This is a genomic window from Flavobacterium sp. HNIBRBA15423, assembly GCF_052655965.1.
This window is the reverse complement of record NZ_CP199751.1, coordinates 1-115343: the sequence shown is the minus strand read 5'-3', so window position 1 is coordinate 115343 and position 115343 is coordinate 1. Positions and strand designations below refer to the sequence as shown.

Sequence of the window (115343 nt, the reverse complement as noted above, 5' to 3'; positions counted from 1 at the left end):
GTTTTGGGGTTATTGTGAGAACAGTAGCCGAAGGCAAAAAAGTAGCAGAACTAGACAAAGACCTACAACTTTTATTAGAAAGATGGTCAGCCATGAGTAAAAGGCTACAAAATGCACATCATCCCTCTAAAGTATTAGGCGAACTTAACAAAGCTTCTTCTATATTAAGAGATGTCTTTAATGATACTTTTACAAGTATTCATATAGATGATGAAGAATTATACATTCAAACGAAGGACTATTTGCAAGAAATAGCTCCTGATAAAGTGTCTATCGTAAAACACTATCAATCAAAAGATCTTCCTCTATTTGAGAAATATCATATTGAAAGACAAATTAAAACTTCCTTTGGAAAAACAGTTTCCATGAGTAAAGGAGCTTATCTAATTATTGAACATACAGAAGCATTACACGTAATAGATGTAAACAGTGGAAATCGTTCAAACAAGGCATTAAGCCAAGAAGATACTGCTTTAGAAGTAAACATGATTGCTGCTGCTGAAATAGCAAGACAATTGCGTTTGCGCGATATGGGAGGAATTATAGTTATCGATTTTATTGATATGCAAAATGCAGACAATAGAAAGCAACTATATGATTTCTTAAGAGAAGAAATGAGTGACGATAAGGCCAAGCATAAAATCTTGCCTCCTAGCAAATTTGGATTAATTCAAATTACTAGACAAAGAGTTAGACCAGAAGTTAATATTAAAACTAGAGAAGAAGACCCTAACGAAAATGGGGAAATTGAAGCTCCTATTTTAATTATTGATAAAATAACGGCTGACCTAGAAAGAATTATCAAAGTCCATAAAAAAGTTGTTTTAAACGCACATCCTTTTGTGGCAGCATACCTTGAAAAAGGTTTTCCATCAATACGTTCAAAATGGTTTTTTGAACATAAAAAATGGGTGAAAATTATACCTCGTGACGCTTACACGTATCTTGAATATCATTTCTTTGATAAACAAGGAAACCAAATTAAATAACAAAAACCGCCTTTCAAAAAGTGATTGGCGGTTTTTTTATATACCTGAAGCCCACTGGGCTTCCTCCTCTTAATATCAAATCTCGTGACGCTTACACGTATCTTGAATATCATTTCTTTGATAAACAAGGAAACCAAATCAAATAACAAAAACCACCTTTCAAAAAGTGATTGGCGGTTTTTTTTATATACCTGAAGCCCACTGGGCTTCCTCCTCTTAATATCAAATCTCGTGACGCTTACACGTATCTTGAATATCATTTCTTTGATAAACAAGGAAACCAAATTAAATAACAAAAAACCGCCTTTCAAAAGAGATTGGCGGTTTTTTCATTTAAAACTATAAAAACAATCTTATCTTTTCACAAATTTTTTAATTCCAACTTCATTTTGACTTGTAGTCACTTTAATAATATATAATCCGCTTTGTAGATTAGAGACATCAACTTTATTTTCTTTTGTTTCTAAAATTAATTTTCCATCTAAAGAATAAATCGTCATTGATTTTATCTCATCATTAGAAGTTATATTCAATAAAGAAGATGTTGGATTTGGATACACTTCAAACTCAGTAAAAGAAGTAAAATATTCTGAGCTTAAAGCAGCATCAAACTCATAAGCACCCATATCTACTGTTGTATTATATATTCTTTGATTTCCTAATAAATCCACTAATAATGTAGAAGGTACTTTTGTATTATCTCCTGAGTTAATTGCTGGAGAACCACTATTTAATTGAAAATCTGTTGTACTCACAAATAGCGGATCTGTAGTTATTATATTTTGTTTTATTAAAACTGTAGAAAAATTATCCGAATCTAATGAATTCGTTACTATCATTGTATTAGGAAAAGAACCTCTGGCATTTCTAATCGCCTTAGCAGTAGTATTATTTATATCTTTATTATTCCAAAAAATACAATTATACACTTTCGCATTCATTACAGATGTAGCAACCTCTTGATCAAGACAAAGTGTTGCTCTATTTGTTACTACAGTAGAAGTTCCAGAATCTAAATTATCTACAAATGTATTATTCACAAATGTTGCATCAATACTAGAAGAAGCACCATAAGCTCTTATCCAAGCTACACTTCCCGAATAACCTAATGAGTTCCCCACATTTAAATTCATTGCTTTATTATTAGTAAACAATGAATTATTAACTTTAATGTTTGCTGTTTTATTTGCTTCGGTAAAGCTATAAAGAGAAGAACCACCTTTAGCTACATTGTTTTTAAACTCACAATTTTCAATAATCAATGAACCATCTTCATTAAAAGGTGCTAAAATTCCTGAACCTGTTTCGAAACTTACATTGTTTTCAAAAATGCAATTTCGAATTTCTAAGTTACTTACACTATTTAATTTTGTTAATCCAGCACCAGAATTTACGCTCCCAGTAGTAATTGTTCTTGCATGACCATCTGAAATGGTTAACCCATCTAACACAACGTTATTTGCATTTATCTTGACTAAGTTAAATGTGTTATCATCTCTTGTAACATTAAAATAATTATAAACCATATCGTCATTACCTAATAAATCTCCAGATAATATTGTTCTATTTGTTCTAAAGTCTCTTTGGTTTAATGCTGTTTCTATTCCAGTGAAACCTCCATAAATGCTGATATCTGGATTAGCAATTGTGAAATTTGCTGTTCTATCAGAAGCATGTGGAATATAAGTTCCACTTGCAATCCAAAGTTCAGTCGTTGTACTACCAATTCCTACTAATAAAGCCTCACTTAAATCCGAATATGCATTTGCCCAAGAGGAACCATCACCACTACCTACTGCATTTTTATTTACATATATTCGAGGCAAATCTGGTGGTAAATTATAATATTTAACTGATACTTTCCCTGCGTCATTATATGCTACATAAATCTTTCCATTTGAAGGGTTTATATTCATTTTTGCAAATTGATTATTTGACAATCCACTTAAATCGATAGAAGATGATGTTTGCAAGTCCCATAAAGCTGCATTTTTAACTTTTAAAATTCCTTTTAGAGTATTATCTAAATAAAAAACATAATTTTTATTATTAACAGGATTGTTTTTATAATTCATAAAATATCCAAATGAATTATTTGAAACTATTGTTGCTGTGTAAGTTACGGGAGCATTTTCCGTATGATAAATTTGATCATTTGAATCTTCTCTTTGTATTAAAAAATCTGTTCCAGAAGCTACAGAGATAGACTTTGGGCTATACCCTACATTTTTAGCATCTCTAACTAGAACTGCACTTCCCCAGCTAGTACCATTAAAAACTCTTTTGTAAGTCTTTGTGCCTGTTGGATAATCTCTTACATTAAAAAAGAATTCATTTGCATTTACCAATTCAGCATTTCCCGATACAGTTTCGGAAAATTGACTTACCCAAGAACCTGTTCTATTAGAATAAAAAATTAAAGCTTGATTCGCATAACTATCATTTGTTGTAACAACAAATGCATTTCCGTTTGTATCAAAAGATAATTGCGTTTTTCTGGCTGGTGCATTCGCTGCCGCTCCAAAAGCAATGTCTCCATCCACACTCCATGCAACACCATTAAACTTTACAATTTTTAAATTTAAATTAGTACTTATGTCTTTAAATGCAACCCACGGATTTCCATCTATTGGATTTATTGCAATTGATAATAAGGAAGCACTTGCTACTGAAGCCACACTTCCTACATTTATCCAGTTTGTTCCATTAAATTTCATCACATAAACCTTATTAACATCTAATACATTTGCATAAGCAATATAGGTTTCACCCGTGGCATTGTGTGTAATTGCAACGTCAGATGCAAAATCTGTAAACTGTTGTATTCCTTCAAATTCCCAATTTTGAGCATTTGTTTGATTAAAAAATGTAATACCAATTAATACTAGTAAAATTGTTCTCATAGTAAATATTTTATAGTTTATAAGAACAAAATTGCGCATAAAAAAAAGTCGTAGTAAAACGACTTTCTGAAACTAGGTTTTGACTTGCTAAAGTAATTATCCTATATTTTGGACTATAGTCAAAAACTCTTCTTTTTTATCATTTGAAATCGAAACAGACTTATCATTATCCATAACAATATATCCGCCATCCTTCTTAATATATTCTTTTATGTACTTTAAATTAATGAGATAAGAACGATGTGGCTTGTAAAAATTAGATTGCATTTCTAAGACTTCTACAAAATGCCTTAATGGCTTACAAACTAGCAGCTCTGTTTCTTTTGTGGTACTTACTTTAGTATACATTCCATCTGCTTCAAAAAGGATAATATCATCAAAATTAACAAACTTAAATCCGTCAGCGAATGGTAATCCTATTTTGTTAAAATTGGCCGATTTTAAACTCTTTTTTAACTCTTCCAACTTAGTACTAATTTCTGATTTCCCTATTTGCTGGATTGCTTTTTCGACAGCTTCTTTCACAGTTTCAGCACGTAAAGGCTTTAATAAATAATCTATTGCAGATAATTGAAAAGCTTTTATAGCATATTCGCTGTAAGCTGTAGTGAATATAATTTCAAAATTTAATTCTTCTTTACTAACAAAGTCTAAAATTTCTAAACCCGAATGTTCTGGCATTTCAATATCCAAAAAAACAATTTGTGGTTGTTGTTCTTTAATCATTTTCACTCCAGAAAGTAAATCTTCTGCTTGAAAAATCGCATCAATTTTGGTGGTATTTTCCTTTATTAAAATTTCCAGCAGATTTCTTGCTTTAGGCTCATCATCAATAATTATTGCTTTCATTTTATTATTTTAATATTGGAATTAGCAAAGTGACTTGGGTTCCAATAGGTTCATTATTATCATTTATTAAATCATCAATGGTTACACCAATCTTTTTTTTCTTTCCAAAATTCAATAATTCGAGTCTGCTTTGATTGGCTTTTGTAGCAAATGATTGGTGTTTTTTATTGCGTAATTGAGAAGCTCTTTCTCTTCCTATACCATTATCTAGAACAGTGCATTTTAACATTTGCTCCTCTTTTAGCATTTCGAAAAATATTTCAAGAACTCTATCAGTTTTCTTATGCAACAAGCCATGTTTGATTGCATTTTCAACATACGGTTGAATAAGCATTGTAGGGATTTTAATATCTTCGTTCCTTTCTAAACTAGTAATTTTATAGCTGAATTTCTCTTCAAATCGCAGTTTTTCTAATTCTAAATAATTATTTAAACATTCGATTTCTTCTTTCAGAGAAATATAACCTTTAGAACTATGGTCTAAATAAGCTCTAATTAAGTCTGCAAATTTTGCTAAATAAGAACTGGCTAAATTCTTTTGATTTAAAATAATATATTCTTGAATAGAATTTAAAGCATTAAAAATGAAATGTGGATTCATTTGCGATTTTAAATTTTCTAATTTTAAAACTGCTAGTTCACTTTCAAATTTTGCATTTTTTAAAGCCAATTCTTTTTCTTTTTCTTTTACAGCTAATTTATTTCTGTAAAAAAACATGATTAATCCTAAGGCAATTAAAAATATTCCTAAAACAAACCACCACTTTTTCCAATAAGGTTGGTTAATATGAAAAGTGATTTTTTCTGAAAAAAATTCATTCCCGTTAGTATTTTTAGCCCTAACTTGGAAAACATATTCTCTTGAAGGAAGGCTATTAAAGTTAACGAAATTTACATTTCTATCTAATACAACCCAATTTTCATTTAAACCTAATAATTTGTATTCAAACAATAATTCATCTTCTGGATAATAGCCATTGACATGAAAAACAATCTTAATTCTATTTTTATTATACGGCAAAGAATAATGATTGTGAATCAAAGTATCTTTTTCATTTATAACTATTGCTTTAATATAAATTTCTTTGGGTTGGTAATGCTTTGCTTTACTATTTTTTTCAATTTCAAAAATAGCTTCTTGACTAGCAAAAAGCATGTTTTTTTCATTTACAATCACTCCTCTAATATTCCCAATAGCACTAGTTTTACTTATTAAAGAAGGCTTGAATTTATTGACATTAGAATCAAAAATCTGGATTCCTTTATCGGTTACAATCCACAAATTATTGCTATCACATTTTATTTCTTGAATGATTGCAGATTTCAACCTATTTGTTTGGTCTAATTTTGTGACAAACTTATTGTTTTTGTATCCCAATATTCCATCTGTAAAAGTAGCAACCCATACTATTTTATCGGCTGTCTGACAAATATCTTTTGCAATAATACTTTTGTTATTATATTTTAGAATTTTAGATTTAAAAATACTATCGTAAACCATTAAATTATCCACATAAGAAACAAAAACTTCATGGGTTTCATTATCTGAAAAAGAACGATATGCTCTACTGAAATTTAAATCTTTAATTTTCGTAAGACTATTGTTTTCAAATTTTAAGATGGTAGCCCTGTCAAAACCAGAAAAAATAATTTGATTAGAATTTCCTATTTGCTGCAAGTCTTTTGCATTATTTAGGCATTCTAATGGAGTTATTTTTTTTGAATTTAAGTAATAACCATAAGCTGTATCTTCAGTACTTATTAATAAAGTGTTTTCATCTCTTAAGAATAATAATGCTGAAATTTTTCTTTTATTCTTGATTTCAAATTTATCTTTTGCACCTGTTCTTAAATCCAGAATAAACAAATTGCCTTTAGTAGTGCCAACAGCAATTTTTGTAGTTGTAATTTTTTCTACAGCAGAAATAACTTCATTATTAACGACATTTAGATACGATTTGATTTGTAAACTTGGAACTATAAAAACCCCATTGTTTAAAGTTGAAATCCAAATCGTTTCATTTTTATCAACTATACTTTTTGTTATGAAATCATTTTTAAAAATTACGTCTTTTAATACAAACTGATTGTTTTTTTTATTTAATATTACAATTCCGTTTGAAGAGCATAACCATAAATCATCATTATTTTCTGAAATTGTGATAATTCTATTATTTTGCAATTCTTCTGGAAAGTAGACTTCTATTAAATCATTTTCTTGTATTTGAAAAATTTGATTTTTATTCATCGAATTATCATACAAAAGCAAATAGTCTTTTTTCTGATATTCAAAAAACTTTGGAAAGATATTACTTCCAAATTTTTTAGGGTTATAATTTAAAATCTCGATTTCATTAGCTTTTGAAATAGTAAAAACGATATCATCACAAGTAAAACGAATTTTGTTACCTAATTTATACGGTGCACGAATAATGGGAGATTTAGAAGGCAACAGTATTTTTTTTCTTTCTTTGGTTTTTAAATCAACAGAAAACAACACTGAAGTAGAAAATATAAATAGTTTATTTTCAAGAAATAAAAATTCTGCTAATTCTCCTTTAAGTTCATTTTTTAAATCCAAGAAAAGCATTAGAGAATTGTCTTTAACATAGAAAAATTGGCCTGAAATATTATTGCACCAGAGTTGATTTTGATGGTCAAATTTCAAACCAAAGACAGAAAGTCCTCTCTTTTCTTTATTGGAATAAGAAACATATTCTTTTCCGTCAAAACGATACAAACCTTTATCGGCAGCTAGCCAAATAAATCCTTTATTATCTTCAATAATGTCGTAAAATTCGACGTCAGGTAAACCTTCCTTTTCTGTCAATTTTAAAGCGATAGGATCTTGGGCAAACGATGCGTTTACCATTAAAAAAAGAAAAAGACTATATGAGAATAATGCTTTCAACTATTCAAAAATAGAACTTTGTGATGAGATAGTTGTATAGTATTTCTGAAAACCGCTTCTGGCTTTCTAAATTAATTATTTTCTATTTTAATTTTTCTCTTTATTTCAGTTCCAAATTCATCAACTACAGTAATAAGATATGTTCCTGTTGGAGCTGTAACTTGTTTTTCATGAAATGTTTTGGTACTTCCTAAATAGTTATCATTTAAATACCAAAAAACTTCAGCATCTGAATTAGAATGAGCTATTTTCAAAACTACTGGTTGTACTTTACCTTCAAAGTTTTTAGTTAAAATAATTCTAGTATTTGAATTTGGATAAATAAAATCCATTTTTTTATCTTGATTCACATCTACGCAATCTTCTCTATAAGGAGGAAGCATTGCATAATTTACATGCTTACTTTTATAATACCATTCCATAACTGGAGGCAAAATAAACCAAGGTTTGGCAACAATATCATCAATTTTTTCACAAGTACTATTAACTCTAAATTGTTCCTCTTTATCTAAATGAACTAGTTTATGGAACTTACAATTCTCTGTTTTTTTATTGTTCTTTGGAATCCATTCTAAACTAGCATCACAATTTTCTTGTGCTAAATAACCAGACTGCTTGCAAATTAATTTTTCTTCTAAATCGTTATAAGGAGTTGTAAACCAATTTGATTTTGGAAACAATCGAAAAACATCAAATAAAATAGGAGATGCGCTTTCTACACCAGATAATAATGGACGTCCTTCTCCAGTAGCATTTCCTACCCACACTCCAACAACATAGTCTTTGGTAACACCAACAGCCCAAGCATCTCTTCCACCAAAACTAGTTCCTGTTTTCCATGCAATTTCTAATGATGAATCATAAAAACGCCAAGCTTCATCTCCTTCTGGTCTATTCACTTCCTTCATTGCATTGAAAGTATGCCAAATGGCTCCAGCACTAAATACATTTTTCTCATTTTTTGGTTTCCCAAAATCGGTTTTAAAAGCACTATTGTAATTAAGGTTTGCTAATTCATTACTTCTAAATTCATCTTGAGTTTGTACATAATTTGTCAGTGTTCCAGACATATAAGAATAGGTACGACACAAATCCCAAAGATTAGTTTCTGCACCGCCAAGAATTAAAGAAAGCCCATAATTTGAAGGATGACGATTAACATCTCTTAGCTTTAGCTTTTGCAATTGTTCGTAAAATTTGGTTACAGAATAATCTTGTAACATTAAAACAGCAGGAATATTTAAAGAACGAGCCAATGCTCTACTAGCAGGAACTGCTCCATCATAAGATAAATCATAATTTTGAGGTGAATATCCTGAAATTTGTGTAGGAATATCTGGAATTAAAGTATGGGGTAAAATTTCACCGTCATCTAACATGGAAGCATATAAAAAGGGCTTTAAAATACTCCCTGTACTTCTAGGCGCTTCAATAATATCGACATCTTTTTGATGAGCAACATCTGTGGGACTATTTCCTATGTAAGAAATAATATTCCTTGTTTTAACATCAACAACTAAGACAGAAATATTGTAAACTTGATTTTGTTTATATAAATTATAATATTGACCTACAATGTCGTTTATTCGCTCTTGAATCCCAATTTTAATTGTAGTTTTAATTTTTTCACCTTTCTGTTCTTTTGCTACTTTTTGTAATAAATGAGGAGCTATTTGAGGAACTGCATAGGGTTTTTGAGGCAATGACTCCAACAAAGACAATTCATAAGTGTCTCTATCTATAGTTTTATCCTGATAAAGTTTTTTTAATAATCGATTGCGTTTTTCTAATAATTTTTGCTGGTTTTTTCCAGGATAAATTAAACTTGGAGCATTTGGCAAAACGGCAAGAGTAGCAGCTTCTGCCCATGATAATTGATGTGGTTGCAATCCAAAATATCTCCATGATGCCATTTCTAATCCCACTACATTACTTCCAAAGGGCGCATGAGCAGCATACAATTGTAAAATTTTATCTTTTGAATAACGAAATTCTAATCGTGTTGAGAGAATAACTTCGATGATTTTTTCAAAATAAGAACGCTTTTTTCCGTCTCTATGTAAACGTATTACTTGTTGTGTTAATGTACTTCCACCTCTAACTATTCTATTGGCTTTTCTGTTTTCAAGAAAAGCATGGTACATAGAAATTGGGTTAAACCCAAAATGTTTATAAAAATGTTGGTCTTCAAATGCAACAATACATTTTTTAAACTTTGCAGGTACACTATCACTTTCAGGAAATCTCCATTGTCCATCGTCAGCAATTTTTGCGCCTATAAATTGACCATCAGCACTTTCAATAACTGTTGTATAATTTGGTGTAAATAGTACTTTAGGTAATGAAAAATAATAAACAACCATAAGTATAAAACCTATGGTTGTTTTGAATTTATTTCTTTTTATAAATTGGATAAATTTATTCTTCATCATTTATTAAGAACTAACCTCTTTTCTGTTAGGTCTAGAACTATTCTTTTACAATGTTTATCCACTGCCCTTTATTTCTTACAATATAATTATCATCATACATCGCTTCACACTGAATACCTGGAAGATAATAACTTCCTAAATAAGATGCGTTCAATAAAACGGTGAATGTTCTGGATTCATTAGTATTTAAACTAAAATAGAAATTAGTCCGATCATCTCTAATATCAATATAATCGGCTTTGTTTTCAGTTTCACTACCAAAATCGGTGTAACGAGAATTCATGATTTCGAAACCAGAAGGCACAATTTGTGTTAAAGCCACATTATTAATTCGTTCTGTTGAATTATTTCTAATGGTAATTTGAGCCCTAATTTCTGTTCCTTGGTCAATGGAATTAAAATTAATTGATGCACCTATTTTATTAGTATATGAGATTACTGCTGTAAGATTTTTTTGAATCTCTTTTTCTTCACCTATAGGTAATACTCCACTATTGAGAACTCTAACATAAATTGTATTATTGTTATTATTTTTAATACTCACAGAATACTTTCCTTTTTTAACTTCTAACTTTTTGTCAATCACTGATTTTTTAGTAGCTAAATTCTCTGATTTTCCCCCAAAATTTACTGCAACATTTACTCCTTTTTCTCCATTTTTAATAGCGAATTTTGACATAGCATATAAGGCATAGGCAGTTGTTTGGGTACTCATGTATTCTCTAGAAGAGAGATTCTTTGCTAGTATATTTGCTGTTTCAAAAGCTTTCACTTTATTATCCATTAACAAATAGGTTTCTAACAACATCGCTCTACTTCTATCTTCTGAACCATAGTAGTAGTAATATTTTCTTGGATTGTATTCGAACGAACCAACAGAAGTAATTAGCTTTTGAGCTGCTGCTTTTTGACCAATAATAGCATAACATGCTGCTAAACGTAATTTAGACTCATCAGAAATACCTACTGTTTCTCTCAATCGATTCATCGAACCTAAATCAGCTGAACCAGCTAAAGCCAATGTATACAAACGATATGCTTGAGCAAAATCATTATAATAACTACCATTATATCTCCATTGCTTTGCTTGGCGTTGTTGATACGAAATCCATTTTTGTTTGAACCCTGACGGTAAAACATATCCTTTTTTCTCAGCTTCAATCATAAAATGTCCTGCATAAGAAGAACCCCAATCATCTGCTGTTGAATTTCCTTGCCAATAAGATAATCCCCCATTAGAAACTTGAAATCTTCCTAAACGTTGAATGCCTTGATTAACATTGTATTGTATTTTTTGTTTGCGAGCATCATCAATCGCAACCACATCAGCTAAATAAAGTTGAGGAAAGACACTAGAAGTAGTTTGCTCAACACAACCATGTGGATATTGAATTAGATATTTTAATCTTCTATTAAAATCTATTGTTGGGAAAGAGGAAACTTCTAATCTAGCATTATTTGTTCCTGATACTCCAAAAGTTTCCCAATTAATTGATTTAGTAGAATTTGGCTCTAAAACCAAATCGATAAAATCAGTAGTTTCAGGATTTGGATTAATAATATCTATCTCAACAGGAAAAGATGCTTTTTCAGAGCCAGAAGTAGCAACTACTTCGATTTTTCCAATTCCTGTTACATCACCAACTTCTAAATTGAAATATAGCATTTTTTCATCTGGTGAACTAAAAGTTATTTGTTGTTTAGCAGATTCTAAAATTCGAATTCCATTATTTGTTTTTACCTCTACAGATACATTTTTAACATTTCTTTCCATGGCAAAAACAGTAACAGGTACAGTTATCTTTTCATTAGGTGAAATTTTCCTTGGTACAGATGCCAAGACCATTAATGGGCTTCTCACTGGAGTTGTTTTTTCAGAACTTCCATACGCATTTGTAGTAGCATCACCAGCCACAACCATTGTTCTTACAGAACCAACGTAATTAGGCATTTGAATAGTATGTGATTTTGTTTCTCCCTTTTTCAATTTAAAAGGACCTAGATAAATAACTACTGGTTTAAATCGGTTTGCTTTTTTAGCCTTTCCTCCTCCTAAATCTTCATCACCACCAATACTAAAAATTTGATTAATTTTCCCTCCATAAGCGCCAATAACATCATCATAAACATCCCAAGTTTTAACTCCTAAAGCTTGTTTGGAATAAAAACTATCCCAAGCATTAGGTGTTTTAAAACGAGTTAAATCTAACAATCCTTCATCCACAACGGCAACAGTATAAGTCATTTCTTTACCATTTTTCTCACTAATCTTTAATGTTGCTTTTTGCTCAGGTCTTAATACTTCTGGCATACTTATTTGAGGTTCCAAAACAGTATTTTTATCCACTACTTCGATTGGGATTATTCCATACATTCGAATAGGAGTATCATTTAAAGTAGAACCATGAGGTTTTAATAAAGTAATATTGATGTAAACATTTGGAGCCATTTCAGGAGTAACTGGGATTTCAATTTTAGTTTCTCCTTTTGTCGTGTTTGACCAAAGTGTTTGCACAACTTTTGAACCGTTTTCTAATGAAATTAAAGCTCTTCCTCCTTCACTTGAAGGGAATGAAATCATAGCTTTTTCTCCTACTGCATATTTTTCTTTATCAGAGGCAAAAACAAGCATATTTGCAGTATTCGCATCACCTGATTTTGTTTTTCCAGACCAATAAGGCCAATCTATTATTTCCGTCTTACTCGTCGCATGTCCATCAGTTGGATCAACTACTCTTATTAAATATCTTCCCCAATCTCCTTCTGGAACAGAAAACTGGAAAGAACCTTTACCTCCACTATTTGTAGAAATAGTAAAATTTTTATACGCAGTAGTTACATTATCAGAGTTATATCTTGACAAATCATCACCAGAACTATTCCACCACCATCTCCATTCTACTTTATAAATACGAACTTCTAAATTTTTAACGGCTTTTGGTTTTCCATTTTCGGTAAGTGTAACTACTTCAAATCGGTTCATTTTATCCGTTTCAAGCATGCCATATTTATTTGGTTCAGGACTTTTTAAACCAACATATGTTTCATAAGGTGAAAAGTTAGCTGTTACCACATCTGTGCTAAAATCACCTCCGTTTTCGTAAGCTTTAGTTTGCATTACTATTTTTAATTTCCCTGGAGCTTGACTTGTTACTTCTGGTTTAAGTAGTACATCGGTTTTTCCGTTTTCGTCTATTTTACCCGAAAAGACGTTAACTTCTTCCGTATAAAAATCTCTTACATCATCATCAAAATCATAGTTACTATACCCTTTGAAAGTAGTTTGTTGCTCCATGAATTTGGCTTGCATTTCTACTTTTAAATTTTTAGCTACAGCACCATGAAGCCATTTTACTTCAAGCGAACCTTTATTTGGACTACTACCAGAAATTTGAGCATCTGCAAAACTATTCTTGATTTTTAAACGATTTGGTTTAATCGTTTCAATTTTTATGGATTTGAAAAAATTAGCTCCTCCAACAGATACTTTTGCTTCCCAATTACCAGTTATATCTGTCTCTTTAGTTACTACTTTAAATTTGTAATGATTATTCTCATTGTATTTTTGAACTGCTTGATAAGTTAATTTACCACGTGGATCAGATAATTTAAATTTAATAGGATGTGATTTTTCCAATTTGCTTTCATTATCATTTAACATAAAAGCTATATGAAGCGTATCTCCAGGTCTCCAAACACCTCTTTCTCCATAAATATATCCTTTTAACCCTTTTTGTAAAGTTTGTCCACTTACTTCAAAATTACTTACAGATAAAGATTGTCCTTCATCAAGTTTAACATAAGTCGTGTTTTTATCTTTGGTAACAACAGCAAAATAAGCATATCTTTTAACGTCAGCCGTAGCAATTCCGTCATTATCAGAAGTTATTGTTGCTAGTTTTTGTTGTTGGTAATCATACAATTCTATGGTTGCTCCAGAAACTGGGTTCGTTGAAATAATATCATTTACTGCAAAAAAATAGGATCCATTTTCACCTCTTTTTGCAATAACTCCTAAATCAGTTGCGATTACATTTGTAGCAATATTATTTTGGTAGTAATAAGAATTATCGCAAGGATTTTCTCTTTCGTACCAATCATAATCATCATAATAGTAATCATCATAATAATCGCTATTACTTCTTATTTCACCATCATCAACATTTTCTTCTTCTTCAATGTTCTCATCCTCATCTGATGAAGTACATTTATATAAAGAATACTTTTTGTTGAAACTTATCTCAACTCTATAAATAGCTCCTGGTTCTGGTGTAATAATTTTTGCTAAATCCAGTGCATAAGCACCCCATTTACTATAGTTAGTTAAATTATTTGTCTTTAATATTATTTTCTCTTTGGCTATAGGAGAGGCTACTTTTTGAAGGTTCCTTTTACCATTAATTTGATTGTCCTGAAGAAATTGTAAGATATTATTTTTAAAAATTTTATATACTTTTACATCTACCGCACTTAAATTAACTGCTTCAAAATTTATTTTTAAATTATTAGAGCTAGGTAAGATGGTTCCACTTTTTATGAATCTAACAGCTGGTTTAATCTGTTCAAATGAAACTTTTTGAGAAAAATTATGCTTCATTTTATAGCCATCTTCGCTTTGAATACCTTGAAAAACTTCAACCAATAACTCTCCTTTTAAAGGTTCGTTAAAAAACACTTTCAATAAATTTCCAGCTGTTGAAAATTTTAAATCTGTTGTTGATTCTACATCAACTAAACCATCAAAGTTTTGACCTTTTTTCAAAGGATCAGAAAAATTTAATAATAAAACCTGGTTGTTATCTTCTTGTACTTCTGCAGTTATTATTTTAAAATTACTTTTTCCGGGAATATCATATTCTAAAGTTCCTTTTTGGTCTATTCCTTCCTCTTTACCATTCCAATTGATGGTGATTTTACTATCTTCTACGAAACGTTGAATACTATCTATAACAAATTTAAATTCTTTTTCGCTACTTAAATCTTTATCAAATTTAACTTTTACTAATTTTCCATCTTGACTAACCTTAACTAGTTTTTTTGCACTTTCAAAGTCCAAGTTATCACTTGTTGTAATAACTCCATTTAAATACATATAATCTTTACTATAAGATTGTAAATCTAAAATAGAAACAATAAAATCTTGCTTAATTGTTTTTATAGTAAAATTGAAATTTTTCAATTCACTTTTTACATCTTTAACTTCAGATAAATGGAAAGTAACCTGATATTCTTTATCTGATTCCAAAGCTTCATTAGGGATAAAAGCCAATGTATTTGTTGAGAGTGCTACTACTTTTCCATCCACCTTTGGATTAATTGAGAACAAATCATCATCCAATTGTTTGTTTTGAGTCCAATCAGCATTATCAAAAGCTAAAACGACTCTAATATCACTTTTAGCAGAAACAATTCCTGAACTATAGTTTAAAATATACTCTTTAAATAAAGATACGTCAGAATTAAAATCTTTACTATCTTTTGAACAAGAAACAATAAGAATTAAAACAAAAAAAAGCTTTAAAAGGCGATTAATTTTCATAGAAAAAGGAATTAAAAAGTGAAAAAAAGTGATTTATATTAGAAATAAAGATAGTTTTAAAAATATCGATTTAAAGGTAATAATTTATTTAATAATAATCGTACAAAATTTATCGTTTCATTCGAAAAAAAGCTCTCACTAAAAGCGAACATTCTTTTTCTAAGACACCAGAAATAACTTTTGTTTTAGGATGTAATTGTGTTCCCATTTTTAGAAACCCTCTATTTGTATCGGAAGCACCGTAAACAATTTTAGAAATTTGACTCCAATATAAAGCTCCAGCACACATTTGACAAGGCTCTAAAGTGACATATAACGTACAATCTTTTAAATATTTTCCTCCTAAATAATTAGCAGCACTAGTTATCGCTTGCATTTCTGCGTGTGCTGTAACATCATGGAGTAATTCTGTTAAATTATGACTTCTAGCAATGACTTTATTATCAATTACAATTATTGCTCCAACAGGAATTTCTCCTTTTTCAAAAGCAGTTTCAGCCTCAACTAAGGCTTTTTTCATAAAATATTCGTCGGTAAAAATATTTTCCATTTGTCAAAATTACAATTTCCAATTATTACTTTTGCAAGATGAAAGAAAATTTACTTTCTAAAATATCAAATCCAATTGATTTAAGAAAGCTCTCTGAAAATCAATTACCTCAACTAGCTAAAGAATTGAGGGAATTTATCATTGATGTCATTTCTCAAAAGGAAGGTCATCTAGGAGCTAGCCTAGGTGTTGTGGAATTGACAATTGCTTTACATTATGTTTTTGACACTCCTAATGATCAATTAGTTTGGGATGTAGGCCATCAAGCCTATGGACATAAAATTTTAACTGACAGAAAAACGGAATTTCACACCAATAGAGATTTAAACGGAATTTCGGGTTTTCCAAAAAGAAGTGAAAGCGTTTATGACACTTTTGGTGTAGGTCATTCTTCAACTTCAATCTCAGCAGCTTTAGGAATGGCAATGGCTTCTCTATTAAAAGGAGAAACAGAAAAACAACATATAGCAGTTATAGGCGATGCTTCAATTGCTAGTGGGATGGCTTTTGAAGGTTTAAATCATGCTGGAGTGACTGATGCAAATCTATTAGTAATTCTAAATGATAATGCCATAGGTATTGACCCAAGCGTAGGTGCTTTAAAAAACTATTTAACTGCTGTAAAAGAAGGAAAAAACCCAAAGCAAAACAACATCATTAAATCCTTAAATTTTGATTATTCTGGACCAATTAACGGACATGATTTAACAAAATTAATTTCAGAATTAAACCGATTAAAAAAGGTAAAAGGTCCAAAATTTCTTCATGTAATAACAACAAAAGGAAAAGGACTACAATTAGCAGAAGAGCATCAAGTAAAATATCATGCTCCAGGAAAATTTGAAGCTAAAACTGGAAAAATACATCCAAAAAATGAAGAAGGCTTACCTCCAAAATTTCAAGATGTTTTTGGCCATTCTTTAGTAGAACTAGCTAAACAAAACAAAAAAATTATTGGTATAACACCAGCCATGCCTTCGGGTTCTTCTATGAAATATATGATGGAAGAAATACCAGAAAGAGCTTTTGATGTAGGTATTGCCGAACAACATGCTGTTACTTTATCTGCAGGAATGGCTACACAAGGAATGGTAGTTTTTTGCAATATCTATTCCACTTTTTTACAACGAGCTTATGATCAAGTTATCCATGATGTAGCTTTACAAAACTTGCCTGTCATTTTTTGCTTGGACAGAGCTGGTTTAGTAGGTGAAGATGGAGCAACTCATCATGGCATTTTTGATATTGCCTATTTAAATTGTGTTCCTAATTTAATTATTTCGGCTCCAATAGATGAAATTGAATTGCGAAACATCATGTACACTGCCCAATTGGGCTTGGAACAACCTATTTCTATCCGCTATCCAAGAGGAAGAGGAGAAATTATAGATTGGCAAAAACCATTTGAAATAATCCAAATTGGTAAAGCTAAAAAACTAAAAGAAGGTTCTAAAATTGCCTTTCTATCAATAGGAACGATGGGAAATAATGTAAAAAAAGCAATCGCATCATGCAATCAACCAGAATCAGTGGCTCATTATCATTTTCCATTCATAAAACCATTAGACAAAGAAATTTTAGCTGAAATTTGTTCTAACTATAAAACTATAATAACTATTGAAGATGGAGTTGTTATAGGCGGTTTTGGATCACTCATCAATCAATATATCTTAGAAAAAAACAATCTAAATAAAGTTATTAATCTTGGCATTCCAGATGTTTTTATCGAACATGGAAGTATTCAAGAATTACAACAAATTTGCAAATTAGACGTTACAAGTATTATTAACCAAATCAATTTATTATTTTAACTATGAAGAAAGCCTTCCTACTAGGGTTTTTGTTACTTACAATTCAAATTAATTACGCCCAAATCATTAGAACACAATTACCTGATACTATTTCATATTGGAAAAAAACAAATAAAGTTGGTTTAGACATTTCGCAAATCACTTTTGTTAATTGGAATGCTGGAGGAAACAACTCCATTTCTGGATTGTTAAAAGGGAATTTTATTCGAGAGTATTCAAAAGACAATCTAAACTGGAAAAACGAATTAATTTTCCGTTATGGAATCAACAAACAAGAGGGTCAAGAAGTAAGAAAAACAGATGACCAACTTCAAATAAATTCAGCTATTGGTTTTAGAAAAGACACTCTTTCCAATTGGTATTACGGTGGAAAATTTACTTTTAATACGCAATTTGCAAATGGATATTCCTATCCAAATACAGAACTTGCTATTTCAAAGCCCTTTGCTCCTGCCTATATATTTGTTGGTATTGGTGCGGAATATTCACGAAAAGACATCAATTTGAATTTATACTTATCGCCTTTAACTCAGAAAACAACTTTAGTTTTAGATCAACGTTTAGCAAACCAAGGTGCTTTTGGAGTTGATAAAGCAATTATTGATGAAGTTACAGGGGAAATACTTCAAAACGGGAAAAAATCGAGAACAGAAGTAGGTATTTTAATAACCAATCAATGGGAAAAAGAAGTATATAAAAATATTACTTTAGAACATCGAATTAGTTTGTATACCGACTATTTGAATAATTTTGGAAATATTGATGTGGATTGGCAATTACAATTAAACATGACTATTAACGAATATGTAAGAGCAAATATTGGTACTCATATTCTATATGACGATGACATAAAAGCGAAAGAAGAAATTGATGGCGAACAAGTTACTGTAGGTCCAAAATTACAGTTAAAACAAATCTTAGGTGTAGGTTTAGTCTATAGTTTTTAAAACTATTTTATCAACATTAACTTTTGATTACTTCATTTTGTTTAAATTATGAATTAATTTTACGAAATGTATGCTTTAATCGATTGTAATAATTTTTACGCTTCTTGCGAACGTGTTTTCCAACCTCAATACAATGGAAAACCAATAGTCATATTGTCTAACAATGATGGCTGTGTTATCTCGCGAAGCGATGAAGCGAAAAAACTAGGAATTCCAATGGGCATTCCTGAATTTAAATGTAAAGATTTATTACAAAAACATAACATAAAAGTGTTTTCTTCTAACTATTCCTTATATGGAGACTTAAGCAATAGAGTGATGAAAACCTTAGAACACTTTACACCTTGTGTTGAAGTGTATAGCATAGATGAAGCTTTTTTAAATTTTAGTGGAGTGCAAATTCACGACTTTCATGAGTATGGTTTGCAAATAAAAAATAGAGTTAGAAAATGGACTAGCATTCCTACTAGCATTGGATTTGCACCAAGTAAAACACTTTCAAAAGTAGCTAACAAAATTGCACGAAAATTCCCTGAACGTACTAGTGGGATTTATGTTATTGATACCGATGAAAAAAGAATAAAAGCTCTCAAATGGACAAAAATTGAAGATATTTGGGGAATTGGCTTTAGGTTAAGCAAAAAAATGAAAGCAAAGAACATTTTAACGGCTTATGACTTTGTTCAGCCATACAACGAAGCTTTCATTAAAAAAGAAATGGGAATTACCGGTTTGCGTTTAAAATATGAGTTGGAAGGAAAACCTGTTATTGATATTGAAGAACAAAAAAGCAAAAAAAGCATTGCTATAACACGTAGTTTCGAAAAAAACATCACCGAATATTCCGAATTAAAAGAACGTATTTCCACCTTTGCTATGGTCTGTTCTGAAAAGTTACGAAAACAAAAGTCATGTTGTTATAATGTTATTATTTATCTTAGAAAAGATATGTATAAAAACACTAATGAACGCTATAATTTTTACAAAATGCATACATTGCCTTTTGGAACAAATTCTGGAATAACAATTAGTAATATTGCCATAAAAATGTTAGAAGAAATTTATACTGAAGGCGAAATTTACAAAAAAGCAGGTGTTATTGTAACTCAAATTATTCCCCAAAACGAAAAACAATTTAATTTATTTGAAGAAGAAAATCCAAAACACCAACTATTAATGAAAATAATTGATGATTTTCAGCTAAAAACTGGTGAACGAAAAATAAAATTAGGTAATCAGGATTTAAAAAAAACCTGGAAAATGAAACAAAATCATTTATCAAGAAGATACACCACAAATATTAAGGAAATATTAGAAGTAAAATGTTAGACAAAAACAAAAAACTACATTTCTTCATTCCCAATTTTGATACTGGAACAGAACTTCCTTTTATACCAGAAGGAATTAAAGCAGGATTTCCATCGCCCGCAGCTGATTTTGAAGAAACAAAAATAAGCTTAGATTCCTTTTTAATTAAAAACAAAGAAGCCACTTTTTATGCAAAAGCTAGTGGAAACTCCATGACTGGAGCTGGAATTGATAATGGTGACATTTTAGTAATTGACAGAAGTATTGAACCTTCAGATAATAAAATTGCTATTTGTTTTATTGATGGAGAATTCACGGTAAAACGAATTAAAATTATAAATCAAAAACTTTTTTTACAACCAGAAAACGATTCTTACAAACCTATTGAAGTTCTAGAAGAAAACGAGTTTATGATATGGGGAATCGTTACCTATGTTATAAAAAAGATGATTTACTAATAAATATTATCTTTACAACACTCATTATTTTATTGAAAAACAATTATATTTGGTATTGATGTCAAATTCTATTTCACAATTTTTTATTATTACTACATTTATTTTTTTTCTGTCAAATGTAAATGGACAAGAAATAAAAAATAAAAGCATTACACTTAATCATGAGAACTTAGTAACAGTTGAAAAAACACGTATAGATATTTTATTTGATCTTTTGAATAGTAATGAAGAAGAAAAAGCATATAAGAAAGCCAAAACACTTACCAAATTATTAAAAACCAAAGAGTCAAGTATTCGTTTAAGTCTTTTAATATCTCATTATTTCAACAAAAAGACACAATTAGATTCAATGTCCTTTTATGCAAACAAGGCCTTAAAAAACAGTGAAGGAATAACAAACGATTCTTTAAGGAGAATTCTGGCTTCTAGTAGTTATAACCTACTTGCACTATCCAGCAAGAAACGAGGATTATTTGAAGCCAGTAAGAAATATCATTTAAAAGGAATTGAGATACTCGAAAAACAACAAAAAGGATATTTTTATTATGCTAATTTACATGGATTAGCCAATGTATACATGGGATTAGGAGATTACACGAATGCCATAAAATATCTTAAGCAATGTTTAGACTATAAAGACGATGAAGAAATTATGATTGGGAGTTATCTTAACCTAGGAACTGCTTATGGACAAAAAAAAGAGTATGAAACCTCAAATAGTTATTTAAAAAAGATTAAATCGTTATGCTCAGAGACTAATAACTGGCAATGCCAAGCTGCGAGTACTTTAAACATAGGCGCGAACTATGAGGAAGCAGGAAAGACTGAACAAGCTCTAAAATATTATGATGAATCACTAAAAATTGCAAAGGAAAATAAATTATATGCAATAGAATCAATTGCAAATAATGATATTGGTAGATTACTTTATTCTTTAAAAAGATATGATGAAGCAAAATTATATTTCTTAAATGCACTGCATATTGCATTAGAATATAATTTTTTGGATCAACAAAAAGAAATTTACTTAAAACTTAAAGAAATAGCTGTTTATCAAAACGATTATGAAAATGCATATGCATTAATGACAAGGTATTCAGAAGTAAAAGATTACATTGCAAAAATGCAAAATGATCAAGATATAAATGAATTAGATATAAAATTTAAAACTTTACAAAAAGAGAATGAAATAAAAGATTTAACTTTTAAGAATAACAATAAAATGTTACTTCTCAAAAACCAAGAAAAAGCCATAGAAAACTTAAATCTACAAAAAACTATAGAAAAAAAACAAAATGAAAATGAGCTATTAAAGTTAAAAGAAGTCACCCAAAATAAAGTAAACCAAATTAATCTTCTAGAAAAAGATAAACAATTAAAAGAATCTGAGATTCTAAGAGAAAAACAGGTAAGAAAAATAATAATTATCGGTTTTTTAGTGTTATTAATTCCCATTATAGCTTTATCATTTGTCTACTATCAAAAACAAAAAGCCCAACTTCTAATCAATAAAAAACAAAAAGAAATTAGCGAGCAAAAAAACAAAGCCATTTTAAAAGACCAAGAATTAAAACTGATAAAAGCAGAAATAGAAGGACAAGACAAAGAACGCATTAGAATAGCACAAGAACTTCATGATAGTGTAGGAGGAAATCTAGCCGCTATAAAACTACAGCTTAATAATTCTTCTTACGGTAAGGAAAATGAAATAAAAAGAATTAATTCCCAAATTAATGACACTTATAATCAAATTAGAAGCATTTCACATAATTTACTTCCTAAAAGATTCAATCAAAATAATTTTTGTGAAATAGTTGCCGAATATCAAAACAATTTGGCTACAGCAAGTAATATTGATGCTACTTTTTCAGCTCATCCAAGAACAGAAATCAACAAAATAGACGAAAACATACTCGTAGAAGTGTATCATATTATTCAAGAATTGATTACCAATACTATTAAACATGCACAAGCAGATAAAATTGAGTTACAACTCAATTTGATAGAAAACTTATTTAGTGTTATTTTTGAAGACAACGGAATTGGATTCAACATTGAGAGCAATACAGATGGCATTGGTTTAACCAATATTAAAAATAGAATTAATAACTTAAATGGAAGTTTACATATTGATTCTACCTTAAACAGAGGTTCAATCTTTAATATAGAAATTCCTATTTTATAAAATTATTATGACAAAAATAATCATTGCAGATGACCACAATATGTTTTTAGAAGGTCTTATTTCCTTATTAAGAAATGTTCCTGACATTGTTGTAGTTGCAAAAGCAGCAAACGGAAAAGAACTTATTGAACTTTTAGACGAAAATCCTGCTGACATTGTTGTTCTCGACATTAGCATGCCAGAAATGGATGGAGTTGAAGTAACCAAAATAATACGCAAAAAGTATCCTAATTTAAAGATATTAATCTTAAGTACTCATAGTAATTCACAAATAATAGCAAAATTAATCCGACTAGGTGCAAATGGTTATCTTTTGAAAAATGCAGAAAAAGACGAACTATTATATGCTATAAAAAAAATCAATTCTGGGGAAAATTATTTTTCTCAAGAAGTTACAACTATTCATAAAGAATTTGAATCCAATTTAAAAAATAATCTTTCTTCTACAACTGAATTAAGTAATAGAGAAAAAGAAATTCTTATATTAATTGCAAAACAATTAACTGCTGCTGAAATTGCCGAAAAAACATTCATTAGTTTAAACACTGTTAATACTCACAAGCGAAATCTTTTATCTAAACTAAATGTAAAAAATACAGCTGGCTTAGTAAAATATGCTATTGAATTAGGTTTATTAGATTAGTCAGTCATTATTCTACATATAATGTCTTTACGTTTTTTACAAACAATATTGAAAAATCACTATAAATAGTGAATGATACTATCTTTTAAAAGACGTATTTTGAAAAATAAATATAAATCAATAAACATTGGCAAAAGAGTGAACAGTCATTGGTTTTGAAATTTTCAAACCTCTTTTAATCTGTATTTATTTTGGATTAGTCAATATTTATATATGCTACAAATTGAAGCATTTTATTAAACAAGACCATATTTGCTTAAAAACAAAGATTGAAATGAAGACAGAAATTAGTGGATTTACAGATTGTAATTATTTAAAGTAATATAATAGAGTTGGCATACTTTAACTATAGTTTATTTCTGATTATGAATAATATAAATGAGCAAAAGAGCCGAGGTTCTCTCAACTTAGCCACAATAATTTAACTAAAAAAATATGAGTAATTACTTTCTAATGGAAACCGATAATTTTTTAGATTATGGTATCACAGAAAACCCGAAAATTAACGATGACCAATCTTTTTTGAGCGGAAATGTTATCGACGAAACACAGCTACCTGCTCTTGAGTTCGAAACAAATTTTCCTTCCAAGAAAAAAATTCCTCATTTTCTAGGAGATGTAATTCCTCTAATGAGCAAAGAATTAATTGAGTGCTTGCAAAAAGCAGGTATTGATTCATTCCAAACTTTCCCTGTACAATTAACAAATCCAGAAACTGGACAAAAATTTGACAATTATTTTGCCTTCAATGTTATAGGAATAATAAAAGCCGTTAACATGAATGAATCTGATTTTGACATTTTAATGGAGGGAGACAAAGAGACACCACCTCTTTTAGCGTTTAGAGAAATTGTTTTAAATAAAAATAAAATCAACGATGCACTGATTTTCAGAGTTGTTGAAAGCCCTGATAGTTTATTAATACACAAAAGTGTTGTAGATTGTTTAGTAAGTAATCGACCAAAAAATGGTTGGGGTGTTATTTCTACAGAAGTAGAAGTTATTTAATAGATTATACAAACAAAAAATAATAGTTCTTATTTTAAACCGTTGGGTATAATCATTAAAAACTAATTACATCCAACGAGCTATTTTATCCAAAATGAAATTGATTTTTAAGGAGTTAATAATTGGGCGGATAATGTGTGTATTTATTTAGAGCTATTGTAAAATAACTTTACAGCTCTTTTCAATCGTATTGACATATAATTCATAAAAAACATTAAAAAAATCAAACAGACAACAATTCTTTTATTTGTAATTTCATTTTCTTATCATCAATTAAATCCAATATTGACCTTATTTCATCACATTTCTTAATATTGAAATAAGGTAAAAATCGCTCAAAAACGACCATTTTCTCTTCCATAATCAGATAATGAAAAGCAGTAAACCCATGTTGGTCCGTTTCATATAATTCTATTCCAAAATCTATCCAATGTTGTACTAATTCATGATTTGCTTGTATTGCATTATAAATTAGCACATTTTCTCCTCTACTGTTTTTACAAAATTTATTAGCTATTACTTTTTTTTCTAACAAGAAATTTGTTATTTCAATTGTGTTGGCAAAGAAAATTAATTCATCGCCAAATGTCGCTCCATTTTGTAACAATAAATTTACTAAATCTATAAAACCATGTCTTATTGCTTCAGATAAGGGGCTAGATGATGCATTTTTAATTCCATCAGGATTAGCTCCACAACTAATCAATAATTCAGCTATTGCTAAGCCTGGCTCTTTTTCATAATCATAATCCCTTTTCTTACATCTAAATGGCTCATTACAAAATTCCAAAAAAGAACAATTATAATTTTCAAAATGGTTAACAGTAGCTCCATAATTGATTAATAATTGTACTACTTCTATATTATCCTGTTCAATTGCACTTCTTAAAGAATGACCAAAATCATCTGCTCCATTTTCTAATAAAAATTGAATAATTTCAATATCGTTCTTTACCACAGACTGACTCAATGGAGAAAAAATATCTGCCTTTAAATTAACATCAGCTCCGTTCTGAATTAAAGTCTTAACCATATTGAATTTGTGCTCGCTTGCTCCTGAAGACAAACATCTATATAAACTTGTTTCAAATGGATAATCAACTTGTTTATAATTTGCATCCGCTCCATTTTCCAATAATTCGACAGCCTTTTCAACTAAATCAAAAGTATATTTATACCCATCTAATAATTCAAAAAGTTCAATTGATCGTTCATTATTTTTATTCATTTTACATTTTTTAAATCTCTATTTTTCAATTTCAAACAAAGATAATTTTGAACAATAAATTTAAAATCACTATAAATAGTGATTTTAAAAACTGCTACACTATTAACTTTGTAATCAAATAATTATAAAGCATCAAATCTTATATACCTAATGATTTCTAGAGAGAAAAATGAAGCATTTCCAGTTTATGTAGACAAGCATAGATAGATATTTATACAACGGAGTTCCACAAAATTCATCTTTGCAAATGAATTAGATAATGAGTTTGTCATGTGTGCAATAGAAAAGACAAGTAACCCAGAATTAGAGGGCTTTATAAATCATTTTCCCAAAACAAATATAAAACTATAATCATGAATAACCTTTATCAAACATTTGAAAAATCTTTAAAAAACTACAAAGGTAAAAATGCAGACCTTTTATCTGTGGACAACATTGTGCCAAAACTCCAACAGGAATTGCCTCCTATTTTTAATCTTTGGATGAAACAGGAATACTTAGATCCAATAGCTAAAGTGGTGATAGAAGTTGATCAACTAGGCTATGTGTATGCGAGCTTGTTTGATGACCGCCAAAATTGCCTACTCAGTGAGGGTGCATGTCACGACATGAAAGACTTGGGGCTTCACAAGATTTATAAAAAATCACCAGAGCTTGTGACGCAGTTTTTGGCAGTATGTTATCGAAAAGTCTTGCCAGAACTATGCAAAACTCCTGAGTTTCTGAATTTACCGCGTGCTTCTAAAATCGTTTTCAGTGTAAGCGAACACAGCGGATGGGAGTACGATGAGGTATATGTATTTAAAGGCAAACCAAACATAGTTGACCATGGTAATGTGATACTCAAAAGATTAAGTAAAGCAACAAACTGCCATACAGAACCTGGCACAATAGAACGGAAATTTATGGATAATATGGGGGAAATAAACGTTCAGAGTTGTGCAAATGAATTAACACGTACTTTTGAAAAATTTTTGATTTGGTTGAAGCAACAAAACCCAACTCCAGTAGAAGCTATTGTAATTGCATGGTCTTCCAATTTTGATGAAAAACCTGCAATAGGAGCATATTGTGCAGAAGATATATTACATCGTTTTATTCTTTCAGATGATTTGTATAATTGGTTTCCTGAGGAGCGTCCTACACTTTTGGATGCTGATAATCTTGCAGCAGTACGTTATTGTGTTTCCTGTAAAATTGCTCAAATAGCATGTCTTATGATGGAAAAGGTATCTCAGTTGGGTACTTTTCAAGCAATTCCCAAACAAAAAAAATTTGTAATGGAAGTAGTTAACAGAACAGCTGGTTCTCCACCTGTATTTTATCGAGAATAAAGGAGGTCAAATGCTTTTAACAGGGTCAGTATGCCTATAGAAATTACCTATTTATTTTATACAAACACGTAATTTAAATCATTCTTAAACAGTAACAAAAAATCATGAGCAACTTAGATTTGAAATACATTAGAATTCCTTTTGACCAAATTCCTTTTGAGCTAAATAGCGAAAACACGTGCTTTTTTTGTGGAAAGCAAGACTCTCCACAATTGCATGATGCTTATACCATAATAGCTCAAGATTCCGAAAACGCAGAATCAGTGTGCCTAAAATGTCTTCTTGAAAAAAAGTATGCGATTGAGCATAAAGTCGAGGGAGGTTTTTTGAAGAAAGAAGGAATATTACTTGAATCGGAAAAAGATCCAGATATAAAAAATAGTTATTGCTATGCTGAATATATCCTTCCAATAGAGAAGCAACTAATGGCTATAGATGAATCCAAAAGGCAAGAGTTAATGCATACACCGCCATTTAGTACCTTTCATGGTGCTGTATGGTTGATACATTGCAATGATTTCATGACTTATATTGGCAACTGGGAACATGAAGACTTCGTTGAAAAATCTCCCAATGGAAATGCTCAGGAGTATTTTGACCGAATACTAGATAATTATAATGGAGATGATTTTTATGAAGAACAATTTAGTCCTAATAAATTAGAATACGCAGAAAGTTTATTTTATGCATTTGAATGCCAACATTGTAAAATTCACAGAGGTTATGTGGAATAGAATTATGAGAGCTATTGTTTCATTACAAAACAGTATTGAAAATTCATTATTTATAGTGAATGATAATATCTTTTTATATACTTAATTTGTAATGTAATTACAACCTAATAAACATTAACAAAAAACAGAACTAATGACTATAGATGAATTTCAAGACCGTTCGGTGAAACTCGGCCAAGGATTGCAACGTCTTCTGGACGATATGTATGCGGCTATAGACGAAGATACCCCATTAGATGAAGTACATAAATTATTGGAACGTGCAAATCATAAAATAAAGCAGTTTGAAAATCTGTATTCGGAATCTTCTGAAGTTTGGCAACAAAACCTTCGGAAAGGGTATTTAGAGTTGATTGAAGAAGCACAAGGGTTTAAAAAGCAACTGAAAGAGAAATATCTGGAGAAGAAATGACCATGGATAAGTAAAACAAGTACCTGAAACCATTATGAAATTATTTAGTATAAGAAATGATTCAAAGTTGGGATTTATCAATGAAGTTGGAAATGAAATTATAAAGCCTCAGTTTGAAAAAATCTATGATTTTGAAGAAGGTCTTGCATGGGCTTCCGTAAAAAGAGGCAATGAAATCGTTGCTGGATTTATAAATCATAGTGGTGAATGGGAAATAGAACCCAATTTTTCTGGATTAGGTTTAATATCATCTTTTGAATCTATTTATTTTTCTGAAGGATTGGCACCCATTCAATCAAAGAATGGTAAAATGTTATTTATTAATAAAAAAGGAGACCCAATTACAGATGCTATTTATGATGAAGCCATTCCTTTTTCAGAAGGTCGTGCTTTAGTAGTTAGAGATAAATTATATGGATATATTGATACTACTGGTAAAGAAATTATAAAATGTCAATTTGGTAAATATCCTTTTTATATTAGTCGTAATAGTTGGTTTTCAGAAGGATTAGCTATGGTGCGATTTGGTAAAAAAATAGAGGGTTGGGATACTAGTTTAGGGTATATAAATAAGAATGGAGAAATCGTATTTGAACCTCAATTTTTATATGCTAGTTCCTTTTCGGAAGGCTATGCATTAATACAACAACCTGATTGGGATAAAATATATTATTACTATTTTATGAATAGTAAAGGAGAAATACCTTTCACTAAATATGCTTCTCAAACAACTAGTTTTCAGGAAGGTTTAGCAAATATACATGATATTGACACTGGATTAATGGGATATATTGATCCATTGGGAGAGTGGGCGATTAAACCTCAATTTGCTGAAACACTAAGATTTTCTCAAGGACTAGCATCTGTACAAAAAGAAGGGGATAGTCATAATATTTACATAAATAAGAATGGAGAAATTAGTATAGATGATAAATTTGAAATCGCACTTCCTTTTAAGAACGGACTTGCTCAGGTTAGAGCAAAAGATAAAACGGGTTATATTAACTTATCTGGAGAGTATGTGTGGTTTTCAAAATAGCCTGTTTTTGAAATGTCAAAAAGAGACAAAAAAAACAATACTTCCTCTAAATATGCTTCACACTCAAAGAGACTTAACTAATGTTTAATAAATTATAATAATATAGCACTTACGTCAGTTTTTTTTGTAAAATGCGATTAGCAATTCTATAAACGGTGATTTATATGTGGATGGCATTTTATCAAACAAAATGAGCTAAGTCATTCATATATTGAATATTAATTAAAAAGAGACAAATGATGAAAATTCAAAAGTTCTATTCAATGACAGATAAAATTCTCTTGTCCAGCTATGATGGTAGCGAACCTCCAACATTGTTCCAAAGGAGCCACAGCATGTTGATTACACATACAGGAAAGCCTTTAGTTGACTATACAAATGATGATGAAAATGGAGAGCCATTCAAAGGATCTTTGGTGTGTGATCTGGACTATGACGAGGAACCATTTAGACTTCCTACATTTTTCCTGTCACCAGGACTGATCTCCACTCAGGCATTTTACGAAGATCTTGTTGAAATCGGAATAGATAACTTAGAAGTGCATCCAGTCATAATCAGAGATCTTAATAATAATGTAACCATAGACCATTACCTCTTTTTAAATATACTAGGGCGTATTTCATGTGTAAAGAAAATAGATAGTGGCCAATTCGGTATTTATGCTTCTAAAGTGCCTGATGAACTGAATATGTTTATGATTGAAGAAGATCCCAGTTATATCCTTGTGAAAGAGCATGTATACATACGCATAAAAACAAAGTACCCAGATATTTTTTTTGATGAAATCCCACTATTAGAAGAATAATATGATACACATAAACGACCAAGAACTCATTCAAACAACACCGGATTTGTTAGAAGAAAGATACATTGATCTTAAAATTGATGTAGCTGAATATGACATTAAAGTTTGGAGAAATACACATACAGCTATTGTGGATTTACTATAATTAATTTGGTTTCTCAAAAAGTAACAAACTACAAGTAAATACAGAATAAAATTACTTTAATATAAACATGCATATTATACAAATTAAAAAAGAAACAGAAACATGGCTTGTGGCTATGTGTTCTGATAAAAAAGAGATTACTGAATATTTTGGAACTCTCTCTGAAGAGTTGCAAGCTGATGCCTCATGTTTTGAAATACCAATCAAAACATTTCCTTTTATAATTATCCAGCATACTCAAAAGCCACACGACTCAGATTCCTATTTTGAATATTGCGATTTTGAAACACTTCAAATCCGTATTGATGAAGCTCGGCAAAACAGGGTTGAATTCGAAGATAATGTCTATTTCAAATATTATTATATCAATGAGACTTATTTTCAGATGATTACTGAAGATAATTTTATGAAGTATCGGAGTCACACCTCAGTTACAAATTACATTTTAGACCAGCCATACGCTATTACTTTGTTTCACGAGGAAGTCAAGAGAAATGCCTCAAACTATGACGTTGATCGCCTAGATGAGCTATTCGAGCATACAAAAACACTTTTCAATTCTGAGCTGGAAAAAGAAGACCTGGCCATAAATGGCTATGAAAGTTTGTTCTGGGACATGAATTATGACCATGCATGTGGCAAACTTACTGATATGGGTGTGGAATACCTGCTTCCAATGGTCGATAAGATGGAACAATTACTAGGTGAAAAAAAGTGGCTACACCGTAGTTATGCATTGCATATTTTATTAGAAGAAACATGTAAAAAAACTCCGGATACAGCCCTAATGATTTTAAAAGATACCATAGAAGCATTCGAACAGTACCTAATCTCAAATCCAGAGGAAAGAATGGAGATTCATCGATTGCTTTCTCTCGCTTACCGCTGGATGATTAAAACGGATACAGATACAGCTTTTTCTTTTTGGCAACTAGCTGTACAGGAATTAGAAAAAGGAATAGACTTTGATCCAGAAAGAGGTGCTTGGCGCCTCTTATTTGAACTGATTTACATTCCAATCTCGAAAGATCAGAAAATAAAAAATGGACAAGAGGAAGCTCAAAAGTGGTTTGTTGCTAAAATAGAAAACCTGGAAGAAACCTTAGGCGCGACAATATCTTTTCAGATAGCTTCTGCCTACCTACACTTAAAAGAAACCCGTGAATGGAGAAATACAGGACAAATATATCCTGAAGAGCCATTATTGTACTGGGCTGAGAAAGCAATCGCCTATGATCCAGAAGAGATTACACGCATTGATCTACATCAGTGTGCCGAATTTTTCAGTAAAATCGGATCAAGAACCAAACGAATTGATTTTCTTGTGAAAACAATTTTGTTGTACGAACGAGTCATAACAGCCACAGATGATTGCGCTATGGAAGTGTACTACATCGCAAATCTTTGGAAACAAATCGCCGATATCCATCTCGAAAATCATGAGCAGGCGTTGGCCGATGAAGCAATCACGGAATCAAGATTGCTCTATGAAAGGTATATAGATCCAATTAAAACAAACTCTTCGGTCTATCTACACTACATTGAGTTACTTGAATATTGTTACAATTATGAAGGAAACATCAGCAAACCTAGTCTAACAGAATTGAAGGCTATTGCTACTGAATTAGAAATGCAGTTAACAGGATTCATGAGCTATCCATATGCGCTGCTTATGCGAGTTGCGCTGTATGAAAACAACGAAATTCAGGCAATAGTTCATGCTACCAAATGTTTGATATTACATGAGTTATGTGTTGATTCTAACTTTAAAGCCTTTTTTGAAGAATATAAAGATTCGGATTTTCATCGAGTAAAAAAATTTTTGAAAGAAACCATAGAATTTATGGAAGAGGTAGAAGATAATTATTACTTCCACCCGCAAATTAAATGGGAGAAACTAAGCACAATGTCGGACCAAGAACTGCTTACCTATTGGGAAAAAAGAAAGGAAGAAATCCGTAACAGACCAGCAAAAGAATTTTAATAAAATCAACCATAAGAACCACCATATTTTATATCCTAATACTAATCGTCACCGAGTTTAACGTTTCTTGCAACATCCTGTGTAGCGATGATTTGGGAAAATGGAACAAGGGTTGACACAAAAAAATATTATGATAGATACAATTAGCAAAGCCATTTTATCAGGAGATTCATTATTCTTAAATTCCTATCTTAATCAAGGAGGAAACTTTAACAAACTAACCCTTACAACACCCGATGGATATGGGGTTACAGCAATTCAATTAGCTGTTTTGGCGCAAATGAAATACAATGGATTGAAGGAAATTACTAAATTAGTTATTGAAAATTCAAGTATAGAGGACAAAGCTAGTGCATTACGTTCTTATTCGTCTGAAGATAAATACATCAGAGAGATGGAAATAGTATTAAAAAATGGAATTCCAGCAGATCTTATGTTTGAAAATCAGTCGGCTCTCCAATTAGCTACGGGAAATGGAAATGAAAAAATGGTACATTTATTACTAGTTCATGGTGCAGATCCAAACTTGGAAGGAAAATATGGGAGTGCGTTAGAATCAGCCAAAAAAATGTATTACGCTCCTTCCTTTCAACAAATGATGGAATCTTTTTTAATTGGTGAACAAAAATCCCCTTTTGATTTTGTAGAAAAAGAATCAATCATATCACAAATTAATTTATGGATTAACTCATTAATTTCCTTTGCTAAAAAACATACCAATCAAACATTTTATGTTCTAGCTATTGATGCAGGAAGATTAAAAGCCAACTCAGAAGAAAAATTTCTTTCTACGATTAAAAAGTATCAAAAAAAACATCCTAATTCTTACAATACTGAAGAAAAAATAAATCATCTAAAATTTAACCCTGGCGATTTTTCATTTCATTCTATTGAAGAGGAAAAAGATGAGCCTTTCGTAGACTATGGTAAAGAACTAGATCTATCGTTTTTGATAAGAAAAAAAGACGATAATAGAACAGCTAAAGATTTACTATTTGAAGGATTATTATTGAACCAAAAATATTTTTTAACTGAGCTACGGGTTACAGCTGATTTTAAAATAAAATCTCCTAATCATATTTATTAATTAGGATTACCCTTATTAATGATGGTCCTTCATCAAATAATTATTTTTTGATTTATTCTAGTGAAGTTTTTTCTCATTGCAATAACACTTGAATTTTCAAATTAAGAGTACTTATAATAAACTAATCTCAATTTTAAAAACGAAAATCATTATAAATAGTGATTCTTAAAACCACTATACTATTAACTTTGTAATCAAACAATTATAAAGAAATAATATGGAAACTCATAAAGTAAGAATTGATTTAGCAAAAGAAACTTTTAATTTTTCTGAAATATCAAATCTACATGAGATTGAAGAAATTCGATTTGACAATTGCACTGAAAAATTTGAAATTCCACTTACTATTAATGAATATTCAAATATTACGAGATTAAGTTTTTCTGGTCAATCGAAAGATAGCTTATACGAAACTCCAGACAATTTAGAACAATTAATCCATATTAAACATTTAACATTTTGGAGGTATTGCGATTTTACCAAACTAAAACCAATGACTCACATAGAGGAGTTATATATTACTGTAAAAGATGTAGAAACAGACATTAAACAAACAATTATCTTATTCCCTAATCTAAAAAAAATTACAGTTTGGGGTAACTTCTTAAAAAAACAACTATTGCCTGAAGAAATCGGCAATCTTAATTTATTGGAATCCATAAATTTAGTTGAGTGTGGTGTGAGTACTATACCCGATTCTATAGCAAATCTAAAACAGCTTAAAGAGTTAAAACTAAGAGGACTTCCTTTGAAGTCATTTCCAGAGGTCATTACTCAATTAGAAAATTTAGAAGTTTTAGAAATTGGAAGTTCCTTAATAAAATTACCCAATGGTTTCAGCAATTTAAAAAAACTCAAAAAACTTAATTTAGACAACTCTCTCAATCGTAGCGCTACTCGTGAAGATAAATATTTAAAACCGATACCAGAAGTTATTGGAAAACTTAAAAACTTAGAAGAACTAAGCTTAGGTTCTTGTAAGGTTTTTGATATTACTCCTATTACTCCTCTTAAAAATTTAAAAAAACTTAATTTACGATTTTCTACTTTAAAAGATTGTGCTGGTTTTTCAAATTTCTCCCAGTTAGAAGACTTAATTCTTGCAACAAATTATGATTTAGTAGACATAGAGGGTCTAAAAGGCTTACCTTTAAAAAAATTAGAACTCACTTTTAACCCAATCAAATCAATTGAAATAATCACTTCTTTAAAGTCATTAGAAACTTTAGACATCCAAAACTGTCGTTACATTAATGATTTTAATCCTGTTTACAATCACCCAAATATCAAAGAATTAGAAGCAGAATTTAAAATTTTAGAAAACTGGAAAAAAAGACTTGAAATTAAAGAGTTACCATCAATAAGCACTATTATAACACAATTAGAAACAGAAGCTCTCTCAAAATTTGAAGAAGCTATTTCTTATTTATCCAAACTTGTAAAGGCTAATTATAGCAATAAAGAAAACCCGCTCGCTGAATATTTTAATCTAAAAAATGAAGAAGAGAAAATTGCAAAAATTGAGATTTTTGACAATGCCATTCAGAAACACCTAAAAAATCTTTCCGAGAAAACACTAATTACGATTTTTAAAATGACTTTTAAATCTGTAATCCATGATAATTACAATGCTTCTTTGATTGTTTTAGAAGAAATTATTACAAGGAAAAATGTAGAAACACAGAAAAAGATAGTTGAGCAATTTTATGATGCATGCAAATTTTATGATGCTGGACACCGCTTATGGAGTTCTACAGTTTATGACCAATTAATTGATGACCTATTTCCTCAATTCACTTCAGAAGCATTATTTCAACTCTTGAAAAAAGCTTCCACAGACATGCTAAACACTAATGGTGGTGATGGCATGGAAGTTCTCTTTATTCCAGCTTTTCAAAATACTACTGATGATGTGCTATATAAAAAATTCTTAAAGATTTTATATAAATATGATGAAGAAGCAAGAACTTATTATGGTAAAGAGTACTTTGATACCTTACTACAACAAATAATAGATATTGCTTCACCTGAATTAGAGATTTTAATTTCAGCAAAAAAAGAAGAAAATAAAGAACAAGAAGCGTTAAGTGAATTATTAGAAAACTTAAACGAAGCTAATCTTCCAAAAGCAATTGGAATGCTAGGTAATAAAATTCCTAAAAAAATGGAAGATGATTTTCTTTATAACATTAATAAAGCCTGTCAGAAAAATGAAATTAGTGAAGAAGCAGTTCGCCAATTAATTATTTTTTTAATCAAGAAAAAAGAACTCTATTATTTAGCTGATTTACTTAAATATAAATATCACAAAACACATCCTGAAAAAATTATTGAAACACTAGATCAAGCAATCACAACAAAGTCATTGGGTAAAAATGAGATCTATGATATTGTGCGAATGATTATTATATATCTAGTTCCAGATGAGCACGTTTTGTTTCATGATTTAGAAATATATAGAAATTTTATAATTACAAAATGTGACGTCTTAATAGATAATGTTTACGACATTGAAGTACAACAGTTATTGACTAGGTATTTTGATGCTAAAGATAAATTTTCTTCTGGAGGTCCGACTTATTTACTGGAAAAAACAAAGGAAATTATTAGTAAAACAGAAGTTCAGTTCTCTTATAAAAACCTTAAATATGAAATTTCATCTTTGGTTCACTATGGTGTGAATGAAAAATGCCGAACAGTTTTCAACTATTTATATCCAAAAATTATAAATTATTCTGACGAAGATATATTATATCCAAACGTTATCGCTTCAATAAAATTAAATGATTGGACATATTTTGATACCCTTTTGAAAGAGATTCAAAAACTAGAAGAAATTACTCAAGTTTTGCTAGCTTATAACCTCTCTTGTGGTTTTGCTCATTTTGGAAGAAAAGAAGAAATGCTATTTTATAGTAAAGAATCTATTCGGTTAGGAAAAACAAAACAGGAATTTTTAGATGATAAAGATTTTGAAAAATACTGGAATGATGAAGATTTTTTAAAAACAATTGAAGAGGAGTAACGAGTAAAATCAGATAAAAACCATTTTTATCTAAAATTAGTAACTCTATTAGACCAAAATTGAATGTCCTACATATAAAATCATTATAAATAGTGATTCTTAAAACCGCTACACTATTAACTTTGTAATCAAATAATTACAAGAAATAATATGGAAACCAAAGAAATAAGAATTGATTTAGCAAAAGAAACTATCAACTTTTCTGAAATATCAAATCTACACGAAATTGAAGAAATTCGATTTGACAATTGTACTGAAAAATTTGAAATTCCACTTATTATAAATGAATATCCAAATATTACGAAATTAAGTTTTTATGGACAATCTAGAGAAAACCTATTTGAAACTCCAGATTATTTAGATCAGCTTACACATATTAGATATTTAACTCTTTGGAGTTATTGCGATTATACCAAAATAAAACCAATGACTCATATAGAAGAATTACATACTGTAGTAAGAAATACTGATGTTGATACTCGAAAAATAGTAGCTTTATTCCCTAATCTGAAGAAAATAGAAATTTGGGGTAGTCATTTAAAAAAGGAACAATTACCTAATGAAATTGGCAATCTAAGCTTATTAGAATCACTACATTTAATTTCTTGTGGAATCCATGATTTACCAAATACAATAGCAAATCTTAAAGGACTAAAAGAATTAACTTTAAGAGGACTTCCTATGAACTCATTTCCAGACGTTATCACTCAATTAGAGCATTTAGAAACATTAGAAATTAGAGCTACTTTACCAAAATTACCAGACAGTTTAAGCAAACTACAAAACTTAAAAAAGCTTAATTTAAATGGGGCTTTAAATGGTGCAAATATGGATGTAGCTGGTTCATTTAAACAAAAAAAATTATATTTAAAACCAATACCAGAAGTAATTGGAAAACTAAAAAACTTAGAAGAGCTAAACTTAAACATTTGCGGCGTTTTTGATATAACTCCTATTACTTCTTTAAAAAAATTAAAAAAACTTGATTTACAATATTCTGCTTTAAAAAATTGTGATGGATTTTCAAATTTTACTGCTTTAGAAAATCTAAATCTAGAATTGAGTTATGATTTAAAAGATTTAGAAGGTCTAAAAAATCTTCCAATAAAAAAATTAAATATTTCATCAAATTACAACAAGTCTATTGCCGTTATCTCTTCTTTAGAACAACTTGAAACATTAGATGTAGATGGTTGTGATTATATAAAAGATTTTAGTCCTATTTACAGCCATACTAATTTAAAAAAATTAAAAGCTAGCACTGAAATTGCAAAAAATTGGGAAAAAAGAGAAGAACTTCAAAAAATGCCAGCAATAAATACTATTTTGGAACAATTAGATACAGAAGATATTACAAAATTTGAAGAAAGTATTTTGTATTTATCAAAACATGTAAAAGCGAATTATAATGATAACAATAACCCATTAGCTGATTATTTTGATGTAGAAATAGAAGAAGAAGAAATTACAGAAATTGAAATTTTAGACAATGCTATTCAGAAACACCTAAAAAATCTTTCTGAGAAAACTTTAGTTACGATTTTTGAAATGACTTTTAAATCTGTTGGGTATGACAATTTTAATGCTGCTTTGCTTGTTTTAGAGGAAATTATTACAAGAGAAAATGTAAATACACAGAAAAAAATAATCAAGAAATTTTATGATGCATGTGAATATTATGATGCTGGACATCGCTATTGGAGTTGTACCGTTCATGATCAATTAATTGATGACTTATTCCCTAAATTTACATCTGAAGCACTTTATAAACTCTTGAAAAAAGCATCTATTGACATGCTTAACACTGAAGGTGGTGATGGTATGGAAGAATTATTTATTCCTGCTTTTCAAAATACTTCAGATGAAAAATTACATAAAAAATTATTAGAAGTGTTTTTTAAATATGAAGAAAAAGCTAGAACCTATTTTGGGAAAGAATATTTTGATACTTTATTACAACAAATAAAAGAGGTTGCTTCTCCTGAACTAGAAAAAATAATTCTCGCAAAAAAAGAAAAAAATAAAGAGCAAGAAGAACTAATACTATCCTTAGAAAACTTAACCGAAGATAATCTTCCCGAAATAATTAAAATGTTAGGCAGTAAAATTCCTCAAAAATTAGAGGATGAATATCTTTATGAAATTGTAAAAGCCTGCAAAAAAAATAATATTAATAAAGAAGCCGTTAACCAATTAATAGTTTTTCTTATTAAGAAAAAAGAAAATTCCTATTTAGCTAAATTGCTTCAATCTAAATATCACAAAACGAATCCTGAAAAAATTATTTCAATACTAAGTCAATCATTAACTGATAATTCATTTGATGAAAATGAAGCTTACAATTTGGCACGAATGATTATTACAGATTTAGTTCCTAATAAAGAGGTATCGTTTGATGATTTGGAAATCTATAGAAATTTTATAGTTTCAAAATGTAACATTTCTATAGATACCATTTATAACAATGAAGTACAAAGATTATTATCTGTTTTTTTCAATTCCATTCCTACTAGTCCTTTTGATAAACATATTTATATACTAGAAAAAGTAAAAGAAATTTTTAGTAAAACCGAAGCTAAATTTTCATACAGTAATTTATATCATGATGTTTATTACTTAGTCAAAGATCGTGAAAATGAGCAATGTAGAACCGTTTTTAATTATTTATCTCCAAGAATAAAAAATTATTCTAGTGAAAATATTTTGTATCTAAATGTCATTGCAGCAAGTAAGTTAAACGACAGTGCTTATTTTGACATGATTTTAAAAGAAATTCAAAAATTAGAAGAAATTACTCAAGTTTTATTAGCTTATAATCTCTCTTGTGGTTTTGCTCATTTTGGAAGAAAAGAAGAAATGCTGTTTTATAGTAAAGAATCTATTCGATTAGGAAAAACAAAACAACAATTTTTAGACGATAAAGATTTTGAAAAATACTGGAACGATGAAGATTTTTTAAAAACTATTGAGGAAGAATAAAAAACTGGAAACAAAGCACATATAAACAATGAAAGATTATAAAAAAACATGGAAAACTCTAGTTTCAAAATCAAATTTTAAAAATGGGTTGTTAAAGCATTTTTCATTTCTGGCAGACTCCAAAGAGTTAAAAACTATACTAGAAAAGGTTATAGACAAAGTTACTGCTGTATCTATTCAGAATCAAAATGAATATCTTGAAATTAAATTTCAGGAAGGCGATCAAGTATTAAAATGTTATCCTCCTAATCTAAGGAAAAACAAAAATCATCCAGAAGATTTACAAAAATTATACGCAGTACATCAGCAATTGAGCTGTGGTGACTTGGTAATTGGAAGCACACAATCACTCGATTTCGGCATGTATGAGTCTGACGAAAATGTTTACCGTTTATTTGACGGAGATGTGAATAAAATTCAAGAAGCTGGTTTTGAAAACTTCTCAAACTATACGGTGTGGTTATATCACCCTACGCTAAAAAACAGCAGTGGTAAACAAGCACTCTTTCCTATTGTACACGAACTTGAAGATACTGTTGAGTGTATAGACAACAATATAGGAAGTTTGTTTTTAGAACGATTGGTACAATTACAAAAATGGGAAATAGATGTTCCTGAACTAGAAAGTGTGAAGGAATCTAAAAAAGTACATGTTAAAGAAGAAAAATGGTGGGAAAAGATAAGCTATGCCAAAGGTCCGAAAGGCACACTATTTCATTTTGCTGACCATCCACCTCTTACAGAACCCTTACCAGATGAAATATTAGCAAGCATAATAAATCTTTCCCTGAGGGATATTTCCAGTTTGGAAACAGTTCCGTTCGATAAAATGCCTAATCTTAAAGAATTAATGGTTGTAAATAATAAAAAAGCATTACTCAATGTCAACGGATTAGAAAAATCAAACAGCATAGAATACTTACGTCTTGACAACCATAAAATCACTGATATAACACCTCTTGCTACTTTAACATCATTAACCTTTTTAGACTTATCTGATAATAAAATAAAAGATGTTTCCTGCCTAAAAATGTGTCAGAATATAGAAAAATTATTCCTTTCCAATAATCCAATCCAAAACATAAATGTTGTAAGCAATTTTGATAAACTGGAAAGATTACGCATTAGTGATACTAGAATAAAAGACATTGCGGTTCTTTCACATTTACCAAAACTGGAAAATCTCTATATTCCTTTATCTCTTTCTGAAGAAGAATTGAAAAAATTTAAAACAGCTAAACCTAAAGTTTCTATATCTTATTAATACTAACTTATTACGATTCAGTAGATTTATAAAACGTAGTTTATAAATAATAAAAAACATGAAAACGAAACTAAATGAAGATTTTTTTAGAAAAGTGAATCTTGTTATTGACGAAAAAATAGAAAATGACAATAACAAATCTATCATTAAAAAGATAGATTGGGAAGAGCTATCCTTAAACTGTTTTAACCAAATCACATCTTTTTTTGATACAATATCTGTGGAAAAATTAGAAGACAATGATATTGAAAAAATTGGAGCAATTAGTTTTAACTGGAATCAATATGGAGGAGATATTACTATCGATTTTACTCCAAATAACAATAAGGATACAGCCTTTGATGAAGGTTACATCATGGCTGACACGGCAATTGATAACAATTCTTTTTTTCAAAAATATTTCGGTTGTACTGGAGAAGATAGCTTTGAAACGGTTGGAGATGATCATTATGATTATACTTTCCTCATCTACCTTTTTCAATTAGTAATTGAAGAAATTATTCCAGAAATAATACAAACAGATGTCTTTAATAAACTCCCGATAAAATCACCATGTTATTTTGGGTTTAGTGCTTTCGATGATGAACTTCCTGACATTTTTTATTCATTATAATTTTATTCTCATATAAAAATGATTCATTCCTATAAAATAGTAATATTTTCAATATTTAATATATTTTTCTTAAACGCACAAATCAATTCAACGGATTCTAAAATGGAAAAATTAGATACAAAAAGCAAGGCAGAACTAATTAAAATGGCTCAAGATATTTTAGAACAAAAATATCCTGAAATACATTTAGACTTTAATGAGTTTGATTGTAGAGTTTGGAATGGTAGTTATAATATAACTAAAGTTATTTTTAGAAGAGTAATACGCTACATTTCAAATTCTTCTGAAAACATACATTATGATATAACTGTAAATTTAAATACTAACGAAATTACTCCTTTAGATAATGAAAATGAGAAAGGAGTACTCTACTTGACATCAAAAAAAGAAAAAAAAATTATTACTAATTTAAAGAAAAAAAATCTTTTGCCTAAGGAAATTGAAGCTGATATAGAATACAGCATTGCTGAGAATGAAGATTATTATTTGATTTCTTGCTTTAATAATCTTCCAAATGTTGATAAAAGTTTGGCTATCCATGAAAGAGAACGTCCTTTCTTGCAAAAATCATTAATTAGTAAAAAAACTGGAAAATCGTTTTTTTTAAAAGGAGTAAACCCTTTTTATTATCTTACTCAACTCACATTTGAGCACTATTACAAAGAGAATCTTTACATCGTGTTGGACGAAGATGATAAATCATTTGGTGATAGGGACGAAATAGTAAAAATTGCCTATTCTATCTTAAAAAGCAAACAACCCAATTTAAAAATAGATCCAAAAGATTTTGAAATTATAATCTTAGGTAATTATAAAGATATCATCGTGAAATATAGACGCTATATAAGACTTAAAAATAGTAATGAAAAAAGGATTTTTGATCTTGCTGTTAATATTATTACTAAAGAAGTATTTCCTTTTGATTCGTCAGATGCATCTTTTTACATTCCGTCAGAATCAGACAATAGCATCATAAATGAAATACAGCATAAGTTGCCGCTTCCTTTAAATCCAAAAATGGAACATACTATTGTAGAAAATGAGGATTCTTTTTGGATTACCAGTATCTCGGAAAAATCGATAAAAAAATACTTTATTGATAAAAGCAGTGGGAACGTAACTTGTTTCTATGAATCGTCCAATTTACCCATTAACAATCGTGAGGATATATCTCTACAGGAGCAATATACAAGGGTAAATGGTTTTTTTACTATAAAAACAGAAAATAATAAGCCGTTAATTGATATGGCTTTGGCTATCTTAAAAGAAAAACAATTTACTCCAAATATTAATCCTGATGATTATAGTATTGAATCAAAAGCCAGTAAAGATGAAGTAACAATTAAATTTTTCAGGTTAATTAAATTCGTTCCGTTAAGACACAAGGAAGAGTTTAAGAACGATCTTTATGATTTGGAAGTTAGTTTAGTTAGTAAAACGATAGCCCAAGATCCTACACAATTTTATTTCCCTACGGAAGAAGATACTAATACCATTGAATTTGTTAAAAACCAATTTACAAAACATTTAAAAGATTCTGAAGAAATAAATTACCCAATAGAAATAGTTGAAGAGACAGATTGTTTTATAATAAGAACTGCAAATGCGCATAATTTTGACGAAGGCTCAATAAAGCATTACCGTATGGATAAGAAATCTGCAGCAATAGAAGTAATTACTTCACTTTCCAATTTTTTCCCAAACCCTGCACCCATGCCTATTCCTTTCAATGAAATTAAAAAGTAATCTTGTTATGAAAACTTCAATTGAATCGCCTCTATATAAACAATATAAAAAAATAAACGAACCCTATTTTAGCTTCAATGAAAATGTAGTTTTTCCTGGACTTATACTATTGGCAACAATGGTTATCACTTATTTTAGTTTATACTTTGTAGGGTTCCCTTTTACTTGCTTTTTATATCTCTTAGGTTCTTTTTTCATAAACTTGCTTTTTCATGGTTTAAAAAATGCAACTCCAAATGGAAATAATTACAATGGTCGCTCTACAGGAATACCTGGATTCATAGTTTTATTGTCTTTATTACCTAGTTACTTAGGTATTCTTTCAATACTAACTATTGCTAATGTAGGTACTTATTTAATAGTCCAATATCAAAAAACAACTGTGTTTAATGATATAGCCTTTTATATTTGGGCTTTTGTTGTATTTGGATTACCAGTTTTATACTATGTCTTTAGATATGCGAAATATAATTATTTGATATATTCTCAAGCAGTAAACTATACAGAAATTTCGTTACACATTAAACATGATCCAGAATTTTTAATTAAAATAGATGAAATTCATTTTATTAACTTTAATAAAAAAAGAATAGCAAAGTGTACTTTTAAAAAAGATAGAGAATTTGAGTCTCAAAAAACACTAGAATCTCTAGACATTGCCGAAAGAAATAAAATACTTTTTTTTCCTGCTTTTAACGAAAGAGTGTATGTTCCTGTAAATACAAATTTAGTAAAGATTGCCTATTACTCTATTTCTGAAGACACCTATTATCAGGATGAAATTATTTTTCCTTATAACCAACTTATTTTTGAAGAAAACAAATATCCTTTAAATAAATCCAAAACACTTAGAGGCAAAAAAACAGAACCTTTGTCTATTAATTTTTATGAAAAAGGAAAAATTAAACTTTTTACAGGTTCAAAACTACTTGTGGAAATAACCCTAAAAAAGGACAATTTAAAAGATAAAAAAAATAACGAGTATAAAGAAATAATAGGTTCTTCTGAAAACAAAGAAATCTTTTCTCCATTATTACTAGACACTGAAACCAGAGAAAGAATAAAGAAAAGAGAAGAAATAAAACAAAAATTATTTAATTATACATTAAATTTTGATTTGTCACATAGACATTTAATATGTGTTTATGATTGCAATAACAACGAACCTCTAAGAGACAGATTCACAGATTTAAAAATAAAGCAAACTATCACACAAAATGTTTTACCTACACAATTGGTTTTCTATTGTGATGCTTTCAACCGAACGAGGTGGTTAAACATACATATAGATACTGAAAAACTATACGACATCTTAATGCTAAATACTAGTACTATTTTTAAAATAGATTTAACTGTAAACATTGAAAATTCCTCTATTTTGTTGAAGATAAAAACAGAAGATAAATTCGTTGAATTTGAACATTGGGAAAAAAGCATAGATAATGGATCCCTTCTTGACATTAAAAAGAAAATTAAAGAAAATAAAAAAACAGAGCAGAGATATCATCTTTATAATCAAATTTATGAGTTGATGGAAAAAAAAGAGTACACAAAAGCAGAAACAATTTGCAATCTAGCCATTAAACAAAACCCAAATGATGGAATGCTCTATTTTTACCAAGCTCGATTGTTATTTTATATTCATGGTAAAAAAGCTTGTTACGATAAAGAAGCTTATTTTATTGAGAAAACATCTCATGACACTAGAGCTTTAGCACATATTTATAATAATTACGGTTGTTTACTTGATCAAGATTTAAAATATAAAGAATCATTATCCTATTTTGAAAAGGCAAATGAATTAGTTCCTGAAATGGCTATTTATATTGCTAATAAAGCTGAAATGCACTATAAATTAAAAAATAAAAATAGAGCTTTTTCTCTAGCACAAGAAGCTCAAAAAAAAGGAGATACTTCTGAAATAGTGAAAGAGATTTTGATGAATAAGGGTAAAATTGATGAAATTAATTTTTTACAAATTCAGTTAGCTACCTTAGCTTGTATGTATCGTTCTGAACCTGAAAATTCAGAAAACAATACTAATATTTTAGAAAGCTATTATGAGACTTTCAATAAGTTAATGCAACTTAACAAGTCTATAATTGGTTTAGATCCAGATGCAGAATTACCAGACCATCTTATGCCAAAAGAATATGTCGATTTTTGGTTAACCAAAAAAGAATAAAAACATAGCCTCTATTCCTCAAATAGTAATTTTCTAATTTCTTCAAGTGTAAGTTTGTTTTTTGTTGCAACAACATTTGAATTTTCATATTGAGAATACTTATAATATACATCCTCTTTTTCTATAAGATATCCATTTAGAGGATTTTTATCTTTATTTAAAACTAAAATTGTTTTTTGAATCTCTTCATAATTTTTTAAAATTTCAGTATAGTCATTTTCAAGTGTTGCATAAAACATAGGAATTGATTTATAGATTAAATTCTGATAAATCATCACCATTATGCTAGGGTTATAATCTTGTTCATCCAATGCAATATTACTTTCAAAATCAGATTTAGTAGTTACTAAAAGTGTATTATCATTCGCTAAAGAATAAATAATAACTCCCGGAACTAAATGCATTCCTTTTGAAACAACTTGTTTACTAAACTGATGTTTTCCAATTAATTTATTATCTATACTAAAACTAACGTTTCCATTATCAATATCTGTAAACTGTACTAAAATACTTGCTGGTCTTTTGTCGTTTTGTGGATCACCTTCTGGGTCTATTATTGCCTCTTTATAAATTTCATAACCATTTGGCAGGAATTTTAATTTTACAAGTTCAGCATAATGGATAGCTAAAATCCAAAGATCAACATTAGTAATCGTTCCATTTTCATAATATTCAGTTGCCAGAAGGGTTGATCCATCCATTTTATATCCTTTATGATTCAATCCTTGCCAAAGTTGTTCCTCTTTATAAGTATTTTTAATCATTTTTGGTTTCATTCCTGTCATTTCAGGAGTCATCATTTCTATAATAGTAGTAGTATATTTAAATTGGAAAACACCTTTCTCATAATAGGCAATTTCAGCAATTTCATTTTCATTTTCATAGACAAAATAACCTTCATAAGGTAAATCATCTTTATATTTCCCTACCAATTCTTTTTTGTTATCAATTTGAAAACGATAATCAGTGGTTTCTACTAATTTTCCGTTATTATAAATATGACTATAGGCTAACGAGTCGTATAAATAACTGGTTTGTACAAGTGTTCCATGTCTTTGACCCGATTTATTTAAAATCTCTTGATCATATTGATAAGTTCTCATATTTTTATTTTGCGAATATAATGTTGTAGTGAAAAGAATGCATAAAAAAAGTTTTTTCATAATTATGGTTTCATTAAGCACAGTAATGTTTGTCTATTCCCTGTTTTTAATAATCATGTCTCGTTTTTATTATTTTAAAATCTGGAGTACAGTTTAATTGTGAAAAAACTATATCTTTATTTTTACCAAAAAGTTCAAGGAGATTATTTATAAATTCATCATATTCCTGATATTGAGTAGTTTCTTCTTCTGTTTCATAAGGAATTTCATCATTTTCAAAATTTAAATTTCCAAAACCTTGATAAGGCCAATCTCCTGTTTTATATTTTATTGCTGTAATACGTTCTTCCTCAATATATGGATTTCCTTTATTAAAATTATCTGCTCTTACCTCATTTTCAATCTTTAACCAATAATTAATATACTCTTCTAGATTAGTAATTTTATTGCTATCTAAATGTTCCTTACCATTGACACTTTTTCTACAAAACTTATATTCTTCTTTAATAATTTCTATTTCATCATCTAATAAATCCTCTCTTAATATTGCTTTTTCTTTTGATTCCTGCCAATTTCTACTGTATTTTTCAACAATCTTATGAAATCCTTCTTCGCTACTTAAGCATAGCATACCACTATCTATCGCAAAGGCATAAAAATGCTCTTCTTTATGATGTTTTGCAAACTCATTTATTTGTTTTACAGCATTTTCAAATACTTTTTTAATATTATATTTATTCATATATCTTTACTTTGCATTTATAGAACCCTTATTCTAAATAATCAACATAAATATTATTCAAATTCTTCACAATAATATTCATACCATTCTAATAAGTCTTCAGAAATTAATTTTATGTTTTTCTTTAAAAAATCTCTAGTATATTGCTGTTCTAAATATGGAAGTAGATTTTCTATGTTAAAAACATCATGATCTAAATCTATTTTTGATAAGTATTGAATTACAATATTTAAATATTTTTCTCCTTGTTTGGCTAATTCTAAAACTGCATAACAAAGAGCGGTTTCCTCTTCATTTCTATAAGTATAGCGAGCTTTAGAATAGTGACAAAACTTTTCAATTATAGACCTAACTTTTTCTGGTGCTTGTTCAAAACCGATTACAACTTCAAAAAAATCCTTTTCATTTAAAACAGTTCCTTTTTTATCTTCTAAATGAAAAACCAATTTAGTTCCTATTCCTAATTCTTCTATATTAGAAATTTTATTTTCAATTTGTTGTAAAGCGTTTATAAGATCTTCCTCTTTCGACAAATCATTTACCTCAATAATTATTTTGCCGAGATTCGAAATTTCCTTATCATTTTCCTTATTATAGGTTAGTTTATCGATTTCTTCCAAGTCAATTTTCTTCAAATAAATTGGAATTAACATTTCGCTTTTTTGATTTGTAATTTCAGGTAAATCAAAAACATAATAATCAGTATGTTCAGAAAGAAAAATCTTTTTATCTGTTATTTTATGTATATAAGCGTGAAAAGTAGTAAACTCAAACATTCCTGCCATATTCGCATTAGACATTTCAGAAGTTACCAGTAAAGGAGAAAGTGTTTTATCATCATATACTTTTCTTAAAACTCCGCTTCTCCAACAGAGCCAAAAACCATCTTCTACAAATTCAATCGAATTCAAGTTATCGCAAAATTCTATTACTGCATCGTTATAGTCTTCTTCATCGTTAGGATTCAAAAATTTTGAAACCAATTCACTACAATAATTTACATAACGATCTAATTGGTTTTGTTCAAAATCTCTAACAGATAACAGTTCATATTTAAAAGTATTTAAATCAAATAGCATTATTTTAAAATCAAAAAGCAACTCCTCATTGTTTCCTTTTTTAACATCAACATTTCCATAATATGGCATTATCCCAATGTTCTTTTGAGTACTAATAAATGGTTTTACCTCACCAAATGATGAACTGGGAGCATAAGGCAAATCATAATATGTACTTTCTTTTGTAATAGAATTATATACTGTAAAACCATGAGTATATTTTTCCTTTTTATTTATATATTCCCAATCAATCTTATAAAATAGTAAAGAATCATCATTCCTTATTTCTAAATTACTTTTATAATCTTGAATTTCTTGCAAATCAACTTTTAAAGTTTTAATTTCAAATGTTGCTAAATAAGCCTGATAATCTTTATCTCTAAATGCTATATATATTTTAGACTTATCGATTGAAAAAATCGCTTTAGCATCATTATCACCATTCAATTTATAATCTAATAATAACTCTTTTTTGTCAGCATCAAACAAACGAATCCATCCATCAGAATTAATAATTGCAAATTGATTTTCATTATAAAATTCACTCATAACAATAGGTTCATCATCTCCTTTCAAAGAAAAATTCCATTCATTGGTATATAACCCATTTGTCTGATGCTTAAATATTTTTACTTGATTTACACCATCTAGATGCATTAATAATTTATACTTCATAAAATTTTACTTTTAAATTAAAAACCTATTCTAATTGTTTGTTTTAATTTTTATTAAAATCAACTTTTTATCTTCAATACTAATATTGGTATATAACAATAGTTCCAGTTTTGAAAAACTGGAACTATCATTTGTACTTTTAGTAAAATTTACCATTTCTTTACACTATTCTAGTATTAAAAATATTGGTGAATTTTGTAGAAATGATAACTTCATTATAATTGTGGTTCAATAAAATCCACAATCATATTAGTCATGTGATTACTAAAAGTATCACCAAATAATCTTTCTGTAAGATATAAAGTGGCATCTTTTAATTCTATGTTAAATGCTTCTGGTTTGTCTGTATTAGTAATATGAATGGATGTTAACTTTTCTTTCAAAGCTTCTCTTCCCATATCATCCTGACAAATCTTTTTTATTGCATCTTTTACATCACTGAAAACATAATTTTCCAATCTGCTCAATGGATAAGAATCAAAAGCGGTGAAGGTATCCCAATTAATATCTACTTTTATTGGATATCCAGCTACTTCTTGAAGTTCTGATTCAAATTTTGGTAAAGAATCTGTTTTAATTCCTTCTGCTAAACGTTTTTCTGCTAATCCCATGTTTTATTCTATTTAAATTTATTTGGAACAAAACTAGTCTCAATTCTACAATCATAAATCATCATAAATAGTGATTTTGTGTTTTTAGCCGAAAACTTATAAAATAAAAAATGACTAATTACAAAAATAATTAGTCATTCCTATACTTGTATTTTACTATTTTACTTAGAATTTAACAGTCATACCTACTAAAAAATTAGTTCCTGCTTGTGGATAAAAACCAGCTCCTTCAACAGTTATTATTGCTGATGGGTTTGAAAAATCATCATCATAAGTATAAAAATAGCCATTAGATTCGTATTCCACATTAAAAATATTGTTTATTAATCCTGAAAATACAATGGCCTTTATTCCTTTATTAATTTTCCACTCATAATTTACATTTAAATCATTAATAAAATAAGCTTCTAAAACTGATTTTTCTGAATCGATATTTCCCATATATTGTTTTCCGACATATTTAGACAATAATGAAATTTGTAATCCTTTTAAAGGCAAGAAGGCAATATTACCTCCTGCAATTAGATTAGGAGAAAAAGCAATATTTGTATCTCCTAAATTTTGTAATTCTCCATCGCGTTGAAAATAAAAATCTTTGTTTTTATTTTGACTAACGGTTACATTGGGTTGAAAATATAATTTATCAATCACTTTAATTTGTGCATCAATTTCTATACCATAACGGAAACTTTTACCACTGTTTGTAAAGACTGGAGCACCAACATCATTTAAAGCTCCAGTTAAGACCAATTGATTTTTATAATCCATATAAAAAGCATTAGTATTGATTTTAATGTTTTTGGTATTGTATTTCCAACCTAGTTCAAAATCATTTAAACGCTCTGACTTTGGTTTCGAATTTTCATTTTCATAATCATCCCTTCTTGGTTCTTTATTTGCTATACCAAAATATCCGTAAAACATGTTTGTACTATTCAGTTGATAATTCAATCCAACTTTTGGGTTAAAAAAACGGAATGCATCATTTACATCATCAAATCGGAAACTATCAGCGTTATAAAAAACCATTCGATATTGTAAATCAGCAAAGACACTTAATTTATCAATAATTTCATGAGAAACTTTACTATAAACATTAACATCATCTTTGTTTCCAAAATTATCATAATAACGATTTGCATTAGGAATATAAAACTGCGTCTTAATTACTTCTCCGTAATGTTTTCCAAGGTATCTATTAGCTGCACCTCCTATTTGGAAATCTGTTTTTTGACTATCATAATTTAAAGTAAAAGTAGCTCCGAAAAAATCATTATCTAACCATCTTCTTCTCACTAAATCTGATACCGAATTCCCATTAAAATCTGGCAAATTATACTCTGCTAATGTTTCGTCTTCTTTGTATTGTTCGAAAAATCCTTTACCTAAAGTATAATGTAAGGAAACATTTGAATTCCATTTTGAATTCCATTTTTCAGACCAATGCAATTGAAAGTGATTTTGCCAATAATTGTCTGTTTCATTATCATAAAATTGTACATTTCCATTTTCGTCATAATAAATCCCTGCAATATTATAAGTTCTATCATTTTCTAACTTTTCTTCGTCCTCCAAACCATACCAAGATTGATAAGTTTTTTCTTTTCCACCAAAAGCAATAAACTTGATTAAGGTATTCTCTTTTACATAATTAGCATTTAAAAAATAACCAAACATATTCGTTGAAGCTCTATCAATATAACCGTCAGAAGCAATTTGAGATAATCTACCGTTTATTTCAAAATTATTGTGTAAACCTGTACCAAATGATAGCGTATGTTTTCTAGTGCCAAAACTTCCAACAGAATTAGCAATTTCAGCATGAGATTTTTCTTGATACGATTTTGTTTCCATATTTAAACTAGCACCAAAAGCTCCTGCTCCATTAGTAGAAGTACCAACACCTCTTTGTAGCTGAGCGCTTTCTATAGAAGAAGCAAAATCTGGAAGGTTTACAAAAAAAGTTCCATGACTTTCACTATCATTAAAAGGAACTCCGTTTAATGTTACATTAATACGAGAACCATCTGAACCTCTTACTCTCATGTAGGTGTATCCAATTCCATTTCCAGCATCGGTAGTTGTAACAACTGAAGGTTGATAATTTAATAATACTGGAATATCTTGTCCAAGATTTCTCTTTGCAATTTCTTCCTTAGAAATATTGGTAAAAGTAATTGGGTTTTTGTCTTTTGCTCTTACAGAGGAAAGCACAACTTCTTTTAATTTTGTAATTTTTGTGGAATCTTTTTCTATTTCTTGGGAAAAAGAGAATAGAGAATAAAGAAAAGAAAAGAAAAGAAAAGTCTTCGTACTTTGTACTTTGAACTTTGCGTTTTTTGTGAATAAAGTTTTCATTCGTAAAAATAAATACGAATAAAAGGGGTAATTATTCTTTGTTAAAAAATTAAAAATTGATAATCTAAAAATAAACTTTGATAAATTCTTTGCCAGAATAAATCTCATTTATTTTAAATTCCTAAACAGCATTACCTGTTCTAGGTTCTATGGGTATAATCTCAGCTCGTAATTTAGAGCACCCCTTTGAGACGGTGCAAAGGTAATACAAAGTTAGAAGTCAAAAGTCAGAAATCAGAAGTTTTTTTAAAGCTTTGGTTTTTTTCGATTTTGTTTTATTTGAGAAGTTGTTTTTTTAGTTAAAAGTCTCTTTTCTTTAACAGCTCTAGGGACTTTTGTTTCCTTTCTAGGTTTTGGAACTTTTAAACCCTCTATTATTATCTTAAAAAATCGCTTTGTAACAATTTCTTTGTTTTTTAATTGACTTCTATCTTCATCGCAAGTAAGAATTAGAATACCATCTTGTGTCAATTTTGTAGTCAATTTTTCTTTTAAACAAGTTTTTTCTTCTACATCTAGTCCTATAGAATTTTCTAAATCGAATGTTAAAACAACTTTTGAAGAAACTTTGTTTACATTTTGACCTCCTGCACCACTACTTCGAACAGCTTTAAATTTTAATTCAGTTATAATGATTTCCTTATTCATTTTCAGGTTGGTGAGCTGGCTTTAATAAATCATTAACTGTTTTAACAGGATTAAAAGTTGACAAAGGAACTTCTACGAAAATGGTATTCCAAAATGCCATAGCTCCATTCCAAAGCCCAGGTAATTCAAAAGATTTTATAGGATTCCCATTTTTAGTTTTCTCAACAATAAAACCCATATTTTCATCTACATAATCTAAAAGATTGAATTTTTCACCTTTATAGTTTTTAACACCACAAACCAAATCTACTGGATTAAAATGGGTTGATTTTCTAAATATATCAACCTGTTGATCATTGTTGAAATCAACTTGTGAACTTTCTACAATTTGTAAAGAAATAGTTCCGTTTTCATGTTTAATCCAAAACGGTCCTCCTCCTGGTTCTCCTTCATTTTTAACCATTCCACAAATTCGAATAGGTCTGTTTAATATTTTGAATAAAATTTCACTTTGATACGATTTTTTGTATTTATTAAAATCTGTCGGCAAATTAGCATTAAGTTTTTTATTAGCAAATAAACTAATTTCACTTAACTTCTGATCTGTCAAAGAGCCTTTTTCAATTAATTTTAAAAATTGAAAAACTTTTTCTTGAACAGAAATTAAAATGCCTCCCAATATCTTTTTGTAGTTAGTGATTTCAAAAACATGATTTTGAGATACATTATCAATATTTTTAATAAAAATAATATCCACATTTAATTGGTTCAAATTTTCTATCAAAGCACCATGTCCTCCTGGTCTAAAAAGTAAGGTGCCATCATCATTTCTAAAAGGAGTGTTGTCTTTATTAACCGCAAGAGTATCTGTATAACTTTGTTGATAGGAGAAACTAACTTCTACAGAATCTTCTTTATCCGTTATCTTTTTAAAATACTCTAAATGGTTTTCAGAAACAGTAAAATGAATTTTTGCTTTTTTATTATCCGTTTTATAAAAAATGGTTTCTTTTAGATGTTCTTCTACTGGTGTTGTAATTTTATTTTCTTTTCTATGAAAAGGCAAAATTCCTTTTGGTTTATTGGCAAAATCAAAATAATCTTTTGACAAAAGTGTTTTAATTAAAAAATAATCTTTCCTATCTCTATCATTACTATAATATACTTCTGAATATATAGATAGCGTTTTATTCTTTAAGTCTTGATAAAAAGGAAAATTTTTTAATCCAATTAAAAAAACCGATAATTCACTAGATTTTTTTCTATTGATATATGCATTTATGGTTTCATTCTCAAAATCATATTCGTTTAAAAACTCTGACAAAAATTGAAACATTCTGCTTGCTGCTCCAGAAGCTGGAACAAATTTTTGAATATCAAAAAGACTCACTTTACGATTAAAAGTTTGAATATACCTCTCTTTTTCTTCTCCACTTAAAACCCAAATCCCATCATTTTTAGTTGCTAATCTTAATAGATTGATTTTAGCAATTCCATTTTTAAAAAAATAAAGTTGCTTTTCTATTTTAGCAATTGGGATGCCTTTCTCTTCTATTTGTTTTAAATCTAATTTGCTAAATTTTTCTTCCATTCTCTATAAGCATAAATTGCAATAATTGTAAAAACAAAATATTGTAAACTTGTAAATGTGTATCCTTTATAAAAATATAAAGGGATTGAAATAATATCTCCAATAATCCACAATATCCAGTTTTCTATCTTTCGTTTTGCCATCAACCACATTCCAACAAAAAAAACACCTGTTGTAAATGTATCCACATAAGCTGTCCAACTTGTAAATTTATCAAAAAAATGATACACTAAGATAACGAATAAAACAGTTATTAAAAAAATAACAATTCCTAAACCTACTTCTTGTTTTTTCATTACTGAAATGGGATACTCTTCTTGATTATCTTTTTTCAACGTCCAAAGATACCATCCATAAACACTCATTGTTGTGTAATAACCATTAATAAGCATATCTCCTATTAATTCCCATTTATAAAGTAAATAAACAAAAATTACAGTACTAATTATGCCTGTTGGATAAACAAAAATATTATTATTCTTAGCTAATAATACACTTGCCAATCCAAAAATAATAGCGACAATTTCTAAAATAATATCTTGTGTAGGATAATCATTATATTGTGAAAACAAAAAATCTATCATAAATCAAAAAAGGAATTATTTGTCTCAAAAGCGGTTCCTATTACTATCATATCAGCACCCGCTTGAAAAGTTTTTTCAATAGCTTCTTTTGTGCGAATACCACCACCAACAATTAAAGGAACTTGAACTGCAGTAGAAACTACTTTAATCATTTCTAATGAAACTGCTATTTTAGCTCCACTTCCTGCTTCAAGATACACCAGTTTATTTCCCATAAACTCGCCTGCTTTTGCAGTTTGAGCCACATATTCATTATCGCTTCTATCCATTGGTTTAGTTAAACTAACTCTCTCAACAGCTGTTTGAGAACCACTTTCTATAAGCAAATAAGCTGTAGGTATAATTTCTAATTTCGTTTTTCTAAGTAAGGGAACAGCATTAATTTGATGTTCTATCAAATAATCCGGATTCCTTCCTGACAACAAACTTAATAGTAAAATGCCATCTGCTTCATCAGAAATTTGTTTATAATCTCCAGGAAAAAGCAGAATGGGTAACTTTGAATGTTTTTTAATTTCTATAAGTAACTCATCTAAATAATTTCCGTTAAAAGTACTTCCTCCAACAAGAATGTGAGTAGCTTTGGTTCTATTTATTTTCAAACACAAAGCCTGAATATCGGCTATCTTTAGCTTTTCAGGATCTAAAAGGATAGCTAATAATTTATTATTTTGTTTTTTAGCATCAACTATTTCTTGGTAGATTTGTGTCATTATTTGTTTTGAAAAGCACAAACTAAGGCATAATTTTCAACAAATTCAAACTGAAAACAATATTCTTCAATTATATTATTAAATCTTAATTGCGCAATACCTCGATTATCATCTAAATGAAATTCTTTCTCAAAAATATGTTGAGGAAAACTAATCCCTTTCTCATTTTTAATTTTAAAAATACTTTCCTTAACACCCCAAATAACCGTTGCCTTTTTAATTTTATCAACATTATTAAGTCCTTCCAAATGCCTCACGTCCATAAATCGTGGAGCAATAGTTACAATTTTTTCTTTTAAAACTTCGAGATCAATTCCTGTAATAGTACTACTTATTAAAATCGAAGAAAAATCACATGAATGACTTATTGAAATTTGCTTACCATCTTTTAAATGAGGTTTACCAAAATTATCATAATACAAATCAAAATCTGTATATCCAATATGTTGTAGCAACATTCGAACGGCAAGAAACCCATTTTGATGACTTTCCGATTTCATACTTTCTAACCTTGCCAAGGAAACATCTTTCAATTGAACCTGACGGAACAACGTGTTAAAATCCTCTTCAATTTTCCAAATAAAAATAGAAGTAGTTTTATTTATTACGATTTTTTTATAAAAAGGCATTGTTATAAATTGTTCTTTTTTAAGCAATTATTGAGTAAAAATCTAATATTTAAGACCAAATAAACAAATTAAAAAACTGAATTTCAAATTATTAGAATGTTAGACATTTCACAAAAAACCTAAAATGATTTAAAAAATAAAAAGGAATTATGTATCTTTGCACTCTCAAATTATAAACACAAATATACGAATAGATGAGTACAAAAACCATCCCTTACGTTCCTTATAAAGTAAAAGATATTGCTCTTGCAGAATGGGGAAGAAAAGAAATTGAATTAGCAGAAGCTGAAATGCCAGGTTTAATGGCTTTAAGAGCAGAATATGGAGCGAGCCAACCCCTAAAAGGAGCTCGTATTGCTGGATGTCTTCACATGACGATTCAAACTGCGGTTCTTATAGAAACTTTAGTTGCTCTTGGTGCTGATGTTACTTGGTCATCTTGTAATATATTCTCTACTCAAGATCATGCTGCTGCTGCAATTGCTGCTGCTGGCATTCCTGTTTACGCATGGAAAGGATTAAATGAAGTAGATTTTGACTGGTGTATCGAACAAACATTATTTTTTGGAGAAGATCGTCAACCATTAAACATGATTTTAGATGATGGTGGAGATTTAACAAATATGGTTTTTGATAAATATCCAGAATTAATTAAGGGAGTTAAAGGTTTATCAGAAGAAACTACAACAGGTGTTCACCGTTTATATGAAAGAATGCAAAACGGAACATTACATATTCCTGCAATTAATGTAAACGATTCTGTTACTAAATCTAAATTTGACAACAAATATGGTTGTAAAGAATCAGCTGTTGATGCTGTGAGAAGAGCTACAGATATCATGTTAGCAGGGAAAAGAGTTGTTGTTTGCGGTTATGGTGATGTAGGAAAAGGGACAGCAGCTTCATTTAGAGGCGCTGGCTCAATAGTAACCGTTACAGAGATTGATCCAATTTGTGCTCTACAAGCAGCAATGGACGGTTTTGAAGTTAAAAAACTAAACACTGTTGTTGCAAATGCTGATATCATTATTACAACAACTGGAAATAAAGATATTGTTTTAGGTTCACATTTTGAGCAAATGAAAGATAAAACTATCGTTTGTAACATTGGTCACTTCGATAACGAAATTGATATGGCTTGGTTAAACAAAAACCATGGTGCTTCTAAAATAGAAATCAAACCACAAGTTGATAAATACACTATTGCTGGAAAAGATATTATCATTTTAGCAGAAGGTCGTTTAGTAAACTTAGGTTGTGCTACTGGTCACCCAAGTTTTGTAATGAGTAATTCATTTACTAACCAAACGTTAGCTCAAATTGAATTATGGACAAATGCTTCAGCTTATAAAAATGAAGTATATATGTTACCAAAACATTTAGATGAAAAAGTAGCAGCTTTACACTTAGCAAAATTAGGAGTTGAATTAGAAACTTTACGCGAGGATCAAGCAAAATACATTGGTGTTTCAGTTGAAGGACCATACAAACCAGAATATTACAGATATTAATTTTAAGTAATTAGTTACTAGTGATTAGTAATTAGTTCGCAAAATAAATTTATTAAGACCCTCTCATTAATTTGTGAGGGTTTTTTGTTAAAAACAAACTCTACACTTGTAGAATTAAAATTTTACTCTATATTTGTAGAACAAATTCTAAAAACAAAGAGTAAAATGCAACAACTATCAAGCACCGAAGAACAATTAATGGAGCATCTTTGGAAATTAGAAAAGGCATTTATGAAAGATTTATTAAATGCTTATCCCAACCCGAAACCAGCTACTACAACTATAGCAACTTTACTTAAAAGAATGGCTGATAAAAATTTTGTAGCCTATACATTGTATGGAAATTCAAGAGAATATTATCCTTTAGTTAAAAAAACAGATTATTTTTCAAAACATGTTAATAGTATAATTAAGAATTTTTTCAATAACTCGGCTTCACAATTTGCTTCATTCTTTACAACTGCGACTAATTTATCTGAAAAAGAATTAGAAGATTTAAAAAAAATAATTGATGTAGAACTTCAAAAAAAGAAAAAATGATCAATTTCCTTATAGAATCAACAATTGGTTTAATTGTATTTTTACTTTTTTATCGTCTATTTTTAGAAACTGAAAAGACACATCAGTTTAATCGATTTTACTTATTAGGTTCAATTTTAATTTCATTCATAATTCCATTTATTTCTATCGAAATTACACAAGAAATTAAAGCTATTTCTTTACCTACAAACATTCCTATTATTGGTTATTCAAAAAATAAAATTCCTATCAAAGTGTCTATTGATTACACTCCTACAATAATATGGAGTTTTTACACAATCATTACTTTAGCTTCATTTTTTAAATTTTTTAAAAATTTATTTTATTTCAAAAAGGCTATACAATCTAATGAAAAAGTAAATTATAAAAGAGCCATATTAGTTTTGTTAGATCAAAAAACAGTTCCCCATACATTTCTAAACTATATTTTTTTAAACAAAGAATCCCATAATAATAAAACTATTGAAAATGAATTATATGAACATGAATTAACACATGTAAATGAAAAACACAGTTATGATATTTTATTTATCGAGATATTAAAAGCTATCTTCTGGTTTAATCCAATATTTTCTTTATACAAAAAATCAATACAGCTCAATCACGAATTTATTGCAGATAGAAATGTATTAAAAACGCATACCAATGTTTCGTCTTATCAATCTTTATTATTAGACACAAATGAAAACAAAACATATTACTTGGCCAGTAATTTGAATTATTTAATCACTAAAAAACGTCTTATTATGATGACAAAAACCACATCCAAAAGAAAATCTATTTTAAAAAAAATAGTAATTGCTCCAATCGTTTTATGCTTAGTATTCTTTTTATGTTTCAAAACTATTGCACAAACGAAGAATAAAATTCAAAAGAACAGTAAAACTAATGTAATCGAAAATGTAATTAATAACGAAAGTGCAAAAACTAGTTTTTCAGAAAAAACAGATATTGAAAAGTATTTTAAAAACACCATTTTTATAGTAAAAAATGAAGCAAAAAAAATACTAAAAGAATGCAACTTTTCTGAATTAACAGACAATGATAAAAAAACACTAGAAAGACATTATTTCTTAACAATTAAAAGACCTGCAAAAAAACTCATATCATTTGAAGAATTTGAAGCTTTCAAAAACTCTAGGAACTTTGCCGTTTGGATTAATGGAAAAAACATTTCTAACTCTGAATTGGATAAATATAATGAATCTGATTTTGTATATTTTACTAACAGTTTTGTATATAAAAATGCAAGAAGTGAAAAATTCCCTCAAGATCATCAAGTAAGTCTATATACTAAAGAAGGATTTCTGCAAGCATTTCCTAAAAAAGAAGAAATGGCCCAACCAACCATTACATTGGTAAAACAGGATGACAATATTATTGGTATTGTTTTATAAATATTTAAAATACCAAAACTAAATCCGTTTATCTAAGTAAACGGATTTAATTATTTAAATTAACTAATTATCAACATTTTAACAATAATATGAAACATTTGGTGTTATATTTGTATTAATCATCATCAATCAAAAAAATCAATCATCATGTTAAAAAACTTTTTTATCCTTTGCTCTGGAGCCGATAAAAACTTGGTCGAATCATGCTCTAATGGAGAACAAAACAAATATGCAGGAATAGGAGCTACTGTTTTTTTTACAGCTGTTATGGCTTTCATTGCTGGCTCCTATGCTTTATACACCGTTTTTGACAATGTTTTTACCGCTATAGGTTTTGGTTTAATTTGGGGCTTATTAATTTTTAATCTTGACCGTTTTATTGTTTCTACTATTAAAAAAAGAAATAGTTTTTTAGACGAACTAATCCAAGCAACTCCACGAATAATTTTAGCCATTATAATTGCAATTGTTATTTCAAAACCATTGGAAATCAAAATTTTTGAAAAAGAAATCAATACTGTTCTATTGAAAGAGAAAAATGCAATGGCTTTGAATAACAAAAAAGAAATCGGCACCTATTTTCAATCTGATTTAGATAGAAACAAATCTCAAATAGATAGTTTAAAAAGTGATATTATAAAAAAAGAAAAAGAAGTAAACAATTTATATGCAGTCTATATTACTGAAGCCGAAGGAACAGCTGGAACAAAAAAACTAGGAAAAGGACCCGTTTATAAAGAAAAAAGAGATAAACATGATGCTGCTTTACAAGAATTGGCTGAATTAAAAATCATAAATCAAGGAAAAATAACTGAACTTGAAACCAAAGCAAAAAAACTTCAATCCGATTTAAATAAAAAAATTACAGAAACCCAACCTATAATTGAAGGTTTTGATGGTTTAATGGCTCGTATAAATGCTTTAGATAAGTTACCATGGCTACCCTCTTTTTTTATTATGCTTTTATTTCTAGCAATTGAAACTTCTCCTATTATTGCCAAATTATTGTCTCCAAAAGGAGAATATGATTATAAACAAGAAGATAATGAGTTAGCTCTTCAAAGTGTTTTAGCACAAAATAAATACCAAAGTGAATTACATCGTAAAACGGATTCTGAAATATATGACAAAGTATATACAGATATTAAAGAAGACAACGAACTTTATAAATATAAAAAACAAAAAGCTACAGAATTATTAAAATTGCAAGCTGATGGTTTTGTAGAAAAACAGAAGAAATCATTATAAAAGAAATAATATATTCTTTTTGAACAAGATTTTTATAGTACAAATATGTGCGACCTAAAAGCCACAATACAAAACTACTTAAAATCAAAACTGCCCAAAAAAAAGTTAGGTGCTATTTTTGGGCAGTATTCCAAAATTACATTATTATAATTTGGATTAACACATAAGAACCTTTAGGGCAAAAGGGTTACGATTGGTTTTTATTCTAATTTTAGTATAGTCTAGGTATTATAAAAGTGAAACCAATTAAGCAACTTGACTATTTAATAAACTTGTTAATTTTTCTGAACGAAATAAAGCCACTATCTTTTTATTTTCATCACTAATGATGTAAACAAACTTGTTTTTAGACAATGCTTTTTTGTATAAATTAATAATAGTATCGAATCCCGATTTATCAATATCTACAACTTTATTTAATGAAATAGTAATACTAAAACTTGATTGATTAATTAATGCTTCTAAATAGTTTTTAATTGATTTAGTATTTTGAGCATTCAAACTTCCGTTAATTTCTAATATTCCTGCATTTTCGTTGATTATTAGTGACATGATTTCTAATTTTTAATTGTTCTTGGTTAGCTTCAATGAAATAAAAGTTAAACTATATTTTCTCAAGACAGAAACATTCTCTTCTTTAAATAAGCCTTTTACTTTTTGTATTTTCATTTTATGGAGCTATTCTAAACATTTAATAGCTCTTTATATCATTTCTTTTATTCAATGAAATAGTCATTTTATGTTTTCAATTGTTTTCATTGAACTTGTATTTTGAGTATTTAACAATCCTTTAATCTCAAAAAACGTTTAGTTATTGTTAATTTGATATATCATACTGTTTTACTTTAGAAGGTTAATACTAATACAAATATCGCTTCAAAAACAGAAGAAAAATGAGTCTTTTCGATGAATGACAAATTACTGTAGATGAATATTATAAGTTTATATTTAATCTGTAAATAGGATAAATTTTTCTTAGATGAATAAAAATCTTATTACAGAACAAAACAGGTAAAAAGTAACTTGATTTATATACTGAATTTGATTTCATACTAAAATGATTATTGTTTAATTAGCAATTTTTACAACTAAAAAAGCCGAAGAATAACTCCGGCTTTTTCTGGTTAATAACGTCATTCTCTCCTAGTCAATTATCATTTTCTTCATATATTTTTAAAGTTCACAGTTATTAAAAATATATAATATTCGTTTTTGAAGCATTTCGTTTTTGAAAGTAAAATGTCTTCAGTATTATTTTCTGAAGAAATATAGTAATAAATAGAATTAAAAAAAGTATCAATTGTTTCATAATTAAAACTATTAAATTATAAAACAAATGTAGTAGCTTTAAGAAAGCTAAAGGATTAAAAAAGACAGCATAAACATTGCTATAGATGAAAGGTAGTTTTTTGTAGACAAGAAAAATTATAATAAGTTTAATCTCTTCATCAATTCTGGTCTATTTGATCTGCTTACTGGTATTACATCTTTCCCAATCAGAACACTATTATCTTCAATATCAATTATTTTTTTTGTATTAATAATAAATGATCGGTGTACTTTTAAAAATAAATCTTGTGGTAATTTATCTTCAATTTTCTTTAAAGTAGAATGAACGGTGTAGTTCTTTGAATCAGTTTTAATTAAAATATAATCCCCTTTAGCTTCAATGATGGTAACACTTGGAATATCAATTTTAATTAGTCTTCTATCTATGTTCACATAAAATTCTTTAGAATTATCTTCAGGTTGTGATGTAGTAAGGATTGTTGATTTTTTAAAAGAAGTAGTTTTTTGAATCGCTTTTTGAAAACGTTCCTCTGTAATAGGCTTGACAAGATAATCTACTATACAATCATATTCAAAAGCTTCAATTGCAAAATTTTTATCTGAAGTAACTAAGATAATTTTAGGTGGATTTTTTATGGTTTGGATAAAATCAAACCCTGTAAAATCTGGCATATGAATATCTAAAAAAATTAAATCAACTTCATTCTGATTCAGAAATTTTATGGCTTGCATTGCATTTGAAAAATCAGCTAAAATCTTTATGTTAGATTCTTTTGAAATCATTTGAACAAGAATAGCTCTTGCCATTTCTTCATCATCAATTATAATACAATTCATTTGCTTATTTTTTTATAGATTATTAACAAACTCGTTGATCAATTTTAATACATTTTCGAAATCTGTTTGTAATAAAACTGACTGATTTTTAAGATTATCTTCAAACTTTTCAGCAAGATAATAACTTTTTTCAAGACCTAGAATAGAAATTTTATGTTTTAGTTTGTGAACACTTTGAGCGGTTAATAAATAGTTTTTATTTTTAATTAAATTTTGATAAACTTCAATTTCTTCTGGTAATTCTCTTTTTAGAATTTCAATCATTCTATTTCTAAATTCAAGATTGTCACCTGATAATTTATCAATATAATCGGTATTAGGTTGTTCCATATTATTTTAATATTGTAAAAAAGAAAGTTGTTCCTTCACCTTCTTTGCTTTCTAACCATATTTCACCCTTATAATAATGAACTATTTTTTTAACAATTGAAAGACCAATTCCTGACGAAGAATTAGTGTTTTCTAATTTTGTAAACACTTTAAAGATTCTTTCATGATATTTACTTGAAATACCTATACCATTATCTTTTACAAAAAATTCATATAGATTCTCTTTTTCAACTGCACCAATTTCAATAAATCCTATTTCTTTGTCATTATATTTTATTGCATTTTGAATTAAATTTTGGAAAATTTGTTTAAAACGCCATGCATTTCCAAAAATTTTAGGAAGGTTTTTATGTATCTTAATTTCTATTCTATTTGGTATTAATATTGTTCTTAAAACCTCATCAATTAGCATATTAATATTTAAAAGTCTCTCTTCAGATTCTAACTTATCAATTGTGGAATAATCTAATATCCCTTTTATTAATAAATCCATTTTTTCTACATTTGAAAGAACTAGATTTAACGAATTTAGAAATTCATCTCCAATTTTTTCCTTATTATCTTCTATAATCCAATTAACTAAAGTATCTATATTTCTTAATGGAGCTTTCAAATCATGAGAAACTACATGTGCATACTCATTTAATTCTTCATTTTGAATTTCTAGGTTCTTTAATAATTGTTCTCTCTGATTATTAATTGCAACGATTTCTAAAGCTTGTTTTTTAAGATATTTTGCTTGATCAAATTCCTTTTCATCTGCTAGTTTATTCGCATCTAAGTTCATAGAAGTCAATACGGCTGATAAATTTTGATTTACTTCTTTTAGATTATTTGCTTCTTCTCTTAATTTTTTATTAGCTTCAAACAATTCATCTGAACTAATTTTCATTGCTCTTTGAGACATACTTAATTGATCCTCATAGTTTTCATAAGAGTCATTTATTGCTTTTAAAAAAGGAGTTAAATCTTTTAAAAGTTCTGGCTTAATTAATTTGTCTATTTGTCTTTTTAATAGTGAATTCATTATTCGCTTATGAGGGTTAATGTCATAGTTTGATTATGCAAATCACAAAATGTATTACCTGAAAATGGAGCCATCTCTCCATAGGAATAAAACCCAGTTATAGCTGTTTTTTTTCCTACAACTTCTTGTACTCTTTCGATTTCTTCTTCAACTCGCTGGTTCATTACTAATTTTCTGCCCACACAACTTACCAAAAGTGCTAATTGAGGTTCGCTCTTTCTGTTTTTCATGGCTAATTTAGCAGCTTCACTTGCTCCTTCAGCTATTGCATCTACTGATGCCATCATTAATTGCACTCTTGAATTTACTGGAACATCTCCTGCTAAAATCATTGATTGTTTTGCATTGTCTATACTAAGAATAGTTCTTACAACTGGTTCGTTTTTGCCTATTGGTGTAACATTTAAAGGATATAATAATGAAGCTTGAGGCAATTGACTGGCTTTATCCCCTAAATATTTTTTATATAAATCTAATGCAGGTTGGCCATCTATTTCATATAAAACATTAGCTTCTGATTTAGTAATAATTCGCTCTGGTCCAAAAGTAGACCAACCACCAAAACTAGAAAACGAAATTTCTAAGGTTTCCCCATAGAATCCAATCAAAACAACTTCTCCTTCTTTTGGATTTACTTTATAAGAAGCTAATGTTTTTTCAAATTTGGCATCATCTCCGCACATTCCTCCAGAAATAGGAATTGCATTTTGAATGTTTTTTTCTAGACCATCAATTAATGAGCTACCGTTTACAAAACTACCTTCTGAAAGAACAAATAAGTGTTTTAAATTTTCTTTAGGAATACTATTATACAAGGATTCTCCTAATTTTTTTGCATCTTTATTATGATCTAAAATATTTTGGGTTCTAATTTCAAACGAACTTCTTTCAAATTCTATTGCTGTTACAACTATAGATTCATCAAATACATTACTATCTATAATTTCTCCAGAAGTAGAACCAAATATTATGTGTTCATACGGAAATTCTCTTCTTATATCATCAACAATTTCCTCTTTTTCAAGTAACATTCTATTTGCAAAAACCAACACCAATGGATTATTTAAGTGCTGATTGTCTTGTAAATACTTCCATTCTTGCCCTTTTTGTTTATATGCTTGAATTGTTTTCATACTATAAATTTTTTGGTAATTTAATAAAAAATGTTGTTCCTATTTCTAATTTGCTCTCTAACCAAATTTCCCCTTTATATTTATCAATAATGCGTTTAACAATAGAAAGACCTATTCCAGTTGACCGTTCGTCCTGTGTAAACGACTGGAAAATTTTAAATATTTTTTCTTGATTTTCTACTGCAATTCCTGAGCCATTATCTTCTATTGAAAAAACATAAAAATCTTTTTCTTCTTTAGAAGCAATTTTTACAATTCCCTTAGGTTTATTAATACAATTTACTGCATTACCTATTATATTTTGAAACAGTTGTTGCATCCTAAAATTATCTGCATTTATTATGGGTAATTTGTTTTTTATTTCAACTTTAACATTATCTGGAATATGTATAATGTTTAGTATATTTTTTACTATTTCGTGAATATCAACCTTTCCAAATAATTCATCATCCTTATCAACTTTTGAATAAGTCAATATTCCTTGAATTAAATGATCCATTTTTTCAACTTTAGTCTCAATCATATTCAAATATTGAGAAGTCTGTTCGCTAAATTCCTTATTATTATCTTCTTTTATCCAAGTAATTAATGCGTGAATACTTCTTAATGGGGATTTTAAATCATGTGATACAATTTGTGCATATTCATTTAATTGTTCGTTTTGCTTTCCAAGTTTATTTAATAATTGCTCTTTTTGTTCTTCAAGGTTTTTTTGCGCAGTAATATCTAAATGAATACCTATTGAACCTGTAATCTCTCCATTTAAATTATAATTTGGAGCTCCACTTATAAGCCAATGCCTAATTTGTCCTTCTTTATTTCGGGAAATAACTTCATAAGAATCTGAAGTTCCTTTTTGACGTTTTATTTTTTTGGTTTTAACTATTTTCTTACTCTCTGGTTCTAGCAGTAAGTCAGATGCTTTTTTGCCTAATAAATCTAACATTGAATATCCACTCATTTTACAAAACGATTGATTTGCTAATAAAATTATATCATTGTTATCAACTTCAAGCAATCCCATGTTCATATTTGCAATTATATTACTATATTTTTGTTTTTCAGCTTCTAAACTTTCCTTATATCGTTTTTTTATAGTAATGTCTTCATAGCACCAAAGGTGTCCTTCAAAATGACCTCCTTCATAAATAGGCAAATAACTTCTTTCAAAAATTTTCCCGTTAGTCAGTTCTATTTCTTCTGCTACGACTTCTTTTTTATCGCTAATAATAGTAGTAATTCTATCTAAAAAATAATCAGAATCTTTAAATAAATGTTTTGTGTTTTGAGTAATAATGTCACAATCAAATCCTTTAACATCTTCAGGTTTTTCCTCAATATCGAACATAGAGCAGAACTTTTTATTTGTAATTAATAACTTTCTGTTTTCATCTTCTAGCAAAATTCCTGATTGAAGATTTACAATAAGAGAAGTTAATCTGTTCTCTGAATCAATTAATTGTTGCTTGATTTTTTTCTCCTGTGTTATATCTTCTTCAATTGCAAAATATTTTATTATTTCACCGTTTTTATTCTGCAATGCTTGTCCTTGTATCCGAACCCAATATTTCTGTCTGCTTTTATTATAATTTATTATTTCACAATTAAAAGATAATCCATTTTTAATTTGATTAGATATATAAATTGCTGTCTCTTTATTGGTTTCTGGTCCTTGTAGTATTTGTCCAGGTTTTTTACCAATTAATTCTTCTTTAGAGAAACCCGACATTTTAACAAAACTATCATTAACCCATTCTATCAATCCTTTATTATCACAAATTACCACGGAATTTATATTTTTATCGGCAATGGATGATAATAATAATAAACTTTCTTCTCTTTCTCTTTCTTTTGTATTATTTTCTACTGTTGCAAAATATTGAATTAGTTTTCCTTTACTATCAAAAACGGGTTGTCCTTTCGTTTTTGACCAAAATGGCTTGCCTGTTTTGTGTGCATGATATCCTTCTGCATTGAATATTTCTCTTTTATAAAAAGCATCCAACATTTTGTCTATTTCTTCTTTGCTAGTTAACTCACATTTACCTATTTCTATAGGCGTTTTGTTCATAATTTCATCGTAAGAATAGCCAGTTAAATCTAAATAAGCTTGGTTACACCAAAATATTCTTCCATTTGGATATGTAAAAATAACTCCATTTTTATTTGCGCTGGCAACAAGAGAAAGTTTGTTTAATTCTTCTTTATCCTTTTTAAGCTTTTCTCTTTGAGAATTAACAGTATCTAATAATTCTTTTAATTCAGAGTTACTTATTTCTTGGTTTTTTACTATCTGTAATAAGTCGAATAATGGATCAGAAATAGCAAAATCTTGAATTGTTAATTTTTTCTCTATTACATTATCCATAGATTGAAACCAAGGGGTTCCTATAAAAAGGTAATTATTGTTATGACTTTCTATTTGTCCTCTTAAAAAAACAGTTTTGTCGATAGTAGACTTAAGAATTACTAATGTATTTATAGTTTCATGAAAATTCTTTGACGATAAATTTTGAATGTGAGGTTTTTCAATTAAAAAAGCTTGTGTGAAATTTGCAATTTGATTCAGCTCAGGTACTATTTTTCCTAAGCTTCTTCCAAAACTTATTATATTTAATTTTTCATCAATTAAGATGTAAAAAGGAAAAATATTGTTAAAACTAGTAACATCAAAATTGAATTGAATTTCTTGCATTTTTCACCAACTTGCTTTAAAAATTTTATAAAAGAATATTGGAATAGCAGAATCTTAATCTATATAATTAACAAACAATATACAACATTAAATTTAATCTTTATAAAATCTTATAGTTATTTCTTTTAAAAATAAAGAATTTTTACTGTGAAATTAATTCATTACAACTCCAATACTCTAATAAATTTTTTATTCTATCTATGTAATCCTCATATTTTAAAGGCTTTAAAATATAGCCAGCAATTCCTATCTTATAACATTCTAACATATCTTTATGGTTATTAGATGTTGATAAAATAATTGACGGAATATATTTTAAAACTTCATCCTTTTTTAGAATAGACAAAAACTCAATTCCATTCAGTTTTGGCATATTTAAATCTAAGACAATAATATTAGGTAAGATTTCTTTATCTTTTAAGATAGATAAAGCATCTTCTCCATTATTTGCTTCAATAATTTTATGATTTAAGTTTAAAGTTTTTAAAACTCTGTTGAATTTCATTACTTCAATTGTATCATCTTCAATTAATAGTATGTTTAAAGACTTTCTCATATTTAATATTTTTTTGGATATAGTTGACACCAACTCAATCACAAAATTAAAGCTAAAGAAACTTTTGCTGTTTCTATTTCGATTATTTCCTTATAAGTATAGATGAATGAAAAAAAAGTGTAGGTGAAGTGTATTAACAAAAAAACCCATAAATTGAATTTATAGGCTTATGTTTTAAAAGGCCATATTTTTTACATATGTTTCAAAATCTCTGATTTTAACTTATCGTATTCCCCTTGAAGAATTAATCCATTATCCAATAAGCGTTTGTAGTTTTGCAATTTTTCAAACAGTTCTTCCTGAGACAAATCGCTTAATTTATTTTCAGCTTTTGTTATGTCAATTTCTTTCGAGCCTTCAAAAGAAGTATGATTTGTATTCACTGGAATAATTTCAGCAAAATCAAATACTTCTTCTGTAGGTGTTTCTTCAATTACAGTCTCTTCAACATGTGTTTCATCTGCTAAAAAACTTGGCTTTTCATCAATAATAACATTATTATCATTGTAAATATGATGTGTAATTGAATTATGGTTTTCAGAATGTTTTAATTTATCTAATTGCTCTTTAGAAAAAGTATATAATTTTCGAGCTTGATTTTTAGGTAAATAATCAATTGTTTGTGTTAATTCCGTTTTGGTAGTAAAAGTAAAATCGGCTCCTAAAATACCTTCTTTAACAAATGCTCCTTCAATATCATCCCAATCATAATCGACAAATTCCATCGACAATCCTAAGTTTTTTGGTTTACAAAGAATAATTCTTTTATTAGTTACCACTATACTATCGGGAAAAATAGTAAGTGCAGGTTTTTTTTGAACTGCAATATAACCTATCTCTTCATTAGACATTATTAAATTCTCTAATTTTGAAGTGATTTTCTCTATTGCTTTAGGATCTTGATCTTCGTTTAAAATCTTTTTTAAATTATCTAACATAAAATTGAAACTTTATTGCATTAACAAATGTAATGGCTAATTTTCAGATTTTTCAATTTCTTCCTTTATTTTTTTTGATAGACTAGCAAAAACCAATTCATAAGAATGGTTTATCAATTCAATAATCATTTTATCTGAAATATCTCCATTAAATGAAACGGTATTCCAGTGAATTTTACTCATATGATATCCTGGTTGCACTGCTTCAAATTGAGCACGAAGTTCCAGTGCACGCTCTGGATCGCACTTTAAATTTAAAGATGGATTTTCTTCTTCCCACTTTTTTAAAGATGTTAAACAAAACATTTTCCCTCCTACTTTAAAAACTAATGTATCTTCATCAAAGGGAAAATGTTCTGTTACTCCTTTTTTTGCTAGGCAATATTCGTAAAGTTGTTGAATATTCATTATATGATAATAAAAAGACTAATATACTAAATATAGATTATTTACCTATTAAATTCTTGGTAAATCATTTTCATCCTTTAATGGCAAATTTGAAAAGCCCATTAGATAATTATCAACATAATGAGCAGCTTGACGCCCTTCTGAAATAGCCCAAACTATTAGTGATTGTCCTCTACGCATATCTCCAGCAGAAAAAATTCCTTTTACATTGGTGGCATAATCCTTAGTTGAAGCTTTAATATTTGTCCTAAAATCCATCTCAACACCAAACTGCTCCGCTAATGTCTTTTCAGCACCAACAAAACCAAGTGCTAATAAAACCAAGTCACAATCCCAATTTTTTTCTGTATCAGGTAATTCTACTAACTGAGGACGTTCACCTTCTTTAAAAATCCATTCTACTTCAACAGTTTTTAATCCTATTACATTTCCGTTTTTGTCACCAATAAACTCCTTTGTTGAGATACTAAAAAAACGTTCAACACCTTCTTGATGTGAAGAAGTTGTTTTTAATTTCATAGGCCAATAAGGCCAAGGTTGATGAGCTGGCCGACCTTCTGATGGCTTACTTAAAATTTCAAAATTGGTCACAGAAATTGCTCCATGGCGATTACTTGTACCTATGCAATCTGAACCTGTGTCTCCACCACCAATTACGATAACTTTTTTATCCTTTGCAGATATAATTTCTTCAAATTCTACTAATCCATCTACATATTGATTATTCAATTTTAAAAAATCCATAGCTTGATGAATTCCTTTCAAATGAATTCCTTTTACAGGCATACTTCTTCTTTCTGTAGCTCCACCACACAAGAGAACAGCATCGTAGTCTGCTTTAATAGTTTCTACACTTATATTTTGACCTACATGAGTATTTGTTTTAAAAACAATACCTTCTTCTTTAAGTATCTGAATACGTCTATCAATAATCTTTTTTTCTAATTTAAAATCGGGAATTCCATAACGTAATAATCCTCCTATTTTTGCGTCACGTTCAAAAACCGTTACTAAATGTCCTGCTCTATTCAACTGTTGTGCAGCTGCTAAACCAGATGGACCAGAGCCTATTATTGCAACTTTTTTATTGCTTCTATTTCTTGGAGGTTTTGCTGTAATCCAACCTTCTTTAAATGCTGTTTCTACTATATTTTTTTCAATATTTTCTATCGTAACTGGGTCTTCGTTAATGCCCAAAACACATGCTTCTTCGCATGGAGCAGGACACAAGCGACCTGTAAATTCTGGAAAATTATTAGTTGAATGCAAAATTTGAGCTGCTTCTTTCCATCTTCCTTTATATACTTTATCATTAAAATCTGGAATTAAATTACCTAATGGACAACCACTATGACAAAATGGTATGCCACAATCCATACATCTTGCTCCTTGATTTTTTAATTTACTTTCTTCTAAAGGAATCGTGAATTCGTTATAATTTTTTACTCTTTTTTCGACTTTTATGTAACTTTCGTTTACTCGCTCATATTCTAAAAATCCTGTTGGTTTTCCCATAATATTATTGTTTTACGAGGTTTTCTTGTTCAATTCTTAATAATGCTTGTTTATACTCTTCGGGAAGCACTTTTATAAATTTACTTAGCTGTGTTTCCCAATTTTCCAAAATTCGCTGGGCAAGAGGACTCATCGTTGTGTTGTAATGGTTTTCAATAAATTGTTTTAATTCAGTGACATCTTCTTCCAATACCACAGGATTCAAATTCAACCCTTCTGTATTACATTGTTTTTCAAAGGTGTTATTAATATCATAAACATAAGCAATTCCTCCACTCATTCCTGCTCCAAAATTGCGACCAACTTCTCCTAAAATAACAGCTCTACCACCTGTCATATATTCACATCCATGATCGCCAATTCCTTCAACAACAGCAATTGCTCCTGAGTTCCTTACACAAAACCTTTCTCCTGCTTTTCCATTAATGTAAGCTTCTCCTGATGTCGCTCCATACAAAGCTACATTTCCTATTATTATGTTATCTTCAGGAACAATAGTTGCCTCATCTGGAACTTTTACAATTAATTTTGCGCCAGATAAACCTTTTCCTAGGTAATCATTTGAATTTCCATTTATAACAAGTGTTAATCCCTTAGTAGCAAAGGCACCAAAACTTTGACCTGCTGAACCAGTAAAATTAATTTTTAATGTGTTTTCTGGTAATCCTTGCGAACCATAAATTTTAGAAATTTCATTACTTAAAATAGCACCAAAAGCCCTATCTCTATTAGTAATTTTAAATTCTAAAACTGTTTTCTCTTTTCTAAATAAAGCAGGGTGAGCTTGACGAATAATTTTAAAATCTAATGATTTTTCTAAATGATGATCTTGAGATTCTGTATTGTATAATTTTGTTCCTTCTGGAACTTTAATTTGATGAAGTATAGGAGACAAATCGAGTCCTAAAGCTTTATAATGATTGATTGTCTTGTTACGATTTAACTTTTGTACTTGACCTACCATTTCATTAACCGTTTTAAAACCAAGTTGGGCCATAATTTCTCTTAATTCTTGCGCAACGAAATACATAAAATTAACAACATGTTCTGGTTTTCCTTGAAATTTTTTACGCAATTCCGGATTTTGAGTAGCAATACCTACTGGACAAGTATTTAAGTGGCATACACGCATCATAATACAACCTGAAGCAACTAATGGTGCTGTTGCAAAACCAAATTCTTCTGCTCCCAACAAACAAGCGATTGCAACGTCTCTTCCTGTTTTAAGTTGTCCATCACATTCAAGAACCACTCGATTTCTTAAATTATTCATAACTAATGTTTGTTGGGCTTCAGCCAAGCCTAATTCCCATGGTAATCCAGCATGTTTTAAAGAAGTTAATGGTGAAGCACCTGTTCCTCCATCGTGACCTGAAATTAATATTACATCTCCTTTTGCTTTTGCCACACCTGCAGCTACTGTTCCAATTCCTACTTCAGAAACTAATTTTACATTGATTCTTGCTTCTCTATTTGCCGATTTTAAATCATAAATTAATTGCGATAAATCTTCAATAGAATAAATATCATGATGAGGCGGTGGTGAAATTAAACCTACATAAGGAGTTGAATTTCTAGTTTTCGCTATATCAGGATTGACTTTTGGTCCAGGTAATTGTCCACCTTCACCAGGTTTTGCCCCTTGAGCCATTTTTATTTGAATTTCGGAAGCATTTGCTAGATAATTAGATGTTACTCCAAATCTACCAGAAGCTACTTGTTTTATGGCTGAATTTTTCCAATCTCCATCTACATCTTTATAAAACCGCTCTTCATCTTCTCCTCCTTCACCTGAATTACTTTTGCCGCCAATTCTATTCATTGCTATGGCTAAATTCTCGTGTGCTTCTTTACTTATAGAACCGTAGGACATTGCACCAGTTTTAAAGCGCTTCACAATTTCTGTCCATGGTTCAACCTCTTCTAAAGGAATTGGATCAAAATTAGTGAACTCAAACAAACCTCGAATAGTCATTAATCGTTTCGATTGTTCGTTTATTATTTCTGAATATTCCTTAAAAGTACTATGCTTATTACTTCGTACTGATTCTTGTAATTTTGCTACAGACAATGGGTTAAAAGCATGTTTCTCTCCATTTCTTCTCCACTTATAATCACCCCCAAATTCCAATCCTAAATCAGCATCTATATTGTTTTTTTCGTATGCTTTTTTATGTCTTTTAGAAATTTCACCTTCAATTTCTTTTAAACCTATCCCTTGAATTCTAGTAATCGTATTAGGAAAATATTCGTCCACAACTTTAGTATTTAAACCAATACATTCAAAAAGTTGTGCTCCTCGATAAGAATTTAGTGTTGATATTCCTATCTTATTCATCACTTTTAAAATTCCCATTCCAATAGCCTTATTATAATTAAGAATGGCTTGTAAATAATCTATATTCTCGATTTCTTTATTTTGAACTTGATTATGTACAATTTCATTTACAATATATGGATTAATTGCACTAGCTCCATAACCAAAAAGTAAAGCAAAATGATGCACCTCTCTAGGTTCTGCAGATTCAATTATAATGCTGACTTTTGCTCGTTTCCCTATTTTATATAATTCATGATTTACATACGAACAAGCCAACAAGGCAGGAATTGGTGCCATTTTATTACTTACACCTCTATCCGATAAGATAATAATATTACCTCCTTCGTCTATTGCTTTAGATGCTGTTGCCACTAAATTTAATAGTGCTCTTTCTAATTCATTTAATCCTTTATCAACTTCATATAATATTGAAATAGTAGTTACCACAAAATCTGGATTATTGGTGTAATTTTTAATTTTATCTAAATCGTGTTTAGAAATAACAGGATTTTGGATTTTTAATTTTCGACACTGATCTTCATTAATTTTAAAAATATTAGTATCACTTCCCAGAGTTAAACTTATATCTGTAATTAATTTTTCTCGAATACCATCTAAAGGTGGGTTTGTAACCTGAGCAAATAATTGCTTAAAATAATTATAAATCAATTGTGGTCTCATTGACAAAACGGCAATAGGAGTATCATTCCCCATGGAACCAATTGGCTCTTTCCCAGTTTGAGCCATTGGAAGAATAATTGTTTTTAAATCTTCTTCAGTATATCCAAAAAGAATTTGTCTTTTTTCAAGAACTTCTTCTTTATGTTTTATAGGTCCTTTTTTAGCTGGAATATCTTTTAGATGAACCAAATTTTTATCTAACCATTTTTTATAAGGATGCTTAGATACTATTTTTTCTTTTATTTCTTCATCGTTTATTATCCTTCCCTGATTCATATTTACCAAAAACATTTTCCCAGGTTCTAACCGACCATGACGTTCGATATTTTTTGGATCAATATCAATTACACCTGTTTCAGAAGACATAATAACATATCCATCTTTTGTAACTGTATAACGTGATGGACGTAAACCATTTCTATCTAAAACTGCTCCTATATAATTACCATCTGTAAAAGGGATTGACGCTGGACCATCCCAAGGTTCCATTATACAAGAATTATATTCATAAAATGTTTTTTTAGCTTCTGACATATTTGGATTTTTCTCCCAAGCCTCAGGCACTAACATCATCATTACTTCTGGTAAAGAACGACCAGTCATTAAGAGTAATTCGACCATCATATCCATTTGAGCAGAATCTGATTTTCCTGAAAGTATTATAGGAAATAAACTTTTAATATCATCACCAAACCATTCACTTTCCATTAATTCCTGTCGTGATAATGTTCTAGAAACATTTCCTCTAAGCGTATTAATTTCGCCATTATGACACATATACCTAAAAGGTTGTGCTAAATCCCATGTGGGAAAAGTGTTGGTAGAAAATCGTTGATGTACAAGAGCCAGTCGAGTAACTAATGATGGATCTTGTAAATCTTTATAGTACAATTTTATATCCTCAGGAATTAATAATCCTTTGAAAATAATAGTTTTTGTCGATAAACTTGGTAAATAAAAACGTTTACTTTCAGATAATTTGGAATTATTTATATCATGCTCAGCTTGCTTTCGAGCAGTAAATAATTTTAAATTAAAACTGAAATCATCTTGTCTTTTCTCTTGTTTACCTATAAATATCTGCTTAATATATGGTTCTGTTTCCCTTGCTATTCTTCCTATAACAGAAGTATCGACTGGAACTTCCCTCCAACCTAAAACAGTTAAACCTTGTTTTTCTATATAATATTCCAGTTTTTGAATACAATAATTCCTTTGATTCTCTTTTTTGGGAAGAAAAACATTGCTTACTGCATATTCTCCTTCTTTAGGTAAATTAAAATCACATTTTTTAACAAAAAAATCATGAGGAATATCTATTAAAATTCCTGCTCCATCACCAGTTTTTCCATCAGCACTTACTGCGCCTCTATGTTCTAATTTTTCAAGTATTTCTAGAGCTTTGTGAATAATGTCATTTGATTTGTTTCCTTTTAAACTACATATAAAACCAGCACCACAATTATCGTGTTCAAATTCTGGTAAATAGAGCCCCTGTTTTTTTAGCATAGTTATTATTTTTTAGATTTTTTTTACCTATATATTACTAAATTATAATTAAGAATTTTAATAATAAAATATCAGAATCATTATTATGATTTTCAAATTATTTAGTTCTAAAAAAATCAAATCAGCAATATCCCTCTCTCCTTTTTAAGAATTTAACAATATTAAAAAAGCAATAAAAACACTTTTAACTTAAATTAAACCTAATATTTAAATTAAAAACATAAAAAATATTTACTAAAAAATAAATTTTAATGAATATTATTTAAAATTTTAATTGCGAATTATTTAATAAAAATAAAAAATTAATGAATACCCCTATTTTTTAGTATCTAAAAATAAAAAATTAATAAAAATTTATTTGATACCCCTATTTTTTTATAGGTATAAATTGTTTTTAAATAAATTTACCGAGATAATTATAAAAAATGAATTTTATGAAAAAACTTTTTACAACTGTCTTATTCATTTTAACAACATGCTTTTATGCACAAGAAGAACCAGTTTCGACTGAGAAAAAATTTACCTTTGAAGGAAGTATAGATACTTATTACAGAGCTAATATTACTGCACCCAACGACGATAATCAAATTGCACCGAGCACTTCCTTTGCTGACAAATCTGGGTTTGCATTAGGAATGGCAAACATTATTACAAAATATGAAAAAAGAAAAATTGGTGGAGTTGCAGATTTAGCATTTGGGCCAAGAGCTATTCAAGCCAGTTTTATAGATTCTACTTTTGTAAACCAACTTTACGTTTTTTACAATATTAGCGACAACGTAAAACTTACTGCTGGTAAATTCAATACATTTTTAGGATACGAATTAATATCTCCAGTAGGAAATTTCAATTACAGTACTTCATATCTGTTTACAAATGGTCCTTTTAATCATACTGGTTTAAAGGCAGATTTTACCTTATCTGAAAAGGCAAGTTTGCTTTTAGGTGTGTTTAACCAAACTGACGTCAACCTATATAATCCAGATGGAAGTTATGCTTTAGGAGTACAAATGGGATACAGTAGTCAATTCTTAAACTTATTATATGATAAAGCTGGACTAGGTCTTGAAATAGATTTTACCGGTGGATTTGATGCAACAGAATCTTTATTTTTAGGAATTAACGCTGCTTATGCCGATAATGAAGGAGAAGGGTTTTATGGTGCTGCATTATATCCTCAATACAAATTAAAAGAGGCCTTCACTCTAGGTTTACGTGGCGAATATTTCACGCGACAAAGCGAATTTATTGAGGATGACCCAAGTATCATTGCAATAACACTAACAGGAAGCTACACTGTTGATGATTTGACTATTAAACCTGAGTTTCGTTTAGATAATGGATCAGAAGATATTTTTATCAATACCGATTTAGAGCCAACTAAATCTTTAGGTTCGTTTTTAATAGCCGCTATTTATAAATTTTAACTAACTAATATATTTGGAATGAAAAAAATTGAAGCAATAATCAGAAGATCTAAATTTTCTGCCGTAAAAAAAGCATTGCATGAAGTTGGAGTTAACTTTTTCTCTTATTGGGATGTTACAGGCTTAGGCAATGAAAAACAAGGACATGTGTATAGAGGCATCTCATACAGCACAAGCGATATACAAAGACGCTATCTTTCTATAGTTGTTAACGATGATTTTGAACAAGTAACCATCAAAGCCATCCTTGAAGCTGCTGCTACAGGAGAAGTAGGAGATGGAAAAATATTTGTATCTCACATTGAAGAAGTCTACAGAATACGAACAGGAGAAAAAGGTGGTCAAACTTTAAAATAATCAATCAAATTATATAAACTTATTATGGAAGATGTTACTAAACAAATAACCGAAATAAATGGTGTTTTAGATATTTTATGGATACTTATAGCTGGAATATTTGTATTCTTTATGCAAGCAGGTTTTACTCTTGTTGAAGCAGGTTTTACCAGATCTAAAAACACTATAAACATTATCATGAAAAACTTAATGGACTTATGCATTGGTTCATTAGGCTTTTGGGCTATTGGCTACACTATTATGTATGGCGATTCAATAGGATCATTTATTGGTAATCCATCATTTTTTTTTAACACAGATGGTAAAATGCATAATCTGTTTTTTCAAACCGTATTTTGTGCAACTGCTGCTACTATTGTTTCTGGTGCAGTAGCAGAGCGAACAAAATTTTCAACTTATATTGTGCTATCATTAGTTATGACTATATTAATCTATCCTATTTCAGGACATTGGGTATGGCAAGGAGATGGATGGCTAACTAAATTAGGATTTGTGGATTTTGCTGGCTCAAGTGTTGTACACTCTGTTGGTGGTTGGGCTGCATTAGTCGCAGCTTATTTAGTTGGTCCTAGAATAGGAAAATATTCAGAAGGAAAATCTAATGCAATACCTGGACACAATATGATGTATGGAGCATTAGGAGTATTTATTCTTTGGTTAGGATGGTTTGGTTTTAATCCTGGCTCAGAATTAGCTATTTCAGGAGGAAGTGCAAATCATGTTGCAAATATTGTTATTACCACTAACTTAGCAGCAGCAGCAGGTGCAATAGTTGCTATGTTTTATACATGGATTAAATATAAAAAACCTGACTTATCTATGACTTTAAATGGAGCCTTAGCTGGATTAGTAGGAATTACTGCAGGCTGTGCAGCTGTTTCAAATGGAGGAGCTTTGGCAATAGGAGCTATTTGTGGATTAGTAGTTGTTTTGGCAATTACTTTTATAGACGAGAAACTTAAAATTGATGATCCAGTAGGAGCTATTTCCGTTCATGGAGTATGTGGAGCACTAGGAACTATATTAGTAGGTATTTTTGCTACAGATGGTGGATTATTATATGGTGGTGGATTTTCAAAGTTAGGCATTCAAGTTGTTGGTGTTTTAGCAATAGGAACTTGGGCTATAGCGACCACATTTATAGTACTATCCATTCTGAAAAAAGCTATAGGACTTAGAGTTTCAGAAAAAGACGAAACTGAAGGTCTCGATATAACTGAACACGGAATGAATGCTTATCCAGATTTTAGGTTAAATGAAAAATAATTTTTCTGATTTTTAAATATTACTGCTATCAATAAGGGTTTTCAAGATTTTGAAAACCCTTATTTTATTCTATTCTATACAAAATAGGCTTACTAGGTGAAGCATCATTTTCAAAAGATGCAATTTGTAAATTCAAAATATAACTTCCATCAGAAATAGCATTATCAACGTAAATCATTTCGGTTATTGAGCAAGTCATCCTAGCATCATTATTTAAAACTTTTATATCTTTTACATTCCAAAAAGCTTTGTGAGCCAACAATTTACCTTCATCATGTTCTTTATCTACACTTGGCAAATCAATTAAAAGATGCTGAATTCCAATTTTACGAATAAAAACAGCTGCTTCTTCCAATAAATATGCTGGATTTGTATTCGAGTATTTTAGATGTTTTTTATTTTCTTTATTTGGTAAAGTTCTAATAATAAGTGCTTCCGTATTTTTATTTATTAAAGCTATTTCAATTTGATCTTTGGTAATTACTAAATCTTCACCCACTCTCATTGGTTCAACCGAAATAACCTCAGCTATAAAAAAGAACTGCTTTAAACACTGATTAATACTATAAAAATCTTTCGTAATATGCCCCAAACACTCTGTATGTGTAACATGAGCATGCGGATTAAAAAAAATATTATTAAAATTAGTTGATGATTTTCCTTCTGAAACTTTCCCAATCCAATCACCCATTTTAACAGGCTCAATTTGAGGTGTACTTTGATACCAAGCAATAGGATTTTGCTCATTATTTGTTAACGGAAGTGAAATATCCAAAGGTCTTGATAAATCTACCTCATAAACTTGGTTTTTATGTTTGATTGTTGTTTTCAAATGAAAAATTTTACTTCAAATTTAACAAAAATAAGTCGGAAGCAATTCCATCACATAGAAACTTTCCTTTTTTAGTAGTTTTTAAAATAGAATCATCAACAATTTCTAATAAGTTATCATCAAGAAAACGCTGCATTTGTTTTTGCAAATATTCAAGATATTTTATTCCAAACTCTTTTTCTATTCGCTCTAAAGAAACACCCCAAATCGTCCTTAAACCCGTCATAATATATTCATTATAGCGGTCTTTTTTAGTTAGAGTTTCTATTTCAATTGGTAATTTACCTTCTTCAATTGATTTGATATATAATGTATTATTAGATACATTCCAACCTCTATTGACTCCATCATAACTATGCGCTGAAGGACCAATTCCAATGTATTTTTTACCTAGCCAATATGCTGAATTATTCTTTGAGAAATAATCTGGTTTACCAAAATTGGATAATTCGTAATGTACAAATCCGTTTTTTTGCAAAGCATCTACTAAAATATGAAACTGTTCTTGCGCTACTTCATCATCAGGTTGATTAATAATTCCTTTTTGAATGAATTTATCCAAAGCAGTTTTTGGTTCAACTGTTAAAGCATAGCTGGAAATGTGAGGAATTCCAAAAGAAAGCGCTTTTTCTATGTTTTGTTTCCATTTTTCATTACTCGAATCTGGAATTCCGTAAATTAAATCTAAAGAAATATTATCGAAATATTTAGTGGCTATTTTCAAGCATTTTTCTGCTTCAGTTGCATTATGAGCTCTATTCATCATCTTTAAATCATCTTCAAAAAAGGATTGAATTCCTATTGATAGTCGATTCACGCGATTAGTTGATAGTTCGATTATTCTTTCTTCTGACAAATCATCTGGATTGGCTTCAACCGTTATTTCAGGATTATCTACAACTTTATAATTTTGGTAAACAGTTTCTATTAATTGTTTTAAATCTCCAATTGACAAAATACTTGGAGTTCCTCCACCAAAATAAATAGTTTCAATAGTTTCAATAGTTTCATTATCAGCTTCACTTTTACGCAGGACAATTTCTTTGGCTAAAGCCAAAACCATTTCTTCTTTCTTCTTTAAACTAGTAGAAAAATGAAAATCGCAATAATGACAAGCTTGTTTGCAAAAAGGTATATGAATGTAGATCCCGCTCATTTTTTAGTGTTCAGTGGTCAGTTTTTAGTGTTCAGTGAATATTATTTTAATTTTTCAAAACATGATTCTTTTAATTTTGTACCGTTATCGCTTTCAAACATTTTAGGATAATTAATTAAATAACCGTTAAATCCTATTTTTTTTAATATTATTTTCGAGATTAGAACATACAACCTAAGAGAATAATAATCATATTTAAGTTCTAAAGAAATAAATTCTTCTTCCGATTCGATTTGATACCGATTTGGTATTATTCTTCCATGAAAAAAATCATTCCTTTTAGATAAAATCTTTATCTCTTCATTTTTACAATTTATTCCTAAATTTTTTAATGTTTGTTCAAAATGAACCGTGTTGTTTGTTAATTTATTATCTATATTTTCTACTATATCAGTCAACACTTTTAAATCTTCAATCTCAATTTTATCTTTTATTTTAGAAAGAATTTCAAAACCCATATCTTGCTTATTTTCCTTTTCAACTTTAACTCTCTTTAAATTTAATTCTTCACATAAAGTCTCTAACACAACAAACATTTGTGGAACTCTAGAAATGGGAGGAGTTTTATAAAAATCAAACAACATTCTAATTGAAAAATAAAGTCTTTGATTACTAAACAATAACATTACTAATGAAGTAAAAATATTTTCATCAATATGTGAAGAATATCGATTATGATTTTCTTCACTTAACTCGTCTTTTAATTTCCAATCCCATTCTTTAGGATACCTTGTAAATGGACGAGGAAATGAATACATTTTATCAGAACTTCTGTAGAAAAAATCAACATCACTGGAGAAATCATTAACTTCTGATTGAAAATAAAATTCCTCATTCTTGAAGAATTTGCCTGTTAAAAAACCAATTGAAGTTATAATATTATTTACATAATGCTTAAATTTTTTAAAATCAATTTTAGTATCACATTCAATACAAAGAAATTGATGCTTTAAATTCGGACTAATCAAACATTTAGAAATTTTAAAAACAATTCCATCAATTAAAATTGAAAAAAACTTTTGATTTGATTCAAATAATTTTTCAAAAAAAAGATTACCAATTTTTGAATAATAGCTATTATATTTGATTTGATTTTCATCAAAACTTAAAGATTTAAAAATGTATGCGTTTAAATAATATTTTGAAGAAGGATCAAAAGTAAACTTATCCAAAAAATGACAAACTTTTATATCAAATGAATTATGAGATATAACGAAATTTATTTCATCATTATTTAATAATTTTAGATGAGAAAGTCCTATTTGAAAAAACAAACCTTTCTCCATTTTGCAAAGAAGAACTTCTTCTTTTTTTTCAAATTCTACTTCATGTAAATAAACTTTTGTTTCTTCTTCAAAAGAATAAATCTTTTCAAATATTTCAAAAATATTCATGTTTACTTTTAATTTTTTGTTCTTACTGATTACTAAAAACTGAACACTGAATACTATTTCTTCACTCTATTCTCATTCTGCTTTACAAAAGCATCCCAACCTGTATAACTTTTTTCTCCTATTACTTTTCCTGTATTGAAAAAATGACACACTGCAGCTGCTAAACCATCCGTTGAATCAAGGTTTTTAGGTAGCGTTTTTAAACCTAATAATTGTTGGAGCATTTTTGCCACTTGCTCTTTACTTGCATTTCCATTACCAGTAATGGCCATTTTTATTTTCTTAGGTTCGTATTCCGTTATTGGAATTTGTCTAGACAAACCTGCTGCCATTGCAACACCTTGTGCTCTTCCCAGCTTTAACATAGATTGTACGTTTTTCCCAAAGAAAGGAGCTTCAATCGCAATTTCATCTGGGTGATGGGTTTCGATTAATTCAATAGTACGTTCAAAGATGACTTTTAGTTTAGTATAATGATCATCGTATTTATTAAGAATCAATTCGTTTAACTGAATAAATTCCATTTTTTTATTAATGACTTTAATCAAACCAAAACCCATAATGGTTGTTCCTGGATCAATTCCTAATATGATACGTTCATTTGCCATTATTCAATTATCAGTGTTCAGTCGTTAGTGCACAGATTAAAACTAAGTTTTATTGTATTTGTACCTACAAGATTTTTAAAACCTTGCTAGAAATTTGTTTCTTTGTGCTAATGATTTCAATTCCTCACAAAGCTAAACAATTCTTATTAGTAATAATCAAACTTTTGATTGTAAGTACTGCGTTGAGTTATATTTATAATCAATTACAAAATAAGAAAGTAGATTGGAATAGCATTTCAACTTATTTATCGTTCCAATCCATCCTAATTTTAATTTTATTTTCTGCAACAAATTGGATCTTAGAAATTTTTAAGTGGCAAAATTTAGTTTCTTTTTTTAAAAAAATTTCTTTTTTAGAATCAACTAAACAAAGTTTAGGTTCGCTAACGGCTTCTATTTTCACTCCAAATCGAATAGGAGAATATGGTGCAAAAATGCTATATTATCCAAAAGAAAATGCAAAGAAAATAGTTTTTTTAAATTTTATTAGTAACAGTTCACAAATGGCTGTTACTTGTTTTTTTGGGATTTTAGGACTTATTATTAATAGTTCTAAATTTGACTCTTTAAGTTTATGGATTAGTTTTAAGATAAAACTTTTATTTTTAATATTAATTATAGTTGTTGCTTTTGTGTTTCTTTTTTTTGTCAGAAAACATGAAGTTTATGGATTTTCAATTGAAAAATTGGTTTCAAAAATCAAACAGTTTCCAGCGAATATCATGCAGTCTAATTTTCAGTTATCCACTATGCGATATTTGGTTTTCTCACATCAATTTTACTTTTTATTAGTACTTTTTAATTGTGAAATAGATTACCCAACAGCACTATCTACTATTTTTATAATGTATTTTTTAGCTTCATTAATTCCAAGCATACATTTTATGGATGTAGCTATTAAAGGAGGAGTTGCTGTATATTTGTTTTCTAAATTTGGAATTAACGAATGGAAAATTATTATGATTACCTCGTTTATGTGGTTATTTAATTTAGTTATTCCTGTATTAATTGGTAGTTATTTTGTTTTACTATTTAAATCTCAACAAAAATGATTACTTTTTTATTTATCGTACTTTTCATATATACATTACTCATATGTATTTTAATTTTTGGTTTTACTAAAATGAAACCTACTTCCTTTTATGATACTTCACCAAAAAACAAATTTTCTATTATAGTTCCTTTTAGAAACGAAGTCAATAATTTACCAAAATTATTAACTTCTTTTTCCTTTTTAAACTATCCTAAAGACCTGTATGAAGTAATTTTAGTAGATGACGAATCCGATTTTTTGTTTCAAGTACCAAGTTTAAAGTTTAAAATTCAGCTTATTTCGAATAACAGAAAATCAAATTCACCTAAAAAAGATGCTATTGAAACTGCTATACAAATAGCCAATCATGAATGGATTGTCACAACTGATGCAGATTGCTTAGTAGAACCTAATTGGCTTGAAATAATTGACAATTATATTCAGCAAACGCATAAAAAAATGGTTGTTGCGGGTGTAGGATACTCTTATGAGAAGGGGTTTTTACATGCTTTTCAAAACTTAGATTTCTTAAGCTTACAAGGAGCTACCATAGGAAGTTTTGGAATCAACGAACCTTTTATGTGCAATGGTGCTAATTTTGCCTATAAAAAAGAATTCTTCTATGAATTAAATGGCTTTCAAGGCAACTCTGCTATTGCAAGTGGAGACGATGTATTTTTATTACAGAAAGCTATACAGAAAGAAAAATCTGCTGTTGGATTTTGTATGCATAACGCAAGTATTGTAAAAACTCAAAGTGCTACTTCATGGCAGGATTTATTTTTTCAAAGGGTACGATGGGCTTCAAAAAGTACTGAATACCATTCTTTATTTGGAAAAATTGTAGCAATTATTGTTTTTCTAACGAATTTATGCTGGATAACAACTTTTGCTTTATGGTGTTTGGGGATTGCTTCTTATAAAAGCTTTTTACTTTACTTAGTAATTAAATTTCTAGTCGATTTTATACTATTGGCACAAACTTCAATTTATTTTAAATCTAAGTTGAGTTGGGTTTTATTAAGCTTATTCTTGTATCCATTTTTTAGTTCCGCAGTTGCTTTTTATTCCTTATTTGGTAATTATACTTGGAAAGGCAGAACATTTAAAAAATAATTATTCTTCAACTTTTATTATTACTGGTAATATAAATTGTGATTTTACCTTTATTCCTCTTTTAATTGCAGGTTCTACATGAGGAAAATCGGATAATTTATTTTGTAGTATACTGTCTATAACTTTAATATCATAGGTAATAGAATCATTAGGAATTTCTGTGCGAAACTCAAGAGTTGCATCTGGATTAATAGTTACTTTTACAGCAATTGTATCGACTTCTGGATACATGATTTGCAATGTATCAACACCTATCCTTTCTTGAATATTTCGAATTAAATACTCAAAAAAACATTGTTTTTGCAATTCTTTACCTACAATAGAATCACAACTAGTAACTGTAGGAAACTCATCTACTTCTTCCCAATTAATTTTTCCTAATTCTTCTTTCAGCAACTTTTCCTTATCTGGAACTTTTTTCTCAAAAAATTGACATGAGCTAAAGATAAAAAAAAGCAACATTACTATATATGTATCTCTTTTCAAAATGTATTTTTTGTAAAAATAGTATTTTTTATTTACAATTATTTTGAAGTGTTAAAATCTAAATAAACAATGTCTAAGTAAAATTACATCATTTTAAAAATAATTGGCAATCCATACTTAACATTTACAATTTTGCCTTTATGTTTCCCAGGAGTAAACTTTGGTAATATAGATACAATTCTAATTGCTTCAGTTTCTAGTAATTTTTTATCATACTCTTTTTCATTTGAAGCACTAGCTTTAATGTCTTTTATTTTTCCAAATTCGTTAATAATAAAACTTACATCTACTTTACCTTGAATTCTATTTTCTAAAGCTTCTTCTGGATAAGTAAAATTTCTTTTAATATGATTCATCATTTTTTTATTAAAACATTCCACTGCTTCCTTCCTAGAAGATGAATCCTCACATCCTTTAAACAATGGCACTTCTTCGGTTACTTCAAACTCAATAACCTCATCTGAAGCCAATTTAATATTTTTAAAAGAGATAATTGAAAAAGATATTATGAATGTTAAAAAAACTAGCAACCCAGTTTTTAACCTATCATTAATGGTATTTTTAATCATATTTATTTTGTTTTGGATAATAATACAGTAAGTTTCGATTTTCTATTAATTAAACATTATAACAAGTCTTTCTCTGATAGGAAATTGAAATTCTAAATTACAAAAAAAACATCAAAATGATAAAAAAGAGTTTAAAAAATTATTTAATAAAAAAATAAAACTTCTTTTTTTAAGAATTTAACACTTATAAGCATATTAAAGACCTTAATAAATATTACTTAAAAATCATATATTATAAGATCATTCTTTATTTCGCTTATTAATTCCCTCTTTTAATCATCAACGCTTACCTAATTCCTTCTTCTGTATTTGTATTTTATTTTATCATTTTTTTCAACTAACTTTTTAGTTTATTTTTATTTTATATATTTAAGAATAATTTTTTATTATGGAATATTTTTTATTGTTTATAGGGTTTGCATGTATGATTACAGGAATAATAGGCAGTTTTTTACCTGTTTTACCAGGACCACCTATTAGTTGGATAGGTATATTATTATTATATCTAACACCTAATGTAACACCCAATTATTGGATTTTGGGAATTACTCTAGTGATTGCTTTAATGATTGCCATTTTGGATTATGTAATCCCTGCAAAAGGAACCAAACGATTTGGAGGAAGCAAATATGGTATTTGGGGAACCAATATTGGATTAATAGTAGGTTTATTGACTCCTATTCCATTTGGCTTTATAATAGGTCCTTTTGCTGGTGCTTTAATAGGTGAACTTATTTACGATAAAAAAGATCATAATAGAGCATTAAAAGCAGCAACTGGTTCATTAATAGGTTTTTTAGCAAGTACATTTATGAAATTTGTAATCTCCATTGTCTATCTAGGGTTGTTTTTTGTAATTGTTTGGAGAAATTGGGAGATTTATTTTTAAACTAACAAAGTTTGTTAAACTTAAATTTATTATACAAAAAAAAGCATTCCAATTTCTAGGAATGCTTTTTAAAATTTAGCGGTCTGGACGGGACTCGAACCCGCGACCCCATGCGTGACAGGCATGTATTCTAACCAACTGAACTACCAAACCAAATTTCATGAATAATCATAAAAATTAACAAAAACCCTATGTTTATTCTATTATTTTAAAACTTTTTAAAGCTAAATTATCTCTAAACAAAAAAGCCATCCACCTTAAAGGTGAAAAGCTTTTCATCGGTCTAACTACTAAACCATCCGCCTAGGCGGACTAAACAACACAACTATTTTAGATGCTTTTATTGGGCAAAAAAGCATTCTGATTTCTCAGAATGCTTCTCCCAATTTAGCGGTCTGGACGGGACTCGAACCCGCGACCCCATGCGTGACAGGCATGTATTCTAACCAACTGAACTACCAAACCAGTGCCTTATTGCGAGTGCAAATATACAACGCTTTTCCAATCTTCCAAATATTTTTTCAAAAAAAATTATAAAAATTTCCATCATCAAAAAAAAATCCTATCCAAACTTTTGTTTTTCAACTAAATAGGTTGTCAAAATTTTTTCAAAATTTTCTCCTATTTCAACAGGCACATACTGAATTTTGTACTGCAAACAAGTGTTCGCTATCTCTTTGAAATAACTTTGAACCTGTTTTTCATATTCTTCTTTTATATTTTCGGCAAATATTTGAACAGTTTCTCCAGTTTCTACATCTATGAATTTCCTTGGTGTATTATTAAAATCAAAAGTCAATTCTGTTTTTTTATCATAAACATGAAAAACAACTACTTTATGTTTGTTGTGCTTCAAATGCTGGAGCGCTTTAAAAATTTTCTCTTCATCTTCATACTGAAACATATCAGTAAATAAAATAACCATTGAACGTCTATGAATATTTTCGGCAATTTGATGCAAAAATGCAACAGTATCTGTTTGTTTAGTACTTTTATTAGCTTCTAGAATTTCTTCTAATTTATTAAGAATCATACGGTGATGTCTATCACTTCCTTTTTCATTAGCATAAAATTCATAAGTATCCGAGTAAACACTTACCCCAATCGCATCTCTTTGTTTTTTAAGAAGATTCATTAAAACTGCCGAAGCCAAAACTGAAAAGCCTATTTTATTTTCATAAAAATTTTCATTTTTAGCCAACAAAGGATAATGCATTGATGAAGAATTATCTATAATTAAGTGACAACGCAGATTCGTTTCTTCTTCATAACGCTTTGTATATAATCGATCTGTTTTTGCAAAAAGTTTCCAATCGATGTGCTTTGTGCTTTCTCCTTGATTATAAATTTTATGTTCGGCAAACTCAGCGGAAAAACCATGAAATGGGCTTTTATGCATTCCAGAAATAAAGCCTTCTACTACTTGGTTCGCAAGCAATTCTAGGTTTTTAAAACTTGATATTTTTTCTAATTGGCTTTCAATCTTCATAAATCAAATATAATGAGATAAATTCTTTAATCATAAAAAAAGGTCTAACTTTCGTTAGACCTTTTCCATTGTCATTGTAAATCAACTATAGTAATGCATCAATTGCATCTGTATAAGTTTTTTTAGGAGCAACTCCTACTTGTCTTCCAACTACTTCTCCATTTTGAAAAACTAATACTGTAGGAATGTTTCTAACTCCATATTTTGTTGCGAATTCTTGGTTTGCATCTACATCTACTTTCCCTACAACTGCTTTTCCATCATATTCTGTAGCTACCTCATCGATAACTGGCCCAACCATTCTACATGGTCCACACCAAGCTGCCCAAAAATCTACTACTACTGGTTTATCTGATTTTAATACTACTTCCTCAAAAGTAGCATCTGTTATTGCTAATGCCATTTTTTTTATTTTATGTTTACAAATTGCTTTATCCAGTTTTAAGTTATAGTGAACTTGAATACAAATTTAGAAATAATTATTCCAAATTTTATAGTTTAATATAAATTTTACCTATGGTTCAATTTAAAAATCGAATTTACAAACTTTTTAACACGGATAATAAGAGATTTCCTTGTAATCTTTTTGAATAGTCTGGATTAATGTACAAGAACTCAATCTCTTGTTTTTCATTCAAAACATAAACTGCAGGAACAGGTAACCAATTAGTATTTTTGCCATCTGAATATTTACCTAACATTTTCCCATATTTTTCTGGACTTGTAAAAGCAATACCAATTGCTTTTGAAAAATCTCCATTACTATCAGAAACCAATGTATAACCCAAATTTCCTTTTTCATCTGTTTCTTTCAAAAAAGAAAGTGCATCTGGACTTACAGCTACAATTTGATATCCTAAAGATAAAATTTCTTTTTCTATTTCTTGCACATCGGCTAATTGTGCATTACAATATGGGCACCAACCTCCTCTATAAACAATTAGAACCGTCTTTTTATCGAATAAAGTATTTGTTTCTACTTCTTTTCCGCTTATATCTTGAAGTTTAGTATTTGGTATTTTTTCACCTATTAACAAGGGAGAAATATTTTCTGGTTTATCAGCAACTTGAGCTTGTAAATTAAAAGCTAAACTGAACAATACGATTGTAATTACTTTTTTCATTTTTATTAGTTTGAAAATTTATTTACAAAGGTATTTAATGCGTGTTTTTTAATTTGTTTGATAGCTAACACTAATTCAATTTAAAATTAATTTGCATGCTTTCTAACTCCTGAAGTAGTTCGTTTGAAATTTTCACTTTCATTTTTCGACTAGGCATACTCAATTTTGTAACAACTTTTATTTCTTCAACTTCTTTTATTGTTGGTTCAATTTCTACAGCTTCAAACTGTTCGTCAGATTCCGTATCATCGCTTACATCTATTGTTTCGTTTTCAATTGTTTCTATAATTTGCTTTTTGACTTTTTCTAATTCCATTACTTCAATCGTAACTGTATTATCTCCTTTTTCTTTGGTAAACAAATCATATAAAGCTTGAATTCTATTTTCACTCAAATCTGTAATACTAAACTGTAAAATTAATTTTTTAGCAAAAGTGGTTAATACATCTTGAAGCATTTTTACTTCTAAAAACTGCAATCTTGGATCTCCTTTTTTCCCTTCTGCATTTGTCCAACCTTCTTTAACTACCAATTTTATAAACGTAAAATTATTTTGAATTAAGAAATGTCTAAATTTTAAGTACTCTTCTCCAAAAATCCTGAATTCATAGGTTTCATCATATCCTTCTAAAGTAAACATTCCCCAACCTTTTCCGTTTTTAGCTACGCGATGTTCTACTTTGGTAATAATTCCTCCAATACTAATATTCTTACCAAGGAAATTATTCAAATCTTTCAACTCTTCTAACTTTGCATTGCAGAAATATTTCATTTCGTATTTATAATCGTCAAGTGGATGACCTGAAATATAAATACCTACAACTTCTTTTTCTTTTGCCAATTTCTCCATGGTATTCCATTCTTCACATGGTGGAACAACAGGTTCTGCAATTTGAACTTCAGATGCATCTCCAAATAAACTTACTTGTGCTGAATTTTCATTTTCTTGAAATTTAGCACCATATTTCACTGCTTTTTCCAAAAACGTTATACCGTCTCCATCATCATGAAAATATTGTGCTCTGTGTGTGTTAGAAAAACAATCAAATCCACCAGCTAAAGCTAAACTTTCAAACGCTTTTTTGTTAGCAGCCCTTAGATCAATTTTCTTAGCTACATCAAAAATAGATTTATAAGGAGCCTCTTTTCTACTTTGGACTATAGTGTCTACTGCATTTGCTCCAACTCCTTTAATCGCTCCCATTCCAAAGCGAACAGCATACTCTTCATTAACCGTAAATTTGTAATAAGATTCATTTACATCTGGTCCGAGAACTTCTAATCCCATTCGTTTACATTCTTCCATAAAAAACGAAACTTGCTTGATATCGTTCATGTTATTAGAAAGAACTGCTGCCATATATTCTGCTGGATAATGAGCCTTCAAATAAGCCGTTTGATAAGCTATCCAAGCATAACAAGTAGAGTGTGATTTATTGAATGCGTAACTTGCAAAAGCTTCCCAGTCTTTCCAAATTTTCTCTAAAACTGTTGCATCATGACCTTTTGCTGAAGCTTGTTCTACAAACTTTGGTTTCATCTTATCCAGAACATCTTTTTGCTTTTTACCCATAGCTTTTCGTAAAACATCTGCTTCACCTTTTGTAAAATTAGCTAAGGATTGAGACAAAAGCATCACTTGTTCTTGATAAACAGTAATTCCGTAGGTTTCACCTAGATATTCTTCACACGCATCTAAATCATAAACAATAGGTTCTTCTCCGTTTTTTCTTCTTACAAAGGAAGGAATGTATTCCAATGGTCCAGGACGATATAAAGCATTCATTGCAATTAAATCGCCAAAAACAGTAGGTTTTAAATCCTTCATGTATTTTTGCATTCCAGGAGATTCATATTGAAAAATACCAACTGTTTCACCTCTTTGAAACAACTCATAGGTTTTTTTATCATCAATTGGAAAAGTATCAGGATCTAATTCGACACCAGTACGATATTTAACTAGTTTGACAGTATCTTTAATTAATGTTAGGGTTTTCAAACCCAAGAAGTCCATCTTTAATAATCCTGCACTTTCTGCAACCGAGTTATCAAATTGGGTAACATATAAATCAGAATCTTTTGCAGTTGTTACTGGAACATAATTGGTAATATCCGAAGGTGTAATAATTACACCACAAGCGTGAATTCCGGTATTTCGTAGAGAACCTTCCAAAATTTTCGCTTGTTGAATGGTTTCTCCAGCTAAATCTCCCTCATTAGCAATCGCAATCAATTCTTTAACCTTGTCAAATTCGTCTGAACGTAAAGCTTTTTTTACATCCTCTTCTTTTTCAGAAATAAACCGAGCTAAATTCCATTTAGAAGGCATCATTCCAGGAATTAACTTAGCAATTCTATCCGCTTCAAACAATGGTAAATCTAATACACGAGCTGTATCTCGAATAGCTGATTTTGTTGCCATTTTACCATAGGTAATAATTTGTGCTACTTGATTCGACCCATACTTTTTAATCACATAATCCATTACACGACCACGACCTTCATCATCGAAGTCAATATCAATATCGGGCATCGACACACGGTCAGGATTTAAGAAACGCTCAAAAAGCAAATCGTATTTAATAGGATCAATATTGGTTATTCCTAAACAGTAAGCCACTGCTGAACCTGCAGCAGAACCACGACCAGGACCAACTGAAACATCCATTTTTCGAGCTTCTGCAATGAAATCTTGTACAATTAAAAAGTATCCAGGATAACCCGAATTCGATATAGTTAGTAACTCAAAATCTAATCGTTCTTGAATAGCTGGAGTAATTTCACCATATCTACGCTTTGCCCCTTCCATAGTAAGATGGCGTAGATAAGCATTTTCACCTCTTACACCTTCATCAATAGCATCTTCTGGATTTACAAATTCGGTTGGAATATCATATTTTGGAAGTAATACATCTCTATATAATGAGTAAATTTCTACTTTATCAATAATTTCTTGAATATTAATAATTGCTTCGGGTAAATCAGTGAAGAGTTTTTTCATCTCTTCTTCCGATTTAAAATAATATTCTTGATTTGGTAAACCGTATCGATAACCTCTACCTCTACCTATAGGTGTTGCTTGTTTTTCACCATCTTTTACGCACAATAAAATATCATGTGCATTCGCATCTTCTTTATTTAGGTAAAAGGTATTATTAGATGCAATTAACTTGACATTATGCTTTTGAGAGAATTCAATCAAGGTTTTATTAACACGATTTTCATCTTCTTGATTGTGACGCATAATCTCGAGATAAAAATCAGATCCAAATTGCTCTTTCCACCAAATTAAAGCCTCTTCTGCTTGACTTTCACCTATATTCAGTATTTTACTTGGTATTTCACCATACAAATTCCCAGACAAAACCATAATGTCCTCTTTGTATTTTTCAACAACATTCTTGTCGATTCTTGGAACATAATAAAAACCATCAATGTAAGCGATAGAAGCCATTTTAGCCAAATTATGGTAGCCTTTTTTATTCTTTGCTAACAATACAACTTGGTAACCATTGTCCTTTTTAGTTCTATCTAAGTGATTTTCACAAATATTAAATTCACAACCTACAATTGGTTTTATTTCAGTTTCTGTTGGTTCTTCTCCTGCTTCAATTTTAGCTTTTACAGCTTTATTATGATTCATAACAGCACTCACAAAATGAAAAGCTCCCATCATATTTCCAGTATCGGTCATAGCAACTGCTGGCATATTATTTTTGGCTGTAGCCGAAACTAATGCAGGAATTCCTATAGTAGATTGTAAAACGGAAAATTGTGAATGATTATGCAAATGTGCAAACTTAGCTTTTGAAAAATCTTTTTTATCCGATTCCGAAATAGTAGTCTGCGTATTTTCTTGTTCAATTTTTTGCAATTTTTTTCGAATTTCATCCGAAGCTGCTTTTAAATTGATATGTTTTAATCCAATAAGTTGGATTTCTTTTGGATTGTGTTCTTTAAATCTAGTAAAATAATCAGGTGTTACATCTAGTTCTTCTTTTGTAAAAACTTCTCTTTTAATTAATTCCAAAAAACAGCGTGTTGTTGCTTCCACATCGGCTGTTGCATTATGTGCTTCTGAAAAAGGAACACCAAAAAGATATTCGTGTAATTCAGTTAATGTTGGCAACTTAAATTTTCCACCACGACCACCTGGTAATTTTAATAACTCTGCTGTAACTTCTGTACAAGTGTCTAAAACTGGCATTTTTGACATATCAGAACCTACATTCATTCGATGGAATTCACAGCCCATAATATTGACATCAAAACCTACATTTTGACCTACAATATATTTTGTTTTAGACAAGGCTATATTAAATTTCTCTAATACTTCAAGTAGCGGCACACCTTGTTGCTCAGCTAATTCTGTAGAAATACCATGAATGCGTTCCGCGTCATAAGGAATATTAAACCCTTCTGGTTTTACTAGATAGTCCTGATGTTCTACTAAATTCCCCATTTCGTCATGTAACTGCCAAGCAATCTGAATACATCGTGGCCAATTATCTGTATCGGTTATGGGTGCTGACCAACTTCTAGGTAAACCTGTAGTTTCAGTATCAAAAATTAAATACATAGTGTGTTAAATTCCAAATGATTAAAGTGTCAAATACCAATAAAATGACAATTTTCAAAAATACAACTATTAAAAATAAAGCGCAATTTTAGTTGTTAACAGGAAACAAAAAACCACCTCAAACGAGATGGTTTTTATCATTTATTTTTAGCCTTTCTTTAGTTAACAGGAATTCTATAAAAAATTCCTTGTGAAAAAGTAACTACTTGCCCGTCTTCATCAACCGCATTTAGTTTAAATGTTCCTGTATAAGTCCCATTTTCTACTTCTTCAATTACAACTTCGCCATTACTTTGTTGCGTGTTCATTACTCTAAAAGTAGCATTATTATTTCCTCCTTCAATTGTGACCACATCACCTGCTAAATAATTTGCGCCTCTTGCTTTTATAGTATCTGTAGCAATACCACCAATATTATTCACTGTAATTTTAAATACTAAACCACTTCCTGAACCACCAGTAGTTAATGCTGAGTCATTATTTACATATGCATTCCCTGGAGTTAATTTTCTAGTTAGAAATGCAGGTCCAGGATAAGCACCAGTATCGAAAAGATTAGAAGTATTTCCAGCTGTTACAGTATAACTAGCAAAATTAGCTTGATTAGTTGTTCCTAAAATATAAGTTCCAGGATTAGCTGAGCTAGTTTTAAGTTCCAATTTCTCATTTCCTCGTAAAGCAGTAATAATTAAACCTCCATTGGACCCAATAGACAAATGAGTGTCTTGAGATCTCCAATTAATATCGTTTAATTTTGCTTGAAATGCTGGATTATTTACTTGAGTTTCATTCACACAAGAAGTCAAGACTAATACAAACCCCAATAAAGCAATTATTTTTTTCATTTAATATCTTCTTTAATACATAATTAGACAAAAATAATTTTTTTAATTTAAACAAAACATAAAAAACATAAAAATATTTTTAAAAAACATATACTATTGTAAAACAAAGTTTTGTACATTTGCACCCTTAAATAACTGAGGTCGGGAACCTCAAAATTAATCAAAAGATTATGCCTGTAAAAATTAGATTACAAAGACATGGTAAAAAAGGGAAACCTTTTTACTGGATCGTAGCTGCAGATGCACGTTCAAAAAGAGATGGTAAATTCCTTGACAAAATAGGAACTTACAATCCAAACACTAACCCAGCAACTATTGATTTAAATCTTGATAGTGCTGTTCAATGGTTACACAATGGTGCTCAGCCAACTGACACTGCAAGAGCAATTTTGTCTTACAAAGGTGCTTTATTAAAACACCACTTAGATGGAGGAGTTCGTAAAGGTGCTTTAACTCAAGAACAAGCAGAAGCTAAATTAGCTGCATGGTTAGATGAAAAAGCAGGAAAAGTTGATGCTAAAAAAGATGGTTTAAGCAAAGCACAAGCTGATGCTAGAACTAAAGCTTTAAAAGCAGAAAAAGAAGCAAACGAAAAACGTATTGCTGCTCAAGCTGAGGCTGCAAAAGCAGAAGAAGCTGTAACTGAAGAAGCTACAGAAGAAACTGAAGCTCCTGCAGTTGAAGAGAACAACGAAGAAACAGAAGCTTAATTTTTAATTCGTAATGATGCATAAAAAAGAGTGTTTCTATTTAGGCAAAATTGCGAGAAAATTTAGTTTTAAGGGTGAAGTTCTAGTTTATTTAGATACTGATGAACCCGAATTGTATCAAAATTTGGAATCAGTTTTTGTTGAATTAAACAAAACACTGGTTCCTTTTTTTATTGAAAAAAGTTCCCTACACAAAGATAAATTCTTACGTGTTCGCTTTGAAGATGTAGAAACAGAAGCTGATGCTGATGCTATTATGAATTGTGAGATTTATCTTCCACTTTCTATGCTACCTAAACTAGAAGGCAACAAGTTTTACTATCATGAAATTATTGGTTTTGATGTTGAGGACGTTCGATTAGGCAACATTGGAATTATGAAAAGCGTTAATGATAGTAATGCACAACCATTATTTGAAATCACAAAAGGAGAAATTGAAATTTTAGTTCCAATGATTGATGCATTTATCGTAAAAATCGATAGAGCAAATAAAAAAGTAATACTAAATACTCCTGAAGGATTAGTGGATTTGTATTTAAGTTAAACCCTATACCAAAAGAAGACTTTAAAAAATTACGTTTTGTCCATTTTTCACTTTAAACAATTCCAAATAGAACAAGACCGTTGTGCCATGAAAATTGGTACAGATGCTGTTTTATTAGGAACTTGGACACCATTAACTAACAAGCCATACAACATTCTTGATATAGGCACAGGAACTGGAGTTTTAGCGTTAATACTTGCTCAAAGAAGTACTGCGGAACAAATTGATGCTATTGAAATAGATGACGAAGCTTTCGAACAAGCCACAGATAACTTTGAATCTTCTCCATGGAATGATCGACTGTTTTGTTTTCATGCTGGCTTAGATGAATTCATGGACGAACCAGAAGATGAATATGATTTAATTATTTCTAATCCTCCTTTTTATACTGAAAATTACAAAACCGAAAATACTCAAAGAGATTTAGCTCGTTTTGAAGATGCTTTACCTTTTGAAGATTTAATAGAAGCTGCCGATTTATTACTCTCAGAAAATGGAATTTTCTCTGTAATTATCCCTTTTAAAGAAGAAGAACGTTTTTTGGCTCTAGCCAAAGATTTTGAATTATATCCTTTAAAGATTACTCGTGTAAAAGGAAAACCAAACACAGAAATAAAAAGGAGTTTGTTAGCTTTTACAAGAATCCAACAAACTCCTTTAATTGATGAATTAATTATTGAAATAGCTCGTCATCAATACACGCCAGAATATATCAATCTCACCCAAGATTTTTATTTGAAGATGTAATTATTTTAGTTATCATACATTACACAAGATGCACAATCTGGTCCTGAATCACAATAGACTCCTCCAAAAGCTCTTTTTTTAACACAACCAGTACCCCAATCGCAATCACATGTTATTTTACTTATTATCTCAATTTCTTTTGAATTATGAGACTCAATTGAATTTCTTAAAACAGGCAAAACCATAGTATAACCAAAAACATTTGCCTTTACATAAACATATTCTTTTGAAGAAATCTCTTTATTTTGTTTTATAAAATCAGGTATATTACCATTATATATTTTTAAATAAAAATTATTTATCCCTGTTTTTACCTCTAGAAGATTAAGTACTTCTGTTTTCATACATTTATATTCCTTTTTATCAGACGTATTAATTAACGACACCTCTTCTTTAACATTAATTATTCCTTTTAGCACTACACTTCTCGAGTTAGAATACACCTTTCTTTCACACGTTTTACAGGTAGAGGCCATTATACAATAGTAAACCCCATCTTTTTTTAAAGGACTACAATCTGTACCTTGCGTACAATCGCAATGTACACTAATTTCTGCTACTTTACTTAATTGTCTTGATCGAGTATCATTTGCAATCAAATAATACATGTTTTCTGGTAAAACAATAGTAAACACTCCATCATCATTTTTAAACACTTTACTCCCTTCTGGAAAAGGAATTCCTTTGTCGTTACTCAAAGCAATAGCTTCTCCTATTGCTTTGTCTTTAATAGGATCAAATTGTCTCACTTCTACCTCGTTATCTTCCTTACTGCACGAGATAAACATCAGGGTTGCCATGAAGGCATACAATGCTTTTTTAATAGACTGCATTTTCATATTTTTTAAATTTGTTGTCCCAAAAATAAGATGTAAAAAAGCAAAAAAAATCACCCTGAACGGGTGATTTTTGTAAAACTTAACTGTTTTTACTTATTCCTTACCGCATTATACACTTTGATGACCTCATTTTTAGAAGTTACATGTAGCTTTTCATAAATATTTCGAGCATGCGTCTTAATCGTATTAATACTTACATTTAATTCTTCACCTATCGCCGCATAACTTTTACCTTTTGCTAAAAGAGTTACCACTTCATTTTCCCGATCTGAAAGTTCGTTGAGTTTTTTTTCTTGAAAAGATTCTACAACCATTCGAGCAATTTTAATACTCATAGGCGCTCCACCTTGATCCAGCTGTACTAATGCTTCTAAAATTTTTTGTTTCCCACTTACTTTGGTAATATAACCTACTGCTCCTGCACATAAGGCTTCGAAAACATAGTTTGATTCTTCATTAACAGTAACCACAATAATAGCTAATTGTGGAAATTGCTTTTTAATAATTTTGATTCCTTCAATTCCATTCATTCCTGATAAATTAATGTCCATAAACAAAATATCCGGCTGTAATTCATCTAATTTAGGAATGGCTATTTCACAGCTTTCAAAATCACCTACCACTTCAAAATCTTCTGTAGAATTAATCATTTCTTTGTAAGTGTTTCTTACCAATTCATAGTCTTCAATTAAAACAATTCTTTTCATTATTAAATTAGCGTGAAATTTATTTTACAAATGTATCACAATTTTACCTGTCATTTTCAAAAGCAAAAACCATAGTTAAAACTATGGCTTGTGCTAAAAACAGAAACAAAATAATTTTTACTTTTTAATTATTCTTTGCATTCCTGTTTTTCCTTCTTTAGAGGTTATTTTTACCAAATAAATACCCGACAAAAGATGTTCCAAATTGACAAAAGCACCTGTTGCAACCTCTTGAACAGTTCTTCCATCTAAAGCAAGTATCTCAATCTTTGCTATTTCTTGGTCATTAGATACAGTTACATTTAAAATATCATTTACAGGATTTGGATAGACTGAAATTTGATTGTTAAGATCAAACTTGTTTGAACCTAACAATTCTGAATTATCAAAAGAAATATACGCTTTATTCGTTCCATAAAAAGAGACAAAAAGTTTTGTTAGCGAATTATAATCTTTACGATTAAAGGAAATAGAGCTTATCGAACCCACTAAATTATCTGCTGAATTTGGTTCCCAAAATTTAACAGGTGCTTCAAAAGTATTTAAATTAACTCTATAAATTCCTCCTCCAGATTGTGCATCACCCTCAATAGAATAAAACACATACCCATTATTATAGGACAAAGAAGAAACAACTCCAGGCAAATTTGCAACCAATGTTCCTCCTATACCAGTTGTTAAATTACTTCTCGTTATACTATTATTTCTTACAGTAAACATAGCATCATAATCACTAACATATAAGATTTTACTTATATCAGAAGTATTAGGATAATCAGTAATTAGTGTTTTCGTTTTGGTTGTTATATTATATAGAAAAATAGTTTTGTTAATATCATCTAAAAAATAAAATTCGGTTTCACTTTTTTTACTTACTGAAATAATTCTAGTACTTGCAAAACTAAAAAAATCGGTACTAATATAACTCCCTGAATAGTAATAGTTTTCAAAAGTTGACGTACTTGATGAAGCGGATGATTTAATTATTCCAAAATTATGTGTTCCTGTACCTAAGTTAGTATTATTTACAACTATATTAGAGAAATTAGGCAAAGAAGAAGCTGTTAAAATAGACACTTTTGTGTTGTCAGATGCATTTACTCTCCATAAGGTATTTTGTTCATACAAATAATTTAATTGATAATTAGTTGAATTATAAAAAGGAGGTGAAAAAGTAAGATGACTAGCATCTGTATGTTGTGTATGGTAGGTTTGCCCAAAAACAAAGCAGTTAATTAAAAACAATACGATTAATAAAGTAATTTTTTTCATAAATTGTTATTTTTAAAATTGGTGCAAATTTGAAATTTTGTTTTCAATAAAAAATCACCCTTTTTGGGTGATTTTTTATCTATTTCTTTTTACAAAATTTGTTCTGCCACAAATTCCAATAAAATGAAAACAATACGTTCTTTTTTTAAAGAGAATAAGTTAGAATTACTATTATTTCTTCCCTATTTAATTATAGGTTTACTTTGTTTATCGCTTCTGATTTAAAATATTGGCTTACTTACAAAAGTTATTTCAGTTCCGTTTATCCCTTCAATTGTGAGATAACCTTCAATTTTATTAGCTCTTTTATGCATGTTTAATAATCCGTTTTTTCGTTTTAAAGCCGTACTATCAAATCCTTTTCCATTATCTGAAAAGATTATTTTTAGTTTATTCTTTTTCATTTTTATTTTCAAAACACAGTGAGTAGCTTCAGAATATTTTAAGGTATTTGTCATGGCTTCTTTAAACAACAATAAAAGTTGTCTCGACCAATAATAAGGCAATTTTATTGTTGTATTATCGATATTAATTTCAATATTGAATTCAATTTTAGTTGAAGCAAATAATTCTTCGCCAAAATCTTTCAGATAAAAAATCAATTCGTTTAAATCGTCATTTTTACTATCGATACTCCAAATAAAATCTTTAATTCCAAAATACAGTTCTTGTGCATCTTTATTGATGCGCTCCAATTGTTTGAACCAATCTGTTTTTTTAAATTTTTCATCTTCTATTATCATCCCAGATAGCACGGTTATTCCTGCTAATTTATTTCCTAATTCATCATGAAAATCTTGTGCAACATTCTCTCTTACACTGCTTAACTCAGTTTGCAATGTTTCATTTTTTAAAATAGTAGCTTGTAAAAATTGATTTCTTTTTTGAACATGTTTTAAGCGAATGTATATAACTCCAATAACTATAGCTCCAGATAAAAAAACAATTAACAACAAACTCCACGATTGCTTATACCAAGGAACTTTAATGTTTAAGATGTATTTTTTTGAGTATCCCCAATCCGAATTGAGCATTCTACTTCTAAACTGAAGGGTATATTTTCCATATTGAAAATTTTTAAAATCTAGTTCTGTTTCCGTAAGTTTTTGCCAACCTTCCTGATTTACTTTATACTCTTTTAAAATCTCAATTTTGGAAAAAGAAATAGCATCAACATTAAAAACCAAACCTTTCTGTATTACGTTTATTTTTGGTTTTTCTCTAGATTGAAACTTGTTTTGGTTATTTACCTTTAAAACTCCTTTGTTTCCAATTATCCAAATGTTATTGTTTGTATCTTCATACACTTTCTGGGTAAATGTCGAAACCTCCTTATCCTTATAAAAAAAGTTATAAAATTCATTATCCTTAAAAATTGAAAAACCTTTTTGTGTGGCTAACCAAATGACTTGATGGTGATCAATACATAATGAGTTTAGTCCTGCTTCTAACAATTGATTCCCTTTAGAATAATTAATGATTTTATCGTTTTCCAATGTTAATAATCCTTTTGAGGTAGCCATCCAAAGTTTATTATCAATAAAAGCAAGATCTTTAATATCGTTATTCGCTTGATCTTTATTAGTACCTAATAGCAATTTAAATGTATTAGTATTCACATCATAAATAAGTAATCCGTTTGTAGTTGCTATATACACCTTATTATCTTTTAAGAGAACCTTTCTTATTTTATTTTTAAGTAAATATTTTCTTTTTATTCCCTTAGATTCGATAGTGATACTGTACTCAATAAAAATCGTTCGAATTACTTTGTTTGCAACACTATCAGGCTTTTGATTCGTAATACACAAGTTATCAAAAATCTTAACTTCATGAATATCATTACTACTACTGCGTTTAAAAATTCTAATTTTTTTATTTTCATTGGAATTAGTTCCAAAACGCCATAATTCTTCATCAACAGTAATAGAATCTATTTTTTGTGTTGTTTTATCAATTTGAAACAGCTTATGCGCTGCAATAAAATATACTTTTTGATTGCCTTCAAAAACATCAATGACATTTTCAGAAGTAATATTATGATTTGCAATATAAATGTCTTCTTTAAAAATTTTAAACAAACCTGCTCCATACGTACTTACCCAAATATTTCCTTCAACATCTAAAAGAACATCACTTATTAATTGATTTTCAATAGTTGTAGATTGAATTAATTGTTGTTTTTTAAGCTTCAAATCATAAATGAACAATTCTTCTTTTTTAGTAATCAAATTATAAAGTATCATGGCTAAAACACCCTCTTTATAAATCGCTTTCTTGATATGGCAATTTTTTTGTGGAATCAATTCTACTCTTTTAATACCTTTTGCAGTAAAGAAAACCATTTTGTCTTGAAAAGTGGCAAAATAGGAAGTGGCATCAATAGCACCAAAACCAGTAATTTCATAATCATTTAAAAAGAGAAATTCTTTCGTTAAAGCTTCATTCTCAAACTTATAAATTCCTCTAAAGGGATTAGCTTCATTAAAATCACTGAAGAAATAAAGTTGGTCATTAACAACTTCAAAATTAGGATAACAGTTTTTTACATCAAGATTTTGTTTTTTGGTTGCAACAACAATACGCTCATTATTTAAAAAAATGAATTCTTTCCTTTTTGCAACTTTATCCTGATAAAAAACATAATCAACACCTTTAGTAAAAAGGCCTTCGTCAAACTTTTTAATTTTATTTAGCTTGAGTTTTTCACCTACATTTATAAATCGATCTTCTACTAAGAGTTGCATTCCTCCTCCCCAAGTAACCAAAGCCAAAGTATCTTTAGCGTAAGTGGTAATATCTATAACATAATTGGAGAAAAGACCGTCTTTGGATGTATAATTTTTAAAACTAGAACCATTAAATCGAGCTAATCCGTCATCAGTACCAATCCAAATAAATCCGTTATCATCTTGCTCTAAACCATAACATAAATCATGAGGCAAATTACTATTTAATGTACTGTATTGCTTAATTTTATATTGGGCTTCACCCCAAAAAAAGAAAAGTAAAAAAAAACATAAAAACCCTTTCACCTTAAAAGCAGACTTTAATTAGGGTTTCCTTCAATAATATTATACATTTGAAGAGCTTTTCCATCGGTTAAAAGAGAAACAAAATGACAAATATGTAATAATTGATCATATACATTTTCCTTTTGATGCAAAAATCTTTCTGGTAATAATTTTAGAATTATTGTATCATAATTAGACGCTTTTCCTTCTATCTTATTATGGTAAGCTGTACAAAATTTATCTAATAAAGTATTTATAATTTTATACCCTACCACTTCTTTTTGAACCACTTCTTTACATTGGTACACATTCTTAATACTAATTTGAATAATATCATTCATTTGAGCAATGTATTGACTCTTATCCATTAAAGAATATGGAAATTCTCCTTTTAAAATAGCTTCTTCATTTTCCATAAAGACTTTAACCGCATCGCTAATTAAACTTCCAATAGCTAGAGCTCTCAAATAACTAATTCGATCTTCCTTAGTGGTTAATTGATTGTATTTTTTAGTATCAATTCCATTTTTAACCAATTTGATTAGGTATTCTAATGCGAATTCTTCTTGAATTAATCCTAAATTAATTCCGTCTTCAAAATCGATAATCGTATAACAAATATCATCGGCTGCTTCTACCAAATATGCTAATGGATGACGCTCAAATCCAATATCATTTCCTATTTTATTAGAAATCATCCCTAATTCTTGTGCTACATCAGTAAAGAAAGCTTTGTCTTGCTGAAAAAATCCATATTTTTTATCACATATCTTTGCAGTTGGTTTTTTAGGCAAACTTTCTTTTGGATATTTCATAAAAGCACCTAAAGTAGCATAAGATATACGTAAAGAACCTTCAATTCCTTCTCTAGAAGTTGCTAAGACCGAAAAACCATTTGCATTTCCTTCAAAATCAATTAAATCTTGCCATTCTTTATCGGTTAATTTTTCCTTATACTGATTCCCATTTCCTGTTTTGAAATACTCACCAATTGCTTTTTCACCAGAATGACCAAAAGGAGGATTTCCAATATCATGTGCCAAAGCAGCAGCAGCGACTATAGCACCAAAATCGTTCATGTGATAACCGTGAACTTCTTTCAAATAAGGATGTTTTTCTATAACTTGCTTCCCTACCAAACGACCTATTGAACGACCTACAACCGAAACCTCTAAACTATGTGTCAAACGATTGTGAACAAAATCAGTTTTCGACAAGGGAATTACTTGTGTTTTATCTTGCAAACTTCTAAAGGCAGACGAGAAAATAATTCGATCATAATCCACTTCAAAACCTAGACGAGTATCATCCTGATCTTTTCTTAATCGTTTTGCTTTATCACCTTGTCTTTTTAAAGACAGTAATTGTTCCCAGTGCATCATTTTAAATTAGAAATTTGAAGTTTAGAAGTAAGAAATAAAATAGTTTGAATTAAGGTTTATCATTTGCTAAAAAGAAATCTCTTGATTTCTTAGGATATTTATCATAGCTAATATCACTTGGATTTTCAATTACCGATTTGATATTTATTTCATCACCTATTTTAAATTTTGCAACCGTATATTTATAATCTAACAGATATTCTCCACAGAAGAAATTTCCTTTCTCATCCTGCTCAATTTTTCCTGTATAAACTCCTTTTTTTTCTTTAGACATGTGATAATGTATTATATTTTTACCAAAGGTACGAATTGAAATGCAATTATATAAAACAAAAACAGTCATTGGTTAATGACTGTTTTACATATTCTACTCTCTTTAATTTTTTATTTAAGAACCACACATTTCGCAATCATCTGGATCAGCATTTTTAGAGCGTTCAATCATAGCTTTGAATTCTGCTACTGACATTTCAGGTTCTACTTCAACTGCTACTGGAACTGGAGCTGCTTTTTTATCGTTATTTAAGGTAAACTTAATTGCATCTACTGCTGATTTTGTTCTTAAATAATACATTCCTGTTTTTAAACCACTTTTCCAAGCGTAGAAATGCATTGATGTTAATTTTGCCATAGTGGCACCTTCCATGAACAAGTTTAAAGACTGAGATTGATCAATAAAATAACCTCTTTGACGAGACATGTCAATAATGTCTTTCATACTTAATTCCCAAACGGTTTTATATAATTCTTTAATATCTTGTGGAATAACATCTATATTTTGAACCGAACCATTATTTCTCATGATTTCTTGTTTCAACGTTTCATTCCATAAACCTAAATTTACTAAATCATGTAATAAATGTTTATTCACTACAATAAACTCTCCTGATAATACTCTACGAGTATATACATTTGAAGTATATGGTTCGAATGCCTCATTATTTCCTAAAATCTGAGAAGTAGAAGCTGTTGGCATTGGTGCCAATAATAAAGAGTTACGCACTCCTTTTTCCATTACTTCTTTACGTAAAGAAGCCCAATCCCATCTTCCTGACAATTCTTCATCTTTTAAGCCCCACATATTATACTGAAATTCTCCTTTAGAAATAGGTGAACCTTCAAAAGTCGAATACGGTCCTTCTTCAACTGCTAGTTCCATTGAAGCAGTTACCGCAGCAAAATAAATTGTTTCAAAAATTTCTTGATTTAATTTTTTAGCTTCATCACTTGTAAATGGCATTCTCAATAAAATAAAAGCATCTGCTAAACCTTGAACTCCTAAACCAACAGGTCTATGACGAAGATTTGAGTTTTCTGCTTCTTTTACAGGATAATAATTTCTGTCAATTACTTTGTTTAGGTTACGTGTAATTCTTTTGGTGACATCAAATAAGAATTGGTGATTAAACGCTCCATCTTCAACAAACATTGGTAGTGAAATAGAAGCTAAGTTACATACTGCAATTTCATCTTCAGAAGTATATTCTAAGATTTCAGTACATAAATTAGAAGAACGAATTGTTCCTAAATTCTTTTGATTTGATTTCCTATTCGCAGCGTCTTTGTACAACATATATGGTGTACCAGTCTCTATTTGCGATTCTAATATTTTTTCCCAAAGTTCACGTGCTTTGATTGTTTTTCTTCCTTTTCCTGCCTTTTCATAATCGGTGTACATAGTTTCAAATTCCTCTCCATACACATCATATAATCCAGGGCACTCATTAGGACACATTAAAGTCCATTTTCCATCTTCTTCCACTCGTTTCATGAATAAATCACACATCCACATAGCGAAGAACAAATCTCTTGCGCGCATTTCTTCTTTTCCAGTATTTTTTTTCAAATCTAAGAAATCGAAGATATCAGCATGCCAAGGTTCAATATAAATAGCAAAACTACCTTTACGTTTTCCTCCACCTTGATCAACATAACGTGCTGTATCGTTGAATACACGCAACATAGGAACAATACCATTTGATGTTCCATTAGTTCCACGAATATAAGAACCTGTCGCTCTCACATTATGAATTGAAAGACCAATTCCACCAGCAGATTGTGAGATCTTAGCTGTTTGTTTTAAAGTATCATAAATACCATCTATACTATCATCTTTCATAGTTAACAAGAAGCAAGATGACATTTGTGGTTTTGGCGTTCCAGCGTTGAATAATGTAGGTGTTGCATGTGTAAAGAATTTCTTAGACATTAATTCATACGTTTCAATTGCTGAATCAATATCATTTAAATGAATCCCTACAGATACACGCATTAACATGTGTTGTGGACGCTCTACGATTTTACCGTTTATTTTTAACAAATAGGAACGTTCTAAAGTTTTAAAACCAAAGTAATCGTAGTTAAAATCACGATTATATATAATAGTTGAATCTAATTTTTCTGCATTTTCCATGATTACCTGATATACTTCATCAGAAAGCAAAGGAGCTTCTTGATTAGTTCTAGGATTTACATAATGATACATCTCTGTCATGGTTTCAGAGAATGACTTTGTGGTGTTTTTATGAAGATTAGAAACTGCAATACGAGCTGCTAATTGCGCATAATCAGGGTGTGTAATAGTCATTGAAGCTGCGGTTTCTGCTGCTAAATTATCTAATTCTGAAGTGGTAACTCCATCATATAATCCTTCAATTACTCGCATGGCAACTTTAACTGGGTCGACCAATTCATTCAATTCATAGCATAAAAATCTAATTCTGTCAGTAATTTTGTCAAACATTACTGGCTCTCTCCTGCCGTCTCTTTTTACTACATTCATATTACAATTTTTTTTATTGTTTGGTTAATTGCTAAGACTATACTTTACTTCCTAGCCCTGATGGAAGTGGAAATCCTTTTATTTTTTAATTGAAAAAATAAAAGATTGGAACGAACAGCAGGAACAAAGTTTTATTTTTTTCCCTAAGATTCGCTTCTAAATATTTAAATTATATTGTTGTAGGTAAACAATATGTTTATTTGTTTTTACAATAAGACTCTGAAACACTGAAAAATTCAGGAGAAGTTTCAGAAAGAATTAAAAATCAGCATCAAAACTAATTTTTCCTGATTCAGAATCACCACTGTTCATTACTCCAGCTTTTTGATATTCTGCTACTCGTTTTTCAAAGAAATTTGTTTTTCCTTGAAGTGATATCATGTCCATAAAATCGAATGGATTTGAAGCATTATATTCTCTTTCACATTCTAATTCTACTAACAGTCTATCGGTAACAAATTCTAAATATTGTGTCATCAAAACTGAATTCATTCCTATTAAACTCACAGGAAGTGACTCAGTAACAAATTCTCTTTCAATAGTTAACGCATCTATTATAATTTCTTTAATTCTTGCTTTTGAGACTTTATTTACAAGATGATGATTGTGTAAATGCACTGCAAAATCACAATGAACTCCTTCATCACGTGAAATTAATTCGTTTGAAAAGGTTAAACCTGGCATTAAACCACGTTTTTTTAACCAAAATATGGAACAAAATGCACCTGAAAAGAAAATTCCTTCTACTGCCGCAAACGCAATTAAACGTTCGGCAAAAGAATCTGATTCTATCCATTTTAATGCCCATTCTGCTTTTTTCTTAATGGCTGGAAAAACTTCTATGGCATGGAACAATTTATCTTTTTCGACCTCATCTTTTACATAAGTATCAATTAATAAAGAATACGTTTCGCTATGTATATTTTCCATCATGATTTGAAATCCATAAAAGAATTTTGCCTCAGCATATTGTACTTCATTTACAAAATTTTCGGCTAAATTTTCGTTCACAATTCCATCTGATGCAGCAAAAAATGCTAAAATATGCTTGATGAAATATTTCTCATCATCGTTTAATTTTGTATTCCAATCGGTTATATCTTGATGTAAATCTATCTCTTCAGCAGTCCAAAAACTTGCTTCCATTTTTTTATACCATTCCCAAATATCATGGTGTTTGATAGGAAAAATAACGAAACGATCTTTGTTTTCTTGTAATATTGGTTCTACTGCCGACATAATTGTTTTTAGTTTAAACGTATTAAATTATAGATTTATTGCCTTAATTAGAGTTTACAAAGTTTGCAATTTGTAATGGAAAATAAAAGGCAAACTTATTCACAATTACAGCAAGTTTTTAACAACGAGTACAAATTTTCTTACTCAAAAAATATTTTTTAAGTCTTTGAAATACAAGTATTTACAATTTATTGAAACAACTGTAAAATACTCGTGAACAGCAGTAAATACATTTGCTAAGAAGCATTTATTTGCATTAAAAAAAGAAGTTATTTTTTTAAATCTTGGGCTACTTTTTCCAACTCGTCATACCATTGTGTTCCAAACTTTCGAACTAAGGCTTCTTTAACAAATTTATAGATTGGAACTTCTAATTCTTTCCCAAGAGAACATGCATCGGAACAAATATGCCATTTGTGATAATTAACAGCTGCAAAATCGGAATATTCTTTAACACGAATAGGATACAAATGACACGAAACTGGTTTTTTCCAATCAATTATTCCTTGATTATAAGCTTGCTCAATTCCACAAAGAGCAGTTTGTTTATCAAATATAACATAAGCACAGTCTTTACCATCAATTAAAGTAGTCTCAAATTCTCCATCTTCTCCTGTAACAAATGTTCCTTGTTCTTCAATTGCTTTGATTCCTTCTGGACGAAGAAACGGTTTTACTTTTGGATAAATCTCTTGTAGTATTTTTGTTTCTGCTTCATCTAAAGGAGCTCCAGCATCTCCATCTACACAACAAGCTCCTTTACAAGCAGATAAATTGCATACAAATTCTTTTTCTAAGATTTCTTCTGAAACTATGGTTTTATTTAACTGAAACATAAACTATACTATTAATTTGCAAAGATAAGTGTTTGATTCCATTAAATGAATACTAGTTTCATAAAGCATTCTTATATTTCTTTATTACTTATTCATATCTTTGTCGCATGAATTTTACTGAGCTGATAAATTGGAGAGATATTTTTACTGTAAGCATGATTTTGTTTGCAGTAATAGATATTATAGGCAGTATTCCTATTATTGTAGATCTTCGAAGTAAGATTGGACATATTCAATCTGAAAAAGCCACAATAGTTGCTGCAATAATTATGATTGCTTTTCTTTTTTTAGGAGAAGAAATTTTAAAATTAATAGGCATTGATGCTAATTCATTTGCAGTTGCTGGTTCGTTTGTTTTATTTTTTTTAGCACTCGAAATGATTTTAGGCATTCGTTTGTACAAAGAAGATAACCCGACAACAGCTTCTATTGTCCCTATCGCTTTTCCATTAATAGCAGGAGCTGGAACTATGACAACTTTGTTATCATTACGTTCTGAATATGCTAAAATTAATATCATTATTGCGATTATAATCAATGTTATAGTAGTTTATATTGTATTAAAATTATCTGGTAAAATTGAAAAAATATTAGGGCCTAACGGATTAGGTATTATTCGAAAAATATTTGGTATTATCCTTTTAGCTATTTCTGTGAAATTATTTGGAGCCAATGTAAAACAGTTATTCATTTAAACCCTTTTATCTCATATAAAAATGAAAATATTTAGTATTGTTGTAATCATTTTAGCACTTGCGTTGATTATATTTAATGCAACAAAAATTAATTTTGAATCTCCTCTTGAAGGAAATAGTACTATAGCTTTAATAGGAATAGTTTCTGGTTTTTGTGCTATTGTTTTGATGTTAATTTTTTTAGTATCTAAAAAAATAGAAGAAAAAACGAAAAGATAAAAAGTTTGATAATTCAAAAAATTAATTTTGTTGTTTACTATGTTTGATGTATTAATTATTGGTGGTGGAGTTTCTGGAGTTTCTTGTGCTTTAATTTTAGGCTCTGCACAATACAAAGAATTTGCTTTAAATAAAAAAATAGGCATTATAGCTCATCAAAAAGCTTCTTCTTTACAAAATGCAGTTTTCAATAATGCTTATGGTATTTCACCAGGAAAATTAGGCTCTGAATTATTAACTGAAAGTCTGGATCATTTGGGAAAAATTTATCCTCATGTTAACCAACTATTCAATGAAAAAGTATTAAAAATAGAAGGTTCAAATGATAACTTTTCTATTATAACTAACAAAAATGTTTATCATTCTAAAATAATAGTAATTGCAATAGGTTCTGGAAATCCTTTTTTAATTGAAGGGTTAGAAAATCATGTGATTCCTCATAAAAAAGCCCTTGCCATAAAAAACAGAATTCAATTACAAAACGACGATCATTTAGTTGCTGAAGGAATTTATGTTTGTGGAACTTTAGCAGGACATAGAAGTCAGTTATCAATTGCAGCAGGAAGCGGTGCAAGTGTTGCTGGTGATATTTTAACTTTATGGAATAGTGGCAATCATGCCCAAATTCATGATGTTTTAGAGAAATAGTTACTTTTCAATTAATGTAGGAAAATTATCTAAAGTAATATCTTTTATTTTATCATTACAATTTTTAATAATTTTTCCTAAAAGATGATTTCCAGATTCTTCTTCTTTTCCAAGTCTAATGTTAATATAACAATCCCCATTAGTATCTATATATTCGTCACAAAAATAAGAGATTCCAGAAACCGAACTTTCATCTGATTCAGAACCCAAATAAGGACCATCAGAAACAGATGCAAATCCTTTCTTAGTGTAATTATTTTTACCAGACTCAACCATTTCAATAGAATACTCGATAGTTTTCTCATTTATTCTTTTAACTACCAGTGCAATTGAAAGATTATCTTGTTTTGCAGTTAAAACTATCCTTTTATTTTTTTCAGGAAATTCAGGAATATATGTGTTTTCTTTTCTACTTTCTTCAATTTCTTTGATTATTGCTATATTATGCAATTCAATCTCTGTTAAAAAAGGTTTGACATCTTTATATTTTGGTTGGTACCAATTTTGATTTTTAAAATGAATATCAAATTTTCCATTTTTATTAAATTTATAGCCATATCTAGCAAAAATTTCATTTCGCATTAAAGCCAAATCATTGTTATCAAATAAAGATGCTAATTCTTCCCTATTTAAAAACGAAATAGAAACATTTGGAAATTGACCAAAAAAATATTCTTTCAAATCTAAATTTATGTTTTTTATGCCAATTTCATATCTGTTTTTACCAATCCATGTATTCCAAGGATTATTGATCTTTAATCCAAAATAGGTTTTTAAATCTTCTTTGTATGTTACAAATTCACCCGAATATTCGTTGGAAAACAATTTCCCATTTATAATCTTAACATTTGTTAAGTTTTTGTATTCCCATTTTAATTCTAGCTCAGACAATTGTGTTAGACCAGATTCAATAGCACAACCACCTTCTGACCAATATCTAGTTTCTCTTATTTGAATAGTAATTTTATCATCATTTACTAAAAGAATAAGATTAGAACCATCACCTTCTCCAAAATGGTACATTCCTTCATATTTTTCTAAATCTGATTCTTCCCAAGAAGAAATTAAAACAGGATTTATTTCAGTTGCACCAATATTTTGGCTAAAAATAAAATAAGAAAAACAAAGGGTAAAAAAAAGAAGTGTATTTTTATTTATCATTAGCATTCATTTCTAAAACCTTTTTAATCATAGCGTCTTCGGAAAGAATAATTTCATAATAGCTATTGTCGTCAAAAAGTTGCTTTACAAATTCGGCATACAAGTATTTTTTTATTTTTTCCTTATCAGAAAAATTCAACAGAATACCACTTTCAGAAATATATTGTTTAAAAGCATCTAGATAATTGTCTTTTTCTAAGACTTCCGATTTTAACGTTTTAAAATTAAGTTCATTAAAAAACGCTCTCTTCTTATCTAATTGTTCAAAAACAAAATAGCTTACCACTCCCGATTGCATAATCATTAAAGTAGCTTCTTCTCCATGTTTTGCTTCAAAAGGAACAAAAACATCTGGAGTAATTCCACCTCCACCATAAACCACTCTACCTTTTTTAGTCCTAAATTTTAAGCTATCTGCTACTTTTATGCTATCTGCTTCATACAATTCACCACTTTGAAAACGCTTTTCAAATTCGTTAAAATAAGCATCCCCTTTATCTTCGTAAGCTTTTTGTATAGAACGTCCTGAAGGAGTAAAATAGCGAGCAATAGTTAACCGTACTGCAGAACCATCACCTAATGGCATTTCACGTTGTACTAACCCTTTTCCAAAAGAACGTCTCCCTAAAACAACTCCTCTATCATTATCCTGAACAGCTCCAGCTAAAATTTCACTTGCAGAAGCACTATTTTCATTGATTAAAATATATACTTTTCCGTTCTCAAAATCTCCTTTTGAGGTTGCATAAGTTTTATCTTCTGTTCCTTTTTTATTCTTTGTCTTTACAACTAATTCTTTGTCTTTAAGAATTTCATCTGCAATAGCAACAGCCATTTCTAAATAACCACCACCATTATCTCTAAGATCAATAACTAGTTCTTTAATTCCTTGTCTTTTAAGAGAAAGTAATGCTTTATAAAATTCATCATAAGTAGTTTCAGCAAATCTGTTAATTTTTATATAACCTACTTCATCTGAAACTTTTAAAGCGATATCTACACTTTTTATAGGAATGATATCTCTTTTAACCTTAATCTTTAGTTTCTCATTAGTAGCTTTTCTAAAAACGGTTATTAAGACCGTGGAACCTTTTTCTCCTTTCAATTTGGAAAACAAACTGTCATTCTGAATCTTCTTATTGTATAATTGATAATTATCTGCAAATAAAATTCTATCTCCTGGTCTAATGCCAGCTCTTTCCGAAGGTCCGTTTTTTATAGGTTTTATAACAGCAACAGTATCATTATATACATAAAAATTAACTCCAATTCCGACAAAATCACCTTTCATATTCTCGGTAACCGATTTTAAATCTCGCTTACTAATATATACAGAATGCGGATCTAAATTTTCGAGTATTCCATTTACTGTTAAATCTACAATTGAGTCTGTATTTATATCATCTACATATTCCCTGTCAATAAAATCAATTAACTTATTAAGTTTATTTCTTTTTAGGTTTTTACTTAAAAAATCAGGATTATTAAATGAATTTAATTTACTTCCCAATAGTAAACCTATCGCAATAGCAATGGCAATAATTATCGGAAAATATATTTTATTCATTTTCATATTTTTAATTTAAATCTTCTAATAATTCAACTTCTACACCCGCTTTTCTTAAAAAATCAACACCAGAAGTATCTTTATATTCTTCATGATACACTACTCTTTTAATTCCTGATTGATGTATTAATTTACTACAATCTTTACATGGTGACAAAGTAATATACAAAGTTGCATTTTCGCAAGATTGAGTGGATCTGGCTACTTTTAAAATAGCATTTGCTTCTGCATGAAGCACATACCATTTTGTTAATCCGCTTTCATCTTCACAACAATTTTCAAAACCTGTAGGTGTTCCATTGTAACCATCAGATATTATCATTCTATCCTTAACAATAATTGCGCCAACTTGTTTTCGCTTACAATATGACAGTTGACTCCATTCTTTTGCAATTCTCAAATATGCCTTATCGTATTTTAATTTTTTTTGTCCCATTTATCTATTCCAAATTTCACTTCCAATAATCATTGGAATAACTACACCTATTATAAAAGCTGACATAACTAGTGCCCAATCTCTTTTTGAAAACCTAAAGAAAGTTTGGACTATATATGCTAAAATAAGTACTACAAAAACTACGATGATTTGAGCACATTCAATTCCTAAAGCAAATTCTAATAGAGGAAGTAACTTATCTGAAGCCTTTCCTGGTAAGATTGTTTTAAAATAATTTGAAAACCCTAATCCATGAATTATTCCAAAGAATAATGTTATTACAGCTACGAAAGTAATACTCTCATTTTTAGAAGATTTTCCAGCAGTAAAAAGATGAAAAACGGCTGTTAACAAAATCGTAATAGGAATTAAAAACTCTACTAAAGAAGCCTTAACCGAAACAATCCCAAAAACTGACAGAAGCAATGACAATGTATGACCTAATGTAAATAAAGAAACTAACACAAAAATTCTTTTCCAATCCTTAAAAGCATAAGGCACCATTAAAGCAATTAAAAACAAGACATGATCGTAAGCATGAATATCTAAAACATGGGTAAGACCTACTTTAAAATACAACCAAAATTGAGACATAATTATTATTTTTTTGGAGAATTCAAACATACAATTTATTTTATGAAAATTAAATTGCTTTATGAAAAGCTTGACAAAATTTATTATAAATATTTCAGTAACTGTCAATTTTTATTTTTTTGCTTGTTTTAAACGCTAAATTATATGTAATTTTGTTCAACTTTTAAAAAAAACGATATGTCATTTTCAGATTTATTTGATAACGAATTCAAAAATAGAAACAAAGGTCATTTTTCTTCAATTGTTAGAGTTGCTTTATCAGATGGAGAACTAACTATAGAAGAAAAAGAGTTCTTAGATAAACTAGCTACTCGTCTTGAAATCTCTACATCAGAATATGAAGAAATTTTGGAAAACCCAACTAAATACCCAATTAATCCTCCAGTTCTTCACATAAATAGATTAGAACGATTATATGATTTAGCAAGAATGGTTTATGCTGACCATGTTTTAGGACCAAAGCAAAAACAAATTTTAATTCGTTTTGCTTTAGCACTAGGCTTTACACCTAGTAATGTAAACTATATCGTAGACAAAGCACTATCTTTATTAGTGTTAAATGTTGATTTAGATACTTTTATTTACGAAATTCAACACATGAATAAATAAGAAAAAAGCTCTGATATAGACTGCCCCAAAAAGTTTAGACACTATTTGGGGCATTTTTATGGAAAGAAAAATCAAATTGATTATGCATTCAAATTAGAATGTGTAGAATTAGTTTTAAAGCCTCATCTCCAAATCAAAAATAAGCAACTGATATAACCAAATTTAATGTATCTAGAGAGAAATTGTATTTATTACCAAATAATTGATTTATTTAGTCAAGTAGTTATGATGCTTAAAAAAGTTTAAAAAAAAACACCTAACAATACAAATCTAACTTTACACTCTAATCAAGGCTGGTAATATCAAATGAAGCAGTATCTGTATTCATTAAAAGAAAAAGGAATCACGCAAAGTATGTCAAGAAAATGAAATTGCTTGGATAATACCATAATAGAAAACTTCTTTGAATATATTAATCAGATTTTTTTATATAAAAAGGTTCAAAACAATAAAAGAGCTAAAGTGAGAGAT

At 29.2% G+C, this 115343-nt stretch carries 91 protein-coding genes and 2 tRNA genes (1 of these 93 running past the window's edge); 39 read left to right on the top strand and 54 right to left on the bottom strand.

Annotated elements, in window-relative coordinates; all coding sequences use genetic code 11:
- Window positions 1–989: the 3' portion of an Rne/Rng family ribonuclease gene (locus tag ACULEV_RS00465; protein WP_445458568.1), read on the top strand. It extends 553 nt beyond the left edge of the window; the window shows 989 of its 1542 coding nt (coding positions 554–1542); the start codon falls outside the window, past its left edge; the stop codon is at window positions 987–989.
- 353 nt (window positions 990–1342) lie between these two features.
- Here the strand turns inward: ACULEV_RS00465 and ACULEV_RS00460 are convergent, their stop codons facing one another.
- From ACULEV_RS00460 to ACULEV_RS00435, 6 genes are all read right to left on the bottom strand, one after another.
- Window positions 1343–3892, bottom strand: a complete 2550-nt coding sequence (locus ACULEV_RS00460; RefSeq protein WP_445456727.1) for a T9SS type A sorting domain-containing protein — start codon at window positions 3890–3892, stop codon at window positions 1343–1345.
- A 96-nt stretch (window positions 3893–3988) separates the two neighbouring features.
- On the bottom strand, window positions 3989–4741 hold the full coding sequence (locus ACULEV_RS00455) for a LytR/AlgR family response regulator transcription factor (RefSeq protein WP_445456726.1): 753 nt from the start codon (window positions 4739–4741) through the stop codon (window positions 3989–3991).
- A 4-nt stretch (window positions 4742–4745) separates the two neighbouring features.
- Window positions 4746–7652, bottom strand: coding sequence for a histidine kinase (locus ACULEV_RS00450; protein WP_445456725.1), 2907 nt, complete (start codon window positions 7650–7652; stop codon window positions 4746–4748).
- 71 nt (window positions 7653–7723) lie between these two features.
- Window positions 7724–10081 carry a penicillin-binding protein 1C gene (gene pbpC / locus ACULEV_RS00445; RefSeq protein ID WP_445458567.1) on the bottom strand — a complete coding sequence of 786 codons (2358 nt, stop codon included), beginning with the start codon at window positions 10079–10081 and terminating at the stop codon, window positions 7724–7726.
- A gap of 40 nt (window positions 10082–10121) precedes the next feature.
- Window positions 10122–15623 (bottom strand): alpha-2-macroglobulin family protein, encoded by a 5502-nt coding sequence (locus ACULEV_RS00440; protein WP_445456724.1) that lies wholly within the window; start codon window positions 15621–15623, stop codon window positions 10122–10124.
- A 109-nt stretch (window positions 15624–15732) separates the two neighbouring features.
- Entirely contained in the window at window positions 15733–16173 is a 441-nt protein-coding gene (locus ACULEV_RS00435; RefSeq protein WP_445456723.1) for a nucleoside deaminase, read from the bottom strand.
- A gap of 38 nt (window positions 16174–16211) precedes the next feature.
- Here ACULEV_RS00435 and ACULEV_RS00430 point away from each other — a divergent pair, with 38 nt between their 5' ends.
- From ACULEV_RS00430 to ACULEV_RS00400, 7 genes are all read left to right on the top strand, one after another.
- Window positions 16212–17984 carry a 1-deoxy-D-xylulose-5-phosphate synthase gene (locus tag ACULEV_RS00430; RefSeq protein ID WP_445456722.1) on the top strand — a complete coding sequence of 591 codons (1773 nt, stop codon included), beginning with the start codon at window positions 16212–16214 and terminating at the stop codon, window positions 17982–17984.
- A 2-nt stretch (window positions 17985–17986) separates the two neighbouring features.
- The gene (locus tag ACULEV_RS00425) at window positions 17987–18931 is read left to right on the top strand and encodes a DUF3078 domain-containing protein (RefSeq protein ID WP_445456721.1); all 945 of its coding nucleotides are present in this window, start codon (window positions 17987–17989) and stop codon (window positions 18929–18931) included.
- 66 nt (window positions 18932–18997) lie between these two features.
- Window positions 18998–20260 carry a Y-family DNA polymerase gene (locus ACULEV_RS00420; RefSeq protein WP_445456720.1) on the top strand — a complete coding sequence of 421 codons (1263 nt, stop codon included), beginning with the start codon at window positions 18998–19000 and terminating at the stop codon, window positions 20258–20260.
- Window positions 20254–20697, top strand: coding sequence for a LexA family protein (locus tag ACULEV_RS00415; RefSeq protein ID WP_445456719.1), 444 nt, complete (start codon window positions 20254–20256; stop codon window positions 20695–20697). The genes ACULEV_RS00420 and ACULEV_RS00415 overlap by 7 nt, the downstream gene beginning before the upstream one ends.
- Window positions 20698–20755: 58 nt before the next feature.
- The gene (locus ACULEV_RS00410) at window positions 20756–22882 is read left to right on the top strand and encodes a tetratricopeptide repeat-containing sensor histidine kinase (protein ID WP_445456718.1); all 2127 of its coding nucleotides are present in this window, start codon (window positions 20756–20758) and stop codon (window positions 22880–22882) included.
- Between the two features lie 7 nt (window positions 22883–22889).
- Window positions 22890–23525, top strand: a complete 636-nt coding sequence (locus ACULEV_RS00405) for a response regulator (protein ID WP_445456717.1) — start codon at window positions 22890–22892, stop codon at window positions 23523–23525.
- 435 nt (window positions 23526–23960) lie between these two features.
- A complete protein-coding gene (locus tag ACULEV_RS00400) occupies window positions 23961–24533 on the top strand; it encodes an imm11 family protein (protein WP_445456716.1) in 573 nt (190 codons plus the stop codon).
- A gap of 223 nt (window positions 24534–24756) precedes the next feature.
- Here ACULEV_RS00400 and ACULEV_RS00395 read toward each other — a convergent pair whose 3' ends face one another.
- Entirely contained in the window at window positions 24757–25761 is a 1005-nt protein-coding gene (locus ACULEV_RS00395; RefSeq protein WP_445456715.1) for an ankyrin repeat domain-containing protein, read from the bottom strand.
- Window positions 25762–26114: 353 nt separating this feature from the next.
- Between ACULEV_RS00395 and ACULEV_RS00390 the strand changes: the two genes are divergently transcribed.
- The 14 genes from ACULEV_RS00390 to ACULEV_RS00325 all read left to right on the top strand — a co-directional run bounded on the left by ACULEV_RS00390 (window position 26115) and on the right by ACULEV_RS00325 (window position 45114).
- Window positions 26115–27095: a hypothetical protein gene (locus ACULEV_RS00390; RefSeq protein WP_445456714.1), complete on the top strand. Its 981-nt coding sequence runs from the start codon at window positions 26115–26117 to the stop codon at window positions 27093–27095.
- 104 nt (window positions 27096–27199) lie between these two features.
- Window positions 27200–27829, top strand: a complete 630-nt coding sequence (locus ACULEV_RS00385) for a CbrC family protein (RefSeq protein WP_445456713.1) — start codon at window positions 27200–27202, stop codon at window positions 27827–27829.
- Between the two features lie 133 nt (window positions 27830–27962).
- The gene (locus tag ACULEV_RS00380) at window positions 27963–28241 is read left to right on the top strand and encodes a hypothetical protein (protein WP_445456712.1); all 279 of its coding nucleotides are present in this window, start codon (window positions 27963–27965) and stop codon (window positions 28239–28241) included.
- Window positions 28242–28275: 34 nt separating this feature from the next.
- Window positions 28276–29280: a WG repeat-containing protein gene (locus ACULEV_RS00375; RefSeq protein WP_445456711.1), complete on the top strand. Its 1005-nt coding sequence runs from the start codon at window positions 28276–28278 to the stop codon at window positions 29278–29280.
- 236 nt (window positions 29281–29516) lie between these two features.
- The gene (locus ACULEV_RS00370; RefSeq protein ID WP_445456710.1) at window positions 29517–30086 is read left to right on the top strand and encodes a hypothetical protein; all 570 of its coding nucleotides are present in this window, start codon (window positions 29517–29519) and stop codon (window positions 30084–30086) included.
- 1 nt (window position 30087) lies between these two features.
- A complete protein-coding gene (locus ACULEV_RS00365; protein ID WP_445456709.1) occupies window positions 30088–30231 on the top strand; it encodes a hypothetical protein in 144 nt (47 codons plus the stop codon).
- Window positions 30232–30298: 67 nt separating this feature from the next.
- Window positions 30299–32215 carry a hypothetical protein gene (locus ACULEV_RS00360; RefSeq protein ID WP_445456708.1) on the top strand — a complete coding sequence of 639 codons (1917 nt, stop codon included), beginning with the start codon at window positions 30299–30301 and terminating at the stop codon, window positions 32213–32215.
- 130 nt (window positions 32216–32345) lie between these two features.
- Window positions 32346–33302, top strand: a complete 957-nt coding sequence (locus ACULEV_RS00355) for a hypothetical protein (RefSeq protein WP_445456707.1) — start codon at window positions 32346–32348, stop codon at window positions 33300–33302.
- A 217-nt stretch (window positions 33303–33519) separates the two neighbouring features.
- A complete protein-coding gene (locus ACULEV_RS00350; protein WP_445456706.1) occupies window positions 33520–36327 on the top strand; it encodes a leucine-rich repeat domain-containing protein in 2808 nt (935 codons plus the stop codon).
- A gap of 150 nt (window positions 36328–36477) precedes the next feature.
- Window positions 36478–39306, top strand: a complete 2829-nt coding sequence (locus ACULEV_RS00345; RefSeq protein ID WP_445456705.1) for a leucine-rich repeat domain-containing protein — start codon at window positions 36478–36480, stop codon at window positions 39304–39306.
- Between the two features lie 28 nt (window positions 39307–39334).
- Complete coding sequence (locus tag ACULEV_RS00340) at window positions 39335–40570, top strand: leucine-rich repeat domain-containing protein (protein WP_445456704.1); 1236 nt, start codon at window positions 39335–39337, stop codon at window positions 40568–40570.
- 58 nt (window positions 40571–40628) lie between these two features.
- Complete coding sequence (locus tag ACULEV_RS00335) at window positions 40629–41183, top strand: hypothetical protein (protein ID WP_445456703.1); 555 nt, start codon at window positions 40629–40631, stop codon at window positions 41181–41183.
- A 102-nt stretch (window positions 41184–41285) separates the two neighbouring features.
- Window positions 41286–42929, top strand: a complete 1644-nt coding sequence (locus tag ACULEV_RS00330) for a hypothetical protein (protein WP_445456702.1) — start codon at window positions 41286–41288, stop codon at window positions 42927–42929.
- A gap of 7 nt (window positions 42930–42936) precedes the next feature.
- Window positions 42937–45114 carry a tetratricopeptide repeat protein gene (locus ACULEV_RS00325; protein ID WP_445456701.1) on the top strand — a complete coding sequence of 726 codons (2178 nt, stop codon included), beginning with the start codon at window positions 42937–42939 and terminating at the stop codon, window positions 45112–45114.
- Between the two features lie 11 nt (window positions 45115–45125).
- On the opposite strand, the gene ACULEV_RS00320 is transcribed toward ACULEV_RS00325, so the two are convergent.
- The 10 genes from ACULEV_RS00320 to ACULEV_RS00275 form a co-directional block, all read right to left on the bottom strand.
- The gene (locus tag ACULEV_RS00320) at window positions 45126–46277 is read right to left on the bottom strand and encodes a hypothetical protein (RefSeq protein ID WP_445456700.1); all 1152 of its coding nucleotides are present in this window, start codon (window positions 46275–46277) and stop codon (window positions 45126–45128) included.
- Window positions 46278–46323: 46 nt separating this feature from the next.
- A complete protein-coding gene (locus tag ACULEV_RS00315; RefSeq protein WP_445456699.1) occupies window positions 46324–46959 on the bottom strand; it encodes a hypothetical protein in 636 nt (211 codons plus the stop codon).
- Window positions 46960–47012: 53 nt separating this feature from the next.
- Entirely contained in the window at window positions 47013–48692 is a 1680-nt protein-coding gene (locus ACULEV_RS00310; RefSeq protein ID WP_445456698.1) for a hypothetical protein, read from the bottom strand.
- A 215-nt stretch (window positions 48693–48907) separates the two neighbouring features.
- Window positions 48908–49303 carry a hypothetical protein gene (locus tag ACULEV_RS00305; RefSeq protein WP_445456697.1) on the bottom strand — a complete coding sequence of 132 codons (396 nt, stop codon included), beginning with the start codon at window positions 49301–49303 and terminating at the stop codon, window positions 48908–48910.
- A 165-nt stretch (window positions 49304–49468) separates the two neighbouring features.
- Complete coding sequence (locus ACULEV_RS00300; protein WP_445456696.1) at window positions 49469–51661, bottom strand: TonB-dependent receptor; 2193 nt, start codon at window positions 51659–51661, stop codon at window positions 49469–49471.
- A gap of 246 nt (window positions 51662–51907) precedes the next feature.
- Window positions 51908–52309, bottom strand: a complete 402-nt coding sequence (gene arfB / locus ACULEV_RS00295; protein WP_445456695.1) for an alternative ribosome rescue aminoacyl-tRNA hydrolase ArfB — start codon at window positions 52307–52309, stop codon at window positions 51908–51910.
- Window positions 52302–53840: a DUF4301 family protein gene (locus ACULEV_RS00290; RefSeq protein WP_445456694.1), complete on the bottom strand. Its 1539-nt coding sequence runs from the start codon at window positions 53838–53840 to the stop codon at window positions 52302–52304. The genes arfB and ACULEV_RS00290 overlap by 8 nt, the downstream gene beginning before the upstream one ends.
- On the bottom strand, window positions 53816–54424 hold the full coding sequence (gene pnuC / locus ACULEV_RS00285; protein WP_445456693.1) for a nicotinamide riboside transporter PnuC: 609 nt from the start codon (window positions 54422–54424) through the stop codon (window positions 53816–53818). The genes ACULEV_RS00290 and pnuC overlap by 25 nt, the downstream gene beginning before the upstream one ends.
- Window positions 54421–55137, bottom strand: a complete 717-nt coding sequence (locus ACULEV_RS00280) for a geranylgeranylglyceryl/heptaprenylglyceryl phosphate synthase (protein WP_445456692.1) — start codon at window positions 55135–55137, stop codon at window positions 54421–54423. Before ACULEV_RS00280 ends, pnuC begins: the two co-directional genes overlap by 4 nt.
- Window positions 55137–55766 carry a 4'-phosphopantetheinyl transferase family protein gene (locus ACULEV_RS00275; RefSeq protein ID WP_445456691.1) on the bottom strand — a complete coding sequence of 210 codons (630 nt, stop codon included), beginning with the start codon at window positions 55764–55766 and terminating at the stop codon, window positions 55137–55139. Before ACULEV_RS00275 ends, ACULEV_RS00280 begins: the two co-directional genes overlap by 1 nt.
- 194 nt (window positions 55767–55960) lie before the next feature.
- Between ACULEV_RS00275 and ahcY the strand changes: the two genes are divergently transcribed.
- The 4 genes from ahcY (at window position 55961) to ACULEV_RS00255 (ending at window position 60462) form a co-directional block, all read left to right on the top strand.
- On the top strand, window positions 55961–57277 hold the full coding sequence (gene ahcY, locus ACULEV_RS00270; protein WP_445456690.1) for an adenosylhomocysteinase: 1317 nt from the start codon (window positions 55961–55963) through the stop codon (window positions 57275–57277).
- Between the two features lie 165 nt (window positions 57278–57442).
- On the top strand, window positions 57443–57817 hold the full coding sequence (locus tag ACULEV_RS00265; protein WP_445456689.1) for a BlaI/MecI/CopY family transcriptional regulator: 375 nt from the start codon (window positions 57443–57445) through the stop codon (window positions 57815–57817).
- Window positions 57814–59214, top strand: a complete 1401-nt coding sequence (locus tag ACULEV_RS00260) for a M56 family metallopeptidase (protein WP_445456688.1) — start codon at window positions 57814–57816, stop codon at window positions 59212–59214. The genes ACULEV_RS00265 and ACULEV_RS00260 overlap by 4 nt, the downstream gene beginning before the upstream one ends.
- A 147-nt stretch (window positions 59215–59361) precedes the next feature.
- Window positions 59362–60462, top strand: coding sequence for a DUF4407 domain-containing protein (locus tag ACULEV_RS00255; RefSeq protein ID WP_445456687.1), 1101 nt, complete (start codon window positions 59362–59364; stop codon window positions 60460–60462).
- 246 nt (window positions 60463–60708) lie between these two features.
- On the opposite strand, the gene ACULEV_RS00250 is transcribed toward ACULEV_RS00255, so the two are convergent.
- From ACULEV_RS00250 to gltB, 11 genes are all read right to left on the bottom strand, one after another.
- On the bottom strand, window positions 60709–61014 hold the full coding sequence (locus ACULEV_RS00250; RefSeq protein WP_445456686.1) for an STAS domain-containing protein: 306 nt from the start codon (window positions 61012–61014) through the stop codon (window positions 60709–60711).
- A gap of 873 nt (window positions 61015–61887) precedes the next feature.
- The gene (locus ACULEV_RS00245; RefSeq protein ID WP_445456685.1) at window positions 61888–62589 is read right to left on the bottom strand and encodes a LytR/AlgR family response regulator transcription factor; all 702 of its coding nucleotides are present in this window, start codon (window positions 62587–62589) and stop codon (window positions 61888–61890) included.
- Window positions 62590–62601: 12 nt separating this feature from the next.
- Window positions 62602–62919, bottom strand: coding sequence for an Hpt domain-containing protein (locus tag ACULEV_RS00240; RefSeq protein ID WP_445456684.1), 318 nt, complete (start codon window positions 62917–62919; stop codon window positions 62602–62604).
- 1 nt (window position 62920) lies between these two features.
- A complete protein-coding gene (locus tag ACULEV_RS00235) occupies window positions 62921–63946 on the bottom strand; it encodes a sensor histidine kinase (RefSeq protein WP_445456683.1) in 1026 nt (341 codons plus the stop codon).
- Window positions 63946–65079 carry an FIST signal transduction protein gene (locus tag ACULEV_RS00230; protein ID WP_445456682.1) on the bottom strand — a complete coding sequence of 378 codons (1134 nt, stop codon included), beginning with the start codon at window positions 65077–65079 and terminating at the stop codon, window positions 63946–63948. The genes ACULEV_RS00235 and ACULEV_RS00230 overlap by 1 nt, the downstream gene beginning before the upstream one ends.
- 1 nt (window position 65080) lies before the next feature.
- The gene (locus tag ACULEV_RS00225) at window positions 65081–67774 is read right to left on the bottom strand and encodes a PAS domain-containing protein (protein WP_445456681.1); all 2694 of its coding nucleotides are present in this window, start codon (window positions 67772–67774) and stop codon (window positions 65081–65083) included.
- Between the two features lie 142 nt (window positions 67775–67916).
- Window positions 67917–68330 carry a response regulator gene (locus ACULEV_RS00220; RefSeq protein WP_445456680.1) on the bottom strand — a complete coding sequence of 138 codons (414 nt, stop codon included), beginning with the start codon at window positions 68328–68330 and terminating at the stop codon, window positions 67917–67919.
- Window positions 68331–68521: 191 nt separating this feature from the next.
- Window positions 68522–69268 carry a PH domain-containing protein gene (locus tag ACULEV_RS00215; protein ID WP_445456679.1) on the bottom strand — a complete coding sequence of 249 codons (747 nt, stop codon included), beginning with the start codon at window positions 69266–69268 and terminating at the stop codon, window positions 68522–68524.
- A gap of 36 nt (window positions 69269–69304) precedes the next feature.
- A complete protein-coding gene (locus tag ACULEV_RS00210; protein ID WP_445456678.1) occupies window positions 69305–69676 on the bottom strand; it encodes an MmcQ/YjbR family DNA-binding protein in 372 nt (123 codons plus the stop codon).
- A gap of 48 nt (window positions 69677–69724) precedes the next feature.
- The gene (locus tag ACULEV_RS00205) at window positions 69725–71191 is read right to left on the bottom strand and encodes a glutamate synthase subunit beta (RefSeq protein WP_445456677.1); all 1467 of its coding nucleotides are present in this window, start codon (window positions 71189–71191) and stop codon (window positions 69725–69727) included.
- Window positions 71192–71195: 4 nt separating this feature from the next.
- On the bottom strand, window positions 71196–75701 hold the full coding sequence (gene gltB / locus ACULEV_RS00200) for a glutamate synthase large subunit (protein WP_445456676.1): 4506 nt from the start codon (window positions 75699–75701) through the stop codon (window positions 71196–71198).
- Window positions 75702–76135: 434 nt separating this feature from the next.
- Here gltB and ACULEV_RS00195 point away from each other — a divergent pair, with 434 nt between their 5' ends.
- From ACULEV_RS00195 to ACULEV_RS00185, 3 genes are read left to right on the top strand one after another with little or no spacing between them, the layout of a single operon-like run.
- The gene (locus tag ACULEV_RS00195) at window positions 76136–77128 is read left to right on the top strand and encodes a porin (RefSeq protein ID WP_445456675.1); all 993 of its coding nucleotides are present in this window, start codon (window positions 76136–76138) and stop codon (window positions 77126–77128) included.
- 18 nt (window positions 77129–77146) lie between these two features.
- Window positions 77147–77485: a P-II family nitrogen regulator gene (locus ACULEV_RS00190; protein ID WP_445456674.1), complete on the top strand. Its 339-nt coding sequence runs from the start codon at window positions 77147–77149 to the stop codon at window positions 77483–77485.
- 24 nt (window positions 77486–77509) lie between these two features.
- Complete coding sequence (locus ACULEV_RS00185; protein WP_445456673.1) at window positions 77510–78751, top strand: ammonium transporter; 1242 nt, start codon at window positions 77510–77512, stop codon at window positions 78749–78751.
- Between the two features lie 64 nt (window positions 78752–78815).
- Here ACULEV_RS00185 and ACULEV_RS00180 read toward each other — a convergent pair whose 3' ends face one another.
- The 4 genes from ACULEV_RS00180 to ruvC are packed head-to-tail and all read right to left on the bottom strand — an operon-like array spanning window position 78816 to window position 82741.
- Window positions 78816–79583: a cyclase family protein gene (locus ACULEV_RS00180; RefSeq protein ID WP_445456672.1), complete on the bottom strand. Its 768-nt coding sequence runs from the start codon at window positions 79581–79583 to the stop codon at window positions 78816–78818.
- Window positions 79584–79593: 10 nt separating this feature from the next.
- The gene (gene hemW / locus ACULEV_RS00175) at window positions 79594–80739 is read right to left on the bottom strand and encodes a radical SAM family heme chaperone HemW (protein WP_445456671.1); all 1146 of its coding nucleotides are present in this window, start codon (window positions 80737–80739) and stop codon (window positions 79594–79596) included.
- Window positions 80740–80780: 41 nt separating this feature from the next.
- The gene (locus ACULEV_RS00170) at window positions 80781–82133 is read right to left on the bottom strand and encodes a hypothetical protein (protein ID WP_445456670.1); all 1353 of its coding nucleotides are present in this window, start codon (window positions 82131–82133) and stop codon (window positions 80781–80783) included.
- Window positions 82134–82186: 53 nt separating this feature from the next.
- A complete protein-coding gene (ruvC, locus tag ACULEV_RS00165) occupies window positions 82187–82741 on the bottom strand; it encodes a crossover junction endodeoxyribonuclease RuvC (protein WP_445456669.1) in 555 nt (184 codons plus the stop codon).
- Window positions 82742–82905: 164 nt separating this feature from the next.
- On the opposite strand from ruvC, the gene ACULEV_RS00160 reads away from it, so the two are divergent.
- Both ACULEV_RS00160 and ACULEV_RS00155 read left to right on the top strand, forming a co-directional pair.
- Complete coding sequence (locus ACULEV_RS00160; RefSeq protein ID WP_445456668.1) at window positions 82906–83793, top strand: hypothetical protein; 888 nt, start codon at window positions 82906–82908, stop codon at window positions 83791–83793.
- A 71-nt stretch (window positions 83794–83864) separates the two neighbouring features.
- A complete protein-coding gene (locus tag ACULEV_RS00155; RefSeq protein WP_445456667.1) occupies window positions 83865–84890 on the top strand; it encodes a glycosyltransferase in 1026 nt (341 codons plus the stop codon).
- Here ACULEV_RS00155 and ACULEV_RS00150 read toward each other — a convergent pair whose 3' ends face one another.
- Together ACULEV_RS00150 and ACULEV_RS00145 are read right to left on the bottom strand one after the other, a co-directional pair.
- Window positions 84891–85376 (bottom strand): hypothetical protein, encoded by a 486-nt coding sequence (locus tag ACULEV_RS00150; RefSeq protein WP_445456666.1) that lies wholly within the window; start codon window positions 85374–85376, stop codon window positions 84891–84893. It lies immediately after the preceding gene.
- An 83-nt stretch (window positions 85377–85459) separates the two neighbouring features.
- The gene (locus ACULEV_RS00145) at window positions 85460–85945 is read right to left on the bottom strand and encodes an energy transducer TonB (RefSeq protein WP_445456665.1); all 486 of its coding nucleotides are present in this window, start codon (window positions 85943–85945) and stop codon (window positions 85460–85462) included.
- A 388-nt stretch (window positions 85946–86333) separates the two neighbouring features.
- On the opposite strand from ACULEV_RS00145, the gene ACULEV_RS00140 reads away from it, so the two are divergent.
- Window positions 86334–86834, top strand: a complete 501-nt coding sequence (locus ACULEV_RS00140) for a DUF456 domain-containing protein (protein ID WP_445456664.1) — start codon at window positions 86334–86336, stop codon at window positions 86832–86834.
- 79 nt (window positions 86835–86913) lie between these two features.
- Here ACULEV_RS00140 and ACULEV_RS00135 read toward each other — a convergent pair.
- The 7 genes from ACULEV_RS00135 to ACULEV_RS00105 form a co-directional block, all read right to left on the bottom strand.
- Window positions 86914–86987, bottom strand: a tRNA-Asp gene (locus ACULEV_RS00135).
- Between the two features lie 238 nt (window positions 86988–87225).
- A tRNA-Asp gene (locus ACULEV_RS00130) sits at window positions 87226–87299 on the bottom strand.
- A 97-nt stretch (window positions 87300–87396) separates the two neighbouring features.
- Complete coding sequence (locus ACULEV_RS00125) at window positions 87397–88323, bottom strand: DUF58 domain-containing protein (protein ID WP_445456663.1); 927 nt, start codon at window positions 88321–88323, stop codon at window positions 87397–87399.
- An 85-nt stretch (window positions 88324–88408) separates the two neighbouring features.
- On the bottom strand, window positions 88409–88726 hold the full coding sequence (gene trxA, locus ACULEV_RS00120; RefSeq protein WP_445456662.1) for a thioredoxin: 318 nt from the start codon (window positions 88724–88726) through the stop codon (window positions 88409–88411).
- A gap of 136 nt (window positions 88727–88862) precedes the next feature.
- Entirely contained in the window at window positions 88863–89447 is a 585-nt protein-coding gene (locus tag ACULEV_RS00115; RefSeq protein ID WP_445456661.1) for a peroxiredoxin-like family protein, read from the bottom strand.
- Window positions 89448–89517: 70 nt separating this feature from the next.
- On the bottom strand, window positions 89518–94026 hold the full coding sequence (gene dnaE, locus ACULEV_RS00110; protein ID WP_445456660.1) for a DNA polymerase III subunit alpha: 4509 nt from the start codon (window positions 94024–94026) through the stop codon (window positions 89518–89520).
- A gap of 158 nt (window positions 94027–94184) precedes the next feature.
- Complete coding sequence (locus ACULEV_RS00105) at window positions 94185–94871, bottom strand: DUF6252 family protein (RefSeq protein WP_445456659.1); 687 nt, start codon at window positions 94869–94871, stop codon at window positions 94185–94187.
- Window positions 94872–95041: 170 nt separating this feature from the next.
- Between ACULEV_RS00105 and ACULEV_RS00100 the strand changes: the two genes are divergently transcribed.
- The 3 genes from ACULEV_RS00100 to ACULEV_RS00090 all read left to right on the top strand — a co-directional run bounded on the left by ACULEV_RS00100 (window position 95042) and on the right by ACULEV_RS00090 (window position 96872).
- A complete protein-coding gene (locus tag ACULEV_RS00100; RefSeq protein ID WP_445456658.1) occupies window positions 95042–95581 on the top strand; it encodes a 30S ribosomal protein S16 in 540 nt (179 codons plus the stop codon).
- A gap of 16 nt (window positions 95582–95597) precedes the next feature.
- The gene (gene rimM / locus ACULEV_RS00095; protein ID WP_445458566.1) at window positions 95598–96125 is read left to right on the top strand and encodes a ribosome maturation factor RimM; all 528 of its coding nucleotides are present in this window, start codon (window positions 95598–95600) and stop codon (window positions 96123–96125) included.
- Window positions 96126–96212: 87 nt separating this feature from the next.
- Window positions 96213–96872 (top strand): tRNA1(Val) (adenine(37)-N6)-methyltransferase, encoded by a 660-nt coding sequence (locus ACULEV_RS00090; protein WP_445456657.1) that lies wholly within the window; start codon window positions 96213–96215, stop codon window positions 96870–96872.
- 5 nt (window positions 96873–96877) lie between these two features.
- Here the strand turns inward: ACULEV_RS00090 and ACULEV_RS00085 are convergent, their stop codons facing one another.
- From ACULEV_RS00085 to ACULEV_RS00045, 9 genes are all read right to left on the bottom strand, one after another.
- Window positions 96878–97705: a hypothetical protein gene (locus tag ACULEV_RS00085; protein WP_445456656.1), complete on the bottom strand. Its 828-nt coding sequence runs from the start codon at window positions 97703–97705 to the stop codon at window positions 96878–96880.
- Window positions 97706–97800: 95 nt separating this feature from the next.
- On the bottom strand, window positions 97801–98418 hold the full coding sequence (locus ACULEV_RS00080) for a response regulator transcription factor (RefSeq protein ID WP_445456655.1): 618 nt from the start codon (window positions 98416–98418) through the stop codon (window positions 97801–97803).
- A 117-nt stretch (window positions 98419–98535) separates the two neighbouring features.
- Window positions 98536–99690, bottom strand: coding sequence for a T9SS type A sorting domain-containing protein (locus ACULEV_RS00075; RefSeq protein WP_445456654.1), 1155 nt, complete (start codon window positions 99688–99690; stop codon window positions 98536–98538).
- A gap of 221 nt (window positions 99691–99911) precedes the next feature.
- Window positions 99912–102725 carry a hypothetical protein gene (locus ACULEV_RS00070; RefSeq protein WP_445456653.1) on the bottom strand — a complete coding sequence of 938 codons (2814 nt, stop codon included), beginning with the start codon at window positions 102723–102725 and terminating at the stop codon, window positions 99912–99914.
- 14 nt (window positions 102726–102739) lie between these two features.
- A complete protein-coding gene (dgt, locus tag ACULEV_RS00065) occupies window positions 102740–104083 on the bottom strand; it encodes a dGTP triphosphohydrolase (protein WP_445458565.1) in 1344 nt (447 codons plus the stop codon).
- Window positions 104084–104135: 52 nt separating this feature from the next.
- The gene (locus ACULEV_RS00060) at window positions 104136–104360 is read right to left on the bottom strand and encodes a hypothetical protein (RefSeq protein WP_445456652.1); all 225 of its coding nucleotides are present in this window, start codon (window positions 104358–104360) and stop codon (window positions 104136–104138) included.
- Between the two features lie 114 nt (window positions 104361–104474).
- Window positions 104475–106868, bottom strand: coding sequence for a ribonucleoside-diphosphate reductase subunit alpha (locus tag ACULEV_RS00055; protein WP_445456651.1), 2394 nt, complete (start codon window positions 106866–106868; stop codon window positions 104475–104477).
- 258 nt (window positions 106869–107126) lie between these two features.
- Window positions 107127–108107, bottom strand: a complete 981-nt coding sequence (locus ACULEV_RS00050) for a ribonucleotide-diphosphate reductase subunit beta (RefSeq protein ID WP_445456650.1) — start codon at window positions 108105–108107, stop codon at window positions 107127–107129.
- A 269-nt stretch (window positions 108108–108376) separates the two neighbouring features.
- A complete protein-coding gene (locus ACULEV_RS00045; protein WP_445456649.1) occupies window positions 108377–108943 on the bottom strand; it encodes a DUF3109 family protein in 567 nt (188 codons plus the stop codon).
- Between the two features lie 107 nt (window positions 108944–109050).
- Here ACULEV_RS00045 and ACULEV_RS00040 point away from each other — a divergent pair, with 107 nt between their 5' ends.
- From ACULEV_RS00040 to ACULEV_RS00030, 3 genes are read left to right on the top strand one after another with little or no spacing between them, the layout of a single operon-like run.
- Window positions 109051–109638 carry a MarC family protein gene (locus ACULEV_RS00040; RefSeq protein ID WP_445456648.1) on the top strand — a complete coding sequence of 196 codons (588 nt, stop codon included), beginning with the start codon at window positions 109051–109053 and terminating at the stop codon, window positions 109636–109638.
- Between the two features lie 21 nt (window positions 109639–109659).
- Window positions 109660–109857, top strand: coding sequence for a hypothetical protein (locus ACULEV_RS00035; protein WP_445456647.1), 198 nt, complete (start codon window positions 109660–109662; stop codon window positions 109855–109857).
- Between the two features lie 39 nt (window positions 109858–109896).
- Entirely contained in the window at window positions 109897–110505 is a 609-nt protein-coding gene (locus ACULEV_RS00030) for an FAD-dependent oxidoreductase (protein WP_445456646.1), read from the top strand.
- On the opposite strand, the gene ACULEV_RS00025 is transcribed toward ACULEV_RS00030, so the two are convergent.
- The 4 genes from ACULEV_RS00025 to ACULEV_RS00010 are packed head-to-tail and all read right to left on the bottom strand — an operon-like array spanning window position 110506 to window position 114263.
- Window positions 110506–111666: a YARHG domain-containing protein gene (locus tag ACULEV_RS00025; RefSeq protein WP_445456645.1), complete on the bottom strand. Its 1161-nt coding sequence runs from the start codon at window positions 111664–111666 to the stop codon at window positions 110506–110508.
- Window positions 111656–113239: a S41 family peptidase gene (locus tag ACULEV_RS00020; protein ID WP_445456644.1), complete on the bottom strand. Its 1584-nt coding sequence runs from the start codon at window positions 113237–113239 to the stop codon at window positions 111656–111658. Before ACULEV_RS00020 ends, ACULEV_RS00025 begins: the two co-directional genes overlap by 11 nt.
- Window positions 113240–113243: 4 nt before the next feature.
- The gene (locus ACULEV_RS00015; protein ID WP_445456643.1) at window positions 113244–113669 is read right to left on the bottom strand and encodes a deoxycytidylate deaminase; all 426 of its coding nucleotides are present in this window, start codon (window positions 113667–113669) and stop codon (window positions 113244–113246) included.
- Window positions 113670–114263 carry a HupE/UreJ family protein gene (locus tag ACULEV_RS00010; protein WP_445456642.1) on the bottom strand — a complete coding sequence of 198 codons (594 nt, stop codon included), beginning with the start codon at window positions 114261–114263 and terminating at the stop codon, window positions 113670–113672.
- A 177-nt stretch (window positions 114264–114440) separates the two neighbouring features.
- On the opposite strand from ACULEV_RS00010, the gene ACULEV_RS00005 reads away from it, so the two are divergent.
- Complete coding sequence (locus ACULEV_RS00005) at window positions 114441–114872, top strand: tellurite resistance TerB family protein (RefSeq protein WP_445456641.1); 432 nt, start codon at window positions 114441–114443, stop codon at window positions 114870–114872.
- Window positions 114873–115343 lie beyond the last annotated feature (471 nt).

What these genes read in the sequence shown, in the direction of transcription:
- ACULEV_RS00060 (WP_445456652.1), bottom strand. Translation starts at nt 104,360, where the DNA reads ATGTCTAAAGAAAAAAAAGGAGTTTATACAGGAAAAATTGAGCAGGAT.
- ACULEV_RS00440 (WP_445456724.1), bottom strand. Translation starts at nt 15,623, where the DNA reads ATGAAAATTAATCGCCTTTTAAAGCTTTTTTTTGTTTTAATTCTTATT.
- ACULEV_RS00315 (WP_445456699.1), bottom strand. Translation starts at nt 46,959, where the DNA reads ATGAATAAATATAATATTAAAAAAGTATTTGAAAATGCTGTAAAACAA.
- ACULEV_RS00335 (WP_445456703.1), top strand. Translation starts at nt 40,629, where the DNA reads ATGAAAACGAAACTAAATGAAGATTTTTTTAGAAAAGTGAATCTTGTT.
- ACULEV_RS00115 (WP_445456661.1), bottom strand. Translation starts at nt 89,447, where the DNA reads ATGAAAAAAGTAATTACAATCGTATTGTTCAGTTTAGCTTTTAATTTA.
- ACULEV_RS00310 (WP_445456698.1), bottom strand. Translation starts at nt 48,692, where the DNA reads ATGAAGTATAAATTATTAATGCATCTAGATGGTGTAAATCAAGTAAAA.
- ACULEV_RS00085 (WP_445456656.1), bottom strand. Translation starts at nt 97,705, where the DNA reads ATGCAGTCTATTAAAAAAGCATTGTATGCCTTCATGGCAACCCTGATG.
- ACULEV_RS00050 (WP_445456650.1), bottom strand. Translation starts at nt 108,107, where the DNA reads ATGTCGGCAGTAGAACCAATATTACAAGAAAACAAAGATCGTTTCGTT.
- rimM (WP_445458566.1), top strand. Translation starts at nt 95,598, where the DNA reads ATGCATAAAAAAGAGTGTTTCTATTTAGGCAAAATTGCGAGAAAATTT.
- ACULEV_RS00280 (WP_445456692.1), bottom strand. Translation starts at nt 55,137, where the DNA reads ATGACACAAATCTACCAAGAAATAGTTGATGCTAAAAAACAAAATAAT.
- ACULEV_RS00260 (WP_445456688.1), top strand. Translation starts at nt 57,814, where the DNA reads ATGATCAATTTCCTTATAGAATCAACAATTGGTTTAATTGTATTTTTA.
- ACULEV_RS00040 (WP_445456648.1), top strand. Translation starts at nt 109,051, where the DNA reads ATGAATTTTACTGAGCTGATAAATTGGAGAGATATTTTTACTGTAAGC.
- ACULEV_RS00290 (WP_445456694.1), bottom strand. Translation starts at nt 53,840, where the DNA reads ATGGAAGAAAAATTTAGCAAATTAGATTTAAAACAAATAGAAGAGAAA.
- ACULEV_RS00320 (WP_445456700.1), bottom strand. Translation starts at nt 46,277, where the DNA reads ATGAAAAAACTTTTTTTATGCATTCTTTTCACTACAACATTATATTCG.
- ACULEV_RS00245 (WP_445456685.1), bottom strand. Translation starts at nt 62,589, where the DNA reads ATGAATTGTATTATAATTGATGATGAAGAAATGGCAAGAGCTATTCTT.
- ACULEV_RS00030 (WP_445456646.1), top strand. Translation starts at nt 109,897, where the DNA reads ATGTTTGATGTATTAATTATTGGTGGTGGAGTTTCTGGAGTTTCTTGT.
- ACULEV_RS00265 (WP_445456689.1), top strand. Translation starts at nt 57,443, where the DNA reads ATGCAACAACTATCAAGCACCGAAGAACAATTAATGGAGCATCTTTGG.
- ACULEV_RS00010 (WP_445456642.1), bottom strand. Translation starts at nt 114,263, where the DNA reads ATGTCTCAATTTTGGTTGTATTTTAAAGTAGGTCTTACCCATGTTTTA.
- ahcY (WP_445456690.1), top strand. Translation starts at nt 55,961, where the DNA reads ATGAGTACAAAAACCATCCCTTACGTTCCTTATAAAGTAAAAGATATT.
- ACULEV_RS00195 (WP_445456675.1), top strand. Translation starts at nt 76,136, where the DNA reads ATGAAAAAACTTTTTACAACTGTCTTATTCATTTTAACAACATGCTTT.
- ACULEV_RS00460 (WP_445456727.1), bottom strand. Translation starts at nt 3,892, where the DNA reads ATGAGAACAATTTTACTAGTATTAATTGGTATTACATTTTTTAATCAA.
- ACULEV_RS00420 (WP_445456720.1), top strand. Translation starts at nt 18,998, where the DNA reads ATGTATGCTTTAATCGATTGTAATAATTTTTACGCTTCTTGCGAACGT.
- dnaE (WP_445456660.1), bottom strand. Translation starts at nt 94,026, where the DNA reads ATGTATTTAATTTTTGATACTGAAACTACAGGTTTACCTAGAAGTTGG.
- ACULEV_RS00390 (WP_445456714.1), top strand. Translation starts at nt 26,115, where the DNA reads ATGAATAACCTTTATCAAACATTTGAAAAATCTTTAAAAAACTACAAA.
- ACULEV_RS00250 (WP_445456686.1), bottom strand. Translation starts at nt 61,014, where the DNA reads ATGTCACTAATAATCAACGAAAATGCAGGAATATTAGAAATTAACGGA.
- ACULEV_RS00395 (WP_445456715.1), bottom strand. Translation starts at nt 25,761, where the DNA reads ATGAATAAAAATAATGAACGATCAATTGAACTTTTTGAATTATTAGAT.
- pbpC (WP_445458567.1), bottom strand. Translation starts at nt 10,081, where the DNA reads ATGAAGAATAAATTTATCCAATTTATAAAAAGAAATAAATTCAAAACA.
- ACULEV_RS00025 (WP_445456645.1), bottom strand. Translation starts at nt 111,666, where the DNA reads ATGATAAATAAAAATACACTTCTTTTTTTTACCCTTTGTTTTTCTTAT.
- ACULEV_RS00170 (WP_445456670.1), bottom strand. Translation starts at nt 82,133, where the DNA reads ATGAATATTTTTGAAATATTTGAAAAGATTTATTCTTTTGAAGAAGAA.
- ACULEV_RS00360 (WP_445456708.1), top strand. Translation starts at nt 30,299, where the DNA reads ATGCATATTATACAAATTAAAAAAGAAACAGAAACATGGCTTGTGGCT.
- ACULEV_RS00345 (WP_445456705.1), top strand. Translation starts at nt 36,478, where the DNA reads ATGGAAACCAAAGAAATAAGAATTGATTTAGCAAAAGAAACTATCAAC.
- ACULEV_RS00365 (WP_445456709.1), top strand. Translation starts at nt 30,088, where the DNA reads ATGATACACATAAACGACCAAGAACTCATTCAAACAACACCGGATTTG.
- ACULEV_RS00145 (WP_445456665.1), bottom strand. Translation starts at nt 85,945, where the DNA reads ATGATTAAAAATACCATTAATGATAGGTTAAAAACTGGGTTGCTAGTT.
- ACULEV_RS00235 (WP_445456683.1), bottom strand. Translation starts at nt 63,946, where the DNA reads ATGAATTCACTATTAAAAAGACAAATAGACAAATTAATTAAGCCAGAA.
- ACULEV_RS00410 (WP_445456718.1), top strand. Translation starts at nt 20,756, where the DNA reads ATGTCAAATTCTATTTCACAATTTTTTATTATTACTACATTTATTTTT.
- ACULEV_RS00015 (WP_445456643.1), bottom strand. Translation starts at nt 113,669, where the DNA reads ATGGGACAAAAAAAATTAAAATACGATAAGGCATATTTGAGAATTGCA.
- gltB (WP_445456676.1), bottom strand. Translation starts at nt 75,701, where the DNA reads ATGCTAAAAAAACAGGGGCTCTATTTACCAGAATTTGAACACGATAAT.
- ACULEV_RS00075 (WP_445456654.1), bottom strand. Translation starts at nt 99,690, where the DNA reads ATGAAAAAAATTACTTTATTAATCGTATTGTTTTTAATTAACTGCTTT.
- ACULEV_RS00105 (WP_445456659.1), bottom strand. Translation starts at nt 94,871, where the DNA reads ATGAAAAAAATAATTGCTTTATTGGGGTTTGTATTAGTCTTGACTTCT.
- ACULEV_RS00220 (WP_445456680.1), bottom strand. Translation starts at nt 68,330, where the DNA reads ATGAGAAAGTCTTTAAACATACTATTAATTGAAGATGATACAATTGAA.
- ACULEV_RS00350 (WP_445456706.1), top strand. Translation starts at nt 33,520, where the DNA reads ATGGAAACTCATAAAGTAAGAATTGATTTAGCAAAAGAAACTTTTAAT.
- ACULEV_RS00330 (WP_445456702.1), top strand. Translation starts at nt 41,286, where the DNA reads ATGGAAAAATTAGATACAAAAAGCAAGGCAGAACTAATTAAAATGGCT.
- ACULEV_RS00405 (WP_445456717.1), top strand. Translation starts at nt 22,890, where the DNA reads ATGACAAAAATAATCATTGCAGATGACCACAATATGTTTTTAGAAGGT.
- trxA (WP_445456662.1), bottom strand. Translation starts at nt 88,726, where the DNA reads ATGGCATTAGCAATAACAGATGCTACTTTTGAGGAAGTAGTATTAAAA.
- ACULEV_RS00300 (WP_445456696.1), bottom strand. Translation starts at nt 51,661, where the DNA reads ATGAAAACTTTATTCACAAAAAACGCAAAGTTCAAAGTACAAAGTACG.
- dgt (WP_445458565.1), bottom strand. Translation starts at nt 104,083, where the DNA reads ATGCACTGGGAACAATTACTGTCTTTAAAAAGACAAGGTGATAAAGCA.
- ACULEV_RS00155 (WP_445456667.1), top strand. Translation starts at nt 83,865, where the DNA reads ATGAAACCTACTTCCTTTTATGATACTTCACCAAAAAACAAATTTTCT.
- arfB (WP_445456695.1), bottom strand. Translation starts at nt 52,309, where the DNA reads ATGAATAAGGAAATCATTATAACTGAATTAAAATTTAAAGCTGTTCGA.
- ACULEV_RS00045 (WP_445456649.1), bottom strand. Translation starts at nt 108,943, where the DNA reads ATGTTTCAGTTAAATAAAACCATAGTTTCAGAAGAAATCTTAGAAAAA.
- ACULEV_RS00005 (WP_445456641.1), top strand. Translation starts at nt 114,441, where the DNA reads ATGTCATTTTCAGATTTATTTGATAACGAATTCAAAAATAGAAACAAA.
- ACULEV_RS00080 (WP_445456655.1), bottom strand. Translation starts at nt 98,418, where the DNA reads ATGAAAAGAATTGTTTTAATTGAAGACTATGAATTGGTAAGAAACACT.
- ACULEV_RS00255 (WP_445456687.1), top strand. Translation starts at nt 59,362, where the DNA reads ATGTTAAAAAACTTTTTTATCCTTTGCTCTGGAGCCGATAAAAACTTG.
- ACULEV_RS00190 (WP_445456674.1), top strand. Translation starts at nt 77,147, where the DNA reads ATGAAAAAAATTGAAGCAATAATCAGAAGATCTAAATTTTCTGCCGTA.
- ACULEV_RS00125 (WP_445456663.1), bottom strand. Translation starts at nt 88,323, where the DNA reads ATGAAGATTGAAAGCCAATTAGAAAAAATATCAAGTTTTAAAAACCTA.
- ACULEV_RS00185 (WP_445456673.1), top strand. Translation starts at nt 77,510, where the DNA reads ATGGAAGATGTTACTAAACAAATAACCGAAATAAATGGTGTTTTAGAT.
- ACULEV_RS00325 (WP_445456701.1), top strand. Translation starts at nt 42,937, where the DNA reads ATGAAAACTTCAATTGAATCGCCTCTATATAAACAATATAAAAAAATA.
- ACULEV_RS00225 (WP_445456681.1), bottom strand. Translation starts at nt 67,774, where the DNA reads ATGCAAGAAATTCAATTCAATTTTGATGTTACTAGTTTTAACAATATT.
- ACULEV_RS00100 (WP_445456658.1), top strand. Translation starts at nt 95,042, where the DNA reads ATGCCTGTAAAAATTAGATTACAAAGACATGGTAAAAAAGGGAAACCT.
- ACULEV_RS00090 (WP_445456657.1), top strand. Translation starts at nt 96,213, where the DNA reads ATGAAAATTGGTACAGATGCTGTTTTATTAGGAACTTGGACACCATTA.
- ACULEV_RS00140 (WP_445456664.1), top strand. Translation starts at nt 86,334, where the DNA reads ATGGAATATTTTTTATTGTTTATAGGGTTTGCATGTATGATTACAGGA.
- hemW (WP_445456671.1), bottom strand. Translation starts at nt 80,739, where the DNA reads ATGAGCGGGATCTACATTCATATACCTTTTTGCAAACAAGCTTGTCAT.
- ACULEV_RS00370 (WP_445456710.1), top strand. Translation starts at nt 29,517, where the DNA reads ATGATGAAAATTCAAAAGTTCTATTCAATGACAGATAAAATTCTCTTG.
- ACULEV_RS00215 (WP_445456679.1), bottom strand. Translation starts at nt 69,268, where the DNA reads ATGTTAGATAATTTAAAAAAGATTTTAAACGAAGATCAAGATCCTAAA.
- ACULEV_RS00020 (WP_445456644.1), bottom strand. Translation starts at nt 113,239, where the DNA reads ATGAAAATGAATAAAATATATTTTCCGATAATTATTGCCATTGCTATT.
- ACULEV_RS00035 (WP_445456647.1), top strand. Translation starts at nt 109,660, where the DNA reads ATGAAAATATTTAGTATTGTTGTAATCATTTTAGCACTTGCGTTGATT.
- ruvC (WP_445456669.1), bottom strand. Translation starts at nt 82,741, where the DNA reads ATGGCAAATGAACGTATCATATTAGGAATTGATCCAGGAACAACCATT.
- ACULEV_RS00275 (WP_445456691.1), bottom strand. Translation starts at nt 55,766, where the DNA reads ATGCCTTTTTATAAAAAAATCGTAATAAATAAAACTACTTCTATTTTT.
- ACULEV_RS00455 (WP_445456726.1), bottom strand. Translation starts at nt 4,741, where the DNA reads ATGAAAGCAATAATTATTGATGATGAGCCTAAAGCAAGAAATCTGCTG.
- ACULEV_RS00240 (WP_445456684.1), bottom strand. Translation starts at nt 62,919, where the DNA reads ATGGAACAACCTAATACCGATTATATTGATAAATTATCAGGTGACAAT.
- ACULEV_RS00415 (WP_445456719.1), top strand. Translation starts at nt 20,254, where the DNA reads ATGTTAGACAAAAACAAAAAACTACATTTCTTCATTCCCAATTTTGAT.
- ACULEV_RS00380 (WP_445456712.1), top strand. Translation starts at nt 27,963, where the DNA reads ATGACTATAGATGAATTTCAAGACCGTTCGGTGAAACTCGGCCAAGGA.
- ACULEV_RS00385 (WP_445456713.1), top strand. Translation starts at nt 27,200, where the DNA reads ATGAGCAACTTAGATTTGAAATACATTAGAATTCCTTTTGACCAAATT.
- ACULEV_RS00340 (WP_445456704.1), top strand. Translation starts at nt 39,335, where the DNA reads ATGAAAGATTATAAAAAAACATGGAAAACTCTAGTTTCAAAATCAAAT.
- ACULEV_RS00375 (WP_445456711.1), top strand. Translation starts at nt 28,276, where the DNA reads ATGAAATTATTTAGTATAAGAAATGATTCAAAGTTGGGATTTATCAAT.
- ACULEV_RS00425 (WP_445456721.1), top strand. Translation starts at nt 17,987, where the DNA reads ATGAAGAAAGCCTTCCTACTAGGGTTTTTGTTACTTACAATTCAAATT.
- ACULEV_RS00400 (WP_445456716.1), top strand. Translation starts at nt 23,961, where the DNA reads ATGAGTAATTACTTTCTAATGGAAACCGATAATTTTTTAGATTATGGT.
- ACULEV_RS00230 (WP_445456682.1), bottom strand. Translation starts at nt 65,079, where the DNA reads ATGAAAACAATTCAAGCATATAAACAAAAAGGGCAAGAATGGAAGTAT.
- ACULEV_RS00435 (WP_445456723.1), bottom strand. Translation starts at nt 16,173, where the DNA reads ATGGAAAATATTTTTACCGACGAATATTTTATGAAAAAAGCCTTAGTT.
- pnuC (WP_445456693.1), bottom strand. Translation starts at nt 54,424, where the DNA reads ATGATAGATTTTTTGTTTTCACAATATAATGATTATCCTACACAAGAT.
- ACULEV_RS00305 (WP_445456697.1), bottom strand. Translation starts at nt 49,303, where the DNA reads ATGGGATTAGCAGAAAAACGTTTAGCAGAAGGAATTAAAACAGATTCT.
- ACULEV_RS00355 (WP_445456707.1), top strand. Translation starts at nt 32,346, where the DNA reads ATGATAGATACAATTAGCAAAGCCATTTTATCAGGAGATTCATTATTC.
- ACULEV_RS00205 (WP_445456677.1), bottom strand. Translation starts at nt 71,191, where the DNA reads ATGGGAAAACCAACAGGATTTTTAGAATATGAGCGAGTAAACGAAAGT.
- ACULEV_RS00055 (WP_445456651.1), bottom strand. Translation starts at nt 106,868, where the DNA reads ATGAATGTAGTAAAAAGAGACGGCAGGAGAGAGCCAGTAATGTTTGAC.
- ACULEV_RS00430 (WP_445456722.1), top strand. Translation starts at nt 16,212, where the DNA reads ATGAAAGAAAATTTACTTTCTAAAATATCAAATCCAATTGATTTAAGA.
- ACULEV_RS00210 (WP_445456678.1), bottom strand. Translation starts at nt 69,676, where the DNA reads ATGAATATTCAACAACTTTACGAATATTGCCTAGCAAAAAAAGGAGTA.